Source organism: Pseudomonas sp. F-14 TE3623 (genome assembly GCF_053629015.1).
The window spans coordinates 3,098,790-3,214,132 of record NZ_JBRJHM010000001.1 but is presented as its reverse complement, the minus strand read 5'-3'; the positions used below and the strand labels follow the sequence as shown (position 1 = coordinate 3,214,132).

The window sequence follows — 115,343 nt, the reverse complement described above, 5'->3', positions numbered from 1 at the left end:
GCGATCGCTCGTCGCATTGAACGTGCCTCTGCGGGTAATCTAGGCGATATCAAGCCCGTGGGTGATGGTGTCTCCGAAATGCGCATGGACGTCGGTGCAGGCTATCGGGTCTACTTCACCATGAGAAATGGCGTAGTCATCGTATTGCTGGCCGGTGGTGACAAGTCCTCGCAAAACACCGATATCCGGCGGGCGAAAAAATTGGCAAGGGAGGTTTAAACATGGGCCAGACTTTGACTACTTTCGATATGGCAGCACTGCTCGACAGTGACGAAGCCATCAGCGAGTACCTCTCTCAGGTACTGGCAGACGGCGACAACGAAGAGTTTCTTCGTGCTATTGGCTACGTGGTAAAGGCCCGTGGCATGACACAAATCGCCAAAGATTCCGGAATGGGCCGCGAAAGCCTGTACAAAGCCTTCGCGCCAGGCGCGAAACCACGTTTTGATACGGTTCTAAAGGTCATTCATGCCCTTGGCATTGATCTCTGCGCACAACCGGGACATGCGGCAAATCACTCAACTCTCTGAAAATGTCTTCGGCACTACGTTGTTCGCCTTCACCGCGACCAACGTGTAGCACAACGGCAACTGCGCCTTTTGCTGCTGATACCGATCGTAGAGTTCTTCGCGGTTGGAATGCGGGTATTCCTTGAAGTGGCTGATCTGCAACGCCGCCTCAACGGCACCGGTGAAGATGGCGCCCAGGGTGTGGACGAACCAGTAAGACGCTGAGGCCGGCTGTTCGACTTTGCCTTCATAGACGATCGGCTGGTTCTGGACGAAAGGTTCGCTGCGAAAATACGAGCTGTCCAGGCGATAGGGATCGGCTGACTCGGGGTCGAACATTTCCAGGAACGGGTGGGTTTCGTACACCACAAGCGCACCGCCGGGCTTGAGGGTTTGCGCGGCATGGCGCAAGAATTCGGCGATGTCCGGCATCCAGTTCAATACACCGATGGTAATCAGCGCTACATCGAAGCGCTGGTGAAGCTCAGTCGGCAGATGATGGATGTCAGCCTCGATGAATTCAGGCTCATGGGGCGAACGGGATGCCAGCTCCCGGGCCTGATCGAGAAAGGCCTCCGACTGGTCAATGCCCACGACACGACGAGCCCCCAAGGCAAACAGCGAAAGACTTTCGCGTCCGTTGTTGCAGCCCAGTTGCACCACATCCTTGCCATCGATGCCGACCTGTTGAAGCAACCCGGTGAGGGTGTCATCCAGGCAGGAAAAATCGCCATGGCTCACGACACTCAAACAGGCCTGCCACTCAGGGGTGTCTTTATGGTGTTGGGCGGAGTCATTCCAGGCATCGCGATTGCTGGCGATGACTTTTTCTTTTGTCGGCATTTCCATTGCACGCTCCAGAATTCGGGCCTTTGATTGGCCGACACGAGTCTGGATCAGCATCAAGAAAATCGCCATTCGAGCTTTGTTGCGAACTTGTAAATCAGCGGTAGTGCGAACCCTCTGCGCGTTGATTCAACCGCTCACGCAAGAACTCGATCAATGCCTGCACCGGTCGCGAACTCTGGCGATGTTGCGGGTAGACAGCCGACAAGGTCAGCGGTTCGGGGCGCAGATCATCCAGCACCGGCACGAGTCGGCCGTCCTTCAGGGCCGAACCGACGATGAACGTCGGCAGGTAGGTGATCCCCATGCCGGCAATGGCCGCGTCCTTGAGCAACTCACCATTGTTGACGCGCATCCGCCCAGTGACGGTGACGTTCAGCGGCTTGCCCCGCCCCTCGAAACGCCATTGCACCTGACGACCGTGGCCATAAGGCAGGCAATCATGGGTGTGCAAATCCTCGGGTTTAAGTGGCGTGCCCCGCTCGGCCAGATACACCGGGCTGGCGCAATACACCCGCTCGATGGAGGCGAGGCGTCGGGCGATCAGTGTCGAGTCTTCCAGCACGCCGATGCGCAATGCCAGATCGTAACCCTCACCGAGCAAGTCCACCGGACGATCACTCAGATCGACTTCCACGGTGACATCGCGATAACGCTGCAGAAACTCCGGTAACAGACACCCCAGATGCGCCACGGCAAACGACAATGGCGCGCTCAGGCGAATAGCGCCGCGAGGCTCGGTGGTCTGGCCGGCGATGCCCTGCTCCACTTGCTCGACTTCGCTGAGCAGGCGCAGGGCTGATTCGTAATAACTCTGCCCCAGCGGCGTGACGTCCAACCGCCGGGTCGAACGGTTGAGCAGGCGCACACCGAGGCGCTCTTCCAGTTGCATCAGGCGGCGGCTGACGAACTGCTTGGACAACCCCAATTGATCGGCTGCCGCAGTGAAGCTGCCAGAGTCCATGACCTGGCAAAAAATACGCATATCCTCGAACGGGTTCATTGTCGCGCCCTGGTTGACAGCAAAACGCTTTATAGCCGTTTTTTCCGTTCCCGACTCCCCAAATCTAAAGATCAAAAGATCGCAGGCTTCGCCAGCTCCTACGAGAGATTGCGTTTCGCCGGTCAATGACGGGTGTCCACAATCATGTAGGAGCTGGCGAAGTCTGCGATCTTTTAAAAGGCTGCCAGCGCAAGTCTGGCAGCCTGATGGCTTACTTGGAGCTCAGCACCGAATAGCTGTTCATCAGGTTGCGATAATTCGGAATGCGGGGCGACAGCAGGTTGGCCAGGCCTTCCATGTCATTGCGCCAGTCGCCTTGCAGCTCGCAGGCTACCGAGAACCAGTTCACCAGCTGTGCGCCGGCCGCTGCCATGCGTGCCCAGGCCGCTTGCTGCACGGTTTCGTTGAACGTGCCGGAAGCGTCGGTGACCACGAACACTTCAAAGCCTTCAGCCAGCGCCGACAGGGTCGGGAAGGTCACGCACACATCGGTCACCACACCGGCGATGATCAGTTGCTTGCGACCGGTGGCCTTGACGGCTTTGACGAAGTCTTCGTTGTCCCAGGCATTGATCTGGCCTGGACGCGGGATGTATGGCGCGTCCGGGAATTGCTCTTTCAACTCCGGCACCATCGGACCGTTCGGGCCGTTTTCGAAGCTGGTGGTCAGGATGGTCGGCAAGTTGAAGAACTTGGCCACGTCGCCCAAGGCCAACACGTTGTTCTTGAATTCGTTGGGCGAGAAATCCTGCACCAACGAGATCAGGCCGGTCTGGTGATCGACCAACAATACAACTGCATCATCTTTGTTCAGACGTTTGTAAGGAACGTTGCTCATGTGAAACTCCTCGCAGGATTGACGTTGCATAGGGCGCCGACACGCCAGGCCGGCGCTTTTTTAATGACTAGAAGGCAAAACACGAGCAGCCAAACGCGCCCCAGAACCCCTGGAAATCGCTGACCGGTGCGTTCGATAAACGCGCCCGTTCATGGCTGTGGGAATGCACCGCGCACGGCCCGCTGCACTGGTGAACCTGCGCCTGCATCGGCGAAGCCGGACGCCAGTGACCCGGCACCTTGACCACCGGCGACCAGTCCGGCAGCACCGGCACGCTAGGCGGCCCAAGCTTTTCGAATTCGCCGGCGGCGTACACCACTTTGCCGCCAACCACGGTCAACACCGATTCGATCCACTTGATGGCTTCTTCCTCGACACTGAAAAAGTCCGCGCTCAATGCCGCCACGTCGGCCAGTTGACCGACCTTGATCTGGCCTTTCTTGCCCTGTTCCGACGAAAACCAGGCACTGCCATGGGTGAACAGTTCCAGCGCGGTCTGCCGGGGCAGTCCTTCGCTGTGCAGCGCCAGGCCGCCGACGGTGCGACCGCTGACCATCCAGTACAACGAGGTCCATGGATTGTAGCTAGACACTCGAGTCGCATCGGTGCCGGCGCCGACCGGTACACCCTCGGCCAGCATGCGCTTGATCGGTGGCGTGTTTTCGGCGGCCTTGGCGCCATAACGCTCGGCGAAATATTCGCCCTGGAACGCCATGCGGTCCTGGATCGCGATACCACCGCCCAGCGCCCTCACCCGTTCGATATTCTGCGGGGTGATAGTTTCGGCGTGGTCGAAGAACCATGGCAAACCATTGAAGGGAATGTCGCGATTGACCTTCTCGAACACGTCGAGCATGCGGCTGATGGATTCGTTGTAAGTCGCATGCAAACGGAATGGCCAGCGCTGCTCGACGAGGTGGCGGACCACCGGTTCCAGCTCATCTTCCATGGTTTGCGGCAGGTCTGGACGCGGCTCGAGGAAGTCTTCGAAATCCGCCGCCGAGAACACCAGCATTTCCCCGGCGCCGTTGTGCCGCAGGAAGTCGTCGCCCTGATGCAGCTTGACGCTGCCGGTCCAGTTCTTGAAATCGGTGAGTTCTTCCTTGGGCTTCTGGGTGAACAGGTTGTAGGCGATGCGGATGGTCAGTTGTTGATCCTTGGCCAACTGCTCGATCACCGCGTAGTCGTCCGGGTAATTCTGGAAACCACCGCCCGCATCGATGGCACTGGTCAGGCCGAGGCGATTGAGTTCGCGCATGAACTGGCGGGTCGAGTTGATCTGATATTCCAGCGGTAACTTTGGCCCTTTGGCCAGGGTCGAGTACAGAATCATCGCGTTCGGTCTTGCGACCAGCATGCCGGTCGGGTTGCCGTTGGCATCACGCACGATTTCGCCACCCGGCGGGTTCGGCGTGTCGCGGGTGTAACCGGCAACTCGCAATGCGGCGCGGTTGAGCAAGGCGCGGTCATACAAATGCAGGACGAACACCGGTGTATCGGGCGCTGCCTGGTTGAGCTCTTCCAGGGTCGGCATGCGCTTCTCGACAAACTGGAATTCGTTCCAGCCACCCACCACCCGCACCCATTGCGGCGTCGGCGTGCGGTCAGCCTGATCCTTGAGCATGCGCAAGGCATCGGCCAGGGACGGCACGCCTTCCCAGCGCAGTTCGAGGTTGTAGTTCAAACCGCCACGAATCAGGTGCAAGTGCGAGTCGTTGAGGCCGGGGATGACGCAGCGGCCCTTGAGGTCGATGACCTGCGTGCCCGAACCGCGCAGGGCCATGGCCTCTGCATCGTTACCGACAGCGACAAAGCGCCCGTCCTTGATCGCCACGGCACTGGCGAGCGGTTTTTCCCGGTCTACGGTATGAAATTGGCCATTGAACAGAATCAGATCGGCATTCATCGCAGTTCCTTCGATATAAGTGAAACGGGGGTGCATTCCGCCGGTTCAGCGCGGCGGATTGCCGGTAGGTTCGAGGTGTTCGCGCGGCTGACTGGCCTCCAGCCACGGCGCAAACAGACGGGTCGCGACTGGCATGCACACGTACACCACCGACAGCACGATGGTCAGGGTGATCAGGAACGTGGCGACCACGTAGTTGGAGAGAAAAGCATTGAGTTGCAGCAGCGGCCCCCAGAGCAGCGGCACCAGCAAGGTGTGCGGCAGGATCACCAACAACGTCACCACAGCCTGCTTCCAGCGCGGCGGTGGCGAAGCGGCATCGGCCAGTGGCGTGAACCAGAACTCGTTGACCGGATTGATCTCAGTCTGGTCACCGTCGGCCAGCATCGGCGCGGCTTCATCGATCAACGCCTGACGTTGCGGCGAATCGAGCCAGCGCTGCATGGCCTCGGTGGAGCAAAAGCGCAGCACGCAGGTGAACATGTCCAGCCCACCGTTTTTGGCGCGGATCACGTCCACGCCCAGATGCCCGTCGCTCTGCCCCGCCACGCTGACAATATTGCGCAACCAGGCTTCATAGGCCGCTTCGAAACCGGCCTTGACCCGGTGCTTGACGATCAGCGTCACGATCTCATCGGACCCCGGCGCTTTTTGAGTTTGGGCTTCAGGCATAACGGAGCACTCCGGGCAAACGGACATTGAGCGCCAGCCGTCCCGGCCCGGCGATGAACACAGAGGTGAAAAGGATCAACAGCAGCCAGCCGAACTGCCCTTCGGCCACACTCCATTGCGGATGCACAACCAGCAGCGCCACCAGCAGCACAAACAGAATAGGCAAGCACGCCAGCCGCGCCAGCACCCCGGCGACAATCAGCAGCGGGCACAGCACTTCGGCGAAGATCGCCAGGCTCAGGGTGAGGTGGGCACCGAGGTGGAAAGGGTCTTCGATCAGTTGCAGCTGCGCATTGAAGTCCAGCAGCTTGGGCAAACCGTGAACCCACAGCAGAAACAGACCGCCACTGACCCGCAAAAACAGCAGCCCGACATCCCGCGCCTGTTCATCCCGTTGCGAAGCGTTCATGGCTCACCCTTGTTCAATCACTGACCTGAATAGTGCCGCCAAGGGGTGGGGAAAAATTGAATGTACGTGCTCTCTTTGCGAGTGCGTTGAACGCCCGAACGACACAAAACCCTGTGGGAGCGGGCTTGCCCGCGAAGGCGGTGTGTCATTCAACGGTGATGTTGACTGATCCGACGCCATCGCGGGCAAGCCCGCTCCCACAGTGTTTTGTGCGTGCTCACTACTGCTCAGGCACAAAAAACGGCCCGAAGGCCGTTTCGTATTGAATCCGGTCAGACGGCCGGGGCGGCCTTCAATTCCAGGCTATCCAGCGCCCGACTCACAGCCAGTTCACCCAGCATGATGAGCTGCGCGACGCCCAGTATCGTATTGCGCTGCGGCCCCTCCAGAAACCCGGCACAGTCACTGGCGATCACCTTGGCCGAGGCAAAGGATTCGCTGGCATTGGCCAGTAGCTCTTCGATGTCTATGCCCGGGGCGACGGTGTAAATCGTGCTCGGTTTGCGCGAGGTCTTGGGGTCGGACGGTTTGAGGTAGTGATCGAGGGCGCGTTCGGCGGCTTCGTTGAGTTTTTTGGGATCGAGGGGATCGTAGGGGGAAACGTCGTCGGTTTCTGGTGGGTTAGGTGTGGCTTTGAACATGGTGAATCTCCGTTATACCTGATGGAACCACCAGTACCTGTCGCTAAACAAGTAAGGGTGGCGGCTGTACGCAGGTTAGCGAACCGAGAGGTATAAGACCCGGCAGACCCGAGGGCCTCCCGCGCACAGCCACCATATCGACACTGCAGACATGGAATGCCTGCAATATGACGGAGCGTTGTTGCGCTTATACCTGTTCAAGTCGCTAAACCCGATCGCTGATTGGCAGCGATGCGGAAACGATAAAGACCAGGCCCAAAGCGCACAAGCCGGCGGATTCTGGCGCAGTCGTAGGCAACGGCGCAAGAATCTGTAGCTTTCAGGAAGTAACGCTAAACACTATTAAACACAGCCCTCGAATCAACACACATTCCCCTGTGGGAGCGGGCTTGCTCGCGAAGGCGGTGGATCAGTCGACATCACCGTTGAATGACACACCGCCTTCGCGAGCAAGCCCGCTCCCACAGTTGGACTGTATGGGTATGCAAGATGGGTCGTCGGTCAGGCCATCAGGATCAAAAGATCGCAGCCTTCGGCAGCTCTTACGGGGCCGGTATTTTCAGGGGTTCAGACATGAACTGACCGATCCGCGAGCGCAACCAGCGCTCCGCCGGATCGTTGTCATGCACCCCGCTCCAGGCCATCGACAACTGCGCCGCATCGATGGGAAACGGCGGATCTTCAGCGCGTAAGGCACAGCCTTCCACCAAGGCACAGGCTGCGTAATCCGGCACCGTGGCGATCATTTCAGTGCCAGCGAGCAACGCGCGTAACCCACTGAATTGCGGCACTCCAAGCACAACGCGTCGCGTGCGGCCGACCTTAGCCAGATCCAGATCGATGTTGCCGCTCAGGTCACCGGAAAACGACACCATCGCATGGGGCCTTGCACAATAATCATCCAGGGTCAGCGGTTCGGGACGGTCATCGCCGCGCAGGACTTTGCAGGGGATGTCACGCAGCTTCTTGCGTTTGGCATTGGCCGGCAGATCGGTGGTGTAGCTCACCCCCACCGAAATTTCCCCGGAGGCCAGTAACGCCGGCATCAGCAGATAATTGGCGCGGCGCACCACGACCACGATCCCTGGTGCTTCTTCCTGCAATTGCCGCAGCAACGGAGGAAAGAGACCGAACTCGGCGTCATCCGACAGGCCGATGCGGAACACATCGCAGCTGGTGGCCGGGTCAAACTCCTTGGCGCGGCTGACCGCCCCCGAGATGGTGTCCATCGCCGGTTGCAGCTCCTTGAGAATCGCCAGCGCCCGCGCCGTCGGCTCCATGCCGCGACCATGGCGCAGCAACAACGGATCATCGAACAAATCACGCAACCGCCCCAGCGCGGCACTCACCGCCGGTTGGCCCATGAAGAGTTTTTCGGCGACCCGGGTCAGGTTCTTTTCGAACATCAAGGCTTCGAAAATCACCAGCAAGTTCATGTCGACGCGGCGCAGATCGTTACGGTTCATGGGCAGGGTTCCTTTGGTGTTCAGCCAGGCGCGAGTCTGTCGAACTTTACTCGATCATCGGCACTTTCGCCGCTCGTTTGTAAGGCCCGTACTCGATGGGCACCCACTGAAAATGCTTGTCCACTGCGCTGATATGGCCGACACCCGGAAACGGCAAATGCGCCGCTGTGACCCAGATCTTGCTGGCCGCCGCATCGCTGAAAACCTTGGCGCGACTCTTGATCGCTTGCTGACTGTCGACATCGAAACGAATCGATACCTCGGGATGCTCGAACTGCACCGCCAGGTTATGCACCAGATCGCCCATGAACAAAATACTCTGGCCTTGGGAGTTGAGCCGGTACGTGGTACTGCCCGGTGTGTGCCCGGCCTCCAGTTCGGCATCGACAACGCCCGGCACTGGCGACTGCCCGGCAGTAAAGGTCTTGAAGCGGCCGGCCGCGATATACGGCGCGGTGGAGTCCTGGGCGATCTTGAAAAATTCCCTGGCGCCGGCCGGTGCCTTGGCCATGGCCTGCGGGTCAAGCCAGTAATCGGCTTCGGCCTTGGCCGCGTAGACCGTTGCATTGGCGAACACTGGCTTGCGCTGCCCATCCACCAACCCGCATACATGATCCAGATGCAAGTGGGTGAGCAGGATGGTATCGACCTGTTCTGGCTGATAGCCGGCGGCTTTCATGTTCGCCGACAGCTGACCCGCCGTGGCACCGATGCACTGCCCCGCCCCGGTATCCACCAGAATCAATTGTTTGCCGGTGTTCACCAGAAACGCGTTGAACGCGGTTTGCACCCCCGGTGTTTCAATCGAACGACGAGCCAGCAACGCGCGAATCTGGTCTTGGGTCAGACCGTCGAGCAGTTTGGGCGACAGGTCATTGTAGCCATCAAACAACGCTGTCACTTCGTAGTCGCCCACCGCGAGCCGGTAATAACCGGGCACCTGAGTGTTCACCTGAGCCGGTGCCTGGGCCAGGCTGGTGCCGGACATCAGCGCCAATGCCAGGCCAAATCCGCCCAGCATGCAAACACGGGAATGCTTCATGAGATCACCCTTGATCGTACCAGAAAAAGCGGCCCTGCCCAGGCCGCCACACGTCGTCAATCTTGCATGACCGTGCGTCGGTGCGAATTGCAGCGATGTGCTCAGTTGGCGCATTTTCACTCTTGGCCGGACCGCGGAATTAACAACGTTTAACTCGCAAGCCAAACACTGCGCGACCAAGAATGAAGCCCTCTGCGCAGACCTGTCTTTTTTAAAAGGGAACGTGCTGACCCACCGTGCAGCTGCACCCGCGCGCGCCCACCGACACGGATATTGGCCATGGCTCACTTTCAGCAAACCGCGATCAGTGCGTATGCCACTGAAACACGAAAAAAAGCCACGGGCGGCCTGAGTCCCTGGCGCGAAACCCTGGTCAAGCAACTGATCCTCGACCACCTCGGCGACCCCCTGGAAGTGACCGAACTGGCACGGGCCTGCGCCCTGTCACGCAGTCATTTTTCCCGCGCGTTCAAGTGCAGCACCGGCCTTTCGCCGCAGGACTGGATTCGTCAGCAACGTATCGCCCGGGCCAAGCAGTTGATTCAGAACACCGACCTGACCCTGACGCAAATCAGCCTGGAATGCGGCTTCTGCGATCAGGCACATTTTTCCCATATCTTCACCCGCAGCGAAGGCATCACACCGTTTGCCTGGCGTTGCCGGAACATGCGTGCCCTTCCCTCCCTCAACAACAAAAGATCGCCGCCTTCGCCAGCGCCCACGGATATCAACATAACCCTGTAGGAGCTGGCGCAGCCTGCGATCTTTTGATCTTGATCAGCCCTTGATGAACGCCAGCAGATCTTCGTTGAGTTGATCCTTGTGGGTATCGGTCAGGCCGTGAGGGGCTCCCGGGTAGACCTTCAATGTCGAGCCCTTGACCAGTTTCGCCGCCGCGATGCCGGCGGCTTCGATCGGCACGACCTGGTCGTCGTCGCCATGCACCACCAGGGTCGGCACGTCGAACTTCTTCAGGTCTTCGGTGAAGTCGGTTTCCGAGAACGCCTTGATGCAGTCATACGCGTTCTTGTGGCCGGACATCATGCCCTGCAGCCAGAACCAGTCGATCATGCCTTGGGACGGCTTGGCACCCGGGCGATTGAAGCCGAAGAACGGACCGCTGGCCAGATCCTTGTACAGCTGCGAACGATCGACCAGGGACGCCTGACGAATACCGTCGAACACGTCCATCGGCAGGCCGCCGGGGTTGGCTTCGGTCTTGAGCATCTGCGGCGGCACCGAGGAAATCAGCCCGGCCTTGGCCACGCGACCGGTGCCGTGACGACCGATGTAACGTGCCACTTCGCCACCGCCGGTGGAGAAACCGAACAGCACGGCGTCCTGCAGATCAAGATGCTCGATCAGCTGCGCCAGGTCATCGGCGTAAGTGTCCATTTCATTGCCGAACCATGGCTGGCTCGAACGACCGTGACCACGGCGGTCATGGGCAATGACCCGGTAGCCTTTGGAAGCCAGAAACATCATCTGCGACTCCCAGCTGTCGGCGTTCAATGGCCAACCGTGGCTGAAGACGATCGGCTGACCGGTGCCCCAGTCCTTGTAGTAAATCTCGGTGCCGTCTCGGGTGGTAAAGGTACTCATGGTGATGTCTCCTCATGCATGGATTTTGCGGCGGTTAATAAGGGGGGCGGGCCATTCGTTCGGCCAGGCGTGCCACCCGCTCGCCCAAATGCGCGGCGGTGCGGCGGTCTTCGGGCGGTGGGGCAAGGTCGGGGGATTGTTCAACGTTCGACTGCGCCATGGCCCCCAGCGAACTGCCGAGCCGATTCAACTGCCCATCGAACAGGCCGATGCTGCTGCGCGCCGGCAGCAGGTCGAGGCCGACCCAGATCATCGAGTGCTGGGCGGCGAACACTGTCATCTGCAGCAAGGTGTTGAGCTTGTCGCCGCACAGGCAGCCGGAATTGGTAAACCCGGCAGCGAGTTTGTCGCGCCAGGGCTGGGCCAGGTAGAACGATGCGGTGGCTTCCATGAAACCCTTGAAGGCCGCCGAGGCACTGCCCATGTAAGTCGGGGCGCCAAAGATGATTGCATCGGCACGGTGCAAACGTTCCCAGTGCTCATCCACTTCCTCGACCGGAATCAGCCGACAGGTGCTGCCCAGGTGCCGTTCCACACCCTGGCCCACGGCTTCGGCCATGACCCGGGTATGCCCGTAGCCACTGTGATAGACCACCACCACATTGCTCATTCCGGCTCCTCCAGAAGTGTTCATCCTTTTTTCGGCACGCTTTTTGTTGCAAGAAGGTCGGTGCTTTCGGTTGAACTTGAAGGGATGGATTTTTGAGCGTAGACCGGACACACGACGAGTTAAACGTTGTTAATTTTTAATGGTGCGCCAATGGACCCCGCGGCGCCTTTAGCGGCATCGCGCCCAATAAATACGGGACCGACCAGGGCTGACTTGAACACAGTGACCGATACGCACTGCCACCAGGTGCTCGACGCTGCGTTGCGCTGCCGAAAAAACCTGAGGAATATGCCCGGATACCGCGTGATAGACGGATGCAAGCAGGAGTGACCCGTTGACCCTTTCTCCCGAACAGGCCATCCATTTCGGCCCTTACCGGATCTACCCCGGACAACGCCTGGTAATGGAGGCCGATCAGCCCGTGCGCCTGAGTCGGCGCGCCATGGACATTCTGTTGATCCTGCTGGAACACGCCGGGCATGTGGTGAGCAAACAGCAGCTGATCGCTCGGGTCTGGCCCAAAAGCGTGGTGGAAGACATCAACCTGCGAGTGCACATGGCGGCGCTGCGCAAAGCCCTCGGCGACGGTCAGGCCGGCCAGCGCTACATCATCACCGTCGCCCAACGCGGGTACAGTTTTGTCGCGCCGTTCTCTGTGGAGCAAGTCGAGCAAAGCCCGAAAAACGACGGGAACGAACCGAGCCGGCATAACCTGCCAGTCCGTCGGACCCGCATGATCGGTCGTCAGGCTCTGGTCGACAGCCTGGTGACACAACTGGCGCGGCAGCGTTTCATCACTCTCGTGGGCCCCGGAGGAATCGGCAAGACCACGGTGGCACTGCGCGTTGCCGAACAATTGATCGACCGCTACCGAGACGGCATTCGCCTGCTGGACCTGGCACCGATCAACGACCCTTTGATGATCACCACGCACTTGGCAACGCTGCTGGATTTGTCCTTGCACGACGCCGAACCCATGAGTGGTCTCGCCACGTTCCTGCGCGAACGGCAAATGCTGCTGGTCATCGACAATTGCGAACACCTGATCGACGCCATTGCGTTACTCAGCGAAAGCATCCTGCGCGCGGCGCCCCACGTGCACATTCTGGCCACCAGCCGCGAGAGCCTGCGGGCCGAAGGCGAGTTCGTGCAGCGCCTGGAATCGCTGGACTGCCCGCCGCCCATCGCCGTGCTTGACCGCGCTCAGGCCCTGACGTTTTCGGCACTGCAGTTGTTTGTCGAGCGGGCGATGGCCAGCCACGACAACTTCGAACTGAGCGAAGTCGAACTGCCGCTGGCAATTGAAATCTGTCGGCGTCTGGACGGTATACCGTTGGCTATTGAACTGGCGGCAGCGCAAGTGGGCAGCCTGGGTTTGAGTGGGTTGCTGTCACAACTGCAAGGAAGTTTTCGCCTGCTCACCCAAGGCTGCCAGACAACTTTGGGCCGCCATCAGACCCTGCGCGCGACGCTGGACTGGAGCTTCGAGCTGCTCAACGCCTGCGAGCAAACCTGCCTGCGTCGACTGGCTATGTTCCGGGGCGGCTTCACCCTGGAGTCGGCGGCCGCCGTGATCGTCGGTGAACACATCGAGCCCTGCATGGTGTTCGCCTCGATCACCCAGTTGGTCGCCAAGTCGTTATTGAATGTCGAAGTCGGCGATGAAGAGGTGTTCTACCGTTTGCTCGACACCACGCGCGGCTATGCACTGGAAAAACTCGCCCAGGCCCAAGAGCTGCCGGACACCCGCGAGCGCCACGCCGAGCGCTGCCTCGCGTTGATGCAGCAAGCCCAGAACGACTGGGAGCAGATCTCAAGCGATCGCTGGACTGAGCGTTACGCTCGCAGCCTGGAAGACATTCGTGCTGCGCTCGATTGGGGGTTGAATACTCAAGGGCCGCAGGCGTTGGCGATCCGTCTCGCCGCGACCTCGACACCGCTCTGGCAGGAACTGTCGCTGCTCAAGGAGCACGGCGTGTATGTGCGCAAAGCGTTGGCATTGCTTGAAGCGACGCATCAGCCCTGCCCGCGCTTGCAAATGACCTTGAAACTCGCCCTCGGCAGCTCTTGCTACCACACTCAGGGCGGCACTGCTGAGACTATCGAAGCGTTCGTCAGCGCCAAACATCTGGCCGAACAGTGCAACGATGCGGTGGGTCAGCTCAGAGCTGTCTCGGGACACATGGCGGTCAACCTCAGTTGCGGCAACTATCAAATGGCCCTGGAACAAAGCCGACAATTCGATCGACTGGGCCTGCACGGCGATGCGGTATTGTCCCTCAGTACTCACCGCTTGCGGGTCCTGGCTCAGCACTTTGCCGGGGATCAGGCACTGGCGCGGGAGAATGCCGAGCAGGTCATTCAGCGCCTGGCCCAGAGCGGTCACCTCAACCGCTTTACCCACGGCTTTGGCGTGCAGTACGACCAGAGCGTTGCGGCCCTGACGATTCTGGCGCGTATCCTCTGGCTGCAAGGGCACCCGGAAAAAGCCTGGCGAACCGCGCGGCAGGCGCTCGATATTGCGATCCAGATCGATCACGGCACGTCCATCTGCTACACCCTGGCACTGTCCGGTTGCCTGATTGCCCACTACAACGGCGACACCTCGGTCGCTCGCGAACTCGTGGGCCTGCTGCTTGAGCAGGCACAGAAACACTCAGTGCTGCTGTTCTACACTTGGGCCAAACATTACGCGCAGGTAATTAACGCTGTCGATGGGCCCTTGCCCCCGCTACCAAACACCGGATTGATCAAGGAAATCATGGTCACGCTGGACAGCCGTTTCATCAATCACGCGTTGCTGGAACGGGTCGAAAACGGCACGGCGGGCTGGAGCACCGCGGAAATTCTGCGAGCCCGGGCCGACACGTTGCTGACCGAGGATTCCCCGACCGGGGTCAGTGAGGCTGAGACGGTGCTGCTCAAAGCTTTAGCCGTGGCAAAGACCCAGGGAGCGCTGGCCTGGGAACTGCGTAGTGCCACCTCATTGGCCCAGCTGTGGCAGCGTCAGGGCCGCTTCCGACAGGCCCATGAGTTGCTCGCACCGATTTACCAGCGTTTCACCGAAGGCTTTGCCACGCCGGACCTGACGAAAGTCCGTCGGCTACTCGACGAGTTGCAGCGACACCTGCCCGGCTGATATAGCGGGTATAACGCAGTTCAAAGGCATGCAAATGACCGCTGTGTTCGAGTTTCTCCAAGGCGTAGATGCGGGTGGTGTTGAGGAGACGGTAACGGATCACTCCGTGGCCCTGCTCCACCGACAGCAGTGATTTGCTCACCAGCCGCTCTACGATTTCGACCAGGCAAGTGGGCCGCAGCACCGCGCAACTGATCACGCCAATCGCCGCGTCCAGCGTGAACGCCATTTTGAACACCGCCAGCCGCTGCAACACGGTTTGCTCCAACGGGCTCAGCTGTTCATAGCTCCAGTCCAAGGCAGCTTTCAGACTCTGATGCCGTGGCAGAGCGGTGCGCCGGCCTTGAGTCAACAACTGCAAACAGTTGCCGAGTTGCGCTTGCAAACCCACCAGCGCCAACGCATCGATCTGCGCCGCCGCCAGTTCAATGGCCAGGGGCAGGCCATCCAGGCGCCGACAGATTTCGCGCACTGCCTTGAGGTCCTGTTGGCGCAGGGCAAACCCTTGCTGACGGGCTCGGGCGCGGCTGACCAACAGCTGCACCGCCGAATAATCCATAGCCTCGGCCACGCTGTATATCGCTGAGGCCGGCGGCACCGCCAGGGCCGGTATATGCAGCAGCGTTTCTCCCACCGCTCGCAGGGGTTCGCGGCTGGTGGCGAGGATCGACAGCCGTGGCGCCGAGGCCAGCAGATTGTCCACCACTGCCCGACTGCTTTCGAGCAGGTGATCGCAATTGTCGAGCACCACCAAGGCATGCCGTTGCTCCAGCGCACCCCCGCCGACGTCCAGTTCCAGCGTGCGCGACATATGCTCGACGAGTTGCGCCGGGTCATCGATGGCCGCCAGATCAATCATCCAGACGCCGTCGTGATAGTGCTGCAACAGCAGCTCGGCCACGCGCAACGCCACGGTAGTTTTGCCAATGCCGGTGGGACCAATCAGGGTCATGAGACGTCGAACCGGCAACTGCCGGACCACACTGCCGACGATCGAGTCGCGACCGGTCACCGGTGTGAGCCGCGCAGGCAGGTTGTGCTGAGGCTTGTGCACAGTCTCGACCGGCACCGGCGTGCCTGTCCCGTCGCGTTGCACCGGAGCGATGAAGCTGTAGCCGCGCTGGGGAATATTGACGATGTAACGCTGCCCGTTCTGGCCATCGCCAAGTGCCCGGCGCAGGGCGGCGATGTGCACGCGCAGGTTGATTTCCTCGACCACCGAGGTCGGCCAGACGAGGGCAATCAGGGCATCCTTGCTCACCACTGAGCCGGCGCGTTCGACCAAAACCTGCAAAATATCCAGGGCTCGTCCGCCCATGCGCAGCGGGCGATCAACCTCCAGGATCAATCGCTGACGCAGGTGAAACGCGTAGGGCCCGAACCGCAGCACCGCATCGCTATTTATATTTCTGAGGCTATTCATGCACGTTCATGCGCTGAAAACCTGGCCCGGCTCAAGGTACCGCAAAATCCATCGCGCCCATCCATCCAGGTTCCCGCACCTCCATGGCAAAGAGTTCAGGGGTATCTTGGCAGGCATGGGTGTCGGTACAACGACCACGGGAGGAGCGTCACGGCCATCACGGTGCGCGTGACGGACAACGCCCCCTAACTGAATTGTTCGCGGTATTGAGTGGGGGTCAGGCCGAGCTTTTCACTGAACAGAAAACGCATATGCCGCACGCTGCCAAAGCCACTTTTATAGGCCACGGTCTTGAGCGGCAGGTCGCTGGTTTCCAGCAGATTCCTGGCGCAGTCGATGCGCGCGCTTTGCAGAAATTCCATCGGCGTCATGTTCACTTCCCGGGCGAAAACCCGGGCGAAGTGCCGCGCACTCATGTTCACCAGACTGGCCATGCGTTCGATGCTGAATGCTTCATCGAGGTGTTCGAGCACATGGTTCTGCACCCGGGTGATCGGCGTTTCATGGGGCGCGACCGCCGCCATCAACGGACTGAACTGCGCCTGCCCGCCCTGGCGCTTCATCACCACCAGCAACACCTTAGCGACATCCTGGGCGACTTTCTTGCCATGGTCTTGGGCAACCACCGCGAGCGCCAGGTCGATGCCAGCGGTGACACCGCCGGAGGTGATGAGATTGCGATCCTGCACGTAAATCTGATCGGTCTCGACGGTGGCCTTGGGGAAGCCTTTGATCAGACGCTCGGTGTAATGCCAGTGAGTGGTCACGCGATAACCATCCAGCAACCCGGCATGCCCGAGGATGAAGGCGCCGGTGCAGATCGACCCATAACAGTTTGCGCGGTTGACGGCGCCCTGAAGCCAGTCGAGCAGCGGTGGATGTTTTTCGTTGTAGGCTCCCGGCCCGCCTGGCACCAGCAACAAGTCATAACGTTCGTTCGCCTGATCGATGTGCAAATCGGCCTGGACGTTGACGCCGTTTGAGGCTCGCAGCGCACCCGACTCGGTGCCGATGGTCGACAGTTCGTAACGATCGCCCGGTGCCAGATAACGATTGGCGATGGAAAACACTTCCATGGGACCAGCCATGTCGAGCAGAAGAAAGTCGGGGAACAGCACCATTGCCACGGTTTTCATGGGTTCAAGGTCACTAAAAGAGAACTGTTTAATACCATTGCGCCGAACACAAACCCCTTGTGGGAGCGCCCGGCATTATGGCCAAGTGTAACAACAAGGATACGTGAATCCGCGCAAATAACTGTCAACTTAAAAGAGACAGTATTTCAATTTTCATCTACTTATTGCACCAAACGGTAAATATTAACCTTCTCCTCACTCGGACGAATTCACGTCCTGACAGGAGATTTCATCATGCTGACCCTTCGTAAAGCTTCGGATCGCGGCGCGGCCAATCACGGTTGGCTGAAGTCATTTCACACCTTCTCCTTCGCCAATTACCGCAACCCGCGGGAGCAGGGTTTTTCCGACCTGCTGGTGATCAACGACGACCGCGTGGCCGCCGGCAAGGGGTTTGGCCAGCACCCTCACCGCGACATGGAGATTTTTTCCTATGTGCTCGAAGGTGCTTTGGAACACAAGGACACCTTGGGCACCGGTTCGGTGATCCGTCCCGGTGACGTGCAATTGATGAGCGCCGGCAGCGGCGTGGCTCACAGCGAGTTCAACCATTCGACGAACAAACCGGTGCACTTCCTGCAAATCTGGATCGTGCCTGAGGTTAGCGGCGCCAAACCGCGTTACCAGCAAGAGCACTTCAGCACGCAGAAAAAACGCGGCCGCTTGCAGCTGATCATCTCCCCCGACGGGGCCAATGGTTCGCTGAAAGTTCGGCAGGATGCGCGAGTGTATGCAGGCCTGATCGACGGCCAGGAAAGCGCCACGCTGGAACTGGCCACCAATCGCTACGCCTATGTGCATGTGGCGCGTGGCAGTGTCGAGTTGAACGGTGTGCAGTTGCAGGAAGGTGATGGTGTGCGGGTGCGTGAGGAGCAAGTGCTGACCTTGAGCAACGGTGTTGATGCCGAGGTACTGGTGTTCGATTTGCGGCCGCAAGAGTTGCCGGAAATGCCATGACCTCTAAATCCTGTGGGAGCGGGCTTGCTCGCGAAAGCGGTGTGTCATTCAACATTAATGTTGGCTGACTCGACGCCTTCGCGAGCAAGCCCGCTCCCACAGGGGATTAAGGCGTTACCGATAGCCACGAGCCTGCACGTTGAACAACTGCGCATAACGCCCACCCGCCGCGACCAGGCTGTCGTGATCACCTCGCTCAAGGATCGAACCCTGATCCAGCACGATGATGTGGTCGGCATTGCGCACACTGGAGAAGCGGTGAGAAATCAGCAACGTCATGCGGCCTTCGGTGTGTTGACTGAAATGCTCGAACACCGCCGCTTCCGCCGCCGGATCCAGGGCCGAGGTTGGCTCATCCAGGATCAGGATATCGGCGTCACGGCGCATGTAAGCGCGAGACAAGGCGATTTTTTGCCATTGCCCACCGGACAATTCCTGCCCACCGGCAAACCACCGCCCTAATTGCGTGGCGTAACCGCGATCCAGGCGCTCGATGAAGGGCGCGGCCATGCCCTCGGCGGCCGCTTGCTGCCAACGCATTTCATCGTTGAACGCCAACGTATCGCCCACGCCAATGTTCTCGCCCACGGAGAACTGGTAGCGAATGTAGTCCTGGAAGATCACGCCGATGCGTCGTCTCAGCGCCTCTTCATCCCAAGACTGCAAATCGCTGCCGTCCAGCAAAATACGGCCCTGATCGGGACGATACAGCCGAGTCAGCAACTTGATCAGCGTGGTTTTGCCTGACCCGTTTTCCCCTACCAGGGCGACGCTGCGGCCCGGCAGCAGGTGCAGATCGATGCCCTGCAAAGCGTCGCGGCTCGCCCCCGGATAACGGAAACCAACGTTCTCGAAACGCAAACCATCGCCGGGCACCGCGCCCACGGTAAGGCTTGCGCTATCGGCAATAACCGGTTCGGCCAAATACTCGTAGAGGCTCGACAGGTAAAGGCCATCCTCGTAGAGACCACTGATCGCGCTCAAGCTGCTGCTCACGGCGGCCTGCCCTTGCTTGAACAGCACCAGGTACATGGTCATTTGCCCGAGGGTGATATTGCCGTGAACGGTATCGACCACGACCCAGGCATAGGCCAGATAAAACGCAGCGGTGCCGAGCAGCCCCAGAACAAAACCCCAGCCATCGCGACGCAATGTCAGGCGCCGGTCTTCGGCATAGAGACGAGCAAACGTGTCCCGATAACGCTGCAACAACAGGGGCGCGAAGCCGAACAGCTTCACCTCTTTGATGTAGCCCTCATGGGAGAGCAGCGTTTCGATGTAATTCTGCTGCCGACTCTCCGGCGCCCGGCGCGTGAACAGGCGAAAGGCATCCCCGGAAAAGTGCGCTTCGGCAAAGAACACCGGCAACGCCCCAACTACCAGCAGCACCAGCGCCCACGGCGAAAAATGCACCAGCAAGACACCGAAGCTGATCAACACGATCAGGTTCTGGATCAGCCCCAGCGACTTCATCACCAGCGCCAGCGGCCGGGTCGATGCCTCGCGCCGCACCCGTACCAGCTTGTCGTAGAACTCGGAATTCTCGAACTGCACCAACGATAACGTCTGGGCCTTCTCCAGAATCATCGTGTTGACCTTCTGCCCCAACTGCACCCGCAATAGCGATTGCTGAACCGACAGTGCGCGCTGTGTCCCGGACAGCAAGGCGAGCACGCCCGCTTCAAACAGCACATACCGCACAACCGGCCATAACGGCGCACTGCCTTGCTGTGTGTGCAACTGCATGGCGGTGACTACGGCGTCGACAATCCGCTGCCCCAGCCAGGCCGCCAGCGCCGGCAATACACCGGCAATCAGGGTCGCCACTACCAACCCCAGAAACAGCCCACGGGACGTTCCCCAGACCAGCAACAAGGCACGTCTCGCCTGGTCGAGCAAAGAGGCAAAACGGGTCAGGACAGACATAGGGTGATGGACTCGGTGGCGGATGTCGGAGGAGCGCGGCAGGTTCTACAGTACGTGGAATGAGCCATCCGCTCTACGGGGACAGGATGCGATAAGGCTGGCCACGCCCATCGTAAAAACATCTAAAAAAACACCCTCACTCGCTACGTTTTAGCGCTTTGATATGGGGAGTCAATGCCCATCGAGATTCGAGGACGAACCTGAACGTCCAGCTGATGTGCCCTCTCCATAACCGGGAGCAAAAACATGAAAATCAATCCCTACCTGATCTTCAACGGCGACTGCAAGGCCGCTTTCACGTTCTACGCCAAAAGCCTGCCAGGCCAGATAGAAGTAATGATGACCTTCGGCGAAACTCCGGCCCGCGACCATGTTCCAACGGACTGTCATAACCTGATCATTCATACGCGCCTGCTGGTCGCAGACCAGGCAATCATGGGGTCGGACACCACACCTGATCGCCCCACCACCAAAATGAGCGGTTGTTCGGTTTCATTGAATGTCGACAGTGTGGCGGAGGCTGAGCGGGTGTTTGCTGCATTGGCGGAAGGCGGCAGTATTCAAATGCCGCTGGAGGCGACGTTCTGGGCGGCACGTTTCGGGATGCTGGTCGATCGGTTTGGTGTGGCGTGGATGGTTAATTGCGAAAAGGATCAGTGACCGGGCTACCCTCTGGTTAGTACATAAAATTTACTGGCGCTTTAATATCAACTTTGGGGATTTTTTTTCAATAGCCAAACAGAATAACTACACATCCACAAATTCCCCCCTGACCAAAATATTACCAATATAATGCAAAAAGACTCAATTAATATAGCCTCCCTCTCATTCGCCCTAAAAAGAGGCGATCGTTGTACTGATCGCCTCCCCAACGTGCACCTACATCCCCCTAGAACACCGTGGAATATCCTTATAAATCAACTCCAATTTTCGAAAAAGCGGACACCCGCACAGTTCATACGCAAGGCTTCATCAGTTGTGCTTCGTTCTGCAGCCAGATGGGCAATTAGCCATCGCATCTGTATTGCTTATAGAAAAGTCAACCTAAAGAGCCTAGTCCGACTGACAGGGGCGTACCAACTAAGCCCGATATCACAAATCAAATGGGCTTAAGCCTCAGCATTTGCCTATGTCATTGAATCAGCTAAAACTACCGAGGATGGAGTGACGTGTGTTCACGACGGGAAATGTTATAAAAAGTCAGATAACGTCAGTATTTTGTGTATTAAGATTGCAACGCCAGCACATATGAGTAATTTACATGATGAGTACTGAGAGCAAAACCGAAAATAGCCAGAGAGGTATTCTCGCTATTGGGCGCACTTGGCGCTCGACAGAGAAACTTCGACAATTATTTGTACCCAATCTCACACATGTTTATACATTAGATTATCCAAACCCGGCAAGTCTGGATATCGAAACGCAAACACTCGATACCGTACTGATCGATATTGAAAGCTCCTCCATACTTAATGACTGCCTGGCGCTGATCAAGAAGTTACGTACGAATCCGACAGAACTGTCCATTATCGTTGCAATCAACTATCGCTCTCCGCAAACTAAAATTGAATGCTACCTGGCCGGAGCCGATCACTGCATCAATGTACCTAACGATCAGGATGAAAAAGCCAGGTTACTCTCAGAGTTGCTCGAAACCCCTGAATGGCAGACCAGTGTCAAGTTGACCCTGGACCAAACATGCCTGCACTTATACAACAACGAATACAAACTGGATCTGGCCTATCAGGAAATGAAAGCCCTGGATGCGCTTATTAACGCAGAAGGCAATATCCTGCACCACGACTGCATGGCCGAATCCATGGGCTTGAATATAAAACTCTACGACTCACGTGTCCTGGAGAAGTCCATAAGCCGGCTTCGAAATAAAATCAAAAAACACTTTGGCATTAACATCATTCACAGTGTTCGTGGTTATGGTTATCGACTGCTTCGAGGGGTCGTCTCAGTCAATCAAACAAACTTTCACTCTTAAAGGACTAGGTAATGGAGCCCAGCAGGCAAGCTATCGTGCACGAAAATTTCGCACTGGTATTCTTCAGGCAATCGATTCTGAAACGAAACGATGAACTGTTCGGCAGCGAAATCTATGCCAAGGCGACCAAACAGGAGACACCTCTGAACAAGGGGTATCAACAACTGCATTCCGATCATCCACTGGCGACTTATTACGAAGTCCTGACACGGATCCAATTGAATGCCCTCTCACAGATTGAGGCGACGCCTTCCCGTTCCACACCGACGCCAAACAAACTGTTCGTGACCATGAATCAATCTGCTTTATTGGATAAAGCGCTTATCAAGGAAATGAATGAGGCTCAAGCGATACTCAAAAAGCATGAGCAACAGCTAATCCCCAGCATTAACAGCAGCTCGTTCCTGTCGTTCAACCTGAAAGAAAAAAGAACTATTATCAATCACATTCACCTATTAAAAGATAATGGGATCGAGATCGCTTTCGATGGCTATGATTTAAGCGACGACAGCACCGAAAAACTGATCAGCCTGGCCCTCTTCGATTACATAAAAGTGGACCTGACCAAATCCAATTTCGACATCATGGTCGAAAACAGCCAGGATTTTTTCAACAGGTCTTACGACTGCCTGAGCGGCATGATCCATGACAGCAAGATCAAATTCGTGGCGGACCGCGTGGAGCACAAAGCACTACACACACTGGCTCGCAGCATGCCCTTCGACTTTTTCCAGGGGAGGTACTACTCACCCACCGAGCTTATTTAAGTTTTGAAAACTTCACCAGACTAGGAAGGAACCTTATTGTGAATACGCCGAATAACAGCTTTCTGATTTTCACCCGAGACCAACTGGCACGACAAGCAATAGAATCGCTTCTCGCACAACGCCTGTATTTATCTTTTGAAATCGAGTCAGGTAAACTCAGCAGCGAACGCATCCGAAAGAGTCGATTCACGCACATCCTGCTCGACCAGGCGGACATATCGCTGAGCGATGTCAGTTTCATTCGTAAAAATCAAAAAGATGCGGAAATCATCCTCATAACGCCTAACTCTGAACCTTCGGAACTCCATCACTTTTCGCACTTCGGTGTTGATGGCTTTCTCAAGAAACCGGTGGCCGACGAAGAGTTCATCTCGGCAGTCAGTCGGGTTAAAGAGTCCCAGGGCAACCCTGATATCTGGTGGTTCAATGCTGACGATCGAACATTGGTCAAAGAAGATATCACTATCCCATTGACCGGTACCGAATCGCTAATGCTCACCCAACTGGTCCTCAGCGATCGACGGGTACTCAGCAAAAACGATCTTATTCTACGCATCGACAAAGACCCGGAACAATATAGCGGTCTTGAAATGTGCCTGAGCCGATTGCAGAAAAAGTTCAAGACGGCAGCCAATGGAGAACGGCTGGTCCGCTCGGTTAGAAACCGTGGCTACTGCCTGGCACAGAGGATAAGAGTCGCTTACTGAGCGAGAATTCGCAAAAATAATAACAATAAACGCGATTCTCCACTCCACTTGATACACACACCCACCACCTGCCTCCTTGCACTGCATATCCTGACTGTCGCCATAAACTCTCCCATGGCGCCCACTTCGTTTCACCCCTCACCTACCCGACAAACGTTTATCGAATCCTGCAATTATATAGACGATTGAGCGATACCCTCCTAACAAAAGAGCACGACCTTTTATAACAAACCCTCTGAAAGAGTGGCCGTTATAATTCGTCAGACACACATGGAGATTTAAGTACTAGTATAAAAACCTGGCACTGAGACAACCGTATCAGCTGACTTGAAAACAACGCCAGGATGGCCAGCCATAAGCCCGCGTTATTCCCTTCTAATAATAAAAATAACTTCTGACTGAACCGCGTTCGCTCAGCCTTTGTGCGTGGCTGCCATTTATTAACCGTCGACTGATACACAACGTGGCGCATGCCCGAGGGACACCGCGATGGTACATAATCGTATTAATCGAAATAGCATATCCAAAGGACTGACTTTCTGGGGGCAATGGATAATTGCCATCACTTCGGTCAACGCGCTGTTATTTGCTCTTGCGCTCTATCAGACAGGAGAAATAGAGGCCCATTATCGTGTGTTAGCGGTGCTTACTCTCCTGGGTTCGGTCCCCTCCTACTCCCTGCTGCTGGTTTATCACAAGCAGCATGGCTACCTCAGCGGCCTGGGTCGACTGCTACTGGGGTGGCTGCTGACGCTGACCGGACTGACCAGCATCGGTTTTATCAGCAAAACCAGCGAATTGTTCTCCCGGGAGATCATCCTGGTATGGGCTATGGCCGGTTATTGCGTACAGGCCTTGCTGTACCTGCCTTTGCACAGCTTTTCCAGGCACTACCATCGGCAATTGCACAGCCAAAACAACACCCTGATTATCGGCACCGACCAACTGGCGGTGAATCTGGCGGACAAACTGGCCAAAACCGAGTTTCCACCGCTGGTCGGCCTGATCAGCTCAAAACCCAACGAGTTGTCTACCAACGTCAATGCCCACAGAATCGTGGGTCAGTTGCAGGAACTGCGTGAGCTGATCCGGGTGCACGATGTCCGGCGGTTGTACATCGCACTGCCCTTGAGCGAAGCCAAACAGGTTGAAGCGCTGTACATCGACCTTCTCGACTCCAATGTCGATGTGGTCTGGGTTCCCGACCTGGGCAGCATGACGCTGCTCAATCACTCCGTCAGCGAACTGGATGGCCAGCCCGCCATCCACCTCAATGAAAGCCCGTTGACCAGTTACCCGACAGCGGCGCTGAGCAAGACCCTGCTCGACCGCAGCCTCGCCGCCCTGGCGCTGATCGGCTTCAGTCCGCTGCTTCTGGTGATCGCCGTCGCGGTGAAGATCTCCTCGCCGGGCCCGATTATCTTCAAACAAGAGCGCCATGGCTGGAACGGCAAGATCATCAAAGTCTGGAAGTTCCGCTCCATGCGCCTGCACGACGACCATCAGGTACGCCAGGCCGGTCGTGAAGACCCGCGCATTACTTCGGTCGGCCGTTTCATACGACGCACCTCCATCGATGAACTGCCGCAGTTCTTCAACGTGCTGCAAGGCCATATGGCGCTGGTCGGGCCGCGGCCCCATGCGATCGCCCATAACGACTACTACACCGGAAAAATTCAGGCTTACATGGCCCGCCATCGAATCAAACCGGGCATCACCGGGCTGGCCCAGATCAGCGGCTGCCGTGGCGAAACCGAGACCCTCGACAAGATGCAGAAGCGTGTGGAGATCGACCTCAACTACATCAACAATTGGTCGTTGTGGCTTGATATCAAGATCCTGATCAAGACTCCCTTTACGCTCTTTTCCAAGGACATCTATTAACTGCTGCGACGTTCATCCCTTCTATTCTTCAGCGTATTGCTGACAAGGTTGTAGCCTGGGGTAGTCAGGTTTCTGACTACCCCTAACACCCCCGCCCCACCGCCTCATATCCCATCCCATGTTGATCCCAATTGAACGGCCTGCCGAAGGCTGCGTTCGGCTGCGTAGCAGGCGTGAGTCGTCCGGCTGACGAGGTCTACCCGACGCACCGCAAGTTCTGATTTTGCGACTGCTACGCAGCCGAACGCAACCTTCGGCAGCTGCTACAGATTTGCGACTTGGCTGACTGACATGAGTGGGGATGGATGCTCAATGCGTCGAGCAGGTCGAGCGAGTCGACCGTACTCGCGTCATCGGCAAGAGAGGTGTTGCTGGAGGGGATAGAGAGAGGATCTACGGTTGCAACATGCCGGGCAGACTGCTTGGTACTTCGCGCCTTTTCAGCGCACCCAGTACCTGGAAATCAATAACCCCATCAACACGCCGACAGTATTTGCCAGCATGTCGTAGGGCGAAGCCGTGCGTAGCGGCATCAAACCTTGCGCGGCCTCGATGAGTACGCCGGTGAGCAAACACCCCACGGCGATCCAGCGAAATTTCACATTGGGAAAGGCCAGGCGGCAGCTGCACGCAAATACCAGAAAGCCGATCCAGTGATGGAGCTTGTCCTCTTCGACGAACAGCTCCGGGATCGGCTGAGCGCGCAAACCCGCGAACAGCAGAATCACGGTCACCGAGGCAAAGACCAGGCCCCGGAGCCAGAACGGCAACTCGACCAGGCCTTTGAGCCACGTGATCATTCGGTAATTTTCTCGAAGTTGTTGTAGAACAGGTCGCTATCACGTCCGTCGGTCATGGTTTGCAGCGAGTAAGCTCGGCTCAGGCGTGCACCGCCATCGCGGGTCAGTGGCGCCCAGACGATGTTGGCCCGGCGCATGGTGGAGGTACTCATCAACTCGTCGAACGGGATGGAAACATAGATCCCTTTGTCGAAGCTGCCCTCACCATACTCCTCCTTCGACGCGCTGGTCAGAGTGACCCAGGCGCCAAACTTCACACCGTTCTTGAACACCCGCGACAAGTCCACGGTGGTGCCCCAGTCCCGCGCCAGATAACGCCCGACACTGACTGCTGCAAGCATGTCATTGGGCAATTCAGTATAGCTGGTGACATGGCCCGTCACGGTCTTGTAGTCACGCAGGCCAAAGCCCTGATCATAGTCCCGCTGACGCACGAAGTTCAGGTCTGCGCCCACCGACCAGCGTTTCCCCGTGGGTCGATACAGTACTTCGCTGCCGACGCCGGCGAACATGGATTCCAGATAGCCGCCGTAGGCCATGCCGTACAAATCCCGATCCAGCTGCACCGCATGGTTGAACTGGAACGTCGGCATCATCACATCGGAGGTGGTCATGTATTGGCGCAGATCAGTGCGCACTCGTGGCAGCCCGCTCGGCGCATCGTAGGTGAACTTGTCGTAGTTGTTCAGCAGGTTGGCACTGAGCAAGCCGCTCCACCAGGTATTGCGGGTGAAACGGTACTCCGCGTCGGCATCGGCGGTGAACTGATAGAGCAGTCCATCGGGTCCGCCGATGTTCTGTTTGTAGCCCAGGCCGAGGCCGTAACTGAACGGTTCCAGCGCCTGGGTGTAGAGCGTGGTTTCCCGGTGCGCAGTCGCTGGATTGACCTCGGTCGTACGGTGCAAATCCTTCAACGGCTGGTCATTGTTCACGACCGCGCGGAACGTTTCGCGCGGCACGCTGGTTTCCTCGATGGACATGTCATAACGCTGGTTCACCAGGGTGAACCAGTCGATGTCTTGATTGACGCTGTTATCGAGAATCCGGCTGGCTCGCCCGACGGCTTTGGACGGATAAAAATAGCGAGACTGCTCGCCATACACCATCAACTCCGAACCGCGCTGGGTGATGCGTTTCACCTTGTAGCCGGCATTTTGCTGCAGCCGGTTGGAGACATCGGCCCAGTTGACCTGGTCAGCCGGAGTCGACGGCTCCTGCGCCGGCAACGGCTCGGCGGGAGGGTCGTAGGTTTTGACCGGCGCCTTACGGCTGACAAAATTGGTGTGCAGGGTGATGCCGAACATCGCCGTATTGCCACGCTCCCAGCCAGCACTCAGATCGACACTGTCCGCGAGCTTGTAGACCACGCCGATGTTGATCGGCAGGTCTTGCTTGATCGAGTTGTCCAGCGGCTCATTCTTGTAATCGTTGCCCTCGTACTCGATCTTCAGGCTCAGCGGTGCCCACGGCGTTTGATAGGCGATACCGCCAAACAACGAAGGGTGCCCCCTGAAGTAAGCATTGGTGTTCACGTCCCCTGCCCTGGCGACAACCGCAGAGCTCTCTGGCCGGTCGTTGAACTTGCTACCGAAGACCGCCAGCGGGTTGCTGAAATCCCCTCGATTACCCAGATAGCCCCAGGCAATGCCGAGGCTGAAATCCAGGTCGCCATAACGCTTGTTGGCAACGAAATACTCGCTGGAAAACAGCCCGGTACCGCCAATGTCCCGAGCACCGACGGCGACCTGCGGGGCCCAGTGACTTTCTTCCCAAAGCCGCGCCTTGATGTCGATGGCCTTGTCTTTGAAGCTCTGATCGCCGCTCAACTCTTCGGTGCCGTACCTGCGGTTAGTGATCGCGGTGTAACGAAACGAGCCTTCTAGCCAATCGAGCGGCTGCAGGGAAAAACTATAGCGGGTGTAAGGATCGGTACGACTGGCCGTGGCGCTCAACTCCCCCGCGGGGGCCATGCGCGCGGTGGGCGTTTGTAATAGACCGACGCCACCAAAATCATTCTGGGTGTAGCGTGGTTCACCGTGAACCATTCCGCAGGGCAGGATCAATACAGCAGCAAAACGTAACGTCAACGGGCACTTCAAGGGGCCACCTCAGCCAAGGGTTGAGTGGCGAGAAACTCGGCCAGTTGTTGATTGAGCTCTGGGGTCGGCATCTCAAGGTCATCGCTCCTGATCGGCACCAGGATCCTGCTGCCAGGAGCAGCCACGATGCCATCCTCGCGATTCCATGCCGCCACACCCACGCGCCGTACCTGGCCGTCGGGCTGGATCAGCCACAGATAATCGCGTTCGGCGTCGTCGAGAATGGTGCAGTCGCGCACGTAAGCACGGACTTCCTGCAGGGCGCGGTAAGGCACATGACAGGGCTGCGCGACTGCCCCGAGGATTTCCACGGTGGACGGCCGCGCGGGATAAACAAGACGGTCACCATCATCCAGCAACGCGTTGCGGGCGAAGCCCACTTCCACGGCGATCGGGTCGAGCACTGCAACCTGGCGCCCGGTGACCGGCAGTCGTTCGATCTGCTCATACAGGCGCGCACTCAAATTAGCTCGCGTGCCCTTGCCATCCAGCAAGGCACCCCGTTGCAGAAGCTTCAGATCGAACAGGACGCCTGCCTTCAAACGCGCTTGCTGATCCTCCAGCGAGCGGTGCAGCCACGCAGCACCCAGCCAGTAACTTTCGGCGTTGGGTCGGGCGCCTCGAATGACGTCCATCAAACGTGCACCGGGTTTGACGTCGATGGGACCGGGGCTGCGCACATCACCGCTGACTGTCACGGCTGCCTGGCTCACGCCCGGCCCCATCAAGAACAAGCCCAGCAACACAAGGTTCGAACACTTCACCGGGCAGCCCCCCGATCAGGGCGTACCTGCATGATTTTCAGGATTAGCTGCGGTGTCAGGTGCTGCTCGCTGCGCAGGATGAAACCGTCCTGGGGGTCGACCCAGTAGCGGTTGGTGGCGCGAAATTTCAGGGTGGGTACATCCACCTGCTCGTCGATGCGCAGCAAGGCGTAATCCTTGTCCAGAATGCGAATGGTCTCGATGTCGTGGGTGCTGAAACGGCTGTTGACGGCGATACCGATACGGTTGCCGTCATAGATGTCGATCCAGCGCGTGCTGGTATAGCCGTTGGGTAAATGCTGAAGGCCGCGTTTGAACGGCGACTCATCATTGAAACGAGTGCCATCCAGTGAAACGCCCAGCCCCACGGTGCGTACCACCAGACCGTCGCGCATCATCAGTACTTGCTTGCCAGAAGCGACCCAGAACTGCAGGTCGCCCTGCCGGCGAGCCATGGCCATCACCCCCTCGCTGGAGGTGGTGGTGACCAGGATCTGCGGATACGGCACGGCGTCGACCTGAGCGCGGGTCAAGTTGATGGAGGCAGGTCCTGTGACGGAGGATTCGAGGGTGTCCCAGGAGACCCTCATCAACGGGTTACACCCGCACAGCAAGAGCGCCATCGTCAGACAGGCACAGGTAGGCAAAATTTTCACGGCGGGATAGAGCCTTATCTGCTGTTGGCTTCGCTGAGGTCGTTAACCGAGCTGGCACCGGTACCGAGGACACTGGCGGTAGGCAGAAGCTGGGTGATCAGACGGTTCCAGCGCGTCACGCCGGCCGGGCCGACATAGACGATGTCTTGCGGTTGCAAGTCGAAACGAGTGGCCAGCACTAAAGCGGAAGGCGATTCTGCATCGAGCTGGAATACCTTGGCCGGTTCGGTTTCCAGGTTGTCCGCACCGCGAATCACGTACACCGCGTTGCCATTGGAGGTGGTCTGGTTCAAGCCCCCCACAGTGCCCAAGGCATCGGTCAGGTTGATCGATTTGCTCTTGAAGCTCAGCGCGCGGGGCTGATTGACCTCACCCATGACATAGATCCGCTTGAGATCGTTATAAGGCAGGTACAGTCGGTCGCCACCCTTCAGGTAGACGCCCTGCAGTTGCGAGTCCTGGCGATTGAGAGTGTCCAGATCCAGCTTGTACTCGCGCCCGTCGCGGGTCAGCGTCAGGCCTGACAGGTCTGCATTTGTCGGGTCCACACCAGCCGCGCCAATGGCCTCCACCACACTCAACGGAGTGGTGGTGATCGGCTGCTGGCCGGCTTTGATCACCGCACCGGAAATCACCACGGTCTGGCTGGCGAAGCGCAATACGCTGACGTCGACCTGAGGGCTTTCGACAAATTGCGACAAGCGCTCGGCGATAAAAGCTCGCAACTCTTCGATGGTTTTACCAGCCGCCGGAACATTACCGATGTAGGGATAAAACAGCGTGCCGTCCGGACGAACCAGGCGACCGTTGGCATCGATTTGCTGTTGCGGCCCGGAAGGCGCCGTCAACTCCGGGTGATCCCAGACCGTAATAAACAACAGGTCGTTGGCACCCACGCGATAACCGCCCGAAGTATAAGACAACAACTCCGAGGGGACAGATTCGCGTACGCGTGTGGCGGCATCCATGGCAATCAATTTAGGGGTGATGGGAATAAGTTCCACACGGCTACTCTCCGGAGAGCCGTCACTCACCATTTGACTGGTGTCCATGTGTTGACCAGGCGAAAACATACAGCCGGACAAGCTGATACTTGCCAGCATAACAACAGAAAACCTACGGATCATAATGGCACTACGCTAGTCGAGGGCAAGTCTAAAACAAGATCACCCAGAAAGTTCTGAGTGATCTTGTACAACACACTTCGCGGGGTATTAGTTGGTACCAGTAGTACCACCAGTACCACCAGTACCGGTGGTGCCGCCCGTTCCAGAGGTACCGCCATTGGAACTGCCCCCAGAGTTTGAAGCGGCCACTGCAGCACCGACAACTGCCGCGCCGATCACCACGGTTTCGGCGACAGTTACACCCCCGACCAGCGGGGTGTTCAACGACAGTGGCTCGCTTGTGCTCACCGTATCGCTCACCGGTTCATCCGCTGCCAACGCCGCGGTACTCATGACAGCCAGCAAGCTGGCTAAAAGTAATTTCTTCATATCAGACTCCTTCTCGATATTAAACCCTTATAGAACTCTATAATAAGGGAGCAGGGATGGAACGGAGATGAAGAGGCAATGACAACTGCAGAAAGATCTTGTCGGATCACGCACGTAGCCTCCTCAGAATCATCTCACTCGTCGATAACTTAAACCAGTGGCCAACATTCGCCAAAAAGCCTGCGCAGATCACCTGCAAACCAGATCAGAATGCGATTTCGGCGGGTTTTCCAGGGAATTAGCCAGACGTTAGCCGTTTTTCAACGCTCATCGTTAAGCGCGAACCTTCCAGTATGCTGAAGCATTGTTAATAATGGTCAGCATTATCCGGGCTCTTGACCACTGGACTTGTTCATTCCAGGACACGGACCAAGTATGGAAGAGGGACTATGGCGCTTTCAGTGGCCTGGACAGCTTTAAATGACTGGCCTTACCGATAGCCCACGACCTATACCATAATAGTCGAATCCATTGGCTTTCATGCGGTGAGGATCAAATATGTTACGGCCGTCAAATATGACAGGGGTACTGAGTTTTTCCTTTATCAAGTCCAGGTCAGGGGCTTTGAATTCGCGCCATTCTGTCACAATGATTAAAGCATCAGCGCCTTGAAGCGCGGCTTCTTTGGTACCCATTAAAAGCAAGTCTTCTTTCATTCCATAAATTCGTTGCGTTTCGGCCATAGCTTCGGGGTCGAAGGCTTGCATTCTGGCACCAACGCTACGCAACTGCTCAATCAAGACGCGGCTGGATGCTTCTCGCATATCATCGGTATTGGGTTTGAAAGCCAAGCCCCAAATCGCAAATGTTTTTCCCTCCAACTGCCCATCGAAGTGATGTTGGATATGTTCGAATAGATGTTCCTTTTGCCGTCTGTTGACTTCCTCGACAGCTGACAAAAGCGTTGCTTTATAGCCGATCGACGACGCTGTGCGCTCCAGGGCTTGTACATCTTTTGGGAAGCAGGAGCCGCCATAGCCGCAGCCAGGGTAGATAAAGTCGTAGCCAATTCTTGGATCAGAGCCAATGCCCTTACGAACGGCCTCAATGTCTGCGCCCAATCGTTCGGCGAAATTAGCCATTTCATTCATGAACGAAATTTTTGTTGCCAACAGACAGTTAGCCGCATACTTCGTCAGTTCAGCACTTCTGATGTCCATTGTGATTATTTTTTCATGGTTTCTGTTGAAAGGCTCATAGAGCTCCCTCATCCGGTCCACGGCGTAGCTACTATCACTTCCTATGATAATTCTATCGGGACGAGTACAGTCTGCTACCGCAGAACCTTCCTTCAGAAACTCAGGGTTCGAGATAACGTGAAATTCCACCTCAAGGTCCCGAGACTTCAATACGTCGGAAACTTTCATTCTTACTTTATCTGCGGTACCGACAGGCACAGTAGACTTGTTAACAATAATTTTAGTCTCCGTCATGTGGAGCGCGATGGTCGCTGCAACGGATAACACGTATTTTATATCAGCGCTGCCATCGTCGTCTGGAGGCGTGCCCACTGCAATAAACTGAATGTCACCATGATGCACGCCGCGTGCTGCATCGGTGGTGAAATGTAAACGCCCTGCTTCATGGCATTTTTCTACGAGAGCACTTAATCCAGGCTCATAGATCGGAATAATCCCGCTCTTCAGGTTCTCGACTTTAATAGCGTCGACGTCAACACAACATACGTCATGCCCTGCGTCAGCAAGTACAGCCGCTTGAACCAGGCCCACATAGCCTATCCCAAAAACAGTAACATTCATTTTAACACTCCTTTAAACGAGCTCGAGGCGGCCATAACGATCTTCAAAACGAACGATGTCATCTTCGCCGAGGTAAGAACCTGATTGAACTTCTATCAACTCAAGGGGGATTCGCCCTGGATTTTCAAGGGAGTGCACAACCCCAATGGGTATGTAGGTGGATTGGTTCTCGCTCAGTAACACCTGTTTGTCGCCGATTTGCACATTTGCGGTGCCTGATACCACGATCCAGTGTTCTGCCCGATGATGGTGAAGTTGAACAGAAAGTTTATGCCCAGGTTTGACGGTGATTCGCTTCACTTGGTATCTATGGCCTTGGTCCACCGAGTCATATTTCCCCCAGGGTCTATAGACTTCGCGATGACTAGCGCTCTCAACTCGATTGTTTTTAGTGAGTTCAGACACTATTTTCTTGACGTCTTGAGAGTTCTCCTTGGTCGTCACCAATATCGCGTCCGAAGTCTCGACGACAACGACATCACTTATACCTAGAACAGTGACTAGACGATGGCTGGAGTGGACATAACTGTTGGTAACGCCTTGCAGCAGCACATCCCCTTGTATGCAGTTTTCATTTTCATCCTTCAGGCCTGCTTCCCAGACCGAGTCCCATGCACCAAGATCGCTCCAACTGGAGTTGAGGATAACGACTGACGCAATGTTGGTTTTCTCCATGACCGCATAATCAATTGACACATTGGGCGCGTTCACGAAGTCCACCTGATTGAGCCTTGTGAAGTCGTGGTCATGCGCCGCATTGGAGAGAGAAAGCTCTGCGGCAACAACGATGTCAGGACTCAAGCGTTCCAATTCAGATTTCATGACGGAGGCGCGGAACATAAACATTCCGCTATTCCAGAAATAGTTTCCTTGGGCAAGGTAGCTTTGTGCTGTTTCCAGGTCGGGCTTTTCTACAAAAGCTTCGACATGCGCAACGCCTTCGGCAGTGTCAATTTGCGTACGGATATAGCCGTAACCAGTCTCTGGCTTAGTAGGTACAACGCCGAAGGTGACAATTCGCCCCTTGTCGACTTCCACCTTGGCCAACGCAAGGGAAGCTTTAAAAGCGTTAATGTCGGTGATGACATGGTCTGCGGCTAAAACCAAAAGGATAGGATCATCCCCGTCCTCCAAGGCTGCCAGTGTCGCGGCCGCTATAGCGGGAGCGGTATTTCGTGCAGCGGGTTCCAATAGTATCTTTTGTGGTTTTATATCCAGAGACCTGCTTTGCTCAGCCACGATGAAACGATGATCTTCGTTACAAACTACTATCGGAGGACTTAAGCTCTCCCCCTCTGTAGATAGATTTTTTATTCGATCTAAAGTGGCTTGAAACAAGCTCAAATCATCGTGTATCGATATAAATTGTTTTGGCTTGAGAGATCTAGAAAGCGGCCACAGGCGCGTGCCTGAGCCACCAGATAAAATAACTGGGATCATAGCAATTACTCAATGATTAAAGGTGATGAGAGAGTGTCGACAAACAGCGAAAGCTTAAGACGTGAACGACTTTATATAATCGATTAAACGATCTCTCTCCGTGAAGTCCAGCGAATTCTCTGCGCTACTGTAATTGAGTGCTGAATCGATAGCCGAAAAAAAATCATCTTTATCATAGGCAATGAAAACAGACGGAAAGCTCGAAAAGTTCTCAACAGTGTCGTACTGATGATTATTAATGTGTTCACCACGGCTGCTATCCCGGGGCACGATAACTATTGGTTTCCCCAGCTCAAGCGAGCGAATGATATTACCCATGCCCGCATGAGAGACGACGACTGCTGAGGTGTTAAAGTTTTTGGAAAACAGAGGTTCAGCTATTGTCTTGAACGCGGTAATGCGGCCCAAGTCCTTTTCGTTATCGCCGACTTGGGCAACAATAGGGATATGAGGGTTTGCATGACTCCATTCACTTAAATAGCTGAGCATTCTCTCAAACGGCGCTTGAGTGCCAACGCTGCAGAATATCATTTATACAATCCTCCCTTTATATTGAGCCCTGCTGTTTTCCGAAAGAGTGGGCCACTGCGTGAGCAATTCATCTACAAAGTAAGAAGCGATTCTGCCGGACAGAGAGATTTTCTTGGGGTTCGCAATGCTATCAATCCAGAGCGTTTTTTTTCCCATGATCTTTGCGGTGATCAAACCCAGCAGACCCGGTGCCGCACCCGTAGAGATGACGTATTTTGCTTTGCTGTGGTAAACGATATTGAAGATCTGATAGAAGCCCTTAATAATCTTCAAGGGTTCATTTCTATTAAAGTCTGGGACTTTAACAAAATCGTGAAGTGGATACTGTGAGTGAACGCTGATATCGACGGTGGCAATGTTAACCTTTTGGCCGTCAAAAGCAGGAAGCAGTTTGCTCATCTGTACCCAGTGCCCACCTCCGGAACAAATCAGTAAAACATCATACGATTGACTCATGACGGCTCCCTTCCTGTCAGGATTAATAGACATCATTAGATAATAACGGCTGCTCTTAATAACTCCGCCTGGCCCTTCCAGCGTGTTATTCGCTTGGCTTTTAACTGGGCTGATTTTTCTTTATAGAGTTCTTCATTTTCGATGAGTTGAGATACCCCGAATTTTATTGACAGGGGGTCTAATGTCTCAACAAATACGGCCGCGTCCGAAAACAATGATCGCAGTACCGTCGTGTTCGAGAGTGCCATCGGCCTGCCGGCACTGACAGCTTCGTTGGCCACACTCAATTGGACATTGTCGCGCGTTGTCAGACCGAGAACGACATTCGCGTTGCACAGCAACTGTTCAAAAATCAATTTGCTCAGAAAACCCGTAAGCTTGATATTGGCTGGCATTGACTCTATGAGCGCTTCCGACAACTTGCCCTCATGCTTCCCTGTGATAAGAAAGTTTATATTAGGCATCTCCCTGGCTGCATTAATAACGACTTCTATCGGTTCGTCGATATCAAAAGAACAAGGGAAAAGCACATAGGGGGTCTGATGATCACTGGTGGGCGAGGCTTTAAAATCACACGGCAAATCTTCCAGGATGAAAATGTTTTCTGCGTTAACGCCTGCGTGAGATAATTCTTCTTTGACTTTGAAGTTGTGGACTACAACAGCATCGATTTTGTTGAGTAAAGACACCGTCCCTGGGAAAGTTAGCCACTGTTTGCGCAGCAAGCTGTTGTGTGCGTCAGCGATAATCTTGAGGCGCCTGTTCACCAAAAACTTGTAGGCCAGTGCTATGTGCAATACAGGGCTCGGGGGCAGCTGGACCCAAACAACCTCAGGCGCACCGACAAAAAGCGCTTTGATCGTCTTAAAAGACTTAATCAAATAATCCAATGGTCGTGTATATTTTTTCTTGAATCTATTTGGGAGGTGCAGAATGTCATACGCCCAATATTGTTTCATTGTGTCGGCGCGTCGTTGATAGCCAACCCATGCGATCATTAATGATTTCACTTCAGAATCCTGCATAAAGGACAGTCGGGAAAATTGAGTGCATTACAATGCAAACCAAATAGGGAAGTCGGCGTTGTACAGAATATTTTGATTTCTGAACCGAATATGTTTAGCCGGGTTTCCTCCCGCGATCGAATACTCTTCAACATTGCGCGTGACAACGCTGCCCGGATAAATAACCGCACCTTTTCCTATTGTGACTCCTGGCATTATCATCACATTGGGAAAGATCCACGCGTTATCTCCAATGACAACTGGCTTCCCGACTGTATTACTCATGGGGTCATCGATATCGTGCCCCAGTGTATAAATTTTTGTGTTGTGGGAGATATTGACGTTGTCGCCGATGCTGATTCCAGCCCTATTATCCATGTAGCAGTTGTAATTTACCGTGCAGTTCTTTCCTATTGAGAATTTACCAAATGAAAAAAAAATGACCCTTCTATGGACAGTAGTTTTGGTGCCAATGCGGCATCCCGTTGCCCTTAGCAGGGAACGTCTCAAGTTGAAAAAGAAAGCCAGGCTAAGCGCCGTATTAAATAAGGCAACCACTACCTTCTTGGTATTAAGCTTCAAGTTCTTCATCTAGTTACCTGCGCCCTGCCCTGATGTATTAGCGATGCGACGTGAACTCATCACGAAATTCCTGAACCGAATATTGGTACTGGCAGGTGTAGCGAAGGATGCGTTGTTTCCACCGAAGAAAGTAGAGAACAGCAAACCATCGATCGTTAAGTTTTTAGTGTCTCTAAATATCAGTCCGGTTTCAGAGTGCACCAGTTTTCTATCGTACCAAATAGAAATCACGCCATCGGCTTGACCCGGAGTATTTAATTTTACGAGTTGCTCTAATACGTGCCATCGCCCGACACTAAAGGTCCAGGAGCCCAAGCCTATTGCTGTCCCCCATGTTTTGCTGGTGGGTAAATAGGCATAGATTGCGCCAACGCCATTTTCTTTCCATATGTAGCGAGTGGAAAAACCATCATGGCCGTTAGGTATTTTCCCTCCTGTATTGCCTGTGCCGCCGTAGAGACCCGGAAGTTTTCCGCCTTTTACAAAATCAAAGTTTTTATCGAATTTCAATTCATAAGTAAGAATCAGGCATTCTCTACCCGGTTGCTTGAGCCTGGATTTGAATTCAATTCCCCCGTAGGGTAAACCCAACCGGACCATCGAGCCTGGATCGTACGACCCGGCGGGATAATGTACCTTGATGTCTTTGATTTCGTTGCTGTAGGCTTTGTTGGTTAAATTAGCGCTGCCTTTTATACTTTCCTGTACTTGGGCTTTACCCTGACGACTGGTAAACGTCTGTGAAACATCTGGAAGTGACGGATAGATGTTTTCAATGTTTTGCTCGCAGTTGTCGTTTACGTCTGACGCACCGCTCGTAGCCACATGCAGAGAAAAAGCTAAAGCGAGTAGCGTCGAGCCTTTTTTTTTCACGTCAGTTGCCCCTCGCAATCTTATTTGTTATCGACCCATTTCAAAAAATCATCGACAGCATTTTGTGCGATGGATGATCTCTGTGAAATCTCTTGCTTGAGGTGCTCTGCCATTTGCGCTTTGGATTGTCTGAATTCGCTAATGGTCGCCATGATCAGGTTATGGTCAGGAGCGCTGACCAGTTTGGTGCCGCGTGGAAGCATTTCATGAACTTTTTTCAGTTTGTTTTCGATTTCAACAGCGATGGTTGGATAACCTAAAGAAGCAGGCAGAAGCACGCCGTGCGCCCTGGCGCTGATAATGACATCGGATTCAACTATCAATTTCGCCATGAACGTCTCTGGTGTGTCGACTGCAGCATCCCAGCACAACCATTCAAACGTGTGGTGCTTATCGATAAGATGCTGGTCACGTTCTTTATAAAGTGATACTAGGCGAACCTGTTCACCACGTTTGGACAGTTCATGAGCGGCCTGAACCATTGCCTCGATGAATTTTTGTCCATTCAGGTCATGCGGCCAATCGCGCAGGATAAAGGATAGGTATTTGTTTTTATTTGCGCTGTTTATGTTCAGATCTTTGCTGGAGATCCACAGATCGGAAAGCAGCGTCGGGTCCGTGTACACATCCACATCTGATTTTCCAAACGTATTGCAATGCTTTTGGCTTGTTCCGTCCCTGACGGAAATATAATCACAACGATTAATGACACTGACTGCGCGAGTCAGTTGCTTGCCACCACCATCAAATGGGCCTAAACCGATACAGAATGCAGCAAGACGACGATGGAAAAAAATCTTGTCGATGCCGCCGCGCATCCCTACATACAAGCGTAACAGTGTAGATTTCAAATCGGTTTGGGCTTTTACACTCTTATAAAGCTTTGACGCTTTAAGCGAAAGAGTGGAGGCTTTCTTGGCCGGAGGGATGAACGAGAAAAACTGACCACCGCCGCCCAAAACAACCAGATCAGCTTTGACAGGTTCCTTGATATGTAACCATTTTATGCGCGGGTTAAAATTCTTGGCGATAGCCGGATGGTCGACACCCACTGCAATGTCCGACTCTTTGAATCTCTTTTTCAGAATATTGATGACGCACAACATTAGTATGTCATCACCTAAATTACCAGGGCCGTAAGCACCACGGATATAAACTTTACTGGAATTCATGCTGGGCTTCCAATTTCTACGGGTTCATTGAACATAGTATTCAAGGTAAACGTTGTTGCAATAATGTATATAAATATCATGACCACTATCATCAATCGATACAGGGGGCTTTCAATGTATGTGCTTGAAATGAAACTGACAAAAGGTAACGTCCACAAGATCAGTATTCTGGGGGAGACGAGTAGTTCCAAGGGCAGTATTTTTTTGTATACGAAATAGGGCAGACCAAGCAGGAAGTGTATTAATTGCGAGCCAATGAATGCTTTTGCAATGCCGACGGCGCCCTCCTCCCTCAGAAGCACAGCTCCGGATATGAACAATACGCCCCATAGAATATTACTCATGACGCTGTACCACGCCAAATCCATCACGATCATTTTTCTTGAGATACCGGATTTAAAGGCACTTAGCAGCGACCCCAGGATGACCAGAATCAACGTTACTTCAAAGTCCCGGCCAAGGAAGCTATCCCCATAGAGTTTTGCCAGCAGTTCGGGGAACATGATGACCGGCTGTATAACAATCAATACGACTAACCAGCCGGATAGAAAGTTCAAGGCGTCTAGCTTCCGGCTTTTACCTCCCAGGGTTGCGGCTAGCATCGGGACAAGCACGGAACCTAATACCACGGAGACATGTGAGAATATTGCATTCCATTGCATGGCGGCTGCGTACATTCCTAACGCGGCGAGTCCGTTACTTGTTTCTGCCAACAATTTATTCGCGAGCCAATTCATCGGGGCGACCATCAGGCCTGTCAGCAAGACCGGGAGCCCGACCGAAAGAACGGTATGCTTTTCAGTCATTACACCTTTGAAACTGAGTGTAGTGTTCTTTGCCTTTAGTGTTTTCCAGCACGCGAGTGCGCTAAAAAACACAATTAATAGTTGAGAGCATGCCAGTCCCAGCAAGGCGCCATTGAGTCTGAATTTTGTCGTCAGGAAGTAAGTCCCCGGGATCGCGACGATGGCGATAATTCCATTGATCGTTGCAATAGACCGATATTGCCCCCAACCGGTTAAACACCCTTGGGTCCATCCAGATAAAATGATGAAGGTGATGGTACTCAATACAATCAGTGATACATATTTCAGATTGTCGGAGCCAAGAATGATGTTAGAGAAGAAAAGCGGAAAAAATAGAGCGATACCAATGATCATGGCACTGAAAGATAAGGCAAATATCAGCGTTAGAGCGATACCTCTGCCCGTTTTCTCTGGGGAAGTCTCTTTAAATTGACCAATATGTTTAGCCGTCGCCGTCGTTGTGGCTTGGGCTGCGACATTGGCGAGCATCACAATGGCGCTTTGTATCAGGCCATACTCTCCAAATGATTGTGCACCCAGTACTCTGGCGACCAGGATGCCGGTAATGACAACCGAGACTTTCGTGGCCACGGCTGAAATGAAACTCCATGCAGTACTGGACACGAACTTTTTCAACAGTGCGTTGTTCATCTGGCTTTAACCTGAAAGGATGGGGCTATCAGCGGTTGATGAAATGTCAGCATTTTTTTACGTTGCCTGCCGGCGTGCTCCGCGACGACGCGTAAAATGATGGCGCTATAAGCGATTCCGATAGCGTACGGCTGATAAGGCGTGGCCGATACGATGAACATCAGTGCCAGAAAGGTGGCTATTGATACCGCAACCCGGGTTTTTAAGTGATGGGTAATGGACGTAGTGAATACGAATAACAAGTACAAACCGATGACCCCGTATTTAACAAAATACGTTAAGTAAGCACTGTCGATATTCGAGTTTTTATCATCGAGACCACGGTATTCAAACCAGGGTATTTCAAAAGGAGTTCCGGCCCCTAGACCAACGAAGTAGTGCATGGGGTTCATGTTGCGTATCAAGTCCAGCGCAGGGCTGAAGCGAGTGGTTAGCTGAACCGCCAGGCCTTCAGATGATAAACCGTCATTGATTCGATCAGCACCGATCATGTTGCTGACCCCAATGAAGGCCAGTAGCACGATTGAACCTAATAGTATGACGCCTATCATTCGAGCAGGCTTTGTATATTGGTGGATGATGATAGCTGCAAAAACAGAAACGAAAATGAATCTTGAATTGGCGATAAACAAACAGATGAATGAAGTCATCAAACAGACTCTCGCCAGCTTCTTTTTGTTCTCAAATAGCCCAGGATCTATGAAGTAGTATATTAAATATGCAACGGCTGCATACGTGCCACCATCCAGATACCTGTAGGCGTTTTCTTCATAGTAGACGTCTTGAAAACTGTACAGCCCCAATCGTAACCAAGCGATATCCAGTATATTGAAAACTGTCATCGCAATTAATATTTTCAGTACCGTTTGCAGCGTCAAGGTTTTTGCTGCAAGGGTGGCGATGTTCGTGAGCACTATAAATGACAGGATCATTATAAAAGGTCGGATGTCCTTCAATAAGTACTTATTCGGGGACCCTATCAGGCCGCACGCGAGTAGTACCACATAGAGCCCACAGCCAAAAAGAAGGCCGGCGGGCACTGTTAATTGAAGTTTTTGTGCCACGACCTGTCTTGTCAGCAACGCACTCAGTGCACCTGCTATATAGAAATCAAAAAAATAGAGGCCTTTTAACGATATTATTTCGCTGTAGGAGTTTCCGGTGGGAATGACAGATAGCATGATGCCCAAAAATACAATTGAGTATTTTGGGGTTTTTACTGCAAGCAAACCCGCTGACAGGGCGATAAGCGATAACAGGTAGAACATGGTTTGGTATTCTTTATGCTGATGTTGTCATTTGACACGCTACCGCCCCAGGATTTTTCGTCATCTTCCTCAGGACGTGGTGTTTCCATGAAATATCGGTTTGATCATGCCTATTGGCATGATCCCGCGTAGCAATAACGACAAGCACTCAAGAACAACAGTAACGCCGTCAATAATCTGAACTTATGACGCGACCCGTTCAACACTCATCAATTTTTGTCGGAGGCGTAGGCATAGTGGTAATAACCATAATCACTGTACCCGTATTTATTGGAGGCCTTTTTCTCCACGCCGTTAAAAATCGCACCTTTAATGGAAACGCCATTCTGGGAGAACCGGCGGACCGTCAACTCGATTTCTTTCGCCGGGTTCAGTCCGTAGCGCGTCACAATCAGGTTGGTCCCGGACAAGCGCCCGACAATCGCCGCGTCTGTCACTGCCAATATCGGCGGCGTATCGAGAATCACCAGATCGTATAGCTCGCTCGCCTGCTCCAATAGCGCGCTGAAATTGGCGTGCATCAGTAACTCGGAAGGATTGGGCGGGATTTGGCCTCGACTGACAAAATCGAAATTGTCGATTTGGGTCTTATGGATAGCGGTGGCTACATCGCAGCGCCGGGCCAGGATATCGGAGAGCCCATTGTCTGAAGAAACATCTAACACTTTGTGCAGATAGCCTTTGCGCATGTCGACGTCGATCAACAATACCCGCAACCCGGTTTGTGCTATCACCACCGCGAGGTTAACCGACACGAAGGTTTTACCCACCTGAGGGCTAGGCCCGGAAATCATCAGGCGGTTATTGCCGGCCTCATGCATGGCGAAGTGCAGACTGGTACGCAAACTGCGCAACGCCTCGACTGCCAGATCGGTGGGATGAGTGACGGCCAGCAATGTAGAACCTGCGCCGGAACGTCCCCGTCCGCGAGAGACTTTGTCTTCTTCACTTTTCTGCAGAATGCTGTAAGGAATCGATGCGTAGACCGGCAACCCAAGTTGCTCGATGGCTTCCGGACTTTCCAGCCCCCGGTTAAGTGCCTTGCGTACCAGTACCAGGACCACCGCCAGGAAGCCGCCAAGAATCGTGGCGATCAATACAATCAAGATTTTTTTCGGTTTGACCGGCTTGAAAAAATTGACATCTGCGGTGTCGATCAGACGCACGTTACCGACCGTCCCCGCGCGCATCACATCCAGTTCCTGAGACTTGTTCAGCAGCTGGGTATAAATGGCAGTACCGACCTCTACATCCCGGGTAAGGTTCAGCAGTTCTTGCTGGGTGGAGGGAAGGCCCTCCACCTTGGACGCCAAACTTTTCTGCTTGCTGGTCAACTCACCGATCTGAGTCAACAAGGCGCGATAGGCGGGATGTTGGCGGGTGAATTTGCGGTCCATCTCGGCTTGCTGCAATTTCAACTCTGAAATGCTGGTATCAAGCCCGACAATCTGATCGAGAATGGCTTTGGTTTCGAGCGTGATGTCCACGGATTTGCTGCGCGTCTGGTATTCATTCAAGGCATTCCCGGCTTTTTCCAGGTCCTTCTTGACCACCGGAAGTTGCTCTTTGAGAAACGCCAGGCTCTGCGCTGCCTCAGCGGAAGTGCGCTCTACGTTTTGCCGTACATAAATAGCTGCAATTTCGTTGAGGGTTTTAATGGCCTGATCCGGATCTGTGCTTTCCAGCGCCAGCCCGATCATGCCGGACTCTTTTCCGCGCTCGGATACATCCAAATCCTCTTGGTAGTCGAGGATGCTGGTCAGGCGAAAATTGCGGATGATTCTGAAGCGGGTTCCAGGATTGGCGTGCATTTCTTCTATCTGAAACGCAATGCCATTTTGTTCGAAAAGTTGTCCAGCCTGGCTGGCCGCCAATACGTTGTCGTCTTCGTCCAACAGGGTGTAATGACCATTTTCACCCGCGGTCAGGGTCAACTTCTTGCCCAGTTGCGAGTCGGGAAGATCCAGTTTGAATATCTTCAGCGACGCCCCTCCCCAAGCGAAACTGTTCAACCCCAACAAGGGGTCGGCTATTTCACCGGGATTTTTATTCTGGAACCGACGAGCCAGGAACTCACCGACCACCGGGAAGTACATTGGTTGTATGACGATATCAAGTTTCAGGTTATCGACCGTCTTACCAATCACCGCACGAGACTTGATCAGTTCGATCTCGGTCGCAGAAGGCGACTCTTTTCCCAACATGCTGCTGACATCGGAGAAGCCCAACAAATCATTCTTTTTCGCTTCGACCTGCAACAGCGCATTCGCCTGGTATACCGGGGTCGCAAGCACCGCGTACGCGACCCCAGCCACCATGAATGCACCGGTAACCGCGGCAATCAGCCATTTATGGTCGATGAGTGTTCCAAACAAGCCGAGAAGATCAATCTCGTCATTGTCGTCGTCCCGCACATTAACTACCGGTGCTTGCTGCATAAGTCGGATTCTTTGCCTGTATTACGATTCAAAAAGGAGTGGCCATCAGCGCGCCAGGCGCTGTGCCCATGCGAGTACGGCTTCTTCGATCAACGCATAAGCGTGCACAAATGCAGGTTTGCCGTGACGGTAGGGGTCGCTGATTTCGCGATCGTCTTGCCATTTGCCCAGTAGCAACACTTTGCCTCGCGCTTCAGGGGCAATATTGAGTACCCCGCTGACATGCCGTCGCTCCATCACCAGAATCAAATCCGCCTCGCTGACAGCTTGAGGCGTGAGTTGAACGGCCTCATGCCCATCGGGCTGATGACCATGCTCTTTGAGTACGGCGTGTGCCGTCGGCTCGATGGGTTTGCCCGCCAAGGCAGCAAGGCCAGCTGAGCTGACCTCGATATCGGAATGAACGAGTGCCCCGCGCAGCAGATACTCCGCGGTGGGACTGCGGCAAATATTGCCGACGCAGACAATCAAAACCCTTTTAAGCAAGATAACATTCCCCGTCTTGTCAACATTGGCGGTGACATAGCACTTGCCGAACATAAGAGCTTTAAACTACGAATGAATCCGGGTATTTATGACCCCGGTAACTGCAGCTGAAACTTTCAAACCATCAGTGCGTATTTATTACCATGACGTTTGAACAGCCCCCAACTTTTTCTTCAGACAAAAAATAACATTTCGCTCTTTGAGCACTGAAAATAACAGTTATAGAATTTATCCAGACGATTTCTAACAATTGTCGCTTTCCCGCGACCGTTCAATCTAAATTACACCAAAATAGAGAGTAGCTAATATATAGCTGTTCCGTTAGTACATTGCCAGGGCGCCAGACATTCGGTTAGAAGTTGGGTAAGAGATGCCTTGGGCAATAACTTTGTTTACAGCGGGTTGCATCAGAAGCATGCAGTGGAACAACCAGACATGCTCGCCGACCAAGCGACCGCGCGATCTTTCTCTCTGCCTGCGCCTTGCGAGAAACATGGCGTACTGGCCTTTCGCTGCTTATGCAGCGTTGCCAACATTTTTCTCGAGTGATCGAGCCATTTAGAGCCCGCACTCTCCAGCGTTACCGGTTCCGACAACCAGTCGAACCTTTCCTACTGCCATTAGCCATTCCATCTGTCTACTTTCAAGGACGCTTCCATGATTCGTAAATGCCTATTCCCCGCTGCCGGCTATGGGACCCGCTTTTTGCCCGCCACCAAGGCCATGCCGAAGGAGATGCTGCCGATCGTCAATAAGCCGCTGATCCAGTACGCCGTCGAGGAAGCGCGCGACGCCGGCCTGCAACATATGGCCATCGTCACCGGTCGGGGCAAACGAGCGCTGGAGGATCATTTCGATGTCAGTTTCGAGTTGGAACACCAGATTCGCGGTACCGACAAAGAACGGTTCCTGGCCGGCACTCGTGAGCTGATCGACACCTGTACTTTTTCCTATACACGCCAGGTGGAAATGAAGGGCCTGGGGCATGCCATTCTCAGCGGTCGTTCGCTGATTGGTGATGAGCCATTCGCCGTGGTGCTGGCCGACGACCTGTGCCTGAACCTGGAAGGCGATGGCGTACTGGCGCAAATGCTCAAGCTCTATGAGCAGTTCCGCTGCTCGATCGTAGCGATTCAGGAAGTACCCCGTGAGCAAACCCAGAAGTACGGCGTGATTGCCGGCGAGCTGATTCGCGAGGGTATTTACCGGGTCAACAGCATGGTCGAAAAGCCGCGCCCGGAAGACGCCCCGTCCAACCTGGCCATTATCGGTCGGTACATTTTGACCCCCGACATCTTCGACCTGATCGCTGACACCGAGCCTGGCAAGGGCGGTGAAATCCAGATCACCGACGCATTGATGAAGCAGGCCCAGAACGGCTGCGTGCTGGCTTATCAATTCAAGGGGCGGCGCTTCGATTGCGGCGGCGCCGAAGGCTACATCGAAGCCACCAACTTCTGTTTCGAGAACCTGCATCAGAACACCTTGTGACGGCGCTGAACCCTGACAAACGTGTGCGTTATCGAATCGATTTTTCGGTCTTTATTACCCTATGGACGAAGCCTCTATGAAGACATTGAGCGGTTTCAAGGCAGATGACAGTCGCCGCCCGTATGGCGCTGACCTTAAAAACAATCTCGCGTACCTCATCGTGCGTGCCTACGCGTCGGAGCTGATCTTTCCCCGCGCGCAGAAACCGCCGGTGCTGCTGGTGGAGCGCATCGGTGCCTTCCCCTCCTCCGGGGAGATCCGTCGTCACGTCAAGGATGGTCCGGCGTTGCTGACGAGCATCAGGCAGCGTTATGCCGCCGACGCCCTCGACATCGACGAGAGCGACGGGCTGAACCTGGTCTTTACCGACTGGCGTCTGAGCTTGCGTCTTTTGGACGATGGTTGCGTGACTTGCCTGACCGTGGAAAGTCGCGGCGACAGCTCGCTCATGCAGCACAAGACCGCCGAACTGCTGAGGCAAATCGATGCTGGGAGGGAATTCGAATGAACGCGATTGCAGAGCACGCCGACAAAGCCTGGTATCTGCTTCAGTGCAAACCCAAACAGGATGAGCGCGCCGAAGAGCATTTACAGCGCCAGGGCTATGCCTGTTTTCGCTCGACCTACCGGCGTGAGCGCGTTTTGCGCGGGCAGCGTCGAGTGATCAGCGAGTCGTTGTTTCCAGGCTATCTGTTTATTCAACTGAGCCTTCAGGACAGTTGGGGCCCGCTGCGCTCGACCCGCGGTGTTTCGCGAGTCGTCGGGTTCGGCGGTCAGCCACTGCCGATCCGTGATGCGCTGATCGACGAGCTCCAGGAGCGAGACAGTCAGGCGATCGTGACAACGTTGTTGAGGCACGGAGATACGGTGCGCATCACTGAAGGCCCGTTCTCCGATCTTGAGGCGGTGTTCCTGGCCATGGACGGCGAGGAACGGGTGTTGCTGATGATGAATTTCCTGCAGCGTGAACAGCACATCAGCCTGCCACTGGCGGGCGTTAACAAGATTTAGATCCACCCGGAGTCTTGAGTCAAAGAAACCTGTGGCGAGCGAGCAAGCTCGCTCGCCACAGACCTACGCCCCTTCCGAGAGATGATTCCAATCGACCCAGCCCAAAAACCATGTCGCCAGAATCAGTAGACCGAACGCGATCCGGTACCAGGCGAACACCGCATAGCTATGGTTGGCGATGAACTTGAGCAAACCGCGTACGGCAATCATTGCAAAGAGGAATGCGGCTACAAACCCCAGGGCAAACACCGGCAAATCTGCGGACTGGAACAGGTCGCGGTACTTATAGCCCGAGTACACCGCGGCCCCCACCATCGTCGGCATGGCCAGGAAGAATGAAAACTCGGTCGCCGTCTTGCGTGACAGGCCAAACAGCAACCCGCCGATAATCGTCGAACCCGAGCGCGAAGTGCCGGGAATCATCGCCAGGCATTGTGCGCAACCGACTTTCAAGGCATCGGTCCAGCGCATCTCGTCAACGTGATCGATAACCACCACATGCTCACGTTGTTCCGCCCACAACATGATGACTCCACCTATCACCAGCGCCACGGCCACGGTGATCGGGTTGAAAAGATATTCATGGATTTTGTCGGCGAACATCACCCCCAGAACAACCGCCGGCAAGAAACCGATCAATAAATTCAGAGTGAAACGTTGCGCATTACGCTGGGTTGGCAAACCGGTAGTGATCTCCAGAATCTTGCGACGAAACTCCCAGACGACCGCCAGAATTGCCCCCAACTGAATGATGATATTGAACGCCATGGCTCGCTCACCGCCGAAGTCGAGCAAGTCTGCGGCAATGATCTGGTGTCCCGTACTGGAGATGGGCAAAAACTCTGTGAGCCCTTCAACCAGCCCTAGAATCGATACCTGCGTAGTGGTCCAGAAGTCCATTAATCCCCCGTTAAACCCTCTCGACTGAAAGGTTTGTTGATGATGCCGAGCAGTTGATTTCTGATCGCGATTAAACCTGTCGGACCAGCGGAGGATTAAAGCGCACTCTCTGCCTGGTTGAGCTAAACGTTATAAAACGTCCATCTCGGAGCATCAGGGCCGGCTTCCTGCAAATGGCCTACGCCTGAGAATGAAATTGTTTTTCAGGACTGATACTTGTGAGCTGCAAATCTAGCGATGCCACTCATCGTCGGATCGTTGACGTTTCAGCGTTGGGCGCGCGCAATGTCCTACCCAAAAATGATCGCCCAAGAGAACACTCCATATGGCAAAGATCATAGTACTCGCCGGTGACTTCCCGCAGGGCGACGGGGAATATCACCTTGGAACCATCACCCTCAAAACGTCCCTCAAACCCCGGCTTGGAACAAGCTTCCCGGTTTCGGAGTTTAAAGATCTAACGGTTCAGAATACTGATTCGAATAAGAATATAAAAACCGCCATAGGGTTGGGCCTTGCAGGCGCCATGTTACTTGGTCCCGTTGGAGCCATCGCCGGCTATTGGCTCGCCGGAAAAAACACCGAGGTGACATTCATGGCCACCCTGAAGGACGGCGCAAAGCTGCTGGCGGCCACCGATAGCGACACCTACAAGGATATCTCGGCACACGCCCTGAAAAAATCCCGAGCCGGCCGCCGAGGCCCTCTTTCCAGCTCACTTAATAACGGATCCATTCATTGATCCGCTTGCCCGGCGACTGCGAGAATGTTGCAGGGTACCCGATACAAGACATGCTCCGTGGTACTGCCCACCCACTTTTCCAGCCCCTTGCGATGCGCATTGCCCATGACGATCACGTCGGCCCTGTGATGCGCTGCAAAGTCGGCCAGCGCTTTACCTGGCGGCCCTGCAACGAAGTGTTGCCGTTCGGTGGGCACGCCGTAGTGATCGGCCAAGGTGATGAATGACTTGTGCAAAGACTTGCGCACGTCGCTGTTGAAGCCAGGCATCGTGACGGCACCCGCGCCCGCATCGGATATATGCGTCTGCGATAGATCGTAGGCATACAGCAGATGCATTTCTGCATGGCATTGCGTTGCCAATTCGTTCGCAGCCTGGATGATCAGGTCGTTGATTCCGGTGATCTGAGTCTCTGGGTGCGACGGATCGACTGCCGCCACGATCACCCGCGGAAGTGGGCAACTGACTTCGCTGACCAGATGCACAGGCACCGGACATTCGCGCAGCAAATGCCAATCCAGAGGCGTGATGAAAACGCGTTTGAGCGCCGACTCATGCTGCACGTCCTTGATAACCAGATCCGCCTGCGTTGTTGTCACGTGCTGAAGGATCTCTTGCAGCGCGTCGCGTGTGAAAAGAACCTCGGTACTCAGGTTGATCCCGCGCCCACGGATCAGATCGGCTTCATCCTTGAGCCATTTTTCGTTCTCTTGCTGACAAGCCTCACGAAACCGCGCACTGGCGTGGATCAAACCCAAGATGTTGAAATCTTCGATGAACACCGTGATATGCAGCGCTGCGCCAGTAGCTTCGGCAATGGCGACGGCCCGCTGCAGCGCCGGCGTATGACGCATGGTGGGACCGGCTATTAGAAGGAGTCGTTGATATTGGCTCATGTCACACCTCCAAACGTTCTGGGATATCTGCTAGCCCCCCAGCCTCTCGTCTGTCGCACCGCCAGCGATCTGCTATCGCCTCAATGACCTGGATCGACACAATCAATATACGCCTGGATTCGACTAACCATCCAAGGTGTGTCTCATTGCAGCTAATACAATGAGACACATTCCGACGGGCAAATATTTGACGACAAGAAGTTACTTCTTCGCATACTTCGCGCCATGCGGATCGTTAAGCTTCACCTGCATCAGCTCCCATTCACGCTGAATGATCGAGTAAGGGATAAAGATGCTGACTCTCTCAGCCCCCTTTAACCCTGGGTGAAAACTCACATCATTAAGGGTGGTGGAGAAAAAGCCGACATTGATACCGACAATGCTGCCGTCATTGCCTATGACGGGCCCACCCGACATCCCCTTTATCATCGGGGCATCATGGATGGCATAGCGTTCGCCGCTGCCTTCATCGCTATTGATGAAAGGCGCCGGGTACACCTTGCCTTTGCCGGTGACGGTCGTCATGTAGGGGCTCGCCCCCACGGCAGTGATGTGTTCACCCACACGCGGTGCGCGCCATGACGGGTAGCGACCGTCGGCCTTGTGCTGGATGAAGACGAGGTCGCAGCCGGTGCTGCAGCTGTATTCCACGTTGCGAATGAGGGGGGTGTGGCGAGTGGTGACGGCATAGTCTTCGTTCCATTGCACGGCCGAGGCCATGTACAGATAGGGCAAAGGAAAGCCCGAGAAGACTGAAAAATATGAATCATTGGCAGGCCCCGACAAGTCGGGTTTTACCATACCGTTGCATCCTGCAATACCAGCTCCTATTAAAAAGTAGGTCATGATTTTAATCATGATAATCACCGACTTATAAGGAGGATTAGATTTTTATTGTGGCGAATCTTTCTAGTTGTCCGGTTCTTGTAGTTTTCCTCGCGGCGTGGTTCGGTGCGTTTATTTATGGCTGAAGTTGTAAAGAATGCGTATGAATCAATTGTGCTAAGACTAATTGCTTTTTGATCCATGTCATGGATTGCACATATTTGGCGCCTGAAAAATGGCATAAATGCGACAGAGAATGAAACTTACACACTCCAGGCAAAGCAAGTGAAATAGCCGGTTTCAGAGCTGCTTAAGTCACTGCGGCATGCCTCGGTAACGCCACAGAAATCAATGCCGCGAAAATAACAAACGCGCTGGAAATCCATAAACACGCCCCCAGCCCGAAAGCCTGATAAACCCAGCCAGAGAGCACGGTGCCGATCAGCCGTCCCATGGCGTTGGACATGTAGTAAAAACCGACGTCTAGCGACACGCCATCTTCCTTGGCATAGGACACGATCAGGTAGCTGTGCAGCGAGGAGTTCACCGCGAACAGCGCCCCAAAGACCATCAAGCCGCCTAACAGCACCCCCTGTTGCGACAACCCGGTGTTCAGGCCCAGAGCGATCGCCGCGGGCAGGCCAGCAAGAGCAAGCGCCCACAAAAAAGCCGCGCGACCGTCAGGAACATGCCCCCGTTGCTTGCCGGTGATTCGCGGCGCGAACGATTGCACGATGCCGTAGCCGATCACCCAGGCCGCGAGGAATCCTCCGACCTTCCAGAAATCCCAGCCAAAGACGCTGCTCAAGTACACCGGCAACGCCACGACAAACCAGACATCGCGGGCACCGAACAGAAACATCCGGGCCGCCGACAGAATGTTGATGGCCCGGCTCTTGGACAGGATGTCGCGAAACCTGGGCTTGGCTTTGGCCTTGCCCAGATCCTTTTTTAACAGAATCAAGCTGCTGACCCAGATCAGCGCCAGAACACCCGCCATGGCCAGCAATGCACCTTTGAACCCGATCAAGGCGAGCAATGCCCCGCCCAGAAAGAAGCCGACACCCTTGAGTGCATTCTTCGAGCCGGTGAGGATGGCTATCCATTGGTAAAGCTTGCCCTGTTGCCCGTCGGGCACCAGAAGCTTGATCGAGCTTTTGGCGCTCATCTTGTTCAGGTCTTTGGCGATCCCCGACAACGCCTGCGCGCCCATCACCCAAGGGATCGTCAGCCAGGCCACTGGCACCGTCAGCATCAACAGCGCCACAACCTGCATCCCCAGCCCGATGTTCATGGTCCGGTTCAAGCCCAGTCGGGCGCCGAGATAGCCGCCCACCAGGTTGGTGATTACACCAAAGAGTTCGTAGAACAGAAACAACGCCGCGATTTGCAGCGGGCTGTAGCCCAACGCGTGAAAGTGCAGCACCACCAACATGCGCAAGGCACCGTCGGTGAGGGTGAAGGCCCAGTAATTGCCCGTCACGAGCAGGTACTGCCGCACTTGGGGCGCGAGGGCTGACAACGCTTTCATCACCGCTCCTTAAACGGCCAGGCCGACCATTCTGGCCAGTTCGACGGTGCGGTTCGCGTAACCCCATTCATTGTCGTACCAGGCATAAATTTTGACCTGGGTGCCATTGATGACCATGGTCGACAACGCATCGATGATCGAGGAACGCGGGTCGGTGCGGTAGTCGATAGACACCAGCGGACGCTCCTCGAAACCGAGGATGTCTTTCAGTTCGTTCTCGGACGCGTCCTTGAGGAACTGATTCACTTCTTCGACCGTGGTAACGCGTTCGACTTCAAAGACACAGTCGGTCAGCGAAGCGTTGGCCAACGGTACGCGCACGGCGTGGCCATTCAGACGCCCGCGCAGTTCCGGGAAGATTTCGGCAATGGCCGTGGCCGAGCCGGTGCTGGTCGGGATCAAACTCATGCCCGACGCACGGGCACGGCGCAGATCCTTGTGGGGTTGGTCGAGGATGCTTTGAGTGTTGGTCAGGTCGTGGATGGTGGTGATCGAACCGTGGCGAATGCCCAGTTTCTCGTGGATCACCTTCACCACCGGCGCCAGACAGTTGGTGGTGCACGATGCGGCGGTGACGATGCGATGTTCCACCGGGTTGAACAGCTGATGGTTGACGCCCATGACGATGTTCAGCGCGCCCTGCTCCTTCACCGGAGCGCTGACCACCACGCGCTTCACACCTTGATCGAGGTATGCCTGAAGCACCGCGACGGTCTTCATTTTGCCGCTGGCTTCAATCACCAGATCGCAGCCCGACCAATCGGTGTCGGCAATCGCCTTGTTGGCGGTAACTTTGATTCGTTTGCCGTCGATGACGATGCTGTCACCTTCGGAGTCGGCCTGGTCATTCCAACGGCCATGCACCGAGTCGAAGTTCAGCAGGTGCGCATGGGTTGCTGCGTCGCCGGCCGGATCATTGATCTGCACGAACTCAAACTCTGGCCAGCCCCAGGCTGCGCGCAGAGCGAGGCGACCGATGCGGCCAAAACCATTGATGCCCACTTTGATCGTCATGTTTCCCCCTTCAAATGGAGCGCTGATTGACACGTTTCATGAGCTCTTGCGCCGATTCCTTGCGTTCGGAATAGCGATCGACCAGATAGTCCTGACGGTCGCGCAGCAGCAAGGTGAATTTTACCAATTCCTCCATCACATCCACGACGCGGTCATAGAACGGCGAAGGCTTCATCCGACCGTTATCGTCGAACTCCATATAGGCCTTCGGCACGGAGGATTGGTTGGGAATGGTGAACATGCGCATCCAGCGCCCCAGCACCCGCAACTGATTAACTACGTTGAACGACTGCGAGCCGCCGCACACCTGCATGACGGCGAGGGTCTTGCCCTGGGTCGGGCGTACGGCGCCCATCGCGAGCGGCACCCAGTCGATCTGCGCCTTGAAGACCGCGCTCATCGAACCGTGACGTTCTGGTGAACACCAGACCTGCCCTTCCGACCACATCATCAACTCGCGCAGTTCCTGCACCCGTGGGTGATCGTCGCCAGCGTCATCAGGCAGCGGCAAACCAGAAGGATTGAACACCCGCGTCTCGGCACCGAAGTGCTGTAGCAATCGGGCGGCCTCCTCGACCAGCAAGCGACTGAAGGAACGCTCACGCGTCGATCCGTACAGCAGCAAAATGCGCGGCTTGTGGCTGGAGGTTTGTTCGATGCCGAGCTTATCGGTCGACGGGAGATCAACCAGTTCGGTATCGAGTTGAGGCATGTGGTCATCGTGCATGGTCATTGTCCTGCGCAATAGCGCTTCTGGAATCATCGAACCGGACAGCAGGCCGCTGCCCGTTCGGGACGGTCACCCATTTCTTCAAGGCGTTTGGCATCTGGGTTCAACCAGTGCCCGTTGGCTTCGAGCACCACGGTCAGTACCTGATGCACCCAGCCCGGCAGATCCGGGTGCAGTCGGTAGTAAACCCATTGGCCCTGCCGACGGTCCGAGAGCAATCCGCACGTACGCAACTGCGCCAGGTGCCTGGAGACTTTGGGCTGGCTCTCATTCAACGCACAGGTCAGCTCGCAGACGCACAGCTCTCCCTCACGGGCAATGAGCAGCATCATGCGGACCCGGTTGTCGTCAGCCAGGCATTTGAAAACAGTGGTCGGCGTCAGTTGGTCAGCCATCGGGTTTCTCGGCGTTGGGTGTTCACGCATCAAAGGTGAATACAGACATATGCGTTTTTCCGAATATACGTTTTCCCGCATGTACGGGTCAACGGCAAATGTGTCGACTCTGTATGTGAATGATATTTATTTACTTACAAAAGGTAATCGTTATCATTAGCGCAATAATTAAAAAAGGAGCTCATGGTGGCTTTACCGCGCATTTACCCCGCCTCTCTCTCACTGCTGGGGCTTTTTGCAGTACCTGATTTGCAAGCACAAACCCAATCGACATTGGCCCTGCCTGCAACCGCTGTGACCAGTGATTACAGCGAGCAGAACTACAAGCCGACCGACAGCCGCAGCGCGCTGAAGATCGACGCCCCGCTGCGGGATATCCCGCAAACGGTGAACGTGATCCCCCAGAGCGTGATCAAGGATCAGGGCGCACAGTCGATGGAAGAAGTGTTGAAGAACGTCCCCGGCATCGGCCTTTCCAATGGCGATGGCCAGCGCGACCAAGTCACCATTCGCGGCTTCAGTGCCATCGGCGACATGTACGTCGACGGCGTTCGTGACGATGCGTTGTACTTCCGCGATCTGTCCAACGTCGAGCGCGTGGAAGTGATCAAGGGGCCGGCAGCGGTGCTCTATGGCCGTGGTTCATCCGGTGGCCTGATCAACAGCATCAGCAAGAAACCCAACTTCACCCCCAAGCAGGAAGTGGGTGTCAGCTTCGACAGCGAGGGCAAAAAGCGCACGCAGTTCGACGCCGGTTGGGCCGATCAGCAGCAAAACGACAAGGCATTCCGGGTGACCGGTGCGCTGGAGAACAGCGACACCTTCCGCGATGACGGCTATATCGATCGCAAGGCCATTGCGCCTTCGGCCTACTTCAAGCTCTCCGACGATCTTGAGCTGAACCTGGGGGCAACGTACCTCTACGACAAACGCTTGATCGACTTCGGCATTCCCGCGCGGGGCGATCGCCCGGTCGATGTCGATCGGGACAAGCGCTTCGGTTCCGCCGACCCGGATGACGATTACACCCGCAGCGAAGTGTTTTCGTTCACGGCTGGCGTCGACTACCGCATCAACGACGACTTCACCCTGAGCAACACCAGCCGTTACTACCACTACGATCTGGATCGCAACAACACACTCGCCGACTCCAGCCCGACACGTTTCGTCACCGCCCCCAATGGCGAGCTGCTGGTAAAACTCAACCGCGGCAACGTGCAGCGCAAGGAAGACGGCTGGTTCAACCAGACCGAACTGAAGCAACAGGCCACGCTGGCCGGGATGAACCACAACCTGCTTTACGGCGTGGAACTGGGACGTCAGGTCAAAGACCAATCCGTCTTCAGCCAGAACAACGTAGCGCGGGTCCCGGTGTACCGCGATGGCTTGGTCGACGTACCGTTCCAGGCCAACCGACAAACCGCCAAGGGCACCACTACCCAGGACACGGCCGGTTTCTATGTCCAGGATCTGATTGAACTGACCCCGCAATGGAAAGCACTGCTGGGTGTGCGCTATGACGTGTTCGACCAGGAATATTCGGATGACCTGACACGTGCCACCATGTCCCGAACCGACAACACCTGGAGCCCGCGCGCAGGCCTGGTCTATCAGCCTGATCAGGTCCAGTCCTACTACATTTCGGTGAGTCGCTCTTATCAACCCTCCTCCGAAGTCTTCGCCCTGAGCACTACCAACCAGGACCTTGAGCCGGAGCAAACCACCAACTTCGAGATCGGCGGCAAGTGGGACCTGCTCGACAATCGCCTGGCGTTGACGGCGGCGCTGTTCCGGCTGGAACGCACCAACATGAAAACGACCGATCCGGCGAACCCGACCAAACTGGTCCTGTCGGGCGAGCAGCGCACCGACGGTCTTGAATTGACCGCCAGCGGGCAGTTGAGTGACAAGTGGCAGGTCTATGCCGGCTATGCCTATCTGGACGCCGAGATCATCAAGTCCAACAACCGAACCAACGGCGTTGCCAACGAAGGCCAGACACCAACCCTGACCCCGCGTCACAGTGCCAACCTCTGGCTGGTGCGCTCGCTGACCAACACCTGGCGCGTAGGCATGGGGGCGAACTATGTCGACGATCGTTACACCGCCCTGGATAACCAAGTGGTCATGCCCGCTTACACCACCGTGGATGCGGCGTTGCTCTATAACTTGCCGAAATGGGACATGGCGCTGCGCTTGCGCAACGTCTTCGACAAGGACTATTACGCCTCGGCCCATGGCTCGGTGGACCTGATCACCCCCGGAGCACCACGGACTCTGGAGCTGAGCACCAACTACCGGTTCTGAGTGAAGACCTAAATCAAATGCCGCAGTGCCGGCCCGTTAAGATGCAAGCCCGCTCCCACAGGGATTTGCGTCTTAACTGATTAGAATTACACGCCCTTGCATTCCTGGGCGTTTGTTTGCAACCCGCAACATCGTGACAGCGATCAAAAGCTCAACTAACCTTCAGCGCGCGGAGAGTGATTGAGAATCTCTCGCGTTGTCAGACAACAACAATATTTTGAGGAAACCCCATGCGCAAACTCCTGTTGCTCTCGCTTCTTGCCGCTTCTCCCCTGGCCTTTGCCGGTCCTGAATGCACCACAACCGACAAGGCCCAATGGCAAGACCAGGCCAAATTTCAGGAAGAGCTCAAAGCCAAGGGCTACAACATCAAGAAGTTCAAAGTCACGAGCGGCAATTGCTACGAGATCTACGGCTGGGACAAAGACAAGCGCAAAGTCGAGATCTACTTTGACCCGGTCACTGGCAAGGTCGTGAAAGAAGAAATCGAATAGCCCCCTGTGAAAGCTGAAACCCTGCGCCTCTGGGACCCTCTCGTACGCGTTTGTCATTGGTCCCTGGTGGTTGCCTTCATCAGCGACTACTTCCTCAATGAGGAAGGTGACGGCTGGCATCGCTGGCTCGGCTATTACGCCGTGGCTGTCGTGCTGGTGCGGGTGGTGTGGGGGTTCATCGGCCCGCCATCGGCGCGTTGGTCAGACTTTTGGCCAACCCCGACGCGGGTCGTTCAGCATGGCCGGGCGCTGTTTTCCGGCAAGGGCTATCACCGCATGGGGCACTCGCCCATCGGAGCACTGGTGATGGTCCTCATGCTGTTGTTGATGACCGGCCTGGGTCTCAGCGGTTTTTTGATGGAAGAAGTGGACTATTTCTGGGGCGAAGACTGGCTACGTGATGTCCACGAGTTTATGGCCCATGCACTGCTCGCATTGGTTTGCGTACACATCCTCGCAGCGCTGGTGGAGAGCGTTCGCTTGCGTGAAAACCTGCCGCTGTCAATGATCACGGGCCATCGTCGTAAGCGCTAGCTCTCAAAGATGCTGACACCACACATTGCCCTCCCCCTTGCGGGAGAGGGCGAGTGCCAACCTTATGTGTGATGAATTTCCCGATCCTTGGTTTCCGGCAGGAAGAACGTGCCAAGAATGGCCGTCATCACGGCGATGACGATGGGGTACCAAAGTCCGTAGTAGATATCCCCCGTGGCCGCGACCATGGCGAACGCCACTGTGGGTAGAAAGCCGCCGAACCAGCCATTGCCGATGTGATACGGCAGCGACATCGAGGTATAGCGAATACGCGCCGGGAAGAGTTCCACCAGCCAGGCGGCGATCGGGCCGTAGACCATGGTGACGTAGATCACCAGGATGGTCAGGAGCAGCAGCACCATCGGGTAGTTGGTCTTGGCCGGGTCGGCCTTCTCGGGGTAGCCGGCGTCCTTGAGGGCGGTGCCGAGGGTAGCGGTAAAGGCGTCGTTGCGGGCCTTGAAGTCGGCGGCCGGCATGCCGGTGCCCTCGAAGCTCTGGATCACCTTGTCGCCGATGCGGACCTGCGCGATAGCGCCTGGCTCGGCCTTCACGTTCTCATAGGGTATGGCCTTCTTCGCCAGTACGGTCTTGGCAAGGTCGCAGGAGCTGGTGAATTTGGCCTTGCCCACCGGGTCGAACTGGAACGAGCACTTACTCTGATCGGCGATCACCGTGACCGGGTTCTTCGCCTGCGCGGCGAACACGTCGGGGTTACCGTATTGGGTCAACGCGTGGAAGATCGGGAAGTAGGTCAGCGCCGCGATAATGCAGCCGGCCATGATGATCCCTTTGCGGCCGATGCGATCGGAGAGGCTGCCAAATACGATGAAGAACGGCGTGCCGATCAGCAGCGAGCCAGCAATCAGATAGTTGGCGGTCTGCGGGTCGATCTTCAGCGTCTGCAGCAAGAAAAACAGCGCATAGAACTGCCCGGTATACCAAACCACGGCCTGGCCGGCAGTGCCGCCGAGCAGCGCCATGATCACTATCTTGAGGTTATCCCAGCGGGCGAAGGATTCGGTCAGCGGCGCCTTGGACGACTTGCCTTCTTCCTTCATCTTCAAGAACACCGGCGACTCGCTGAGTTGCAAGCGGATGTACACCGAGACGATCAGCAGCAGGATCGACAGCAAGAAGGGAATCCGCCAGCCCCAGGCCTCGAAGGCTTCGTTGCCGAGAATGGTTCGGCAGGCAAGGATCACCAGCAGCGAAAGGAACAGGCCGAGGGTCGCGGTGGTCTGGATCCACGAGGTGAAGTAGCCGCGCTTGCCTTTCGGCGCATGTTCGGCCACGTAGGTCGCCGCCCCGCCGTACTCACCGCCCAGGGCCAGGCCTTGCAACAGACGCAGGGTGATCAGGATGATCGGTGCGGCCACGCCGATGGTCGCATAGCCGGGCAAAAAGCCCACGACGGCGGTGGAGACACCCATGATGACAATGGTGATGAGGAACGTGTGCTTGCGCCCGATCATGTCACCCAGTCGGCCGAATACGATGGCACCGAAGGGGCGTACAGCGAAGCCCGCGGCGAACGCGAGCAGCGCGAAGATGAAGGACGTTGTCTCATTGACGCCGGCGAAGAAGTGCTTCGCTATGATCGCGGCGAGGGAGCCATAAAGGTAGAAATCGTACCACTCGAACACGGTACCCAGGGACGAGGCGAAAATGACCTTGCGCTCCTCCTTGGTGATCCCGTGGTGGGGCGCGCTGCCCGTGGATGTGTTGTCGATTGCGGCCATGAGTCTTCTCCGTCTTGCTCTTGTTATAGGGCGGAGTACCTCGTTACCTTTTTACCGTACCCAGGCCCCAGGGCTGATGTCATCGGATCAAGGACTGCGCGAAGCATGGAAACAGGCTGGCGGCCTCGCATCGCTGCAAGGTTTCTTGAAGCATAATCGGCTTCGCGCAGATATCCACTCGGCCCTCCCGCTCCAAACCCGGGCCGACGCGCCGTCGAATGATTATTCAGATCATTGAGATCCCACGCGAAGCGTCTGGGTCGCGCCCGCTGATGCCTATTCTTCGGGGCGACCATCGCCTGGAACTTCGCAGCGAAAGAATTTCGTATACCCTATCGCCATCTCACTCCAAACGACCGCTGCCGTGAACCTACCCAAACTCAACGCTCCCGACCTTGGCAATACCCCTTCGACCTCGGAAATCATCACCCGCCATTTGCGGGACGCGATCGTCGCCGGGCATTTCGCGGAAGATGAGCCGATTCGCCAGGACGACATTGCCCGCCAGTTCAACGTCAGCAAGATTCCGGTGCGCGAGGCCCTCAAGCGGCTGGAGGCCGAAGGGCTGGTGATGTTCCAGCGCAATCGCGGGGCGATGGTCACGCGGGTTTCCGATGCCGAGCTGGCGCAGATGTTCGAAGTGCGGATGTTGCTGGAGGACAAGATACTGCGCCTGGCCATTCCCAACATGACCGAAGAAACCTTCGCCCGTGCCGAGCGTATCTGTCAGGAGTTCATTGGCGAAGACGACGTGGGCCGCTGGGCCGAACTCAATTGGGAGTTGCACGCTTGCCTTTACGAGCCGGCGCAACGGCCATTTCTGGTCAGCCTGATTCGTTCGGTCAACGACAAGCTGGAGCGCTACTTGCGCATGCAGATGAGCTTGTCGGCCGGCAAGGAACGGGCTGATCACGAACACCGTGAGATCCTCGCGGCCTGTCGTGCCGGGGATGTGGATCTGGCGGTGAAGCTGCTGGACGAGCACATTGCCGGGGTCTGCAAAACCCTGTTCGAGCACCTGCCTCACGCGCACTGACCACTAGAATGCTGTGCTGATTTCGTCATCGGCACAGGATAAATCCATCAAGCCGACACCCCGCTGCACAGGCCACTCTTTCGTTCACTCATCTGAACGGACGTGGCCCTCCCATGAAACGCATCACCGTGATCGACTCCCATACCGGCGGCGAACCGACCCGTCTGGTGACCGCTGGCTTTCCTGACCTGGGCACCGGCAGCATGGCCGAGCGTCGCAAGCTGCTCGCCGAACATCACGATCAATGGCGCGCCGCTTGTGTGCTGGAACCCCGTGGCAGCGACGTGCTGGTGGGTGCCCTGCTCTGCGAACCGGTGGACCCGAGCGCCTGTGCCGGAGTGATTTTCTTCAACAACACGGGGTACCTGGGCATGTGCGGCCACGGCACCATCGGCCTGGTGGCGTCGTTGGCGCATCTGGGCAAGATCGGCCCCGGTGTGCATCGCATCGAGACGCCGGTGGGTACGGTGCAGGCGACCCTGCATGAAGATCATTCGGTGAGCGTGCGCAATGTGCCGGCCTACCGTTACCGCAAGGCGCTGGTGTTGCAGGTGCCAGATGTCGGTCAGGTGGTCGGCGATATCGCTTGGGGCGGCAACTGGTTTTTCCTGATTGCCGAGCATGGCCTGCGGGTAGCCGGCGACAACCTCGACGCGCTGACCGCTTATACCTATGCCGTGCAACAGGCGCTGGAGGCCCAGGGTATTCGTGGCGAAGACGGTGGGCTGATCGACCATGTCGAGCTGTTCAGCGATGACGATCACGCCGACAGCCGCAACTTTGTCCTCTGCCCCGGCAAGGCCTATGACCGCTCACCGTGCGGCACCGGCACCAGTGCCAAACTGGCGTGCCTGGCCGCGGACGACAAACTGCAACCGGGGCAGATCTGGCGCCAGGCCAGTGTCATCGGCAGCGAGTTCGAAGGCTCTTACGAATGGCAGGGCGAGCGCGTTGTGCCGACCATTCGCGGGCGTGCCTTTATCAGCGCCGAAGCCAGTTTGATCATCGAACAGGATGACCCGTTCGCCTGGGGCATTCGTCCATGAACGAGGGCCTGGTGGCCGATGTGATCGTGATCGGCGCCGGCATCATCGGTGCCACCTGTGCCCAGGCGCTGGCCCGTCGTGGCTTGCAGGTGCTGGTGCTGGACGCCGGCTTGCACGGCGCGACGGCGGCGGGCATGGGCCACTTGCTGGTGCTCGACGACAACCCGGCCGAACTGGCCCTGAGTCAATATTCCCTGCAACGCTGGCGCGAACTGGCGCCGGACCTGCCCGACGGCTGCGCCTACCGCAACAACGGCACGCTGTGGCTGGCGGCCAACGCCGAGGAAATGGCGGTCGCCCATGGCAAATACCTGAACCTGCAAGCCCAGGGCGTGGCGTGCGAATTGGTCAGCGCCAGTGCTTTGCGCCAGCGTGAACCGGAACTGCGCGTGGGTCTGGAAGGCGGTTTGTTGATCAATGGCGACGGCATTCTTTATGCGCCAGCGACGGCCAGCTGGATGCTCGACACGCCGAACATTCGTCAACGTCGGGCGCGGGTCAGCGCAGTCGATGGCAACCGCGTCTGCCTCGATGACGGTCACTGGTTGAGTGCCGAAGCGGTGGTGTTGGCCAACGGTATTCAAGCCAACGAACTGTGCCCGGGGTTGCCCATCGAGCCGAAAAAAGGTCACCTGCTGATTACCGACCGCTACCCCCGCACCGTCACCCACACCCTGGTCGAACTGGGTTACGTCACCAGCGCCCACAACGCCACGGGGCCGTCGACCGCCTGCAATATCCAGCCGCGCCCCACCGGGCAATTGTTCATCGGTGCCTCGCGGCAATTCGGTACCACCGACCCGCAAGTCGAAGGCTGGATGCTGGCGAAAATGCTCAAGCGCGCCGCCGAGTACATGCCGGGGCTGGCCCGACTCAACGGCATCCGCGCCTGGACCGGTTTTCGCGCCGCCAGCCCCGACGGCCTGCCGCTAGTGGGCCAACACCCGCAACGCCAAGGCTTGTGGCTGGCCGTCGGTCACGAAGGGTTGGGCGTCACCACGGCCCCCGGCACGGCCGACTTGCTGGTGGCGCAACTGTTCAACGAAACCCCGCCACTGACCGCACAACCCTATCTCCCCCAGCGCTTCCTCGGAGAACCTGTCTATGCCTGAATTGCTGCTGGACGGCCGCGCCTTGAAGGTAGCCGAGGGCACCAGCGTCGCCGCTGCCTTGGCGTTGGGCAGCGACGGCTGCACACGCACGTCGGTCAGTGGCCAACGCCGCGCACCGCTGTGCGGCATGGGCATTTGCCAGGAATGCCGGGTGACCATCGACGGCCGGCGACGCCTCGCTTGCCAGACCCTGTGCCGAGACGGCATGCAGGTGGAGACACGTCCATGAACGAATACGCCGATCTGCTGATCATCGGTGCCGGCCCCGCTGGCATGGCCGCCGCCCTTGCCGCCGCCCCCAGCGGCGCACGCATCATTATGCTCGATGACAATCCGCTACCGGGCGGGCAAATCTGGCGTGACGGCCCTCAAGCCAACGTGCCCGATCAGGCCCGTCACCTGCGTGAACGTTTGCAGGCTTGCAGCAACATCCGCCATCACGCCGGCACCCGGGTGATCGCCAGTCCCGGTCCGAAACAACTGTTGGTCGAAGATGATGACGACGGCTGGTTGATCAGCTACGACAAACTGATTCTGTGCACCGGCGCCCGCGAGTTGCTGCTGCCCTTCCCCGGCTGGACGTTGCCGAGCGTGACCGGGGCCGGTGGCTTGCAAGCGCTGATCAAGGCGGGTGTGCCGGTGCAAGGTGAGCGCGTGGTGATCGCCGGCAGCGGCCCGCTATTACTGGCGAGTGCCGCCACCGCGAAAAAACATGGCGCCCAAGTACAACGCATCGCCGAGCAAGCCTCGCGCATTGCCGTCGCCGGTTTCGCCGCGCAACTGCCCCGCTGGCCCGCCAAATGGTTGCAATCGTTCAGCTTGTTCGACCGCCATTACCGCACCGCGACTCATGTGCTGGCCGCCCTTGGCACTGACCGACTGGAAGGCGTGCGCCTGCAACAGCAAGGCAAAATCGTCGAACTGGAATGTGATCGGCTGGCCTGTGGTTTCGGCTTGATCCCGAATATTCAATTGGGCCAGGCACTGGGTTATGCCATCGAAGGTCAGGCGTTGGCAGTGGATGCCTGGCAGGCCAGCAACCGCGCCGATCATTATGCGGCGGGTGAATGCACCGGGTTTGATGGCAGTGAACTGGCGTTGGTCGAAGGTGAAATTGCTGGCCACGCGGCGGTCGGTAACCTTGAAGCGGCCCGCCAATTGTGGCCGCGCCGGGCACGCTGGCAGGGATTCGCCAAGGCACTGAATCAGGCATTCGCCCTTGACCCGCAACTCAAGTCCCTGGCCCGATCCGACACCCTGGTCTGCCGCTGCGAAGACGTGCCTTACGCCGCCTTGGCCGGGCACACTGACTGGCGCGAAGCCAAGCTGGCCAGTCGCTGTGGCATGGGTGCCTGTCAGGGTCGAGTGTGTGGTGGTGCGGTGCAGCATCTGTTCGGCTGGCAACCTTCGGCGCCCCGCCCGCCCTTCAGCCCGGCGCGGATCGAGACCTTGATGTGCCTGGACGACACCCCGCCGGCCTGATTCCCCCTCGGGGGTTTCGGCCACGCTGCCGAGCCTCTATGATCCCGGGGTCGCCATCAGACCCCAGCGCCATGTATCCCTCGCTCAGCACCTTCAAACCCTGCGACCTGCCAACGCTGCTCAACAGCCTGCAGCCGATTGCGCCGCTGCTCGATACCCTGGCGGACGTGGTGTTTTTCATCAAGGACCGCGAAGCCCGCTACGCCTTCGTCAACCAGACCCTGGCCCGGCGTTGCGGTTTCAAACATCGCGAGGAACTGCTGGGGCTCACCGCCGACAGGGTCTTCCCGGAACGCTTCGGCCCGCTGTACACCGAACAGGATCGACGGGTACTGTCCAGCGGCCGCGAACTGTCCGACCAACTGGAGTTGCACCTGTATTACGGCAACCAGCCGATCTGGTGCCTGACCCACAAACTCGCCTTGCAGGATGAACAGGGTCACATCGTGGGCCTGGCCGGGATCTCCCGCGACCTGCAATCACCCCAGTCCAACCATCCCGCCTTCCAGAAACTCGCCGCCGTGGATGCGCATATCCGCAGCCACTTCGCCCGCGCCATCAGCCTCGCCGAACTGACCGCCATCGCCGGCTATTCCGTGGCGCAACTGGAGCGTCACTGCAAACGGGTATTCCAGCTCACCCCACGGCAGATGATTCACAAGGCGCGCCTGGAAGAAGGTTCGCGGCTGTTACTGCACACCGACCTGCCGATCACCGAAATCGCCCTGCGCTGCGGCTACACCGACCACAGTGCATTCAGCCGACAGTTCCGCGCGTTGACCAGCCTTTCACCGAGCCAGTTTCGGGATAATCAGCGTTAGGGTCATTTTCCGGTGATTTGGTCCGGGGTTTGAGGGTGTTCTTCCGGGCCTCTTCGCGAGCAAGCCCGCTCCCACACTGGATCCTCTGTGAACATATTATTTGTGTCCGACACAACTCAACTGTGGGAGCGGGCTTGCTCGCGAAGAGGCCGGTACAACCACCACAAGGCTCGGTGTCAGACCGCTAAACAAACACTGTTTAATCGACACTTCCAGACACTCACCCAGGCTACACATCCTTGCGCCGTTGCCTACGACTACGCCAGAATCCGCCGGCTTGTGCGCCTTGAGGCCGGGCTCTATCGTTTCCGGGTCGCTGACGAATCAGCGATCGGATTTGACCGTCCGAATCAATCAAGGCGCGCCAGCGTCCAAGACCTGTTTCAGGCATGTCTGAAATATCGTGTCGCGGTGGCTGTGCGTGGGACACCTTCGGGTGTGCCGGATTCCTTGATGTCCGGTCGGTCAACCCGCGTACAGCTGCCACCTTGTTCGTTTGACCGCGAACGGTGGTAGCTCCAGTCATCAAGGAGCTTCACCATGTTCAAACCAACACCCAACCCGCCGGAAACCGATCCAACATCCCCCTACGAATCCCTCGATTCCAAGAAACTCAACGAAGCCGCCGACCGCGCCCTCGACCACTACCTCAAGCCAGCCATCCCCAAAGACACCAAGCGCAAACCCAGCACCATTTACCATGTGGGTGCGAAGGTCGATAACGAAACCCTGCTGGTCAACGCCTGCGAATCCCTGGCGTCAGCGAGCATGATGCTCAGTGAGTTCGCCGGCTTGATGGACATGCCACATCGCAACGTGATGTTGGGGATTCAATCGGTGGTCATGCTTGGGGAGTTGGCGGTGAATCGAGTGTTGGATAACCTCGATCCGCCGTCCTGAACATTGATCTGAGGCCACAGGGCTTTTGTGGCGAGGGAGCTTGCTCCCGTTCGGCTGCGCAGCAGTCGCAAAGCCTGAGCATGCGGTAGGTCTGAAAAACCGTGATCGCCGGGATTGGAGCCGCTTCGCGGCCCAGCGGGAGCAAGCTCCCTCGCCACATGGGGTGAATTCGGGCAAAGGGTTGGTCGATCAAAGGATCGCAGGTCCGGTGTTCCTTAAAGGGGCGCCCCGCACAACCATTGCTCCCATCTGTAACACCCGCCGTGGCGAGCCCAAGCCTTCACAGCGTCACTCCCCCTCCGTTGCGCCACTACAACACCTCTACCTCAAGGCCTGACGATTAATTCACACCTCGGCCTGGAAACGGGCACGTTGATTGCTATATTTAATATCGTATACGAAATCCCCAATACGATATCCAACAGCACTTCACATCAACGAGGCCTCTATGAAAAACCCCGCATTTGCCGTAGCCCTCAGCGCTGTTCTCAGTACCTCCTTTATCGCCACCGCCCAGGCCGACAAGCTCGACGACATCATCGGTTCGGGCAAGCTGCGCTGCGCCGTGACCCTGGACTTCCCGCCCATGGGTTTTCGCGATGCGGGCAACAACCCGGCCGGTTTCGACGTGGACTACTGCCATGACCTGGCGAAAATCCTCGGGGTCGAGGCCGAAGTGGTCGAGACGCCGTTCCCGGACCGCATTCCGGCGCTGGTCTCCGGGCGGGCCGACGTGATCGTCGCCTCTACCTCCGACACCCTAGAACGGGCCAAGACCGTCGGCCTCACCGTGCCTTATTTTGCCTTCCAGATGGTGGTGCTGACTCGTGATGACACCGGCATCAACAGCTTCGATGACATCAAGGGCAAACCCGTGGGCAACACCAGCGGCACCTATGAGGCCATCGCCCTGGAGAAAGATGTGAAGAACTGGGGCACCGGCACCTTCCGCGCCTATCAGTCGCAGAACGACACCCTGTTGGCGATCGCCCAAGGCCATATCGACGCCACCGTGGTCACCAACACCGTGGCGGCCGCCACCCTCAAATCCGGCAAATACAAAAACCTGAAAGTCGCCGGTAACGCGCCGTACGTGATCGACTACGTTTCCCTCGGCGCCAAGCGCAACGAGTACGGCCTGCTCAATTACCTCAACTTGTTCGTCAACCAGCAGGTGCGCACCGGTCGTTACAAGGAGCTGTTCGTCAAATGGGTCGGCACTGAAATCTCGCCGACCAATCTGACCGTACCACAGGTCTACTACTGAGATGTCCGGCATGCCTAGGCCCACTTCTCTGACCGGTCGCAGCCTGGTCGCGGGCGCCGCCGAGGGCGCCCTGCTGTTCGCCGATATCGGATTGAGTTTCTGGGGCGGGGTCGATCCGTATAGCGGCGAGATCATTGACCGTCACCACCCGCTCAGCGGCGAATACCTGGCCGGCCGTGTGCTGGCCATTCCCAGCGGTCGCGGCTCGTGCACCGGCAGTAGCGTGTTGATGGAACTGATCAGCAACGGTCACGCACCGGCCGCACTGGTGCTGGCCGAGCCCGATGAGATCCTGACCCTGGGCGTGCTTGTGGCACAGACCATTTTCGAGCGTTCCCTGCCGGTGTTGTGCATCGGCCGGGAGGCCTTCGCCGCCCTGCGCGGCAAGACCTTCGCCCGGGTCGAGGGCACAACGCTGAGCCTGTTCGAGCACCTGCCGGGCGATGCCTGGGAGGCAAGCGACAGCCCTTTGCCGAGCACCGAAATCGCCGCCGCGATCGAACTCACCGAACACGACCAAGCACTGCTCGACGGCCAGCATGGCAAGGCCGCGCAGGTGGCGATGCAGATCGTCCTGCGGATGGCCGAACTGCAAGGTGCCCGCCATCTGGTGAATGTCACCCAAGCGCACATCGATGGCTGCATCTACACGGGACCTGCGAGCCTGCGTTTTGCCCAACAGTTGGTGCAATGGGGAGCAACAGTGCGGGTGCCCACCACCCTCAATTCGATTTCCGTGGACCAGCGCCGCTGGCGCGAGCTAGGCATTGATCCCGCCCTCGGCGAGCCGGCCAGTGCCTTGGGCGATGCTTATATGGCAATGGGCGCACAGCTGAGTTTCACCTGCGCGCCCTACCTGCTCGACAGCGCGCCGAAGGCTGGCGAGCAGATCGTCTGGGCCGAATCCAACGCGGTGGTCTATGCCAACAGCGTGCTCGGCGCACGCACCCTGAAGTACCCGGACTACCTCGATATCTGCATCGCGCTGACCGGTCGCGCGCCGTTGATCGGCTGTCACCTGGACGCGCAACGCAAGGCCCGACTGCAGATCGAGTTGCCCGCCTTGGGTGAACTGGACGATGCCTTCTACCCGCTGCTGGGTTACCACATCGGCGCGCTGGCGGGCAGCCGGATTCCACTGGTGCGCGGGTTGGAAAACCGCAAGCCAAGCCTGGACGACCTCAAAGCTTTCGGCGCGGCATTTGCCACCACGTCCGCCGCTCCACTGTTCCATATCGCCGAGATAACCCCAGAAGCCATCGACCCGTCTCAAGTGCTGGATACGGATAACCCGGTGCCGGTGGAACACATCCTCTTGAAGGATCTGCTGCTCAGCTGGCGCGAACTCAACAGTGCCCGCGACAACCGGGTGGATGTGGTCTCGCTGGGCAATCCGCACTTCTCCCTCAGCGAGTTCGCCCACCTCGCGCGGTTGTGCCTCGGTCGGCACAAACACCCTGAAGTAGTCCTCGCCATTACCTGCGGCCGTGCCGTGCTGGAGCAGGCTCGCGAAGCCGGGCATGTCGCCGTGATCGAAGCTTTCGGCGCCACCCTGGTCACCGATACCTGCTGGTGCATGCTCGGCGAACCGGTGATCCCGCCGGCCGCAAAAACCTTGATGACCAACTCCGGCAAATACGCCCATTACGCACCCGGCCTGGTGGGTCGCAAGGTGCACTTTGCCAGCCTCGCCGAATGCGTCGATGGCGCCTGCAATGCCACCGCCAGCGGGCGTCTGCCGGCGTGGCTACAACCTGCCGCCCTACTGGAGAGCCCTGCGCATGTTTGATTACAGCTTCCAATGGCGCTCAGCGCTGCGCGCCCTGCCGGACATGCTCGCCGGTGCTCTGGTCACCTTCGAGACCGCGGCGCTGTCGATGATCTTCGGCGTGCTGATCGCCCTGGCCCTGACCGTGATGCGCGAAAGCAAAAACCCGCTGCTGCGCGGCATCGGCAACGGCTGGGTATCGATCGCGCGCAATACTCCTTCGCTGTTCCAGATCTACGTCCTCTACTTCGGCCTCGGCTCGCTGGGCATGCACGTCAGTTCATGGCTCGCCCTGCTGGCCGGGATCACCTTCAACAATGCCGGGTATCTGGCGGAGAACTTTCGCGGTGGCCTCAAGGCCGTACCGGACACACAAGTGCGCGCCGCGCGTTCGCTGGGCATGAGTGCCTTCCAGGCCTACCGCATGATCATCGTCCCGCAGCTGCTGCGAATCGTCTTCTACCCGCTGACCAATCAAATGGTCTGGGCGGTGCTGATGACGTCGCTGGGGGTGATCGTCGGGCTGAACAATGACCTGACCGGCGTGACCCAGGACTACAACGTCAAAACGTTCCGCACCTTCGAGTTCTTCGCCATCGCAGCGGTGCTGTATTACCTGATTGCCAAGGCGATCGTCGCGGCAGCCCGGCTGATGGCCTGGCGGTTGTTCCGTTACTGAGGAGCTGTGCATGTTCTCTACCGGTTTTTCCTCCAATGACCTGTTGTTCCTGCTCAATGGCGCCTGGGTCACGCTGCAACTGACGTTCTGGTCGATCCTGCTCGGCTCCCTCGCCGGCTTGCTCTTTGGTCTGTTGCGGGCCTTGTTGCCGCGGGCCAGTTTGCCCCTGGCCTGGGTGCTGGACGTGTTTCGCAGCGTGCCGTTGCTGATCCAGTTCGTGCTGTTCAACTCGCTCAAAAGCATCGTCGGCTTGAACATCAGCGCCTTCAGCGTCGGCTGCATTGTGCTGGGGGTTTACGCCGCCGCGTACTTCACCGAGATCGTGCGCGCTGGCGTGTTGTCGGTGCCGTTCACCCTGCGCCGGGCGAGTCGCTCGCTGGGCCTGAGCTTCCTGCAGGACCTGCGCTGGATCGTCCTGCCGATGGCCACCCGGGTGGCTTTCCCCGGGTGGCTGAATCTGGTGCTCGGCGTGATGAAAGACACCGCGCTGGTGATGTGGATCGGCATCGTCGAACTGCTGCGCGCCTCACAAACCATCGTCACCCGCATCCAGGAACCGTTGCTGGTGCTGTGCATCGCGGGCCTTATTTACTACGTCATGAGCCTGGTGGTCGCACGCCTGGGCGCTCGTCTGGAAAGAAGGTGGCAAGAAAATGATTGAGATCGACAACGTACATAAATCCTTCGGCGACCTCGCCGTGGTCAAGGGTGTCAGCCTGACGGTGAACAAGGGTGAGGTGGTGTCGATCATCGGCGGCTCGGGCTCCGGCAAATCGACCCTGCTGATGTGCATCAACGGCCTGGAACCGATCCAGAAAGGCAGCATTCGCGTCGATGGCGTCGAGGTCCACGACAGCGCCACCGACCTCAATCGCCTGCGGCAGAAAATCGGCATCGTGTTCCAGCAATGGAATGCCTTCCCGCACCTGACGGTGCTGGAAAACGTGATGCTGGCGCCACGCAAAGTCTTGGGTAAAAGCAAGTGCGACGCCGAGGAACTGGCGGTGCAGCAACTGACCCACGTGGGCCTTGCCGACAAGCTCAAGACCTTCCCTGGCAAGTTGTCCGGAGGCCAGCAGCAACGCATGGCCATCGCTCGCGCCCTGGCCATGTCGCCGGACTACATGCTGTTCGACGAAGCCACGTCGGCCCTCGATCCGCAATTGGTCGGCGAGGTGCTGGACACCATGCGCATGCTCGCCGAAGACGGCATGACCATGGTGCTGGTGACCCACGAAATCCGCTTTGCCCGCGATGTCTCCGACCGCGTGGCGTTCTTTCGCAATGGCCTGGTGCACGAGATCGGCTCGCCGGATCAGGTGATTGGTAATCCGGTGCATGCGGAGACTGCGGCATTTCTGAAATCGGTGAAATAGCGGCTGGCCCCTTCGCGAGCAAGCCCGCTCCCACATTAGAACTTCGGTACATTCGAGATCTGTGGCACACAGGAGATCCAATGTGGGAGCGGGCTTACTCGCGAAGGGGCCCAAACAGACAAAACAAGGAGCAGGTAATGCGCTCATCGAAAGTCATTCATGTAGTCAGCTGTCACGCCGAAGGCGAAGTCGGTGATGTGATCGTCGGCGGTGTCGCCCCACCACCGGGCGCCACTGTGTGGGAGCAATCGCGCTGGATCGCCAAGGATCAGACACTGCGCAACTTCGTGCTCAACGAGCCGCGCGGCGGTGTGTTCCGTCACGTCAACCTGCTGGTGCCGGCCAAGGATCCTCGGGCGCACATGGCCTGGATCATCATGGAACCGGCGGACACGCCACCGATGTCCGGCTCCAATTCGCTGTGCGTCGCCACCGTGCTGCTCGACAGCGGCATTCTGCCGATGACCGAACCGCAGACCCGACTGGTGCTCGAAGCGCCCGGCGGCTTGATCGAGGCCGTGGCCGATTGCCGTGATGGCAAGGTCGAGCGGGTAGAAATCAAGAACGTGCCCTCCTTCGCTGATCGCCTCGACGCCTGGATCGAAGTCGAAGGCCTTGGCTCGTTGCAGGTCGACACTGCGTATGGCGGCGACAGCTTTGTGATCGCCGACGCCAAACGCCTGGGCTTTTCCATTCGTCCTGATGAGGCTGCCGACCTGGTGGCGGTCGGGTTGAAAATCACTCGCGCGGCCAATGAACAATTGGGCTTCGTCCATCCGCTGAACCCCGAATGGTCACATATTTCCTTCTGCCAGATTGCCGCGCCCATCGTCGTTGAAAACGGCATCGCCACCGGCGCCAACGCGGTGGTGATTCAACCCGGCAAGATCGACCGCTCGCCCACCGGCACTGGCTGCTCGGCGCGCATGGCGGTGCTGCAGGCCAAGGGATTGATGCAGGTGGGCGAGCGCTTTATTGGGCGTTCGATCATCGGTTCCGAATTCCACTGCCGCATCGATTCCCTGACCGAAGTGGCCGGACGCCCCGCAATCTACCCGTGCATATCCGGCCGGGCCTGGATCACCGGCACCCACCAATTGCTGCTCGACCCGAGCGATCCGTGGCCACAGGGCTATCGCCTGTCAGACACATGGCCGGGTGCCTGAAACTCCCCCAGACCAACGGCTACCAAAAACCCCTGACTCATTGAAAAAAACACTAGCCGAGTCATTGTCATTTAAAATATCGTATACGAAATACAATCAACCAACCGGAGGCAACAATGAGCAAGCGTATAAACTGGAGTGGCGTCTTCCCCGCGGTGACCACTCAATTTAACGATGACTTCACCATCAACCTGGAAAAAACCCATCAGGTGATTTCCAACGTGATCCGTGACGGCGTATCAGGCCTGGTGGTGTGCGGTTCGGTGGGGGAAAACACCTCATTGACCGCCGAAGAAAAAATCGCCGTGACCGAAGTCGCGGTCGATGCCTCCCGGGGCCGTGTGCCAGTGATCTGCGGCGTGGCCGAGTTCACCAGCGTGCAAGCGGCCAAGGTCGCCAATGCCGTGCGCCGGGTCGGCGTCGACGGCGTGATGCTGATGCCGGCGCTGGTCTACGGTTCCAAGCCGTTCGAGACCGCCGAGCACTACCGCTACGTGGCGAAAAACGCCGACGTACCGCTGATGGTCTACAACAACCCGCCGATCTACAAAAACGACGTCACCCCGGACATCCTGATTTCCCTGGCCGACTGCGACAACGTGGTGTGCTTCAAGGATTCGTCCGGCGATACCCGTCGTTTCATCGACGTGCGCAATGAAGTCGGCGACCGCTTCGTGCTGTTCGCAGGTTTGGACGACGTGGTGTTGGAAAGCATCGCGGTGGGTGCCGAAGGCTGGGTCTCCGGCATGTCGAACGTGTTCCCGAAAGAAGGCGAAACCATCTTCCGCCTGGCCAAGGCTGGTCGCTTTGCCGAAGCCATGCCGATCTACGAATGGCTGATGCCGATCTTGCACCTCGATGCCCGTGCCGACCTGGTGCAGTGCATCAAGCTCTGTGAAGCCATCGCCGGTCGCGGCAGCGCGCTGACCCGTCCGCCACGCCTGGCACTGCCGGAAGCCGATCGGGTGTTCGTCGAACAGATCATGGCCAAGGCCCTGGCTAACCGTCCGGAGTTGCCAGACGTCGGTCTCTGAGTGATTGCCGGACGGGTCTTTGCGGACCCGGCCCGGCTGCCTGTTTTTGCGCCCCTACAGGAAACGCCAGCATGTCCAATCCTCTACACACGCAAAGCGCAACCACCCCCTCGGGACTCAAACGCGTAGTGGCCGCCGCCATGGCCGGCACCGTTGCCGAGTGGTATGAATTCTTTCTCTACGGCACCGCCTCCGCACTGGTCTTCGGCCAGTTATTCTTCCGCCAGACCGACAGCCCCATCGACGGCATCATCGCCGCCTTCGCCCTGTACGCGGTCGGCTTTCTAGCCCGCCCATTGGGCGGTCTGGTGTTCGGTCACTACGGTGACAAATTCGGCCGAAAACGCCTGCTGCAATTGAGCCTGGTGGTGGTCGGTATCACCACTTTTCTGATGGGATGCCTACCCGGCTTCGACAGCATCGGCTATGCCGCGCCAGTGTTATTGGTGCTGCTGCGGCTGATCCAGGGCTTTGCCTTTGGTGGCGAATGGGGCGGCGCGATTCTGCTGGTATCCGAACACTGCCCCGACAATCGCCGAGGCTTCTGGGCCAGTTGGCCGCAAGCCGGGGTGCCGGCCGGCAACCTGGTGGCTACGGTCGCGCTGTTGCTGTTGTCATCGAACCTGTCGGAGGAGCAATTCCTCGCCTGGGGCTGGCGCGTGGCGTTCTGGTTCTCGGCGGTGGTGGTGCTGATCGGCTACTGGATTCGCACCAGCGTCGATGACGCGCCGATCTTCAAAGAAGCCCAGGCCCGTCAGGCACAGACCAAGCAGCAACAGCTGGGTGTGGTCGAAGTGCTGCGTCATCACTGGCGCGCTGTGCTGGTCGGGATCGGCGCACGCTTTGCCGAGAACATTCTCTATTACACCGTGGTTACCTTTTCGATCACCTACCTGAAACTGGTAGTGCACAAGGACACCTCGGAAATTCTGCTGCTGATGTTCGGCGCGCACTTGGTGCACTTCTTCCTGATTCCGTTGATGGGGTATCTGTCGGATATCGTCGGGCGCAAACCGATCTACCTGACCGGCGCGGTGCTCACTGCGTTCTGGGGCTTTATCGGTTTCCCGATGATGGACACCGGCAATAACTGGCTGATCATGGCAGCGATCATTCTGGGCCTGGGCATCGAGTCGATGACCTATGCGCCCTACTCGGCGCTGATGGCCGAAATGTTCCCGACCCATGTGCGCTACACCGCACTTTCACTGTGTTACCAGGTGGCGCCGATTTTCGCCGGTTCCCTGGCACCGCTGATCGCGATCACCTTGCTCAACAAATATCACAGCTCGACACCCATCGCCTGGTACCTGGTTGGCGCCGCGCTGATCTCCATCGTGGCCGTCGGCCTGACCCGGGAAACCCGCGGCAAGTCGTTGCACCAGGTGGATGCGGAATCTGCCGCGCGTATTGCTGCACTGGATAGCGCCGCGCCGGCCACCCCGCGCCGGGGTAGTGAGCTAGCTTGAGCCAAAAACCTGTGGGAGCGGGCTTGCTCGCGAAGACGGCGGCACAGTCAACATTAATGTCGCCTGACACACCACTTTCGCGAGCAAGCCCGCTCCCACATGGATTGCGGGCGTTCAAATTCTTGACTGACTGGCATTAGCCCCCCTCTTTTCCAACAGGAGTTTTCCATGCCCGAGATCATCGGCCACAACTACATCGCCGGCGCCCGCAGCGCCGCTGGCAGCATCACCCTGCACAGCCACGACGCCAGCACTGGCGAAGCACTGCCCTTCTCTTTCATGCAAGCCACCGTGGAAGAAGTGGACGCCGCCGCCCAGGCCGCTGCTGCCGCTTACCCGGCCTTTCGCAACTTGCCGGCGACTCGCCGTGCAGAATTTCTTGAGGCGATCGCCGCGCAACTGGATGCGCTGGATGATGAATTCGTCGCTCTGGTCACCCGCGAAACCGCGCTGCCGACCGGGCGCATTCAAGGTGAACGCAGCCGTACCAGCAGCCAAATGCGCCTGTTCGCTCAGGTTCTGCGCCGGGGCGATTTCTATGGTGCGCGTATCGACCGTGCCTTGCCCGAACGTCTGCCACTGCCACGGGTCGACCTACGCCAATACCGGATCGGTCTCGGTCCGGTGGCCGTGTTCGGCGCCAGTAATTTCCCGCTGGCCTTTTCCACCGCCGGCGGTGACACCGCTGCCGCTCTGGCCGCCGGTTGCCCGGTGGTGTTCAAGGCCCACAGCGGACACATGGCGACCGCCGAACGCGTGGCCGATGCAATCATCCGCGCCGCCGAGCAAACCGACATGCCCAAAGGTGTGTTTAACATGATCTACGGCGCAGGCGTCGGTGAAGCGCTGGTCAAGCATCCGGTGATCCAGGCCGTCGGTTTCACCGGCTCGCTAAAGGGCGGTCGCGCCCTCTGTGACATGGCCGCCGCACGGCCACAACCGATCCCGGTGTTCGCCGAAATGAGCAGCATCAACCCGGTGCTGGTATTGCCGGAAGCTCTGCTCGCGCGCGGCGAGAAAATCGCCGGTGAACTGGTGGCGTCGGTGGTCCAGGGTTGCGGTCAGTTCTGTACCAATCCGGGGTTGGTGATCGGTATTCGCTCACCCCACTTCAGTGCTTTCACCGCGCGGCTCAGTACCTTGATGGCCGAACAACCGGCGCAGACCATGCTCAATGCCGGCACCCTCGGCAGCTACGAAAAAGGTGTGCAGGCCTTGCTCGACCATCCGGGAATAACCCACTTGGCAGGCCACGATCAGCAGGGCAATCAAGCGCGGCCGCAACTGTTCAAGGCCGACGTCAGTCTGCTGTTCAAGGGTGATCCGCTATTGCAGGAAGAAGTGTTCGGCCCGACCACCCTCGTCGTCGAAGTGGCCGACAAGGCCGAGTTGCGACAAGCGCTTAACAGTTTGCACGGTCAACTCACCGCCACGTTGATTGGCGAAGCACAGGACCTGAAGGAACACGCCGATCTGCTGGCACTGTTGGAACAAAAGGTCGGCCGGGTGCTGTTCAACGGCTACCCCACCGGCGTCGAAGTCTGCGATGCCATGGTGCATGGCGGCCCCTATCCGGCGACCTCCGATGCCCGTGGCACTTCGGTCGGCAGCCTGGCCATCGAGCGCTTCCTGCGCCCGGTGTGCTACCAGAACTGCCCGGACACCTTGTTGCCCGACGCCCTGAAAAATGCCAACCCGCTGGGCATTGCTCGACTGGTTGACGGCATCAACCAGCGCGACCCGATTTAAAAAACACTCGAAAAACTGTGGGAGCGGGCTTGCTCGCGAAGGCGGAGTGTCAGTCAGCATTTGCATTGCCTGGCACACCGCCTTCGCGAGCAAGCCCGCTCCCACAGGGTTGGGTATTTCGTTTCAAGCCAGCAGTGCTTTCAGGTCGTTGTACAGTGCCTCGGGAATCTGCACCCCCTCCACCATACTGCGTGCCCGTGCCGCATAACGCCGTTGCGACGGCAAGCGGGCGCCCTGCCCTTCAATGCCCTGAAACAACACTTCGGCCCGGGCCAAATGTTCCTCAGTGGCCGCTCCCAGAAAACGTCGCGGATCCAGCGCAATGATCAACTCGCCATGGTACGGCGACGACCTGCTGCCCGCGTCGTAGGCCAGCGATTCGGCACTGGTCAAATCACCGATCAAAGGCCCGGCGATCAACTCCACCATCGCCGCCAGCGCCGAGCCCTTGTGCCCACCGAACGTCAGCATCGCGCCGCTGTCGAGCACCACATTGGCATCGGTGCTCGGCCGGCCCTCAGCGTCCACGCCCCAACCCTCGGGAATCGCCTTGCCGGCACGCCGATGCAACTCGATATCGCCACGGGCAATCGCACTGGTGGCGAAGTCGAACACAAACGGATCCTGCCCCGCACGCGGCCAGCCAAAGGCTATGGGATTGGTGCCGAACACCGGCACACGTCCCCCCGCCGGTGCCACCCAGGCATGGCTCGGATTACACGCCAGCGCCACCAACCCGGCAGCGGTCAACTGCTCGATCTCCACCCACAGCGCCGAGAAATGCACACAGCGATTGATCGCCAACGCCGCAATCCCGTTGGCCCGGGTTTTCTCCGTCAGCAGCCCAAGCCCCGCCTGAAACGCCAATTGCGAGAAACCACCAGCGGCATCCACCCGCACGATCGACGGCGCCTGGTCGATCACCTGCGGCTCGGCATCGGCCGACACCTTGCCGGCCCGCAGGGAATTCACGCAGCCCAGAATCCGGTACAAACCGTGGGAGGCACAGCCATCGCGCTCGCCGGCGATCACCGTCGCCGCCACCGCTTGCGCGTGGGCCAGATTAAAACCGTTGTGCAACAGGATCGATTCGGCCAGTTCACGGGCTTCGATCAGGGTCAGTCGGATCATGCTCATCTCCTTGGACAGACCATCCAGACTGGGCCATTCCAAGGCTCACGGCTTGATCGCTTTAGGTCGGGTTGATGACGAATTCGGCATATCGCTAAAAGCAGTCGACCTTGTGTGGCCGCACCACTCGTCGGCAGGCGCAACGCGATCAATTGACATCGGTGGGGGTCTGCGTAATTATTATTACATCGCATACGATACAAACGTATACGACACATAAATCACATCTTTTGAAACGTTGAGGATCCACCCCCATGAGCAAGATCGAAAAAGTACTGGCCACCGGCAAGACTCACACCACCGTTAGCGCCGCTGGCAATACTTCGCGGGGCCATAACGGCAGCCTCGACATCCAGCTCTCGTCGCCTGGAAACGCGAAACTGGCGCACGAGTTCAAAGCCATTGCACCGCACCCAACCGCCGAGCAATTGTTCGCCGGCGCATGGTCGGCCTGCTACACCGCCGCCGTCGGGCTGGTGGCAAATGAAATGAACGTGGTGCTGCCGTCTGATCTGTCCGTCGACATCGAAGTCGATCTGGGCCAGACCGGTCCGGCGTACTTCCTCCAGGCTCGGTTGACTCTGCGCGTCCCAGGTCTGGCGCATGACATCGCGACAACGCTGGCGCATACCGCAGATCAAATTTGCCCTTACTCGAAAGCGACGCGAGGCAATATCGACGTGGCCCTGAACGTCCTCACGGCATGACGCACTGTGATTGGCCTTTTTTTTCCACGTATATATCGCATGCGCTTTAAGCGCATGCGAATCAGGAGCCCATTCGTACTGTCGAACCCGGCCACAGTCGAAGTCAGAGCTGTTCCGATACAATCGCATACGCGGTATATTTTGCCTTTGCGAGCCTTCAACTTTGGCCAACGAGGAAGCACATGAAACCCACCGACAAGACGGCTCCCGCCAAGCTCTCCGACTTTCTGTGTTTTGCGGTCTATTCCACGAACCTGGCCTTCGGCAAGGCCTACAAGCCGATACTCGAGCAGCTGGGGCTCACCTATACGCAATACATCACCATCGTTGCGCTATGGGAGGAAGACAATCAAACCGTGGGTAGCCTGGGCGAGAAGCTGTTTCTCGAATCGAACACGCTCACACCGATCCTGAAGAAGCTGGAAGCGATGGGCTATCTACAGAGGCAGCGTGATCCCGAGGACGAGCGGCAGGTGCGCATCAGTCTGACGAAGAATGGTCGACAGTTGCGCGAAGGCCGTCCCGAAATGGGCCTCTCCGACGCAACCGGTCTGACACCGGACGAGTTCATGCAGATGCAGAATGCGATCGTGAAGCTGCGCAACAACCTCATCAAATCGACGAAAACCGGGGAATGAGTGACCACTGATCGTTTTTTTAATCGGGGGTATTTTCGGGTATGTAAAAGCCCAACCTTTTCGGATTGGGCTAGTCATTGAATCATAGGGTCGGGACACTCGCCCCTTGGTACCTCATCTTCTTTTTCACCCCAATTCGCTTTCCCGAATCAGCTTCTTATTAATCTTTCCCACACTGGTTTTAGGAATCTCGGCGACGAACTTGAACTGCTTGGGGATCGCCCATTTGTTGATGCGGCCACGCTCGACAAACCCTTGAAGGTGCGTCTCCAGGATCTTGCGGTCGAGATACTGCCCAGGCTCGCACACCACCAGCGCCATCGGCCGTTCGCCCCATTGCTCATCGGCAATGCCCACGACCGCGACCGACATCACCGCCGCGTGTTCGCTGATCAGGCTTTCCAGTTCCAGGGAGCTGATCCACTCCCCGCCTGTCTTGATGACATCCTTGATTCGATCTTTGATTTCCACCCCTCCCAAGGCGTCGATGGAGGCCAGATCGCCGGTGTGCATCCAGCCGTTGTGCCAAAGCTCGGCACCCTTTTCGGGCTCCTTCAAATAGCCTTGGGTCAGCCAGGGTGCGCGCACCACGATCTCGCCCAGAGACTCGCCGTCATGGGCAACGTCATTGCCATTGGCATCGATGATTTTCAGGTCGACCATCGGCACCGGCGTGCCAGTCTTGATGCGGGTGGCCAGTTGGGCTTGCGTGGATTGTTCGAGGTCTTCATCACGCAGGTACGTCAGGCACAGCAATGGGCAGGTTTCCGACATGCCATAACCGCTGTGCACCTGAATACCTTTGGCGCTCGCTTCGCTGGCAATTCCCAGCGTCAGTGCGCTGCCACCCAAGAGCATTTTCCAGCCATCGAAACGGGTCTGTGCCGCTTCCTCGCAGCTCAAGATCATCTGCAGAATGGTCGGCACGCAATGGGAAAAAGTGACCTTTTCCTTACGATACAACCTGACCAGGCTGTTGGGTTCGTAGCGGCCGGGGTACACCTGCTTGAGCCCCATCAGGGTGGCGACATAAGGCACACCCCAGGCATGCACGTGAAACATCGGGGTGATGGGCATGTACACATCATCGGAACGCAGCAACGGCAGGCCTTGATAGACACCCAAAGTGCCCACGGCATTCAAGGTGTGCAGGACCAATTGGCGGTGGGTGAAATACACGCCCTTAGGGTCGCCCGTGGTGCCCGTGGTGTAGAAAAGGGTCGCCACCGAGTTTTCATCGAAGTCGGGAAAGTCGTACCGGTCTGCGGCCCTGGACAACAGGTTTTCATATTCCCCCAGCACCGGTAACCACGTATCGATTGCTGTGTCGTCCGTGAGCTGCAGGTAACCTTTGACGGTTTCAAGCCGCCCCTGGATCTGTTCAACCAGCGGCAGGAAATCATCATGCACCAGCACCAGGTCGTCCTCGGCATGGTTCATGGTGAAGAGCACCTGATCCGGCGAAAGACGAATGTTCACGGTATGCAGCACCGCGCCGATCATCGGTACCGCAAAGAAGCATTCCAGGTAACGATGGCTGTCCCAGTCGAGCAAGGCCACCGTATCTCCGGCCTTGACGCCGGCAGCGGTCAAGGCGTTGGCCAGCCTGCGGATCCGCTGGTTGAGGGTCTGGTAGCTGTAGCGCAGTTTGTCGGCGTAGACGATTTCCCGGCCCGGTTCGTAGCGCACGCCGGACAGCAATAATTGCTTGATCAGCAAGGGGTAGGCATAGGCGCCATCGGCGGGCGGAATTATTTTTGTCGCCATCATGGTTGGGTTCCTTGTCCTTTCGATCAGAAGTGCGCTGCTTCCAGCTCGTAGAGGCATTCGCTGCCGGCCTTGACCGAAGCGCTCAACGAGTGGATGCGCGGCAGCAGGCGAGCGAAGTAGAAGCGTGCGGTAGCCAGTTTGCTGACGTAGAAATCGTCTTTGGAATACGTGCTCATGGCAGCCTTGGCCATTCGTGCCCACATGTAGGCGTACGCGGTGTAGCCAAACACGTGCAGGTACTCGACCGAAGCCGCGCCGATTTCATTCGGGTTGCTCTGGGCTCGGTCCAGCAGCCATGCGGTCAGTTCGTCGAGGGTGTCGACGGCGGCGTTCAACGGTTTGGTGAACTCACCGAGGTCGGCGCAGGCATTGGCGGTAAATTTGCGGATTTCCGAAGCGAACAGCCGGTAGAGCGCCCCGCCGCTGCCGACGATTTTGCGCCCGGCCAGGTCCAGTGACTGGATACCGTTGGTGCCTTCGTAGATCTGCGTAATGCGCACATCGCGAATCAATTGCTCCTGGCCCCACTCGCGGATGTAGCCGTGGCCTCCGAAGATCTGCTGGCCATGCACCGTGGTTTCCAGCCCCATGTCGGTGAGAAACGCCTTGGCCACCGGGGTCAGCAGCGACACCAGTTCCTGGGCGCGGGTGCGGGTTGCCGCGTCATCGCTATACTTGGCGGTATCCAGTTGCAGCGCCACGTAGCTGGAGAACGCACGCCCGCCCTCGTTCAAGGCTTTCATGGTCAACAGCATGCGCCGTACATCCGGGTGCACGATGATCGGGTCGGCGGCTTTGTCCTTGTTCTGCGCGCCCGTCGGCGAACGGCTTTGCAGACGGTCACGGGCGTATTCGACTGCGTTCTGATACGAGCGCTCACCCAACGCCAGGCCCTGGATGCCCACGCCAAGGCGTTCGTAATTCATCATGGTGAACATCGCCGCCAGCCCCTTGTTCGGCGCATCGACGATCCAGCCGGTCGCACCGTCAAAGTTCATCACACAGGTGGCGGAGGCCTTGATGCCCATCTTGTGTTCGATGGAACCGCAGGACAGCGCGTTGCGCTCGCCCAGCGAGCCATCGTCATTGACCAGCACCTTGGGCACCAGAAACAGCGAGATGCCCTTGGGACCGGCCGGTGCATCCGGCAACCGGGCCAGCACCAAATGAATGATGTTTTCGGTCAGGTCGTGCTCGCCGCCGGTGATGAAGATCTTGCTGCCGCTGATCTTGAAACTGCCGTCGGCCTGGGGTTCGGCTCGGGTGCGAATCAGGCCCAGGTCAGTGCCGGCGTGCGCCTCGGTCAGGCACATAGAACCGGTCCAGGTGCCGGCATACATGTTCGGCAGATAGCGTTCCTTGAGTTCCTGACTGGCATGGGCATTGATCGACAGGCACGCACCGGCGGTCAGCATCGGGTACAAGCCGAACGACAGACTTGCCGAGTTGACCATCTCTTCGACCTGAGCCGAAATCGCCTTGGGCATGCCCATGCCACCGAACTGCGGATCGCCACCAACACCCACCCAACCGCCTTCGGCGAATGCCTGGTAGGCCGCGACAAATCCGTCCGGAGCCTGGACCGCACCGTTGCTCCAGGTACAGCCCTGTTCGTCGCTGCTGCGGTTCAGCGGCGCGACCACCTCGGCGCTGATCTTGCCGGCCTCTTCAAGAATGGCGGCGGCCGTTTCTTCATCAATCACCTCGGCCATGCCAGGCAATTGGGCCCATAGCCGGGACACCTGGAAAACCTCGTTGAGTACGAAGCGCATGTCGCGCAAAGGAGCTCTGTAATCAGACATAGTTGGCTTACTCGGAAGTGGTCAGGGCATGCGACATGTCCTGACGTTGGGATGTACCGGTTTCACCGGCTTGCGCCACATCGGCTTGCGGAACCGGGTGACGCAGCAAGAAATACGACAGGGCTGGAATCAGGATCAGCGCGCCGAGCATGTTCCACAGGAACATGAAGGTCAGCAGGATGCCCATGTCGGCCTGAAACTTGATCGGCGACCAGACCCAGCACACAACGCCCGCCGCCAGGGTGATGCCCACCAGGCCCACCACCCGCCCGGTAAACGACACGGCGTTGCGGTAAGCCTGACTCAGCGGCAGGCCCTGGCGCTGGTAATGCAACTGCACGCTGAGCAGGTACAAGGCGTAGTCCACGCCGATGCCCACGCCCAATGCGATCACCGGTAGAGTCGCGACTTTCACGCCAATGCCCATGGCCACCATCAACGCCTCGCAAAGAATCGAGGTCAGGACCAGTGGCAACAGGGCGACCAGGGTTGCGCGCCAGCTGCGGAAGGTGATCAGGCAGAACAGCGTCACCGCCGCATAGACGTAAAGCAGCATGGTGCGGTTGGCCTCGCGCACCACAATGTTGGTCGCCGCCTCAATCCCGGCCGACCCGGCCGCCAGCAGAAACTGGCGATCTTCGCTGTTGTTCTCTCGGGCGAATTTTTCGGCGATGCCCACCACGGCATCCAGGGTCTCGGCCTTGTGATCTTTGAGAAAGGTGATCACCGGCATCAACGAGCAATCGGTGTTGAACAACTCCGGGGAGTTGACCGAGGCTTGCTGCGCGGCGTAGTTCAGCACGTCCTGATTGCGCTGGATGCTGTTGAGCTTGGGGTTGCCTTCATAAGTACCGGCGGTGATTTGGCGCACCGCGTTGACCAACGAAGCCGTGGCCTGTACGCCCGGATACTGCTGCAGCTCCCAGGCCAGACGGTCGGCTAGAACCAGCGTCTTGTAGTTCAAGCAGCCTTCCGGCGCGGTCTTGATCATCACCGCGAACAGGTCGCTGGACAGCGCGTAGTGGCTGGTGATGTAGGCGTTGTCACGGTTATAGCGAGAGTCGGCACGCAACTCCGGTGCGCCACTTTCCAGGTCGCCGATCTTCAGCTGCAAACTGACCATGAAGCCGCCGATGCCCATCAGCACCGCGACCAATACCGCCCCCGTGGCCCATTTGCGCGTCGTGAAGCGGTCGAGCAAGTCCCACAGTTTGCCGAAGCCTTTGTGCCCTTCTGCACGCGTGTCGATTTTCAGCGCACGCTCGGCAGCCTTGGTGCCGACGCCGACATAAGACAGCGCCACCGGCATCAGCAACAGCGAAGTAAAAATCAGCACCGCCACACCGATACTGGCAGTGATCGCCAGGTCGCGGATCACCGGAATGTCGATCAGCATCAGCACCGCGAATCCGACAGCGTCGGCCAGCAGCGCGGTGACGCCGGCAATGAACAGGCGGCGGAAGGTGTAGCGTGCGGCGATCAGCTTGTGGGTGCCACGGGCGATGTCCTGCATGATGCCGTTCATTTTCTGCGCCGCGTGAGACACACCGATGGCGAAGATCAGGAAAGGCACGAGCACCGAGTAAGGATCGATGGCATAGCCCAGCCAGGCGACGATACCCAGTTGCCAGACCACTGCGATCAGCGAGCAGCCAACCACCAGCAAAGTGCTGCGCACGCATCGGGTGTAGGCGTAAATGATGATCAGCGACGTGACGACGGCCAGGCCGAAGAACATCATCACCTGGATCAGACCGTCAATCAGGTCGCCCATCAGTTTGGCGAAACCGATCACCCGGACTTTGTACTGGCCCTTGCCCTCCTCCCCGGCCTTGCGTGCCGCGCTGTCACCGGCGAACTCGATCTTGTCGCGCAACTGCTCTTCGAGCATCTGCGAAAAGGCGTGGTAGTCGATGCGCTGACCGCTGGCCGTGGCTTTGTCCAGCAGCGGAACAATGAGCATGCTCGATTTGTAGTCGCTGGCCACCAGACTGCCGACGATACCGGCGCGGGAAATGTTCTGGCGCAGCTGTTCTATTTCTTCAGGCTTGCCCTGGTAGGTATCGGGCATCACCGGGCCACCCTGGAAACCTTCCTCGGTGACTTCGGTCCAGCGTACCGCCGGGCTCCACAACGACTTCATCCAGGCACGGTCGACGCCTTCGGTGACGAACAGCTGATCGTTGACCTGCTTGAGCACGTCAAGATAAGCGGGGTCGAAGATATCGCCCTGAGTGTTCTCCACCACCACCCGTACCGAGTTACCCAAACCGCGCAGCGACTGACGGTTTTCCAGGAAATTCTGAATGTACGGCTGGCTCTGCGGAATCATCTTTTCGAAACTGGGACGCAGCTCCAGGCGAGTCGCGGCCATGTAGCCCAGCACCACGGTGGCCAGCGCCATCAACAGCATGAACAGCGGGCGATAGTTGAACACCAACCGCTCCAACCGATTGCCGGAATGGCGGTCGAAATCCCGCAGATCGCGGATCACCGGCATGGTTTCTTGTTTGGTATGGCCCATGTCTGGGTTCTCGCTCTAAGGGTTCGAGGGCTTATTCAACGGACAGCGTCCGTGCACCACGGCTGCCAACTACCACCAGTGCACCGTCGGCGGACTGAGTGGCGCCGGTCACAGGTGTCGGTGCCCGTTGCTGAACCAGATGCAATTGCGCACCGAAGCCCTGGCTGACCAGCATCTGCCCGCCCTGGGTGAACAAGCGGTAATTACCTTGGGCATCGACGATGCCGGCGGTGATGCTGACGTGCAGGCCATTCTTCAGCGGGGTCCAGCTGTGACCGCCATCGGTGCTGCGCAGCACATTGCCGCGCAAGCCGTAGACGAGCGCTTCGCCGGGCTTGCCGAGCACACCGAAAAAACTGCCCTGATAGGGTGTCTGCACGGCGGCGAACCGCTGTTGGGTGTCATCCCACTTGAGCAACAGGCCCTGCTCTCCGGCGATGTACAGTGCATCACCGGTAGAGGCGATGGCGTTGAGGTGAAAGCCCTGCGGGTTGTCGGTGCGATCCTGAAACGGCGTCCAGCTCTGGCCGCCGTCTTCGGTGCGCAGGATCAGGTTGAACACCCCGACCACATAGCCAAGGCGCTCGTTGGCGAACCAGACATCGAGCAACGGTTTGTCGGCGCCCTGCGCCATCAGGCGCTCACCTTCGGCGACCAGCAGTGGCCATTGTTCGTTGCCGGGTTCTGCACTGGCCAACGCGCCGTAATGCTTGACCAGCAAGGCACCGATCTCGCGGCCGTCCAGTTGTTTGCGCCAGGTCGCGCCAGCGTCACTGCTGTGCAACACCACGCCGTCGCCGCCCACCGCCCAGCCTTGGGTGGCGGAAGGAAAACTCACGGCATTGAGGTCGGCACTGACTGGCACCGCTGCCTGCTGCCAGTGTTTGCCGGCATCATCGGAATACAGAATGTGGCCACGCTGCCCGACTGCGACCAAGCGGTCGCCGGCGCGGGCCATGCCGGATAACGGGCTATTGGCGGCCAAGGCGCTGACCCTGGCCGGCAGATCCAGCACGTCGACATAAGCGGACGCCTGACTCATGCCCTGCAACGTTGCAAGCAGAACGCCGAGCGCCAGCTGCAGATAATTTTTGTACGAACACATACCGCGTCCTCTTCGGATAACCGCGCCGGGACACACGTCCGTGTGCCTGACGTTCCAACCTGGCGCCCGCAACAATCGGCATGCGCCGACCGTCGTGCGGTCCCCTGCCTTGCAGGCAGCAGACCGAACGGACGCTTTGTCACGGTTTGCTTAGCGAATCCCGCTACCGGCCAGGGACTCTGGCGACCACTGCGCCTTGGAGAGCGGATCGATGTACTTGATGCCGCCGTAAGGCCCGACCACACCGTTGATGTTGTAGGAGCCACCCACCAGGTCGTAGATCATGAAGGGCGTGGAGTCCGGGATCTGCTTGTCGTAGCTCTGGCTGAGGAACGCGAACGAGCCACGGTACAGCTGACCACGGGCGTCGTATTGGTCAGAGGCCAGAGCGGTCCAGCTGTCTTCATCGAGGTAGAAGCGACGCTTCTGATAGATGTGCCGGGCACCGGCCTTGAGGTTGCCCTCCACCACCCAGACCCGGTGCTTTTCCCAACGCACATAATCCGGTGCCAGGTGATTGGCGGTGGTCAGCGACTTGGGATCCTGGGCGTAGGTCAGTTTGTAAGTATTGTAGGGCACGATCATTTCCTGCTTGCCCACCAGCTTCCAGTCGTAGCGGTCCAGTGCACCGTTGAACACGAAAACATCGTCGTAGGTGCCGGCACCGGCGGTGCCTGGGTTAGGCGTGTCGTAAGCCAGGTTCGGTGCCAGCTTGACCCGGCGCTGGCCAGGCAGGTATTGCCAGGCGCGGCGCGGTTGCTGCAGCGGGTTGGCGGCGTCCTTGAGCATCACCGCTTCACCGGCCCGGCGCGCAGGCCCGGTATAGGACAGCTTCATCTGGTAGTACACGTCGGCGCTGCTGATCGGCTGCGCCAGGTTCTCGTAGATCGGATAGGAAATGAACGCCTGCCCGGTGGTCGCCAGGGTCGGCACGCCAGCGGAATCGACGTTCCAGGAGTCGTACTTGGAGTTGATGTTGACCCCCTGGTAACGCAACAGGAAGTTCCACATCGCCTCGTTGCCCGACTGCGGAATCGGGAACGGCACACCGGGCAGTACGTTATCGATGGCCAATCCGCCTTCCAGAGACTTGGCGTCGGTGGCGTTTTTCACGCCATTGTCCAGCACAGCCTTGGGCAACGAGACGGTACGGTGAGTCGGGTAGACATTGACGTGGAAGCTTGGGAAACGCTTGGCCAGTTCCGCCGTGGTTGCACTGAGCAAGCCCTTGTACTGATCGACGTTTTTGCCATCGATCACCAGCAACGGTTTTTCGTTGACGAAGGGATCCGGACGCATGCTGTCACCGGATTTGAAACTGGCCGGCGGCGTGGTCAGGCCACCGTTGTAGGCTGGGATGGAACCATCAGCGTTCCCGGCCTTTTCGGCGCCCACCAGGGTCAAGCTGCTGCCCAACTTGGCAGCGTCCTGAGTTGAAACAGCGGCCTGTGCCTGGGCGGCAAGGACCATGGCCAGCGAAGCGGCCAACACGGTTTTTGCGAATTTCATCTTGTTATTCTCCTGCTTGCATTGAGCAAATCAGTGGTGAATCAAAAAGTGGTTTTCATCGTCAGGTAAACGGCGCCACGGTCCTCAGTCGTGGCCCCACCACCGGAGAAGGCCGAGTAGCCACCGCCGTAGCACGCGTAGTTTTCATTGCCGCTAAAGGCATTGGGGGTGGAGCCGTCGCCGCTGCCGGCATTGGCGGCACCGGTGCTCAAACCACTGGTGTCGCACTTGTCGGTCTTGCCGAAGGAGTCCACGTACTTCAGGTCTACGAAGTATTTGTTGTACACAACGGCACCCACGCCCACGGCATAGTTGCCGGTGTCTTTGGCACCGCCACCAGACACCGGTGAGACGCCGTCAAGGCCGACGTTGATGGACATCGGCGCGTTGAGGTCGACGCCGGGAAATACCTGGTACCAGGTCGGCGTGAAGTTGACCGCGATGCCCCAGTTGTCCCGGGTCGGCTGGTCGATGCCGCGATAGGTGTCATTGCCCTTGTAGAGCGCCTCGTTCTTGCTATCGAGCTTGAGCAAGTTGCTGTAGTACAACTCGGCGAGCAGGCTGGCCGAATCGAACACCGGTGTTTTCGGGAAGGTCATCAGGCCGTTGAGCGTCCAGTGCAACGTGTCACCGGTGGCACTCATGCTGTCGCCCTTTTGCGGGGTGTCGTAGATCACACCGGTGGCCGCCGTGCGGGCCGGCAACAGCCCCAGGCCTGCGCCCAAACCCCGCGGCCCTGTCGAGCTGACAACGGCGGGAATACTGGCCAGCGGCATGTTGTGGCGAATGTTCAGGTCTGAACCGACGCTGATACCGCCCACATCCTTGGACAAACTCAGGCCGACGATCTTGATGTTGTCGGCATAGGCCAGCTGATAGGTGCTGGTGCTCAGCGAGTTGAGGGTGTTGACCACAGCGGGCACCATGCCGGCAGGCGGGGTGCCATTGGGATTGGCCGAGGTCAGGCCGGTGGCATTCAACCAGGCTTGCGGCAGGATCTCCGAGGTTTCGCGGTAGTAAACGCCGAGGGTGCCATCCAGCCAGGCCGGCGACCACTTGGCCATCACGCCCCAGTCTCCGCGCTTGTCCGGCGTCAGGTCGTGACCGCGACGCACATTGGTCAGCCCGTTGCAGGGCGCCAGACCACAACCCAATGGACTGCCCGGCACCACGCCATTGGTGTTGCCCAACAGGAACGACTGCGCACCGAAGCCGACCAGATCGGAACCGCCGTAGTAAGTACCGGCTTCAGGCAGGCGGGCGGCATCCCAATCCAGGAAATACTGAGCGCCCACGGTCAACTCGGGATTGACCGTGAATGACATCGACAACTGGTTACGCGGAACGAACAGCTCCTTGGCTTCGGTACCCGGCGAGGCGGCCAGTTTGGCCAGGTCGAGGCCGGACTGGCCGTAGCTGATCGAGTGCACCGGGCTGAGGATGGTTTCACCCCAGAACACGTTGTGCTGACCGGCCTTGACGCTCAACAGCGACTCCTCGCCCACTTCGGTGCTGTAGAACACGAAGGCATCGAGAATTTCGCCGGATGGACCGGTGTAGTAACGCTGGGCGTAGTTGCTCAGATGCGGGCTGCCATTGCCGACATTGTCGCCGGTGACCCCGGCCAGGCGCGGATCGTTGGCGACCAGACCCGACCGTGCGTCATTGCCGTTGACGAACGGGTTGGAATTGGAACCGGTGTTCTCGTAGGCCTTGTCGTACCAACTGGCGGCACTGACGCGAAAGCCCATGTGGTTCTGGTAGACCACATCCATTTCGGTCAACAGGTCAACACGGTTGGTGATGTTGGTTCCGGCCTTGCGGAAGTTGTAGTCGCCATCGTTGTTGTTCGGTGTCGCCAACATGCGCTTGTCGGCGCTTTCGGTGCGTACGCCGTAGTTGTACTTCACGGTGTTATCAAAACGCACGGTCCAGTCCGGGTTACCTGTGTCGAGTTCGACCGCCTGCGCGACCGGCACGGCGGCGGCCAGAATGGCCGAGGCCAACAAGGTGTAACGCGAGGGTGCGAACCCGTGACTCTTATTGTTGTGCATTGCGTTGTCTCCGCCTTTTTGTATTTGTTTTAAGCGCAGCCGCCCTCGCGCAACCCTTGTTCCAGGGATTTGCGTTTTTCAGGAGTGAGGGCAAATGCCGGATGGCTGGGGCCAACCGGCGCCTGAACTAGCGATCCAGCGCCAGGATGAGTGCTTCGGCTTGCGGCCAGTGGCCAAACCCTGCAGCTGGATTGAGGTGGCCCACGTCGCCCAGGTTGAGCAGTTCGCTGCCCCAGCCTTCAGCCAGGTGAGTGGCGGCATCGAAGCTGGCGAGGTGGTCGTTGGTACTGGCGGCCACCAGACTGCGGAACGGCAGTGGCCCTTTTGGTAGAGGATTCCAACCCTGGGTACGCAGGGTTTCAGCGGACGGGTAGCCTTGTGGCCAATGAGCATCGAGATCCGGAGGGGTGGCCAGCAGCGCGCCCTTGATCGGCCGACTGTGCTGCGCAGCCCAGTGCGCGACCATCAGCACACCGGCGCTGTGAGCAACCAGAATCACCGGCCCGTCGATCTGCTCCAGCGCGTGCTGGATCGCTTCGACCCGCTTGGCGCAATCGAGCTTGTCGGTTTCCAGCGGCGGCACACTGCGCACTTTGCAGAGCCTTGCCTCAAGCAGCGTTTGCCAATGCTCGGCAACGTGCTCGCGCAGGCCCGGTACGATCAGAACGGTTGCGGCAGTTTGCAGTTTGTCCACTTCAACACCTTCGCTTTCTCGATGACTCGACTGGCTCTATCGCCAGGGGCTTTTTGTAGGACTGACATTAAAGAGCGCCCACCCGAGGTGCTTTTCATTGGACGTCAGGCACTTTTCTTTTCATGACAAATTTCCACAAGTTGGCGTGCCCCGACCACTGGTCGAAAATCCCCCCAGCTTCGCTGTGGGTCACTGTAATCAATGGGTGAGCGTCGATTGCTCGACGACAACGCAGCTGCTTCTGGACAGAATCGGGCGAGCGCCCTCGACAACGTCACAACTGTTCAATTGCTGATGTGCTGGATATAGTCGCCACGCTCATCTGAATCGCAACCGGCCCAGGAAAGACCTTCGCATGCCCAAGCTTGTTCGCGCCGCCGTCTTGACCAACTACCTGGAGGTCACCCAGTACCTGGGGTTCAATTCGCGTGATGTGCTGGCCGGCGTCGGCCTGAGCAAAGCCCTGCTACAAGCGCCTGAACACCGTATTCCCATTGATGCCGCCGTACGCCTGCTGGAAGATTCGGCCGCCGCCAGTGGCTGCCAGAGCTTCGGCCTGAGCATGGCCGAGTCGCGTCAGCTCTCGGACTTCGGTGTGGTCAGCTTGTTACTCAGCCACCAGCGAACGCTGCGAGATGCGTTGCAAGTGTTGGTGCATTACCGGCATCTGATGAACGACTCGCTGGCCCTTTTCATTGAAGAGGCCGGCAAGATGGTGATCATTCGCGAAGAGGTGGTTACTGAATCGCCGATGCCTTGCCGGCAAGCCAATGAACTGGCCATCGGGGTGATGTTCCGCCTGTGCGCCGCCCTGCTCGGCACCCACTGGCATCCCTACAGCGTCAACTTCACGCACCAGCCTCCCGACAACCTGCAACTGCATCGTCGCCTGTTCGGTTGCAAGCTGGAATTCGGCAGTGAGTTCAACGGCATTGTCTGCTCCGACGCCAGCCTCGACGTGACCAACCCCAATGCCGACCCAGCCATGGCGCGCTATGCCCAGAGCTACCTCGACTCGCTGCTGAGTCACGAAGGTCCCTCGATGCTGTTCGAGGTGCGCAAAGCCATCTACCTGCTGCTGCCGATGGGACGCGCCACCATCGAGCAGATCGCCCAGACCCAGGGCATGAACGTACGCACCCTGCAACGTCGCCTGAAAGACGACGGCTGCGCCTTCAACGACCTGATCAACGACGTGCGCCGCGACCTGGTGTTGCGCTACCTGGAAAACCCGAACTACTCGTTAGGGCGCATTGCCGACATGCTCGGCTATTCGATGGCGAGTTCCTTCACACGCTGGTTCATCACCCAGTTCGGCATGCCGCCCGCCGCATGGCGCAGCGCGCAAAAGCACACCCTCAAAGCTCCGCCGGACCTGACCACCCTACCCGGCTCCAGCGAACCCTGAACCGGACGCAACAGACGCAGGGCATGCAAAAAAAAAGCGGCGACTGCTGGTACAGTCGCCGCAAAAGAACCGGTGTCTGTGACACCGGCCGAGGAATCCTGTGGCGAGGGAGCTTGCTCCCTCGCCACTGTTTTGTGTACCTACATTCCCCAGCGCAGCAACAGCAGCACCAGCACGACAAGGAACACCGTCTCCCCCACCATCAGCAGGATCGGTTTGATGCCCACCGCCGCCAGCTCCTTGAGCTGGGTTTTCATGCCCAGGGCGCTGATGGAAACCACCAGGCACCAGCGCGACAATTCATTGACCGATCCCTGCACCACCGGAGCTATCCAACCGGTGCTGTTGATACAAGCCAGAATCAGAAACCCGACGGCGAACCATGGCAGCAGCGGCGGTCGTTTGCCGGCCGGGTCAGCGCCCTGCATGCGGGTAATCATGGCGGCGCAGACGATCACCGGCAGCAGCATGGCAACCCGCATCAGCTTGATCACCGTGGCCGTATCGCCGGTCTCGGTCGACATGCTGTAACCGGCACCGACCACCTGGGCGACATCGTGGATGGTGGCGCCGAGGAACACGCCCGCCACTTGTGGCGACAACGACAGCCAGTTGGCAATCATCGGGTACACGATCATCGCCAGGGTCGACAGCGCCGACACCCCGATCACCGTGAATAACGTCGCGCGTTCTTTCTGCGGATGGTTCGGCAATGCCGCCGCCAGCGCCAACGCCGCCGACGCACCACAAATCGCAGTGGCCCCACCGGTGAGCATGCCGAACAAACGCTGGAATCCCAGCGCCTTTGCCGCGATCACCGAGACGCCGATCGTCACCGCCACCACAATCACCACCAGCGCCACAGGCTTCCAGCCCAGCGCGGCAATCTGTTCGAGCGTGATGCGCATGCCCAGCAACGCCACACCAATGCGCAACACGGTGCGTGCGGTGAACTCGATGCCAGCCTTGCAGGCGCCGTCACCGGCCAGAAAGTTCAGTGCCATGCCCAACAGCAAGGCAAACAGCATCACCGGCGCGCCGTAATGCTCGGACAAAAAGGACGCGGCCGCCGCCACGATCAGACTGACGACAAAACCCGGCGCCAGTTCGCGCGTTCGGCTATGGATACGGGTGAGAGCGATAGCGCTCATGGCACGGACTCCTCGGGAACGATGACGATAAATGCCTGGCCGTCGATGATCTCGACCGGGTAGTTGGCGACTTTGAGCTGGGTTGAATTGAGCAAATAACCGCTGCGCAGATCGAAGCGCAGGCCATGGGCGCAGCACTGAATCACCCGCCCCTCAAGGCGCCCGCCACACAGCGAGGCGCCCTGGTGCGGGCAACTGTCGTCGATGGCGAACAGGTCACCTTCGACGTTGAATAACGCCAGGCTTTTGCCATCGAATTCGAACAGTGCACGACCACCCGCCTGCGGGAGTTTTCCGGCAGGTACAGGGACACGAAGACTCATATCGGTTGCCGCTCACGAGCACTTTCTTTCAGGGCTTCGCTCATGGCCCCGAGTAGCGCTTCGGCAGACTGCGCGCCCACCATCGTCATCCGACGGTCGAACTGAAAGCTCGGCACGCCGCTGGCGCCGCCGGGGAATCCGTCATAGGGACTGGCGTCGCCCTTCAGGCAGTCGGCCACAGCTTCTGCCTCAATGCCGCAGGACCGGACAATGGCAAGCAAGGTCTCACGGCAACCGAGGTCTTCGCCCTTCTGGAAATAAGCGGCGAACAGACGCTCGAACAAGGCGTCACGCCGGGCAGGATTGCCCAGTACGCTGACACGCTCCAACAGCCGATGGGCGTCTGCGGTATTGGGCATGGTGGCTATGCGACTGAAGTCGATGGACACCCCCACTGCCTTCGCGGCCTGCTGCACCTGGGCCTGCCGCATGGCCACAGCGTCGGCATTGCCCAGACGCTTGCGATAGAAATCGGCGAAAGGTTCACCTTCTACCGGCAACTGCGGCAGCAACTGCACGCCATGCCACACCGTGGTGACCTGCACATCCGGTTGGCGACTGCGAAACTGTACCTGCGCATGCTCCAATTGGCGTTTGCCGATCAGGCACCAGGGGCAGATGAAATCGAAAAACACATCAATACGTAAACGACGACTCACAACTTCACCTCTAACCCGGCTTCGCTGACGGGGTCAGGAAGGCTCTGTCCTTGAAGGCGGGCAATATCTTTGTGGTAATGACACTTGGCATAAAAGAACACGGCCGCTGCCGCGATGCTGACCAGCGGCACCATTTGAAAAGCTGCATGCAAGCCGATGAGGTCGGACACCTTGCCGGTGATGAACGGCCCAGGCGCCAGCCCCAGCATGTTGTTGGCCAGGGTCAGCGTGGCGAAGGCCGTGCCATGGACCGAGTAATGGGTCAGGTTGGCAACCATGGCGCCGCAAGGGCCGGTCGTGCCGGCGGCAATCAACATGCCCAGGCAGATCAGCACCAATTGCACAGGCCCTGCCGGCAGCGCGAACGCCGCCGACAACAGCAGACAACTGCCCAGACAATAGGCGATGGCCAAAGCGACTTTGCGCTCCGGCGAATGGCGACACAGTCGATCGCTGAGCATGCCGCACAGGATCATCCCGGCACCGCTGCACAGAACGATGATCGCCGCGACTCCCCCCGCCTTGTCCGTGGCCATGTCGTAATAACGATTGAGGTAACTGGGCATCCACACAATGACGGTGCCGCCGACGAACAGTTGCAGGCCACTGCCGATGTAGGCAGCGATCACCGAGCGGCTGGAAAACAGCGTACGCAACGGACGCTTGACCGCGGCAGCCGTTTTGTTCGCTGCCTGAGCGGCACGTTGCGGCGCAATGCGTGCTTCCTTGACGATGATCGGGTAAAGCACCGCCAGCAGCAGGCCGAACAGCGACATGCCGGCGAACGACCAGCGCCAGCCAAGCTTGGCGGCGATTGCACCGCCCAGCGCCATCCCTAATACCGAACCGAACATGCCACCCGCCATGAAGGCACTGGCCAGGGTTGCACGCATGTGTTTGGGAAACACCGAAATCACCACCGCGATACCGACGCTGCCGTACGCCGCTTCGCCAACGCCGACCATGAACCGTGCAATGAACATCTGCTGATAGTCCTGCGCCAATGCGCAGCCCAGCGTTGCCAGGCTCCACAGCAAAGCCATCAGCGCCAAGCTCTTGACCCGGCCGAAGCGATCCGCCAGCAATGACAGGGGAAATGTCAGCAGCCCCACCATCAGGGCGACAATGCCACTGAGCAGGCCGAGCTGACCGTCGCTCAAGGCCCATTCGCCCTTGAGCATCGGGAACACCGCGTTCAGCACCTGACGCGACATGTAATCGGAAATCAACAAGCCGAACGTCAGTGCAAAGACGATCCAGGCATACTTGCGCGCAACGCCGACGCCACTGCAGTCATCATCGTCTGCGGCGATTGGGTGAAAGGCCATGCAGCCTCCTCAAAGCTTCGTTTTATTGTTGTTATCAAGCGTGTTGCAATGCAGCGAGCGGAAAGCCATTGACCTCCCGCGTCGTCTGCCGATCAGCCGCGTTGCGGCACACCTTTCTGCCCGGCCTTGCGGTTGGGGGCCATGCCATTGGCCAACAGGGTTTCTTCGATGCTTTGGTACTGCACGCCGATGCGGTAGATCTCGCGGGCTTCTTTACCCGTGGCGATTTCGCGACCCAGTTCATGGGCGATGCGCACGGTCTGCTTGATCTGCGCAACTGAGCCGAAACGATCGCCCTTGTGATCAATGATAGTGTCTTCATTGCCCACACGCGGGTGCATACCCATGGCCATCGACATGGTGTTGAACGGCATGACGTTCTTGAGCAGCGACTCGGAGGTCAGGGTGCAACCGTCTGGCGCGCGGTGGATGAAGTTGAAGAAGTTGAACGGATTGGGGCCATCGAAACCACCGCCGATACCGATCCAGGTCAGGTTCAACGGGCCCTTGTAGACGCCCTTGCGCACCAGGCGCTCAAGGGTTTCCATGGCATGCATGCCGGTCAGCTGGAAGTGCGGCTGGATGCCGTTGTCCATCAGACGCTTGAGGTGCTCCGCGACCCAGGCCGGGCCGGCCGGTACGGTCATTTCGCTGTAGGCCGCCTGATAGGCAGGATTGGCCAGGGACGTGCCTTCCAGGTATTCCGGATACAGCAGCTCCATGATGTTCATCTGGGTGGTGTTGATGGCCACCGTGACCTGATCCGGTTTTGGCGTCAGCTCGGCCAGCATGTGACGAGTATCGTCAGACAGCCACTTGGCAGCTTCGCCATCGCTTTCCGGCGCGAAGGAAATCGAACCACCGACCTGGATGATCATGTCCGGCACGGCTTCACGCACACCGGCGATCAACTCGTTGAACTTGGACAGACGCTTGGAACCCTTGCCGTCCAATTCACGCACGTGCAGGTGCAATACCGTTGCACCCGCCTCATAACAATCAACCGCCTTCTGCACCTGCTCGTCCATGGTCAGCGGGATGTCTTCAGGAAAGTCTTCCGGCATCCACTCGGGGCCATACGGGGCCACGGTGATCACCACCTTTTCCATGTTTTCCGGGTGCAGGGAATCGTCGAAGAATTGCATGAGTTACTCCTATTCTTATGATTGTTCCGCCCACCCGGGATCGTGCCGGGCAGGCGTGTCTACGAGAGCGAATGCAGCGGCGGTCGATCAGTAAGTCTTGTCGCCGATGATGCCGGCGCGCTCCATCTTGCGATGGCACGGCGGGTAATCCATGACGGCGTAGTGCTGGGTACTGCGGTTGTCCCAGATGGCGATGCTGTTGGGTTTCCAGCGCCAGCGCACCTGATACTCGGGGATGTAGGCCTGGCTGATCAGGTAGCGCAGCAGCTCACTTGCGCCCGGATTGGCGTCCTGGCCGAAGCGCACCCGCTCGGGGGTGTGGTAATTGCTCAAGTGCGTCGTGAAGGCGTTGACGAACAGCACCTTCTCCCCGGTTTCCGGGTGGGTTCGCACCACCGGGTGCTCGGCATCCGGGTACATCGCCTTGAGCGCCAGACGCTTCTCGATCGGCATGGCGGCACCGAAACTCGCTTCGATGCTGTGGCGCGCGCGCAGGTCGGCGATCTTCACCTTCACGTCTTCCGGCAAGCGCGCATAGGCCTCGACCATGTTGGCCCACATGGTGTCGCCGCCCACCGGTGGACACTCCACGCAGCGCAGCACGCAGCCCATCGGCGGCGCCTCGCGCCAGGTAGCGTCGGTGTGCCAGGCGTTTTCGTAGCGGTCCATCGGCTGGTCCGGCCGCTTGTAGATGCGCACCAGCCCTGGATGATCCGGATCACTGCCGGCCACCGGATGATCCTCCAGTTTGCCAAAGCGCCGGGCAAATGCCACATGCTCGGCGCGAGTGATGTCCTGATCACGCAGGAACAGCACCCGGTGCTTGAGCAACTGAGCACGAATCTCGGCAAAAAGACCGTCGTCATGCACCGCGTCGGCGAGGTTGACGCCCACCAGCTCCGCGCCAATGCTGCAGGTCAATTGTTCGACTTTCATGGCAGACAACTCCCTTAAATGACGAAAATCGATGAGCCCGTGGTTTTGCGTGATTCCAGGTCGCGATGGGCCTGCACGGCATCCTGCAAAGCATAGTGCTGGTTGATCTCGATCTTGATCCGACCGCTGCCGACATGGTCGAACAACTCGCCCGCCAACACGGCTTTTTCCGCCGGGTCGGTGATGTAATCGGCCAGGGCCGGCCGGGTCATGAACAGCGAGCCTTTCATCGCCAGCAATACCGGATCGAAGGCCGGGATCGGGCCGGATGCCGTGCCGACACACACCATCAAACCGCGACGCTTGAGCGAGTCCAGCGAGCCCATGAAAGTGTTCTTGCCGACACTGTCGAACACCACGTTGACCCCCACGCCGTCCGTCAGCTCGCGAACGCGTTGGGCGACGTCTTCATGGCTGTAATTGATGACATGCTCGCAGCCATGGGCCCGGGCAATTTCACCCTTGGCCTCGGTGGACACGGTGCCAATGACGTTCAAGCCAAGCAGCTTGGCCCACTGCGAAACGATCAGGCCCACGCCACCCGCGGCGGCATGCAGCAGAATGCTGTCGCCGGCCTTGAAATCGTAAATGCGCCGCATCAGGTACGAGGACGTCAAGCCGCGCATGGTCATGGCCGCAGCGGTCTCGAAACTGATGGTTTCCGGCAGCTTGATCAGCGGCGCGGCCGGAATCAGACGCTCGGTGCTGTAGGCACCCAGGGTATTGAGAAAACCGGTGTAGGTGACGCGATCGCCGACTTGTACGTTGGTCACCCCTGCGCCGATGGCCTGGACCACGCCGGACGCTTCAACCCCCATGCCGTTGGGCATCGGAATCGGGTAAGTGCCATTGCGAAAGTAGGTGTCGGCATAGTTCAGGCCCACCGCCACATGACGAAGACGAACCTGGCCTGGACCGGGATCGCCGACGTCGACCTCTTCATAACGAAGGACTTCGGGACCACCGGTTTCGTAGAAGCGTACGGCTTTGGCCATTTTTTCTTATTCTCCAGTCTCAAGTTGGGCGTGCTGCGTCGAATTGCGCTGATTGGACTGTAGGACGCCGTCTGGCGAGTCGCTTCTCATCAGACGACAATGGCTTTTCATTTCATGACAGTGTGCGTTGCATCAACGTCTGCTATGGATGACTTATCCAGTGCCTCTCGATACCCTGCGCACCTCGGTATGATGGTGTTCCAGGTCAAACCACCTCCCCTCCAGACGAGCATGTGATGAAATCCCCTGCAGGTTTGCTGCTGTCGGCTATTGAGCTGGACCGTGCCAGCGCCATCCCCCTGTACCGCCAACTCTATTTGCAGATTCGCAAACAGATTCTCAGCGGAAAAATGCAAGGGGGCGTGCGCCTGCCGTCGACGCGGACCCTGAGCAAAGAATTGGCGCTGTCGCGGATCACCATTCTCAATGCATTCGATCAGCTGATTGCCGAAGGTTTCCTGGCCTCGCGCACTGGAGCGGGTACCTATGTCGGCGATGAGTGGGAGAGCCGAGGGATTGCCGACGAAGAGCAGCGCCAGCCACCGCGCCTGTCCGACCTGAGCCAGTCCATGCTGTCGCTGCGCAGCAGTCACTTTCGCGGGGTTTCCTATACCGATTGGGACCCCGCGACCCCCACCTCATTCTTGCCCAGCCACAGTACCTACGACGCGTTCCCGCTCGCGGTGTGGCGGCGCTTGATGAACCGCCACCTGCTCAAGCCGACCAAGGCCATGCTTGGCTATGGCGAACTGCAAGGGTTACAGGCCTTGCGCACGGCGATTGCCGAGTACGTCTTTGATGCCCGTGGCATCGACTGTAGCGCCGAGCAGGTGGTGATCGTTTCAGGGGCCCAGCAAGCCTTCAACCTGTTGGGCATGCTGTTGCTCAATCCGCAGGACAGCGTGTGGATGGAAGACCCGGGACACATCGCGGCGCGCATTGCGTTGCAGGCCCAAGGGGCTCAGGTGGTCCCGTTGCGGATCGATGAACAAGGGAATAGATATTCAGCAAGGCCTGACCGAGTGCCCTGACGCCCGCCTGGTGTTCACCACACCATCTCGCCAGCATCCCTTGGGCGTGACCATGAGTTATGCGCGGCGCCAGGCACTCATCGACTGGGCCGCGCACTATCAGAGCTGGATCATCGAGGACGATTGCGACAGTGAGTTTCGCTACAGCGGCCGCCTCCTCCCCGCGCTCTACGCCATGGACCAGATGGCTCGAGTGATCTACGTCGGCACCTTCAGCAAAGTCCTCTTCCCCTCGCTAAGACTGGGCTATGTGATATTGCCGCAAGCCCTGATCGAACCCTTCTGTACCCTGCGCGCGGTGATGGATCGCAGCCCGCCCACGCTTCTCCAGGCGACGACGGCGGATTTCATGCGCGAAGGCCACTTCCTCGGCCATATTCGCCGCATGCGGGCGCTGTACCAGGCTCGCCAGCAAGCACTCCTCGAGCAGCTTCAGCAACAGCTGGGCGGCTTCTTCAACATTACCCCGGTGGAAGCCGGCATGCACCTGATCGCCTGGCTGCCACCCACGCTTGATGACGACGTGATCGCCAGGGAATTGGCCCGGCACAACATCCACACCTATGCCCTGAGCGACTACTGCCTTGAGCACGTCCTGCCACCTGCCCTGCTCATCGGTTTCGCCGGGACGCCTGAGGGCCAGGCGCAGGAGCGCGTCGAAGCGCTGGCCCGGGCCTTGAGCAAAATGGGGTACCTGCAGGCCACTTGAGGTAAGTGGTCTTATGATTTAACTGATAATGGATCTATCGAGAGTTCCTGACTGGCGCGATAAAGGCTGCGCCGGCAGACCCGGCGTCTGACCAGGAACGACTCGAATGAACAATAAGATCCAAGAGCGATTCAATGCCTTGCTCAGCCACAAGGCTGCCGAGGCAGGAACACCTCCCCTACTGACAGAAGCATTGGCCCGCCAACTGCTCGACCGCCTTGGGCAGATGCGCTTGTTTGCGCATGCCTATCCCTTGCTGACCAACCTCACCCATGGCCGTGTCACACCTGCCGACCTGCTGGACTTCGCCTATCGCCACGAGCTGCAGGGTCTGAGCCTGCATTTGCTCGACGGCGAAGAAAACAGCCTGAGCCAAATGACACCCGCACAGCTACAGGTGTTTGCCGACAAGGCCAATGCGCTCGGACTGGATGTGCACCTGGAAATCAGCAGCACGCTGAAAAAAGATGTCGATCAGGTGATCGCCATTGCCAAAGCGCTTGGGGTTCGCAACATCCGCGTTTACTCACGTTACGAGGGGACGCTGTCCCGGGTCATGGACGTGATCGAGTCAGACCTGCACTACCTCGCGCAGCAGGCCGATGAGCACAACCTGTTCTTCGACTTCGAGCAGCATGAGGAACTCAAGAGCGCCGAAATCGCGCAACTGCTGAGCCGGCTAAACCACCCACGGCTGCATGCCTTGTTCGACTTCGGCAACATGATCAACGCCTGCGAACAGCCCCTGCCGGCGCTGCGGACCCTGGCGCCGCACATACGCCAGACCCACCTCAAGGGTGTGCGCATCGTCCCCGAGCACAACGGCTTCGGCCATTACGGCGTGCTGCAGGGCAGCGACGATGACGACCTGCCAAGCGCTCGCATGCTGTTCGAACTGTTGATGCTCGGCGACTCAACCCCGCAGGTGATCGCGTTCATTCTTGAGCAGGAAAACCACTACGTCGCCCCGGCGTTCCGCCAGACCTCTGAGGCTGCCGATCCGTTCATTGCGTACCGGGAAATGAGTGACACGCCACTCCCGGACGGCTACTCGCTCGAACGAATGCTCGCCGACGAACACCGTTGGGCGAACAACCAGGTCGCCTATGTACGAGGCCTGCTGGCCGAGTTCCGAACCCTGGCCGAGTTGACCCTGGCCAACCCCGCTAATCCCTGAACCTGACACGACAACCAGCACTGCTTACCCGAACACGCCTGGAGAACAATAATGACAACTCGTGACAAGGCCAAATGGCTCAGATTCCTGATTCTCATCCTCGGTGGCGGCACCATCTACAAGCTGGCGAACCTCAAGGACGCCTTCTACATCCCCATGCAAGAATTCATGGGCTTGAGCCACACTGAAATCGGCATGCTGCTGAGCGCCAACGCCATCATCGCCACCGCCCTGTTTGTCGTCGGCGGCATGCTCGCCGACCGCTACGACACGCGAAGACTGATCCCCATCGGCCTCATCGGTACCGGAGGCCTGGGGCTGTATCTGGCGACCTTTCCGCCGTTCAGCAATCTGCTGATCGTGTTCAGCCTGCTGGCCGTCTGCGCCGATTGCATCTTCTGGCCCTCGCTGCTCAAAGCCATCCGCAATCTGGGTGACGATCAGGAACAGGGTCGGTTGTTTGGACTGTTGGAAGGTGGGCGTGGCGTCATTGATACCTTGGTCGCCTTTTCTGCACTGGGCGTTTTCGTCGCCATGGGCTCCGGTGAAACCGGTCTGAAATCGGCAATCCTCTTCTACTCGGTCATCGACATTCTTGCCGGAACCCTGACCTGGTTCCTGCTCAAGGGCGGCAGCGCGCAGACGATTGCCAAGCCGAAGAACGGTATGTCGAACCTGCTCGAGGCCATCAAGGTGCCGGGTATCTGGCTGGTCAGTCTCAACGTGTTCATGGTCTATATCGTCTACTGTGGCCTGACCTATTTCATTCCCTATCTCAAGGAAATGTACGGGCTGCCCGTGGCATTGGTGGGCGCCTACGGCATCATCAATCAGTACTTCCTCAAGATCCTCGGTGGCCCCGCCGGTGGTTTCATTGCCGACAAGCAGTTCAAGAGCACCAGCCGCTATTTGAAGTGGGCATTCCTGGCCTTGCTGCCGCTGATGGGCGTCATCCTGCTGATCCCGAAAAGCCCGAGTTTTATCTATGCGGGCATGGCAGCCACGCTCTCGTTCGCGCTGATTGTATTTTCCATGCGCGGCGTGTTCTGGGCACCCATGGGTGAAGTCGGCATCCCTTCGCACATCACCGGTTCAGCCTTCGGTATCGGCTGCCTGATCGGCTACGCACCGGGCATGTTCGCTTACGTCATCTACGGCGCAATCCTCGACCATTTCCCGGGTCAACAAGGCTACAACTACGTCTTCAGCTTGATGAGCCTGTTGGCCGTTCTTGGATTCATGGTGTCCAGCCTGCTGTATAGGACTGTTCGGAATAAATCCATGGCAATGGGTGCGGTTAGCGCGGCGTAAAGCTGATCGGGTAATCGTCGCCTTCATTGAACAGGCCAAGGCCTTTCGATGGAGGCGGTCGGTTCACACTCTCACCCTGGACTTGAAATCGTTGAGGGTTGCGACTATCAGTGAGGTTCAATCCTTCGAGGGCAATAACATGCCAACGACTGAAGAATCGATAATCGCAGCAGCAAGGTTGCGCGCCGCATACCGGGGAGAAAACGAGGCGATGGCTGCGGCTTCAGCGCTCGAAGCCTTGGCCGTGCTGAAAAAAACATTAACGGGAGATAAGTACCAAGAGGCTCTCGAAAGGCTGTATCTCGAATACTCAACCTCTTGATCCGCCCGTGCCGCACTTGGCTGCGGCACATTGTTCGCCTATTGAGAGCGAAGCGATTTTCATCTGGGATGCAGTGCATAACAAAAATGCCCGCGTCTTGCGATCCGGGCATTTCGTTCACCTGAGTGGCGTTTTTATCTCTGTCTGCGTTAGAAACTCGCTTTGACCGACAACATAAAGTTACGTGGATCACCGTAGTAGTTACCGAAGGTCTCGGTACCGATGGTGGCGTAGTAGCGCTTGTCGAACAGGTTGTTGCCGTTGAGCGCAACCGACCAGGTGTCGTCGATGCGATAGCCGATGCGGCCGTTCCAGATCGCATAGCCCGACTGGCTGATTTTCTCACCACTGGAGGGTGAAACCCGGAAGTTATCGCTTTGCGCGTTAACGCCAGCGCCGATCGTGAACCGCTCAAGTGACCCACTCAGCGCGTAATCGCCCCACATACGCAATACATGCCGAGGCACATAACTATTGAACGCTGCTCCGTTCAGGCTGGTGTCGATGTCGTCGAGGGTTTTGGTCTGGGTATAGGTGTAACCTGCCAGTACTTGCAGGCGTTCAATGACTTCCCCGCTGATCTCGGCCTCGAACCCCTGAGCGCGAACTTTGCCGGCATTGACGTAGCAGTAACCATCGGATGACGGGCAGGACGAGTTGTAGTCAGTCTGCGCCTGATCTTTCTGGATCGTACGGAACAGGTTGAAGGAGCTGTTCAGTCGACCGTCGAACCAGGCGCCCTTGATCCCCAGCTCATAGCTCTGGCCCACGAGTGGCTTAAGCGCCGAACCGTCTTCTGAGCGGGAATTGCCTTGCGGTCTAAAGATATCCGAATAGCTGGCGTAGGCCGTCAGGTTCTCGTTCAGGTCCAACAGCACAGCGGCAAACGGCGTAACCTGCCCGGTCTCTGTAGTGCTGGAGTGTTCCGAGGTGCCAGTGTTGATGAAGTCGGAGTCGGTATCGGAGTTGTACCAGCTCACTCGACTACCGACGACAACTGTCAGCGGATCAGCCAGTTTCAAACGCAGTGTCGAGTAAATGCCCTTCTGTTTAGTCACTGAATTGACCGGCCCACCGCGAGATGAGTTGTCGATAAAGTAACTGTCATCCGGCTCCGGTATATGCTTGTCGGGGTTGAACACATTCTGGCGCTGCGGCAGAAACGCCACCGAGTAGAAGTCGTCCTTTTTCGAACGGCTGGCGTTGAAGCCCACGACCAATTCATGTTGCTGACCGAACGCATCGAACTTGCCATCCACGTAGGCATCGAGGCCGTAATCGACCTGATCGTAATCGTACATACTGCCCAGCACACCGGTGGTGTTGGTGCCGGGAGTCACGGCGCCGGAGGCGAACGCGTATTTGATGTCCTGAGTGTTTTTTGTGTAAACACTGGCGACCTTCAAGGTCCAGTCTTCGTTAATCTGGTGTTTCAGATCACTGAACACCGTGGTGCGCTGGCTGCGCCAGGTGTTCCAGGAAGGATCGAGGCACGTCGAACGACTGAGCTTCAAATCGCTGCTATCCCTGTAACGCGGCAGGCCACCCCAGCATGGATTGGCGTCCACGTCTTCATAGGCAATGCCCAGCCCCAGCGTCGTGTCAGGGTTCAGATCAACATCGAGCGCGCCGTAATACACCTGATCCTTGCGACTGGCGTCGTCTACAAAGTAATGCCGGCTCTGCTCGGCAACGACGGCCCGTCCGCGTACTGTGCCGGCGTCGTTCAGCGGGCCACCGGTGTCGACCTGTCCGCGATAGTTGTCCCAGCTGCCACCGGACAGCGTGATGTCGGTGTGCGGGGCCGTCTGGCCGCGTTTGCGCACGAAGTTCACGCCGCCGGCAGTGCCACCTGAACCTTTCATCATTCCCGCTGCGCCGCGAAGAATTTCGACCCGGTCGTAATACGCCATGTCACCGCTGAAACTGTCGGCCTGAACATAGAGGTTGCCCATGTCCAGCGGTACACCGTCGTACTGATACTGGCCCGACATCCGGAAACCGCGCGAATAAAAATATTTGCCGCCCATGGTCGAATCGTAGACGGTAATGCCCGGGGTCTTTTCCATGACCTGATCGATGGTGTTGAGGTTCTGGTCATCCAGCATCTTGCGGGTCATCACCGTGACCGATTGCGGCGTTTCCTTGAGGGAATGTTCGCCCTTGCCGATAGTCACCGCGCCGGTGGTGTATGAACCGCTGTTCTCGGTCGTTGCGCCCAACATCTGCCCGTTGATGTTGGTGGCGCCCAGTTCCAGCGCCGACCCGGCAGCCGGTACCGGGCGCAAAACGTAAGTACCGTTGGCCTGTGGTTCAGCTTGCAGACCGCTGCCACCCAGAATCCGTGCAAACCCTTCGCCGACCCCGAAAGCACCTTTGAGCCCGGGGGATTTCAACCCGTCGGTCTGCCGCGCATCAAAGGAAATGGCGGCACCCGCCGCGCTGGCGAAATGGCTGAGGACTTCAGTCAGGCTGCCCCCGGCGATGTCGAAGGATTGAAGCTGATTGTACTGTTGCGTCGGTGCCGCGATCGCGGCGACCGGCCATACGCAAATCGACGTTGCCGCGAGCAACCCGACCTTCACTACAATCGCCAGACGACCTGGCGCGTACACCCGATACATGCTTACCCTCCCCCAAAGACCATCAATAAAAACTCACTGAGGGATGAGCCGAACGATGCGTATGAAAAGTGCAAAAGCCCTAAAACATTTTTTTTTGCGCGGCGCACGCTAATGCACATCACCGCCTGAAACATTGACCCAGTAGCGACTGTATCGGGTGATCCGTAGCGAAAACCCACTCTCCAGCGCAGCCAGCGCCAGGTCGGTATTATTAATGGGGAACGCGCCTGACACCTTCAGTTGGGCGATACGCGGATCGCAGCGCAACACGCCTGTGCGATAGCGCGAAAGGTCGGCCAGCAACTCGGCCAAGGGACGATTAATGGCAATGATGCTTCCCTGTTGCCACGCACCGACCGAAGCATCGTTGCGCCGTACAACCCCCAATGAGTGGCCATCGAAGTCCAGGGACTGGCCGGCCTCCACACGCACCGTCGAGCCACCGCCAGCCGAACGGACCTCTACGGCCTTCTCGATCACCGCCACCCCACCGCCCTGCTCATGGGACCGGACGATAAAACGCGTCCCGAGCGCCAGCACTTCTCCATGATGGGTGAGCACCTTGAACGGCCGCTGCAAGGGATCGACAGCAGTCGTCACAAGTATCTCGCCCCATAACAGTTCGAGTACACGTTGACGACCGTCGAAACGAAGGTTGACTGACGTGTCGGTGTTGAGCAGCAACAAGCTGCCATCGGCCAACCGAAATTCACGGCGCTCACCCACGGCGGTGCGAAAATCGGCAACCAGGTTCTGGGACGTTTCACTGCGCCAACCCAACCAGCCCAGCGAACTGGCTGACGCGAGCACCAACACACTGCGCAACACCTGACGCCGGGATCGATCAGCGCCGCGCAACGCTGGCGAAGCCAGGGAGCCCGGCACGCTCGCCATCTGCTCGCCTACGTCCACCATGCGTTGCCAGGCTTGGCGATGAGCAGGATCGGAGACCAGCCAGTCGTTCCAGGCTGCCAGATCCGAATCGGTGGTGACACCAGACCGAAGTCGGGCGTACCACTGAGCAGCGACGCCAATCGCCTTCAACTCAGCGGGCGAAAGGCTCACGCCAGCTGCAACTGAATCTGCATCAGACAGCAATGCTCCATGGCCTTGGCCATGTAGTTGTTGACCGTGCGGGCGCTGATATTCAAGCGCTCGGCAATCTGCGGATAGGTCAGACCGTCGAACTGAGACAGGATGAACGTCTGCTTGACCTTCGCCCCCAATCCTTGCAACAGGCGGTCGATTTCCATCAGGGCTTGCAACAGGATCGCCTGTTCCTCCAACGAAGGCTGCTGCCATTCGGGCATAGCGGCCAAGGCTTCCAGGTAGGACTGTTCCAATGAGCGTCGGCGAAACAGATCGATCAGCAAGCCCTTGGCGATCATCGACAGGTAAGGTCGCGGCTCGCGAATCTCTAGCGCGTTTCGCGCCTTGATTACCCGAACAAAGGTGTCCTGCGCCAGGTCTGCCGCATCGAAAGCATTGCCCAGACGCTTGCGTAGCCAGCCATTGAGCCAACCGTGATGGTCGCAATACAGATCATTGACGGCGCTACGCAGGGATAAATCGTTGGCGGACATGACGACGGAATAATTCGCGAGTGATAATGACTCGCATTGTCATGCGTACGAAGGGTGATTTGCAATAGCCACATTGGCCAACAAGCCCCGCGTCACCGGAAGGTGCGAGGGCGAGATGCCGGAGTTCGGAGCAGGTTTCGCCGTCATTGATTGAGCGCTGCTCCCTACTTCTTGATGCCACTTATTAAAGAGAATGGGTGACTCGGTAGCCGTCTGGCATCCAGACAGCGATCGGAGATATCACAGGCGTTATTCACACAGCCACCCACGACTTTGTTCTGTTGCAAAGCCATGTAAGCCGAACCGGGGTCTTGGAACGTCACCGGTGTTGCCCCGGCAATTCGGATCGACTGCTCGGAGGTCGAGCCTTTGGTGGAGCTGATGCGCTTGTCTTTGAAGAAGCTTTTTGGCTGATCGGCGTTGGTTACGCGCAGCAGTACTACTACGGCAACCGGACTTCTACAAACAGAACTTTCTGGGCCTCAAATACGATTGGCAGGTCGGCCCCGGCATCCTGCGTACCGACTTGCGCCACTTCGACAACCCTATGTTCAGGTCAATTTGGCGAGACGCCACTCAAATTTTCAATCAATGACGGGGTCACCACTGCGCGATATCCATCAGCATTTGGGTGCAATCCATCCGCAACATACTGATTAAACAGGTCGGGATTTGATTTCAAGACCGCCTCCCACTTTGGATAATTGTCGATCAGACGAAGTCCCTTGGCTTTTGCGACATCCCGGTACATCTGGAAGTAATCCCTTAACTTCGGTCTCTGCACTCCAGAGCCTCCAATCACTGGATTCGTCACCATTAAAATGATCTCCGTCGATGACTTGGCAGCCTTGATCCGGTCAATCATTAGCTCGAGGTTTTTCCGCGCTTGTACGACGGTGGTTTTGTTGGGAAGGAAAGCGTCGTTGATCGCGAATTCGATAAACACCGTATCCGGGCTTTTGGAGATAACTCGACTTTCGAGATTTTCAACACCCCATCCCGACCACATCGAATCCTTGCCACTATTTATAACCGTGGCACGTCCAGGGTAACGCTGATTCAGATCATCCCCAAGCTGCTGCACCCAAGCGCCGGAGGCCGTCAAGCTCGTACCATAAGCTACGACGGTCTGCGCCTTGCCAGCATCAAGGTTTGAATAAAGATCGCTCTCCTGACCAGCAAAGCTGGCCGCGCTTAACGAAAGTAACATTCCAGCAAACAGAGCCTTGGCCCACAAACCATTCATTCAACTGTCCCGATCTTTTCACAGGTGGCAAGGATGAACCCGTGAGCTTGAGGCGTCCAACAGATTTAGGCGGGTGGCATTGGTTCTCACCCCGTAAGGTGCGGGCGAGGATGTCTCGGTCATTGTCGGGAAAGGATGGGCAGAAAATTGCAGGACATGCAAACGAAGACATGCCCAAAAATTACCAGCAGTAACCCCGAGCAAATCGTCTGGTCCGAGGCGATTCCGGACCTGAATATCAGCGAAAACTTCGGGTAGTTTTGCGCGGGTTTTGCGCAGAACTGCAACGAAAAAGGGGATCAAGCCGCTAAGTGCTTGATCCCCTTACAAAATATGGTCGGGACGGAGTGATTCGAACACTCGACCCCTAGCACCCCATCTCCTTTTTCATACTTCTTGATAGCTTCCAAAATTTTACTCTGGATTTTTCCAAGCTAGTATTTACTTGAGCTCCAGCGGTGTTCTGCTCTACGAGAGTCCAGTAACGTCCATCAAGAACCGACGTTTTTGTGGGGGTAAAAGTAGGGGGAGTCCGTTTCATGGCCAAAATTACCATCAAAGAACTCGAGTCGCTGACCGCCAATAATGCCAGCCGAATCCTCTAGGAGGATGGCAATCTGGCCGGTCGAATCTCAGTTCGCAAGAACGGTGTGTCGGTCAGCTTTTTCTATCGTTATCGGCGGGCGAGCAGAACTAAGAGTACGCCTGCGGGTCTTGGCCGCGCAAATCCCTGACGGACATCCGCAAGGCGCGTAACCAGGCCAGGGCGCAGTGATCAGCGTCTCCGAACACGATGTTTGGACGCTGATCCGAACCGTGGCCAACCACGGCGCTCACCGGCAAGGATTAACGGAACCAACACCGCAGAAACAAGAATGCTCAGAGACAATGCGCCATAACCCACTGGCTAGCCCAGCCTGTCTCTTCAATGATCGGATCGGCCATTACGCCATAAGGAAGAACGAACCTCCCCAGACCAAAACTTGCAGCATCCCTAACAAGACGATGCCGCATTTTCCAGGTAGTGGAGTTTGATTTCTCAAAACAGAGTCCGTTCCGCCATCTGAGCAATGCTGGAGTCAAGGGAGACATCAGGGATGCAGATATGCGTTGAGTTTTCCAAGACAGATTTTTGATGTGCCCAAAGGCGGCCATCGCAAAGCAATCCGGGGATAAGCACGAGCGGCGTACGGTGGGAAGACAACGGGGTTTCCTTCATAGGTTCATGGTCGAGGATTGATGCTGTTCAAAGCATGTGCCCTGCCCAGATTTTGCGACCTACTAGATCGGCGGCAATTTCGATGAACGCATCTCCAACAAATTTTGCGGCGAGGCTGACTCGCCTGTCTGCGGGAAATACCTAGACCAATTTACGCATGGGAATAGGGTCGACCAAAGGTGCAGCACTGAGCACTCCCGATTCAATCTGCGTATAAATCGATGCCAGTGGCAAAGCTGTCAAACCGAAGCCATTGCGAACCAGGTCAATCATCGCGCCGAAGGAGTCAGCTTCAACGCTGGTTTTGAGCTTGATGCCGACTTCACGCGCACAATTATCCAAAATCACGCGAAGACTGTGGCGGGCGCTTAACACCAATTGCTGCTCGGCCAAAGACTCGAATGACACCGGCGCATCCAGGCGCAGATTGGCGCTGGCGGGCCCCACCAGCAGCAGGTTTTCCATCATCACCGGCACGATACGCAGCGTATGCAAGGGTTCCCTTCTGCCATGGTCCACAGCGAAACATCACTTGTTCGGCCTGGCCAACCACTGTCCGGCCCTGCTTAGTGAACCCACCAGCTGCCCACAACACAGCGAGATCGGCATCGATCAAATGCTCATGGTCATCGTTGTGCAATTCGCCATCGGGATCGATGATCGTGGAGAACAGCCAGTCAGTGACGTCTGGCGCTGGGGCAAAGCTGATCGAGTAGTCCTCATCCTCATTGAAGAGGCCAAGGCCTTTCGGTGGATATGGCCGATTCATACCTTTATCTCGGGCAGAAAAAAAACCCGCTCATGGCGGGGTTTCTAATGACGAAACAACTATTTTGGATCAGCGCCAATCATGTGTAGCAGCGACAAAGCTAACTCGTAAGCTTCGATATCATCCCTGCCTCTCATAGACACCCTGGCTTTGATTGGAGCATCTTTACCACCTCGAAAAACAAGGCCATCTTTCGTTATGCGCAACCCCCAAACTACTCGCCATGCAGGCTCCCCTAAAGGACCCTTAACTTCTTTTTCGAAAATATAGCGGCCTTGAATTCCCTCCTCGCTGGTAAAGAAACTCAGTGCCGACCGCACGCGCCCAAACACCGTTTCAAAGTCGGCCGAGACTCCGTCTTTGTCTGTTGTGGCTGACACCCCAAGGCGTTCTTTTAAGTTCACGTGGTCGAAGATTTCTTGGATTCTCGCCACTAGGCTTACCGCATACCCCGAAATTTGCTCTGCATCCATTACAGGAGTGCTTACCAACTCTCTTTGCTCCGGTGTTACTGGCAAAAATTCCATAGCAACCTCCATCCAATTTGGATAGTCAGTATGGCATCAACTCACCATCCTGCTTGTCTCGCTTTGCGCCTGACCGTGTAGTAGCGCGACGATCAGCCCCTGCGGCATTCCGGCATCTTTGGCGTTATCGATTACCTTGCGCAGGCTCTCGTCCATTTCGTTGATCGCTCTCGCCGGATTCAGTGGTAATGCGTGATGCAAGCGGGTGACGTTACTCATCAGCTGAATGGATCAGCAGGCTTGGCGATCGAGCGCACGAACCACATGAAGCCTTGCTGCAGGTTCGTCTTGGCCAAAGCCAGCAGGCGAGGATCTACGCCTTCAATCTGACCGATCTGCTTGAACAGCTCACCTGCGTCAGCTTCAAGCGCTTTGATGGCGTTCATACCGTCAATCTCGGACTGACTCAGGTCGCGGTACCCGGTGATTTTCTTGTGCTGGTTGTCCATGGTGCTTCCCTCATCGCATGTCGCGACACAATTTGCTGATCGCGAAACGTGTCGCGGATTAAGTTTTCAGCTCGAACAGGTGGCCGCGCCGAGCCCAGGCATACACCACAATGCCGGCATGGATCATCACGCCGAACGGATTTACCCAGTGCCCCTGAAGGGCAGTGACGAACGCGCCGATGACCACCAGGTAGAACGAAATACTCAGCAGCGGCTGGTCAATGGGGCGAACGCGGCGCAGGTAGTCACCGGCAGCAATTACGACCAGGACGCACAGAAAAGCTTCGGTCGCACTCATGGTTGAAATCAGGATCGCGTTCATCCGGATGCTCCTGTGGCGCCGAACTTCCCTGCCAAGGCCTTCAGGCCTGGGATAATGTTCATGGCCAACAGGCCAATCAGGAAAGCCACGCCGTTCTGGGTGTCACCATCAACCGGGAGGTTGAAGTAGTGCACCGCCAAAGGGGTGGTGAACATCGCCGAAGCGAATCCAGTGAAGACAGCCCAAGCTGCCTCCTTTCGGGAAAGGCCTCGCAGAAACGTTAGGGACAGGATTGCCCCAGCGAATCCAGCGATTGCAACGCCGTACTTGGCCATAAGCAAGCCTGCGGCAGTGCTCGTTGGTTCTGCCATAGGAAGCTCCAGAAATGAAAAGCCCCGCTCTAGGGCGAGGTTCAAGTAAGGGGTTGTCGATCATTCAGACCGGAGGTAGGAGCTATTTTATCGTACCCAGACTAGGGTCTGAAGGGTGATAGCCTATAGCCATGAGGTTCGTCATGAAGCTCACACACTTTATTATTTGCTACAGCTTCAATGGGTATCGAGTCGTGTTCGCTCACCTCTCGACAGCCATGACCGAAGCGGATGCTTGCTACCTCTCGTTTCTGCACTCAGGCGGCAAATTGGCTTCAAGCCCGCCATGCGGCAGCACAGTCAGAGCGATGCGAGACTTCGTGAGATTAAGCGGCATCACCGAAGTGACTTGGCACCGAGATTCCGACTAATGTAAAAAGCACCCGCTCAATGCGAGGCTCTGAATAGCTCCATCATCAGCGTGACTATCAGAGGCTTCGAGGGCTATGGGGAATCTTGGATCGAGTAGGAGGCGGATTCACATCCGCCGTCCTCTCACACCACCGTACATACGGTTCCGTATACGGCGGTTCAAGTTATGCGGTTAAGCCGGTTTATCGTATCCAGTATCGAGACCAGTCCGAGTCGATCCCACAGCTTCTTCGGTAGCGCCTGATTCATATGTGGCGCTCCTGAGTTCCACCATGGGCCTCGGCCATTGACTGCCGATTTCCACGCCCGCGCCTCACCGAGTCCCAGACGCATCAAGTTGCGCGCCCTCGTAGAGGGCCGCTTCCATTGACGCCAGATGACACAGCGAAGCTTATGACGTACCCAGCCATCCAACTCCTCAAGCGGTCGCTTGCTCTGGCTTAGCTTGAAGAAGCCAGCCCAACCACGCAGCACGGGGTTTATCCGCTCGATGACAGTCGCCATCTTGTGGCCCCGTGCTCCGCGCAGCAGGTCTCTGAGTCGGTCGCGCAAGCGACCCAAGCTCATCGTCGCCACTCGCAGCCTCGGCTGTTGGTGCCAGCTCATTCCGTAACCCAGATAATCGCAGGCCCAAGGCCGCGCCACGCGGCTCTTTTCCCGGTTCAGCGTCAGTTTCAGGCGCTGGCTCAGGAAACGCTCGACACCGGCCATTACTCGCGCGCCTGCCCGCTGACTGCGCACATAAATGTTCGCGTCGTCGGCATAACGCACGAAGCGATGGCCTCGCCGTTCCAGCTCGCGGTCGAGTTCGTTGAGCAGGATGTTCGACAGCAACGGAGAGAGCGGGCCGCCTTGCGGCGTCCCCTTCTGCCGCCGACTGGCAATACCACCTGCCATCGCCCCGGCTTCGAGAAAACGACGGATCAGCGTGAGCACCCGCTTGTCTTCGATTTGGCGCTCGATGCAGGCCATCAATACATCGTGGTTGACCCGATCAAAGAACTTCTCCAGATCGAGCTCCACACACCAGCGGTGACCCGCCGCCACATGGCCGCGGGCTGTTTCGATGGCTTGGTGGGCGCTTCTGCCCGGACGAAAGCCATAGCTGTAGTCCGAGAACAGCGGATCGAAGATCGGCGTGAGCTGTTGCAGCAGGGCCTGTTGAATCAGGCGATCCACAACGCAGGGAATACCCAATTGCCGTGTTCCGCCTTTGGGTTTGGGAATATCGACGGCGCGTACACCTTGCGGGTGATACTCGCCGGCCAGCAACCGAGTCTTGAGGGTCGGCCAATACTGTTTCACATAGCCCGCCAACTGGTCGACCGTCATGCCATCGGCACCCGGCGCGCCCTTGTTGCTGGCTACGCGTTGATACGCACGCCTGAGGTTGGCGGGTGCAAGCACCCGCCCCATCAACGTGTCCGGCTCCGCTTTCGTCCACGTCACAGACGCCGCTGATACCTGTGCGCTGTCAGCCGTCATCCTCGGATTCTGTCCGGGACTCGGAGTAACAGTCTTCTCTGGGAGAAATTTCTGCATTTCGGTATTCAACGAGACTTCGACGCCTACTGGCGGCATAACCTGTTCAGCCCTTGGCGGCATGGTCATTCGCCACTTACTACGGCTTCAGCTGACTTCTGCACGCTCATCCCGTCGCCTCTCGACGCTCGGTAGCACACTGGCAAACGTGCAGATCTCCCAGGGTAATTCGCGCGACCTTCCTGCTTATGCCTGTCGGATCTACGTCACAGCGTTCCGTGCAAGTATTGGGCTTTAACGGTTTGGGCCGTCTTACCCCGCTGCACCGCCTCTATCCGCTTCCTGTTCGTCAGGCCAGCATTTTGCCTCGGGCTTCCTTCAGATTCGCAGTCACCCGCGACACCCTTGCCTCTGGCTAACACTTCCCCTTGCCGGGTGTGTAGAGGACTTCCACCTCCAAGTCACCAGCGTGGCCACCACAGCCAAGCTGGTTGCGCTTGCGCGCAACGCGCCATGCCTGGCGCACACAATAAAAAGCCCGGCGCAATAACCGGGCTTTCTTTAAGGCGTCAGAACGGTGATTGGACGCCCCATGACCTGCGCCGCACCGGCGCGACCATGATGCAGGCTTTAGGGGTCAGCCTGGACGTCATCGATCGTTGCCAAAACCATGTGTTGGCCGGCTCTCGGGTGAGGCGCCATTACCTGCATCACGACTATGCCGAAGAGAAGAAACGCGCCTGGAACCTGCTGGATGATCGACTCAGTGCCGTGCTGTCCTCAACCTATGAGCACCCTCCAGCCGAGTCAATGCTGTCTTTTCCTGCGTATGCGACGACGGAGACGCGGTCCCCCACATAAAGTCGGACTGCTTTCAGCCATTGACGACAGGCAGGAACCGGCCGAGACCGTGTAAAAAAGATTTGGATTGACGCCTCTGCCTGAGACCGTGCGGAAAATCGCGTTCCTACGTAAAGTTCAGGTCTGCTGAGTAGCGGGTCCTCACCAGATTCCACGTAAGAACGGTTTTTGTGTATTTGGAGAGGGAAACGAGACTCGCATTTAGCGTCCGACCCTTTGAAATCTAAGGGGTTTCTTTTCTTTCCAAAGCAGGAAAAAACTTAATTCTGGACTTGTTTTTGAAGTTATCAAGGGCCAAGAAGGGGTGGCTTTGGACTATGCGATTTGATTCGACCAACAGCCAAGTGGACGGCAAGCAATCTCACAACACCCGAGCACACACCGACCGAGCAAAAGTTTTCCAGCACCGTCCTCAGCACCTATGAGACTTTGCTGATCATCAAAGTGATGTTGTTTGCCGGAATGCTGGTGCTGGCCGCAATGAACCGATTTCAACTTGGCCCGCTTTTGGAGCGGTCGTTGCGGGAGGGGGAGTATCGAGTGGCGGCGAATGCGTTAAGGCGCAGCGTGTTGGTCGAATTATCAAAGGCGATTTTGATAGTGGAGCTAGTGGCTTGGTTAGGAACCTTGAGTCCCGACGGGGGATAGCATCAAGATAGCGTAGCCAAAATTTGTTCATCATGGTTATTGCGTGCGAGCAACAGCTTGATCTTCTGTCTGATGAATGCCTCAAGTGAAAACTCTGGGGCATTGGCCTCTTTCGCCGATCAGTCCGCCTGAGGCGGACAGCAATCAATCTTGGTGTATACCTCAATGGCTGGTTACATCGGAGCGCAAGGCCCCTGTCTTGCCAGGCCTGTACAACATCGGCAAGGCA

Annotated in this window: 104 protein-coding genes and 9 pseudogenes (1 of these 113 only partly in view); 44 read left to right on the top strand and 69 right to left on the bottom strand. The window is 57.5% G+C overall.

Annotation, left to right across the window (positions count from 1 at the left end; translation table 11 throughout):
- Both AB7M29_RS14975 and AB7M29_RS14970 read left to right on the top strand, forming a co-directional pair.
- Positions 1–219, top strand: the 3' portion of a protein-coding gene (locus AB7M29_RS14975; protein ID WP_454247167.1) for a type II toxin-antitoxin system RelE/ParE family toxin. Its footprint begins 75 nt before the window's first position; the window shows 219 of its 294 coding nt (coding positions 76–294); its start codon lies beyond the left edge, outside the window; the stop codon is at positions 217–219.
- 2 nt (positions 220–221) lie between these two features.
- Positions 222–530 carry an addiction module antidote protein gene (locus AB7M29_RS14970; protein ID WP_063340329.1) on the top strand — a complete coding sequence of 103 codons (309 nt, stop codon included), beginning with the start codon at positions 222–224 and terminating at the stop codon, positions 528–530.
- Here AB7M29_RS14970 and AB7M29_RS14965 read toward each other — a convergent pair.
- The 9 genes from AB7M29_RS14965 to AB7M29_RS14925 form a co-directional block, all read right to left on the bottom strand.
- Positions 519–1,358, bottom strand: coding sequence for a class I SAM-dependent methyltransferase (locus AB7M29_RS14965; protein ID WP_454247166.1), 840 nt, complete (start codon positions 1,356–1,358; stop codon positions 519–521). The genes AB7M29_RS14970 and AB7M29_RS14965 overlap by 12 nt on opposite strands.
- Positions 1,359–1,452: 94 nt before the next feature.
- Positions 1,453–2,358, bottom strand: a complete 906-nt coding sequence (locus tag AB7M29_RS14960) for a LysR family transcriptional regulator (protein WP_217858605.1) — start codon at positions 2,356–2,358, stop codon at positions 1,453–1,455.
- Positions 2,359–2,569: 211 nt separating this feature from the next.
- Positions 2,570–3,196, bottom strand: a complete 627-nt coding sequence (gene ycaC / locus AB7M29_RS14955) for an isochorismate family cysteine hydrolase YcaC (protein ID WP_123721083.1) — start codon at positions 3,194–3,196, stop codon at positions 2,570–2,572.
- Between the two features lie 67 nt (positions 3,197–3,263).
- Positions 3,264–5,102, bottom strand: coding sequence for an amidohydrolase (locus tag AB7M29_RS14950; RefSeq protein ID WP_454247165.1), 1,839 nt, complete (start codon positions 5,100–5,102; stop codon positions 3,264–3,266).
- A 45-nt stretch (positions 5,103–5,147) separates the two neighbouring features.
- The gene (locus tag AB7M29_RS14945) at positions 5,148–5,774 is read right to left on the bottom strand and encodes an antibiotic biosynthesis monooxygenase (protein WP_454247164.1); all 627 of its coding nucleotides are present in this window, start codon (positions 5,772–5,774) and stop codon (positions 5,148–5,150) included.
- Positions 5,767–6,183, bottom strand: a complete 417-nt coding sequence (locus AB7M29_RS14940; RefSeq protein ID WP_454247163.1) for a DoxX family protein — start codon at positions 6,181–6,183, stop codon at positions 5,767–5,769. The genes AB7M29_RS14945 and AB7M29_RS14940 overlap by 8 nt, the downstream gene beginning before the upstream one ends.
- A gap of 272 nt (positions 6,184–6,455) precedes the next feature.
- Positions 6,456–6,824, bottom strand: coding sequence for a DUF6124 family protein (locus AB7M29_RS14935; protein WP_217858609.1), 369 nt, complete (start codon positions 6,822–6,824; stop codon positions 6,456–6,458).
- 542 nt (positions 6,825–7,366) lie between these two features.
- Positions 7,367–8,290 carry a LysR substrate-binding domain-containing protein gene (locus tag AB7M29_RS14930; RefSeq protein WP_454247162.1) on the bottom strand — a complete coding sequence of 308 codons (924 nt, stop codon included), beginning with the start codon at positions 8,288–8,290 and terminating at the stop codon, positions 7,367–7,369.
- Positions 8,291–8,336: 46 nt separating this feature from the next.
- Entirely contained in the window at positions 8,337–9,332 is a 996-nt protein-coding gene (locus AB7M29_RS14925; protein ID WP_454247161.1) for an MBL fold metallo-hydrolase, read from the bottom strand.
- 279 nt (positions 9,333–9,611) lie between these two features.
- Between AB7M29_RS14925 and AB7M29_RS14920 the strand changes: the two genes are divergently transcribed.
- The gene (locus AB7M29_RS14920) at positions 9,612–10,076 is read left to right on the top strand and encodes a helix-turn-helix domain-containing protein (protein ID WP_454247160.1); all 465 of its coding nucleotides are present in this window, start codon (positions 9,612–9,614) and stop codon (positions 10,074–10,076) included.
- Positions 10,077–10,109: 33 nt separating this feature from the next.
- Here the strand turns inward: AB7M29_RS14920 and AB7M29_RS14915 are convergent, their stop codons facing one another.
- Together AB7M29_RS14915 and AB7M29_RS14910 are read right to left on the bottom strand one after the other, a co-directional pair.
- Positions 10,110–10,934 carry an alpha/beta fold hydrolase gene (locus tag AB7M29_RS14915; protein WP_217858616.1) on the bottom strand — a complete coding sequence of 275 codons (825 nt, stop codon included), beginning with the start codon at positions 10,932–10,934 and terminating at the stop codon, positions 10,110–10,112.
- 34 nt (positions 10,935–10,968) lie between these two features.
- The gene (locus tag AB7M29_RS14910) at positions 10,969–11,544 is read right to left on the bottom strand and encodes a flavodoxin family protein (protein WP_454247159.1); all 576 of its coding nucleotides are present in this window, start codon (positions 11,542–11,544) and stop codon (positions 10,969–10,971) included.
- 334 nt (positions 11,545–11,878) lie between these two features.
- On the opposite strand from AB7M29_RS14910, the gene AB7M29_RS14905 reads away from it, so the two are divergent.
- Positions 11,879–14,683 (top strand): ATP-binding protein, encoded by a 2,805-nt coding sequence (locus tag AB7M29_RS14905; protein WP_454247158.1) that lies wholly within the window; start codon positions 11,879–11,881, stop codon positions 14,681–14,683.
- Here AB7M29_RS14905 and AB7M29_RS14900 read toward each other — a convergent pair.
- The gene (locus AB7M29_RS14900) at positions 14,604–16,106 is read right to left on the bottom strand and encodes an ATP-binding protein (protein WP_454247157.1); all 1,503 of its coding nucleotides are present in this window, start codon (positions 16,104–16,106) and stop codon (positions 14,604–14,606) included. The genes AB7M29_RS14905 and AB7M29_RS14900 overlap by 80 nt on opposite strands.
- Positions 16,107–16,291: 185 nt before the next feature.
- The gene (locus AB7M29_RS14895; protein WP_217858620.1) at positions 16,292–17,242 is read right to left on the bottom strand and encodes a GlxA family transcriptional regulator; all 951 of its coding nucleotides are present in this window, start codon (positions 17,240–17,242) and stop codon (positions 16,292–16,294) included.
- Between the two features lie 234 nt (positions 17,243–17,476).
- Here AB7M29_RS14895 and AB7M29_RS14890 point away from each other — a divergent pair, with 234 nt between their 5' ends.
- Entirely contained in the window at positions 17,477–18,199 is a 723-nt protein-coding gene (locus AB7M29_RS14890) for a pirin family protein (RefSeq protein WP_454247156.1), read from the top strand.
- A 10-nt stretch (positions 18,200–18,209) separates the two neighbouring features.
- On the opposite strand, the pseudogene AB7M29_RS14885 reads toward AB7M29_RS14890, so the two are convergent.
- Both AB7M29_RS14885 and AB7M29_RS14880 read right to left on the bottom strand, forming a co-directional pair.
- Positions 18,210–18,299, bottom strand: a pseudogene (locus AB7M29_RS14885) (metal ABC transporter ATP-binding protein); the annotation flags it as partial.
- A 14-nt stretch (positions 18,300–18,313) separates the two neighbouring features.
- The gene (locus AB7M29_RS14880; protein WP_454247155.1) at positions 18,314–20,125 is read right to left on the bottom strand and encodes an ABC transporter ATP-binding protein; all 1,812 of its coding nucleotides are present in this window, start codon (positions 20,123–20,125) and stop codon (positions 18,314–18,316) included.
- Between the two features lie 246 nt (positions 20,126–20,371).
- On the opposite strand from AB7M29_RS14880, the gene AB7M29_RS14875 reads away from it, so the two are divergent.
- The 5 genes from AB7M29_RS14875 to AB7M29_RS14855 all read left to right on the top strand — a co-directional run bounded on the left by AB7M29_RS14875 (position 20,372) and on the right by AB7M29_RS14855 (position 25,476).
- A complete protein-coding gene (locus AB7M29_RS14875) occupies positions 20,372–20,785 on the top strand; it encodes a VOC family protein (RefSeq protein ID WP_217858623.1) in 414 nt (137 codons plus the stop codon).
- Between the two features lie 601 nt (positions 20,786–21,386).
- Positions 21,387–22,118 carry a winged helix-turn-helix domain-containing protein gene (locus AB7M29_RS14870; protein ID WP_454247154.1) on the top strand — a complete coding sequence of 244 codons (732 nt, stop codon included), beginning with the start codon at positions 21,387–21,389 and terminating at the stop codon, positions 22,116–22,118.
- Positions 22,119–22,129: 11 nt separating this feature from the next.
- Entirely contained in the window at positions 22,130–22,885 is a 756-nt protein-coding gene (locus AB7M29_RS14865; protein WP_217858624.1) for an EAL domain-containing protein, read from the top strand.
- A 38-nt stretch (positions 22,886–22,923) separates the two neighbouring features.
- Positions 22,924–23,592, top strand: coding sequence for a winged helix-turn-helix domain-containing protein (locus AB7M29_RS14860; RefSeq protein WP_007900813.1), 669 nt, complete (start codon positions 22,924–22,926; stop codon positions 23,590–23,592).
- 489 nt (positions 23,593–24,081) lie between these two features.
- Positions 24,082–25,476, top strand: a complete 1,395-nt coding sequence (locus AB7M29_RS14855) for an undecaprenyl-phosphate glucose phosphotransferase (RefSeq protein WP_454247153.1) — start codon at positions 24,082–24,084, stop codon at positions 25,474–25,476.
- Positions 25,477–25,916: 440 nt separating this feature from the next.
- On the opposite strand, the gene AB7M29_RS14850 is transcribed toward AB7M29_RS14855, so the two are convergent.
- From AB7M29_RS14850 to AB7M29_RS14765, 18 genes are all read right to left on the bottom strand, one after another.
- Entirely contained in the window at positions 25,917–26,276 is a 360-nt protein-coding gene (locus AB7M29_RS14850; protein WP_454247152.1) for a VanZ family protein, read from the bottom strand.
- Positions 26,273–28,363: a YjbH domain-containing protein gene (locus tag AB7M29_RS14845; RefSeq protein WP_454248713.1), complete on the bottom strand. Its 2,091-nt coding sequence runs from the start codon at positions 28,361–28,363 to the stop codon at positions 26,273–26,275. The genes AB7M29_RS14850 and AB7M29_RS14845 overlap by 4 nt, the downstream gene beginning before the upstream one ends.
- An 8-nt stretch (positions 28,364–28,371) precedes the next feature.
- Complete coding sequence (locus AB7M29_RS14840) at positions 28,372–29,139, bottom strand: capsule biosynthesis GfcC family protein (protein WP_454247151.1); 768 nt, start codon at positions 29,137–29,139, stop codon at positions 28,372–28,374.
- Positions 29,136–29,795 (bottom strand): YjbF family lipoprotein, encoded by a 660-nt coding sequence (locus AB7M29_RS14835; RefSeq protein ID WP_454247150.1) that lies wholly within the window; start codon positions 29,793–29,795, stop codon positions 29,136–29,138. Before AB7M29_RS14835 ends, AB7M29_RS14840 begins: the two co-directional genes overlap by 4 nt.
- Before the next feature lie 14 nt (positions 29,796–29,809).
- On the bottom strand, positions 29,810–30,922 hold the full coding sequence (locus AB7M29_RS14830; protein ID WP_454247149.1) for a polysaccharide biosynthesis/export family protein: 1,113 nt from the start codon (positions 30,920–30,922) through the stop codon (positions 29,810–29,812).
- An 87-nt stretch (positions 30,923–31,009) separates the two neighbouring features.
- The gene (locus AB7M29_RS14825; protein WP_454247148.1) at positions 31,010–31,291 is read right to left on the bottom strand and encodes a hypothetical protein; all 282 of its coding nucleotides are present in this window, start codon (positions 31,289–31,291) and stop codon (positions 31,010–31,012) included.
- A gap of 416 nt (positions 31,292–31,707) precedes the next feature.
- Entirely contained in the window at positions 31,708–33,051 is a 1,344-nt protein-coding gene (locus AB7M29_RS14820) for a UDP-glucose dehydrogenase family protein (protein ID WP_454247147.1), read from the bottom strand.
- 12 nt (positions 33,052–33,063) lie between these two features.
- Positions 33,064–34,491 carry a mannose-1-phosphate guanylyltransferase/mannose-6-phosphate isomerase gene (locus tag AB7M29_RS14815; protein ID WP_454247146.1) on the bottom strand — a complete coding sequence of 476 codons (1,428 nt, stop codon included), beginning with the start codon at positions 34,489–34,491 and terminating at the stop codon, positions 33,064–33,066.
- Between the two features lie 54 nt (positions 34,492–34,545).
- Positions 34,546–35,022: a glycosyltransferase gene (locus AB7M29_RS14810; RefSeq protein WP_454247145.1), complete on the bottom strand. Its 477-nt coding sequence runs from the start codon at positions 35,020–35,022 to the stop codon at positions 34,546–34,548.
- Positions 35,023–35,478, bottom strand: a complete 456-nt coding sequence (locus AB7M29_RS14805; RefSeq protein ID WP_201060055.1) for a glycosyltransferase family protein — start codon at positions 35,476–35,478, stop codon at positions 35,023–35,025. It abuts the gene before it with no gap.
- Positions 35,479–35,513: 35 nt separating this feature from the next.
- Positions 35,514–36,488, bottom strand: coding sequence for a glycosyltransferase family 1 protein (locus AB7M29_RS14800; RefSeq protein ID WP_454247144.1), 975 nt, complete (start codon positions 36,486–36,488; stop codon positions 35,514–35,516).
- 42 nt (positions 36,489–36,530) lie between these two features.
- Positions 36,531–37,073: an acyltransferase gene (locus tag AB7M29_RS14795; protein WP_454247143.1), complete on the bottom strand. Its 543-nt coding sequence runs from the start codon at positions 37,071–37,073 to the stop codon at positions 36,531–36,533.
- A complete protein-coding gene (locus AB7M29_RS14790; RefSeq protein WP_454247142.1) occupies positions 37,074–37,937 on the bottom strand; it encodes a polysaccharide lyase in 864 nt (287 codons plus the stop codon). It abuts the gene before it with no gap.
- Positions 37,938–37,957: 20 nt separating this feature from the next.
- A complete protein-coding gene (locus AB7M29_RS14785) occupies positions 37,958–39,109 on the bottom strand; it encodes a polysaccharide pyruvyl transferase family protein (RefSeq protein WP_454247141.1) in 1,152 nt (383 codons plus the stop codon).
- Positions 39,106–40,566, bottom strand: a complete 1,461-nt coding sequence (locus AB7M29_RS14780; protein WP_454247140.1) for an oligosaccharide flippase family protein — start codon at positions 40,564–40,566, stop codon at positions 39,106–39,108. The genes AB7M29_RS14785 and AB7M29_RS14780 overlap by 4 nt, the downstream gene beginning before the upstream one ends.
- Positions 40,563–41,834 carry a DUF6369 family protein gene (locus AB7M29_RS14775; RefSeq protein ID WP_454247139.1) on the bottom strand — a complete coding sequence of 424 codons (1,272 nt, stop codon included), beginning with the start codon at positions 41,832–41,834 and terminating at the stop codon, positions 40,563–40,565. Before AB7M29_RS14775 ends, AB7M29_RS14780 begins: the two co-directional genes overlap by 4 nt.
- Before the next feature lie 209 nt (positions 41,835–42,043).
- The gene (locus tag AB7M29_RS14770; RefSeq protein WP_454247138.1) at positions 42,044–44,272 is read right to left on the bottom strand and encodes a polysaccharide biosynthesis tyrosine autokinase; all 2,229 of its coding nucleotides are present in this window, start codon (positions 44,270–44,272) and stop codon (positions 42,044–42,046) included.
- Positions 44,273–44,317: 45 nt separating this feature from the next.
- A complete protein-coding gene (locus AB7M29_RS14765) occupies positions 44,318–44,812 on the bottom strand; it encodes a low molecular weight protein-tyrosine-phosphatase (RefSeq protein ID WP_052965257.1) in 495 nt (164 codons plus the stop codon).
- A gap of 603 nt (positions 44,813–45,415) precedes the next feature.
- Between AB7M29_RS14765 and galU the strand changes: the two genes are divergently transcribed.
- The 3 genes from galU to rfaH all read left to right on the top strand — a co-directional run bounded on the left by galU (position 45,416) and on the right by rfaH (position 47,260).
- Entirely contained in the window at positions 45,416–46,249 is an 834-nt protein-coding gene (gene galU, locus AB7M29_RS14760; protein WP_123356553.1) for a UTP--glucose-1-phosphate uridylyltransferase GalU, read from the top strand.
- Positions 46,250–46,325: 76 nt separating this feature from the next.
- Positions 46,326–46,757 carry a phosphohexomutase domain-containing protein gene (locus AB7M29_RS14755; RefSeq protein ID WP_217858924.1) on the top strand — a complete coding sequence of 144 codons (432 nt, stop codon included), beginning with the start codon at positions 46,326–46,328 and terminating at the stop codon, positions 46,755–46,757.
- Positions 46,754–47,260, top strand: a complete 507-nt coding sequence (gene rfaH / locus AB7M29_RS14750; protein ID WP_052965259.1) for a transcription/translation regulatory transformer protein RfaH — start codon at positions 46,754–46,756, stop codon at positions 47,258–47,260. Before AB7M29_RS14755 ends, rfaH begins: the two co-directional genes overlap by 4 nt.
- A 63-nt stretch (positions 47,261–47,323) precedes the next feature.
- On the opposite strand, the gene AB7M29_RS14745 is transcribed toward rfaH, so the two are convergent.
- Positions 47,324–48,160 (bottom strand): undecaprenyl-diphosphate phosphatase, encoded by an 837-nt coding sequence (locus AB7M29_RS14745; protein WP_454247137.1) that lies wholly within the window; start codon positions 48,158–48,160, stop codon positions 47,324–47,326.
- Between the two features lie 325 nt (positions 48,161–48,485).
- On the opposite strand from AB7M29_RS14745, the gene AB7M29_RS14740 reads away from it, so the two are divergent.
- The gene (locus AB7M29_RS14740) at positions 48,486–48,902 is read left to right on the top strand and encodes a hypothetical protein (protein ID WP_217858925.1); all 417 of its coding nucleotides are present in this window, start codon (positions 48,486–48,488) and stop codon (positions 48,900–48,902) included.
- Here AB7M29_RS14740 and AB7M29_RS14735 read toward each other — a convergent pair.
- The 6 genes from AB7M29_RS14735 to AB7M29_RS14710 all read right to left on the bottom strand — a co-directional run bounded on the left by AB7M29_RS14735 (position 48,896) and on the right by AB7M29_RS14710 (position 54,293).
- Positions 48,896–49,798: a universal stress protein gene (locus tag AB7M29_RS14735; RefSeq protein ID WP_052965261.1), complete on the bottom strand. Its 903-nt coding sequence runs from the start codon at positions 49,796–49,798 to the stop codon at positions 48,896–48,898. The two genes, AB7M29_RS14740 and AB7M29_RS14735, sit on opposite strands and share 7 nt — an antisense overlap.
- A 201-nt stretch (positions 49,799–49,999) precedes the next feature.
- Positions 50,000–50,599: a serine protease family protein gene (locus tag AB7M29_RS14730; RefSeq protein WP_038980182.1), complete on the bottom strand. Its 600-nt coding sequence runs from the start codon at positions 50,597–50,599 to the stop codon at positions 50,000–50,002.
- Positions 50,600–50,933: 334 nt separating this feature from the next.
- Positions 50,934–52,154 (bottom strand): organoarsenical effux MFS transporter ArsJ, encoded by a 1,221-nt coding sequence (gene arsJ, locus AB7M29_RS14725; RefSeq protein WP_217858927.1) that lies wholly within the window; start codon positions 52,152–52,154, stop codon positions 50,934–50,936.
- Between the two features lie 9 nt (positions 52,155–52,163).
- Entirely contained in the window at positions 52,164–53,168 is a 1,005-nt protein-coding gene (locus AB7M29_RS14720) for an ArsJ-associated glyceraldehyde-3-phosphate dehydrogenase (protein ID WP_454247136.1), read from the bottom strand.
- Between the two features lie 10 nt (positions 53,169–53,178).
- Positions 53,179–53,895 carry an arsenical resistance protein ArsH gene (gene arsH / locus AB7M29_RS14715; protein WP_052965265.1) on the bottom strand — a complete coding sequence of 239 codons (717 nt, stop codon included), beginning with the start codon at positions 53,893–53,895 and terminating at the stop codon, positions 53,179–53,181.
- Positions 53,896–53,927: 32 nt separating this feature from the next.
- A complete protein-coding gene (locus tag AB7M29_RS14710) occupies positions 53,928–54,293 on the bottom strand; it encodes a metalloregulator ArsR/SmtB family transcription factor (RefSeq protein WP_217858929.1) in 366 nt (121 codons plus the stop codon).
- Positions 54,294–54,476: 183 nt separating this feature from the next.
- On the opposite strand from AB7M29_RS14710, the gene AB7M29_RS14705 reads away from it, so the two are divergent.
- The 3 genes from AB7M29_RS14705 (at position 54,477) to AB7M29_RS14695 (ending at position 57,628) form a co-directional block, all read left to right on the top strand.
- On the top strand, positions 54,477–56,600 hold the full coding sequence (locus AB7M29_RS14705) for a TonB-dependent receptor (protein WP_217858930.1): 2,124 nt from the start codon (positions 54,477–54,479) through the stop codon (positions 56,598–56,600).
- 230 nt (positions 56,601–56,830) lie between these two features.
- Positions 56,831–57,094 carry a PepSY domain-containing protein gene (locus AB7M29_RS14700; RefSeq protein ID WP_217857722.1) on the top strand — a complete coding sequence of 88 codons (264 nt, stop codon included), beginning with the start codon at positions 56,831–56,833 and terminating at the stop codon, positions 57,092–57,094.
- Positions 57,095–57,100: 6 nt separating this feature from the next.
- Complete coding sequence (locus tag AB7M29_RS14695) at positions 57,101–57,628, top strand: cytochrome b/b6 domain-containing protein (protein ID WP_217857723.1); 528 nt, start codon at positions 57,101–57,103, stop codon at positions 57,626–57,628.
- Positions 57,629–57,690: 62 nt separating this feature from the next.
- On the opposite strand, the gene AB7M29_RS14690 is transcribed toward AB7M29_RS14695, so the two are convergent.
- The gene (locus tag AB7M29_RS14690) at positions 57,691–59,367 is read right to left on the bottom strand and encodes an MFS transporter (RefSeq protein WP_454247135.1); all 1,677 of its coding nucleotides are present in this window, start codon (positions 59,365–59,367) and stop codon (positions 57,691–57,693) included.
- 364 nt (positions 59,368–59,731) lie between these two features.
- On the opposite strand from AB7M29_RS14690, the gene AB7M29_RS14685 reads away from it, so the two are divergent.
- From AB7M29_RS14685 to AB7M29_RS14610, 16 genes are all read left to right on the top strand, one after another.
- The gene (locus AB7M29_RS14685) at positions 59,732–60,403 is read left to right on the top strand and encodes a GntR family transcriptional regulator (RefSeq protein ID WP_038980174.1); all 672 of its coding nucleotides are present in this window, start codon (positions 59,732–59,734) and stop codon (positions 60,401–60,403) included.
- Between the two features lie 113 nt (positions 60,404–60,516).
- Positions 60,517–61,449: a 4-hydroxyproline epimerase gene (locus AB7M29_RS14680; RefSeq protein WP_454247134.1), complete on the top strand. Its 933-nt coding sequence runs from the start codon at positions 60,517–60,519 to the stop codon at positions 61,447–61,449.
- On the top strand, positions 61,446–62,561 hold the full coding sequence (locus tag AB7M29_RS14675; protein WP_454247133.1) for an NAD(P)/FAD-dependent oxidoreductase: 1,116 nt from the start codon (positions 61,446–61,448) through the stop codon (positions 62,559–62,561). Before AB7M29_RS14680 ends, AB7M29_RS14675 begins: the two co-directional genes overlap by 4 nt.
- On the top strand, positions 62,554–62,790 hold the full coding sequence (locus AB7M29_RS14670) for a (2Fe-2S)-binding protein (protein WP_052965270.1): 237 nt from the start codon (positions 62,554–62,556) through the stop codon (positions 62,788–62,790). The genes AB7M29_RS14675 and AB7M29_RS14670 overlap by 8 nt, the downstream gene beginning before the upstream one ends.
- Positions 62,787–64,043 (top strand): FAD-dependent oxidoreductase, encoded by a 1,257-nt coding sequence (locus tag AB7M29_RS14665; RefSeq protein WP_454247132.1) that lies wholly within the window; start codon positions 62,787–62,789, stop codon positions 64,041–64,043. Before AB7M29_RS14670 ends, AB7M29_RS14665 begins: the two co-directional genes overlap by 4 nt.
- Positions 64,044–64,114: 71 nt before the next feature.
- Positions 64,115–64,864: a helix-turn-helix domain-containing protein gene (locus AB7M29_RS14660; protein WP_454247131.1), complete on the top strand. Its 750-nt coding sequence runs from the start codon at positions 64,115–64,117 to the stop codon at positions 64,862–64,864.
- A 540-nt stretch (positions 64,865–65,404) separates the two neighbouring features.
- Entirely contained in the window at positions 65,405–65,764 is a 360-nt protein-coding gene (locus AB7M29_RS14655) for a DUF6124 family protein (RefSeq protein ID WP_217857728.1), read from the top strand.
- Between the two features lie 448 nt (positions 65,765–66,212).
- The gene (locus AB7M29_RS14650; protein ID WP_217857729.1) at positions 66,213–67,031 is read left to right on the top strand and encodes an ABC transporter substrate-binding protein; all 819 of its coding nucleotides are present in this window, start codon (positions 66,213–66,215) and stop codon (positions 67,029–67,031) included.
- A 10-nt stretch (positions 67,032–67,041) separates the two neighbouring features.
- Positions 67,042–68,820: a cis-3-hydroxy-L-proline dehydratase gene (lhpI, locus tag AB7M29_RS14645; RefSeq protein ID WP_454247130.1), complete on the top strand. Its 1,779-nt coding sequence runs from the start codon at positions 67,042–67,044 to the stop codon at positions 68,818–68,820.
- Entirely contained in the window at positions 68,813–69,478 is a 666-nt protein-coding gene (locus AB7M29_RS14640) for an amino acid ABC transporter permease (protein ID WP_123721031.1), read from the top strand. Before lhpI ends, AB7M29_RS14640 begins: the two co-directional genes overlap by 8 nt.
- 10 nt (positions 69,479–69,488) lie before the next feature.
- Positions 69,489–70,139, top strand: a complete 651-nt coding sequence (locus AB7M29_RS14635) for an amino acid ABC transporter permease (protein WP_217857731.1) — start codon at positions 69,489–69,491, stop codon at positions 70,137–70,139.
- Positions 70,132–70,854: an amino acid ABC transporter ATP-binding protein gene (locus AB7M29_RS14630; RefSeq protein WP_095053608.1), complete on the top strand. Its 723-nt coding sequence runs from the start codon at positions 70,132–70,134 to the stop codon at positions 70,852–70,854. The genes AB7M29_RS14635 and AB7M29_RS14630 overlap by 8 nt, the downstream gene beginning before the upstream one ends.
- Before the next feature lie 137 nt (positions 70,855–70,991).
- A complete protein-coding gene (locus tag AB7M29_RS14625) occupies positions 70,992–72,020 on the top strand; it encodes a trans-3-hydroxy-L-proline dehydratase (protein WP_454247129.1) in 1,029 nt (342 codons plus the stop codon).
- Between the two features lie 116 nt (positions 72,021–72,136).
- Positions 72,137–73,054 (top strand): dihydrodipicolinate synthase family protein, encoded by a 918-nt coding sequence (locus tag AB7M29_RS14620; protein WP_030132201.1) that lies wholly within the window; start codon positions 72,137–72,139, stop codon positions 73,052–73,054.
- Between the two features lie 71 nt (positions 73,055–73,125).
- Positions 73,126–74,523 (top strand): fosfomycin efflux MFS transporter AbaF, encoded by a 1,398-nt coding sequence (gene abaF / locus AB7M29_RS14615; protein WP_454247128.1) that lies wholly within the window; start codon positions 73,126–73,128, stop codon positions 74,521–74,523.
- A 168-nt stretch (positions 74,524–74,691) separates the two neighbouring features.
- The gene (locus tag AB7M29_RS14610; RefSeq protein ID WP_454247127.1) at positions 74,692–76,272 is read left to right on the top strand and encodes an aldehyde dehydrogenase (NADP(+)); all 1,581 of its coding nucleotides are present in this window, start codon (positions 74,692–74,694) and stop codon (positions 76,270–76,272) included.
- Between the two features lie 123 nt (positions 76,273–76,395).
- Here the strand turns inward: AB7M29_RS14610 and AB7M29_RS14605 are convergent, their stop codons facing one another.
- On the bottom strand, positions 76,396–77,403 hold the full coding sequence (locus AB7M29_RS14605; RefSeq protein ID WP_454247126.1) for an Ldh family oxidoreductase: 1,008 nt from the start codon (positions 77,401–77,403) through the stop codon (positions 76,396–76,398).
- 254 nt (positions 77,404–77,657) lie between these two features.
- On the opposite strand from AB7M29_RS14605, the gene AB7M29_RS14600 reads away from it, so the two are divergent.
- Positions 77,658–78,110, top strand: coding sequence for an Ohr family peroxiredoxin (locus tag AB7M29_RS14600; RefSeq protein WP_095053613.1), 453 nt, complete (start codon positions 77,658–77,660; stop codon positions 78,108–78,110).
- Between the two features lie 182 nt (positions 78,111–78,292).
- Positions 78,293–78,748, top strand: a complete 456-nt coding sequence (locus AB7M29_RS14595) for a MarR family winged helix-turn-helix transcriptional regulator (RefSeq protein ID WP_217857737.1) — start codon at positions 78,293–78,295, stop codon at positions 78,746–78,748.
- 126 nt (positions 78,749–78,874) lie between these two features.
- On the opposite strand, the gene AB7M29_RS14590 is transcribed toward AB7M29_RS14595, so the two are convergent.
- The 7 genes from AB7M29_RS14590 to AB7M29_RS14560 form a co-directional block, all read right to left on the bottom strand.
- On the bottom strand, positions 78,875–80,518 hold the full coding sequence (locus AB7M29_RS14590; RefSeq protein WP_454247125.1) for a fatty acid--CoA ligase: 1,644 nt from the start codon (positions 80,516–80,518) through the stop codon (positions 78,875–78,877).
- 23 nt (positions 80,519–80,541) lie between these two features.
- Positions 80,542–82,320 (bottom strand): acyl-CoA dehydrogenase C-terminal domain-containing protein, encoded by a 1,779-nt coding sequence (locus tag AB7M29_RS14585; RefSeq protein ID WP_454247124.1) that lies wholly within the window; start codon positions 82,318–82,320, stop codon positions 80,542–80,544.
- 7 nt (positions 82,321–82,327) lie between these two features.
- The gene (locus AB7M29_RS14580; RefSeq protein ID WP_454247123.1) at positions 82,328–84,844 is read right to left on the bottom strand and encodes an efflux RND transporter permease subunit; all 2,517 of its coding nucleotides are present in this window, start codon (positions 84,842–84,844) and stop codon (positions 82,328–82,330) included.
- Positions 84,845–84,875: 31 nt separating this feature from the next.
- Complete coding sequence (locus AB7M29_RS14575) at positions 84,876–85,949, bottom strand: WD40/YVTN/BNR-like repeat-containing protein (protein ID WP_454247122.1); 1,074 nt, start codon at positions 85,947–85,949, stop codon at positions 84,876–84,878.
- Positions 85,950–86,099: 150 nt separating this feature from the next.
- Positions 86,100–87,458 carry a DUF1329 domain-containing protein gene (locus AB7M29_RS14570; protein ID WP_217857742.1) on the bottom strand — a complete coding sequence of 453 codons (1,359 nt, stop codon included), beginning with the start codon at positions 87,456–87,458 and terminating at the stop codon, positions 86,100–86,102.
- A 41-nt stretch (positions 87,459–87,499) separates the two neighbouring features.
- Positions 87,500–89,512: a DUF1302 domain-containing protein gene (locus AB7M29_RS14565; protein WP_454247121.1), complete on the bottom strand. Its 2,013-nt coding sequence runs from the start codon at positions 89,510–89,512 to the stop codon at positions 87,500–87,502.
- Between the two features lie 127 nt (positions 89,513–89,639).
- Positions 89,640–90,206, bottom strand: a complete 567-nt coding sequence (locus tag AB7M29_RS14560) for an RBBP9/YdeN family alpha/beta hydrolase (protein WP_454247120.1) — start codon at positions 90,204–90,206, stop codon at positions 89,640–89,642.
- A gap of 355 nt (positions 90,207–90,561) precedes the next feature.
- On the opposite strand from AB7M29_RS14560, the gene AB7M29_RS14555 reads away from it, so the two are divergent.
- On the top strand, positions 90,562–91,614 hold the full coding sequence (locus tag AB7M29_RS14555; RefSeq protein WP_454247119.1) for an AraC family transcriptional regulator: 1,053 nt from the start codon (positions 90,562–90,564) through the stop codon (positions 91,612–91,614).
- Between the two features lie 140 nt (positions 91,615–91,754).
- On the opposite strand, the gene AB7M29_RS14550 is transcribed toward AB7M29_RS14555, so the two are convergent.
- The 7 genes from AB7M29_RS14550 to AB7M29_RS14520 form a co-directional block, all read right to left on the bottom strand.
- Positions 91,755–92,765 carry a YeiH family protein gene (locus AB7M29_RS14550; RefSeq protein ID WP_217857746.1) on the bottom strand — a complete coding sequence of 337 codons (1,011 nt, stop codon included), beginning with the start codon at positions 92,763–92,765 and terminating at the stop codon, positions 91,755–91,757.
- Complete coding sequence (locus tag AB7M29_RS14545) at positions 92,762–93,088, bottom strand: Rieske (2Fe-2S) protein (protein WP_217857747.1); 327 nt, start codon at positions 93,086–93,088, stop codon at positions 92,762–92,764. Before AB7M29_RS14545 ends, AB7M29_RS14550 begins: the two co-directional genes overlap by 4 nt.
- Positions 93,085–93,747 (bottom strand): DsbA family oxidoreductase, encoded by a 663-nt coding sequence (locus AB7M29_RS14540; protein ID WP_217857748.1) that lies wholly within the window; start codon positions 93,745–93,747, stop codon positions 93,085–93,087. Before AB7M29_RS14540 ends, AB7M29_RS14545 begins: the two co-directional genes overlap by 4 nt.
- The gene (locus tag AB7M29_RS14535; RefSeq protein ID WP_217857749.1) at positions 93,744–95,075 is read right to left on the bottom strand and encodes an MFS transporter; all 1,332 of its coding nucleotides are present in this window, start codon (positions 95,073–95,075) and stop codon (positions 93,744–93,746) included. Before AB7M29_RS14535 ends, AB7M29_RS14540 begins: the two co-directional genes overlap by 4 nt.
- Positions 95,076–95,167: 92 nt before the next feature.
- A complete protein-coding gene (locus AB7M29_RS14530; protein ID WP_038980143.1) occupies positions 95,168–96,220 on the bottom strand; it encodes a BKACE family enzyme in 1,053 nt (350 codons plus the stop codon).
- A gap of 87 nt (positions 96,221–96,307) precedes the next feature.
- A complete protein-coding gene (locus AB7M29_RS14525; protein WP_217857750.1) occupies positions 96,308–97,156 on the bottom strand; it encodes a TauD/TfdA dioxygenase family protein in 849 nt (282 codons plus the stop codon).
- Positions 97,157–97,170: 14 nt separating this feature from the next.
- Complete coding sequence (locus tag AB7M29_RS14520) at positions 97,171–98,151, bottom strand: quinone oxidoreductase family protein (RefSeq protein WP_454247118.1); 981 nt, start codon at positions 98,149–98,151, stop codon at positions 97,171–97,173.
- A gap of 236 nt (positions 98,152–98,387) precedes the next feature.
- Here AB7M29_RS14520 and pdxR point away from each other — a divergent pair.
- From pdxR to AB7M29_RS14500, 4 genes and pseudogenes are all read left to right on the top strand, one after another.
- Positions 98,388–99,891: pseudogene (gene pdxR / locus AB7M29_RS14515) on the top strand (MocR-like pyridoxine biosynthesis transcription factor PdxR).
- Positions 99,892–99,997: 106 nt separating this feature from the next.
- Positions 99,998–101,068 (top strand): sugar phosphate isomerase/epimerase family protein, encoded by a 1,071-nt coding sequence (locus tag AB7M29_RS14510; protein WP_454247117.1) that lies wholly within the window; start codon positions 99,998–100,000, stop codon positions 101,066–101,068.
- A gap of 51 nt (positions 101,069–101,119) precedes the next feature.
- Positions 101,120–102,379 carry an MFS transporter gene (locus tag AB7M29_RS14505; RefSeq protein WP_454247116.1) on the top strand — a complete coding sequence of 420 codons (1,260 nt, stop codon included), beginning with the start codon at positions 101,120–101,122 and terminating at the stop codon, positions 102,377–102,379.
- Positions 102,380–102,518: 139 nt separating this feature from the next.
- Positions 102,519–102,701: a hypothetical protein gene (locus tag AB7M29_RS14500; protein WP_052965386.1), complete on the top strand. Its 183-nt coding sequence runs from the start codon at positions 102,519–102,521 to the stop codon at positions 102,699–102,701.
- 149 nt (positions 102,702–102,850) lie between these two features.
- Here AB7M29_RS14500 and AB7M29_RS14495 read toward each other — a convergent pair whose 3' ends face one another.
- The 4 genes and pseudogenes from AB7M29_RS14495 to AB7M29_RS14480 form a co-directional block, all read right to left on the bottom strand.
- On the bottom strand, positions 102,851–105,325 hold the full coding sequence (locus AB7M29_RS14495; RefSeq protein ID WP_454247115.1) for a TonB-dependent siderophore receptor: 2,475 nt from the start codon (positions 105,323–105,325) through the stop codon (positions 102,851–102,853).
- A gap of 108 nt (positions 105,326–105,433) precedes the next feature.
- Positions 105,434–106,390: a FecR domain-containing protein gene (locus AB7M29_RS14490; protein ID WP_454247114.1), complete on the bottom strand. Its 957-nt coding sequence runs from the start codon at positions 106,388–106,390 to the stop codon at positions 105,434–105,436.
- Positions 106,387–106,908 carry a sigma-70 family RNA polymerase sigma factor gene (locus AB7M29_RS14485; RefSeq protein WP_052965348.1) on the bottom strand — a complete coding sequence of 174 codons (522 nt, stop codon included), beginning with the start codon at positions 106,906–106,908 and terminating at the stop codon, positions 106,387–106,389. Before AB7M29_RS14485 ends, AB7M29_RS14490 begins: the two co-directional genes overlap by 4 nt.
- Before the next feature lie 251 nt (positions 106,909–107,159).
- Positions 107,160–107,339, bottom strand: a pseudogene (locus AB7M29_RS14480) (ABC transporter); the annotation flags it as partial.
- Here AB7M29_RS14480 and AB7M29_RS14475 point away from each other — a divergent pair.
- A pseudogene (locus AB7M29_RS14475) lies at positions 107,340–107,452 on the top strand (hypothetical protein); the annotation flags it as partial.
- A 12-nt stretch (positions 107,453–107,464) separates the two neighbouring features.
- On the opposite strand, the gene AB7M29_RS14470 reads toward AB7M29_RS14475, so the two are convergent.
- Entirely contained in the window at positions 107,465–108,154 is a 690-nt protein-coding gene (locus AB7M29_RS14470; protein WP_217857758.1) for an SGNH/GDSL hydrolase family protein, read from the bottom strand.
- A 539-nt stretch (positions 108,155–108,693) separates the two neighbouring features.
- Between AB7M29_RS14470 and AB7M29_RS14465 the strand changes: the two are divergent.
- A pseudogene (locus tag AB7M29_RS14465) lies at positions 108,694–108,923 on the top strand (site-specific integrase); the annotation flags it as partial.
- Positions 108,924–109,400: 477 nt separating this feature from the next.
- On the opposite strand, the pseudogene AB7M29_RS14460 reads toward AB7M29_RS14465, so the two are convergent.
- The 8 genes and pseudogenes from AB7M29_RS14460 to ltrA all read right to left on the bottom strand — a co-directional run.
- Positions 109,401–109,874, bottom strand: a pseudogene (locus tag AB7M29_RS14460) (LysR substrate-binding domain-containing protein); the annotation flags it as partial.
- 55 nt (positions 109,875–109,929) lie between these two features.
- Positions 109,930–110,142: pseudogene (locus AB7M29_RS14455) on the bottom strand (putative metallopeptidase); the annotation flags it as partial.
- A 59-nt stretch (positions 110,143–110,201) separates the two neighbouring features.
- Entirely contained in the window at positions 110,202–110,669 is a 468-nt protein-coding gene (locus AB7M29_RS14450) for a hypothetical protein (RefSeq protein ID WP_454247113.1), read from the bottom strand.
- A 36-nt stretch (positions 110,670–110,705) separates the two neighbouring features.
- A complete protein-coding gene (locus AB7M29_RS14445) occupies positions 110,706–110,888 on the bottom strand; it encodes a hypothetical protein (RefSeq protein WP_454247112.1) in 183 nt (60 codons plus the stop codon).
- Positions 110,888–111,118 (bottom strand): Acb2/Tad1 domain-containing protein, encoded by a 231-nt coding sequence (locus AB7M29_RS14440; protein WP_454247111.1) that lies wholly within the window; start codon positions 111,116–111,118, stop codon positions 110,888–110,890. Before AB7M29_RS14440 ends, AB7M29_RS14445 begins: the two co-directional genes overlap by 1 nt.
- 58 nt (positions 111,119–111,176) lie before the next feature.
- On the bottom strand, positions 111,177–111,440 hold the full coding sequence (locus tag AB7M29_RS14435; protein ID WP_454247110.1) for a hypothetical protein: 264 nt from the start codon (positions 111,438–111,440) through the stop codon (positions 111,177–111,179).
- Positions 111,437–111,751 (bottom strand): peptidase M48, Ste24p, encoded by a 315-nt coding sequence (locus AB7M29_RS14430; RefSeq protein ID WP_454247109.1) that lies wholly within the window; start codon positions 111,749–111,751, stop codon positions 111,437–111,439. Before AB7M29_RS14430 ends, AB7M29_RS14435 begins: the two co-directional genes overlap by 4 nt.
- Before the next feature lie 531 nt (positions 111,752–112,282).
- Entirely contained in the window at positions 112,283–113,704 is a 1,422-nt protein-coding gene (ltrA, locus tag AB7M29_RS14425) for a group II intron reverse transcriptase/maturase (RefSeq protein ID WP_454246493.1), read from the bottom strand.
- A 471-nt stretch (positions 113,705–114,175) separates the two neighbouring features.
- Here ltrA and AB7M29_RS14420 point away from each other — a divergent pair.
- Positions 114,176–114,466: pseudogene (locus tag AB7M29_RS14420) on the top strand (site-specific integrase); the annotation flags it as partial.
- A gap of 408 nt (positions 114,467–114,874) precedes the next feature.
- A pseudogene (locus AB7M29_RS14415) lies at positions 114,875–115,114 on the top strand (CopD family protein); the annotation flags it as partial.
- Positions 115,115–115,343: the final 229 nt, after the last annotated feature.

What these genes read in the sequence shown, in the direction of transcription:
- AB7M29_RS14710 (WP_217858929.1), bottom strand. Translation starts at nt 54,293, where the DNA reads ATGGCTGACCAACTGACGCCGACCACTGTTTTCAAATGCCTGGCTGAC.
- AB7M29_RS14665 (WP_454247132.1), top strand. Translation starts at nt 62,787, where the DNA reads ATGAACGAATACGCCGATCTGCTGATCATCGGTGCCGGCCCCGCTGGC.
- AB7M29_RS14440 (WP_454247111.1), bottom strand. Translation starts at nt 111,118, where the DNA reads ATGGACAACCAGCACAAGAAAATCACCGGGTACCGCGACCTGAGTCAG.
- AB7M29_RS14855 (WP_454247153.1), top strand. Translation starts at nt 24,082, where the DNA reads ATGGTACATAATCGTATTAATCGAAATAGCATATCCAAAGGACTGACT.
- AB7M29_RS14535 (WP_217857749.1), bottom strand. Translation starts at nt 95,075, where the DNA reads ATGGCCTTTCACCCAATCGCCGCAGACGATGATGACTGCAGTGGCGTC.
- AB7M29_RS14825 (WP_454247148.1), bottom strand. Translation starts at nt 31,291, where the DNA reads ATGAAGAAATTACTTTTAGCCAGCTTGCTGGCTGTCATGAGTACCGCG.
- AB7M29_RS14670 (WP_052965270.1), top strand. Translation starts at nt 62,554, where the DNA reads ATGCCTGAATTGCTGCTGGACGGCCGCGCCTTGAAGGTAGCCGAGGGC.
- AB7M29_RS14820 (WP_454247147.1), bottom strand. Translation starts at nt 33,051, where the DNA reads ATGAATGTTACTGTTTTTGGGATAGGCTATGTGGGCCTGGTTCAAGCG.
- AB7M29_RS14810 (WP_454247145.1), bottom strand. Translation starts at nt 35,022, where the DNA reads ATGATATTCTGCAGCGTTGGCACTCAAGCGCCGTTTGAGAGAATGCTC.
- AB7M29_RS14485 (WP_052965348.1), bottom strand. Translation starts at nt 106,908, where the DNA reads ATGTCCGCCAACGATTTATCCCTGCGTAGCGCCGTCAATGATCTGTAT.
- AB7M29_RS14965 (WP_454247166.1), bottom strand. Translation starts at nt 1,358, where the DNA reads ATGGAAATGCCGACAAAAGAAAAAGTCATCGCCAGCAATCGCGATGCC.
- AB7M29_RS14870 (WP_454247154.1), top strand. Translation starts at nt 21,387, where the DNA reads ATGATGAGTACTGAGAGCAAAACCGAAAATAGCCAGAGAGGTATTCTC.
- AB7M29_RS14730 (WP_038980182.1), bottom strand. Translation starts at nt 50,599, where the DNA reads ATGGTAAAACCCGACTTGTCGGGGCCTGCCAATGATTCATATTTTTCA.
- AB7M29_RS14585 (WP_454247124.1), bottom strand. Translation starts at nt 82,320, where the DNA reads ATGTCTGATTACAGAGCTCCTTTGCGCGACATGCGCTTCGTACTCAAC.
- AB7M29_RS14500 (WP_052965386.1), top strand. Translation starts at nt 102,519, where the DNA reads ATGCCAACGACTGAAGAATCGATAATCGCAGCAGCAAGGTTGCGCGCC.
- AB7M29_RS14430 (WP_454247109.1), bottom strand. Translation starts at nt 111,751, where the DNA reads ATGGCAGAACCAACGAGCACTGCCGCAGGCTTGCTTATGGCCAAGTAC.
- AB7M29_RS14565 (WP_454247121.1), bottom strand. Translation starts at nt 89,512, where the DNA reads ATGCACAACAATAAGAGTCACGGGTTCGCACCCTCGCGTTACACCTTG.
- AB7M29_RS14630 (WP_095053608.1), top strand. Translation starts at nt 70,132, where the DNA reads ATGATTGAGATCGACAACGTACATAAATCCTTCGGCGACCTCGCCGTG.
- AB7M29_RS14520 (WP_454247118.1), bottom strand. Translation starts at nt 98,151, where the DNA reads ATGGCCAAAGCCGTACGCTTCTACGAAACCGGTGGTCCCGAAGTCCTT.
- AB7M29_RS14640 (WP_123721031.1), top strand. Translation starts at nt 68,813, where the DNA reads ATGTTTGATTACAGCTTCCAATGGCGCTCAGCGCTGCGCGCCCTGCCG.
- AB7M29_RS14605 (WP_454247126.1), bottom strand. Translation starts at nt 77,403, where the DNA reads ATGATCCGACTGACCCTGATCGAAGCCCGTGAACTGGCCGAATCGATC.
- AB7M29_RS14770 (WP_454247138.1), bottom strand. Translation starts at nt 44,272, where the DNA reads ATGCAGCAAGCACCGGTAGTTAATGTGCGGGACGACGACAATGACGAG.
- AB7M29_RS14910 (WP_454247159.1), bottom strand. Translation starts at nt 11,544, where the DNA reads ATGAGCAATGTGGTGGTGGTCTATCACAGTGGCTACGGGCATACCCGG.
- AB7M29_RS14610 (WP_454247127.1), top strand. Translation starts at nt 74,692, where the DNA reads ATGCCCGAGATCATCGGCCACAACTACATCGCCGGCGCCCGCAGCGCC.
- AB7M29_RS14655 (WP_217857728.1), top strand. Translation starts at nt 65,405, where the DNA reads ATGTTCAAACCAACACCCAACCCGCCGGAAACCGATCCAACATCCCCC.
- AB7M29_RS14620 (WP_030132201.1), top strand. Translation starts at nt 72,137, where the DNA reads ATGAGCAAGCGTATAAACTGGAGTGGCGTCTTCCCCGCGGTGACCACT.
- AB7M29_RS14805 (WP_201060055.1), bottom strand. Translation starts at nt 35,478, where the DNA reads ATGAGTCAATCGTATGATGTTTTACTGATTTGTTCCGGAGGTGGGCAC.
- AB7M29_RS14530 (WP_038980143.1), bottom strand. Translation starts at nt 96,220, where the DNA reads ATGCAATTCTTCGACGATTCCCTGCACCCGGAAAACATGGAAAAGGTG.
- AB7M29_RS14880 (WP_454247155.1), bottom strand. Translation starts at nt 20,125, where the DNA reads ATGTCTGTCCTGACCCGTTTTGCCTCTTTGCTCGACCAGGCGAGACGT.
- AB7M29_RS14970 (WP_063340329.1), top strand. Translation starts at nt 222, where the DNA reads ATGGGCCAGACTTTGACTACTTTCGATATGGCAGCACTGCTCGACAGT.
- AB7M29_RS14570 (WP_217857742.1), bottom strand. Translation starts at nt 87,458, where the DNA reads ATGAAATTCGCAAAAACCGTGTTGGCCGCTTCGCTGGCCATGGTCCTT.
- AB7M29_RS14740 (WP_217858925.1), top strand. Translation starts at nt 48,486, where the DNA reads ATGGCAAAGATCATAGTACTCGCCGGTGACTTCCCGCAGGGCGACGGG.
- AB7M29_RS14635 (WP_217857731.1), top strand. Translation starts at nt 69,489, where the DNA reads ATGTTCTCTACCGGTTTTTCCTCCAATGACCTGTTGTTCCTGCTCAAT.
- arsH (WP_052965265.1), bottom strand. Translation starts at nt 53,895, where the DNA reads ATGCACGATGACCACATGCCTCAACTCGATACCGAACTGGTTGATCTC.
- AB7M29_RS14915 (WP_217858616.1), bottom strand. Translation starts at nt 10,934, where the DNA reads ATGAGTACCTTTACCACCCGAGACGGCACCGAGATTTACTACAAGGAC.
- AB7M29_RS14595 (WP_217857737.1), top strand. Translation starts at nt 78,293, where the DNA reads ATGAAACCCACCGACAAGACGGCTCCCGCCAAGCTCTCCGACTTTCTG.
- AB7M29_RS14545 (WP_217857747.1), bottom strand. Translation starts at nt 93,088, where the DNA reads ATGAGTCTTCGTGTCCCTGTACCTGCCGGAAAACTCCCGCAGGCGGGT.
- AB7M29_RS14495 (WP_454247115.1), bottom strand. Translation starts at nt 105,325, where the DNA reads ATGTATCGGGTGTACGCGCCAGGTCGTCTGGCGATTGTAGTGAAGGTC.
- AB7M29_RS14830 (WP_454247149.1), bottom strand. Translation starts at nt 30,922, where the DNA reads ATGATCCGTAGGTTTTCTGTTGTTATGCTGGCAAGTATCAGCTTGTCC.
- AB7M29_RS14450 (WP_454247113.1), bottom strand. Translation starts at nt 110,669, where the DNA reads ATGGAATTTTTGCCAGTAACACCGGAGCAAAGAGAGTTGGTAAGCACT.
- AB7M29_RS14590 (WP_454247125.1), bottom strand. Translation starts at nt 80,518, where the DNA reads ATGATGGCGACAAAAATAATTCCGCCCGCCGATGGCGCCTATGCCTAC.
- AB7M29_RS14780 (WP_454247140.1), bottom strand. Translation starts at nt 40,566, where the DNA reads ATGAACAACGCACTGTTGAAAAAGTTCGTGTCCAGTACTGCATGGAGT.
- AB7M29_RS14960 (WP_217858605.1), bottom strand. Translation starts at nt 2,358, where the DNA reads ATGAACCCGTTCGAGGATATGCGTATTTTTTGCCAGGTCATGGACTCT.
- AB7M29_RS14930 (WP_454247162.1), bottom strand. Translation starts at nt 8,290, where the DNA reads ATGAACCGTAACGATCTGCGCCGCGTCGACATGAACTTGCTGGTGATT.
- AB7M29_RS14680 (WP_454247134.1), top strand. Translation starts at nt 60,517, where the DNA reads ATGAAACGCATCACCGTGATCGACTCCCATACCGGCGGCGAACCGACC.
- AB7M29_RS14935 (WP_217858609.1), bottom strand. Translation starts at nt 6,824, where the DNA reads ATGTTCAAAGCCACACCTAACCCACCAGAAACCGACGACGTTTCCCCC.
- rfaH (WP_052965259.1), top strand. Translation starts at nt 46,754, where the DNA reads ATGAACGCGATTGCAGAGCACGCCGACAAAGCCTGGTATCTGCTTCAG.
- AB7M29_RS14765 (WP_052965257.1), bottom strand. Translation starts at nt 44,812, where the DNA reads ATGTTCGGCAAGTGCTATGTCACCGCCAATGTTGACAAGACGGGGAAT.
- AB7M29_RS14745 (WP_454247137.1), bottom strand. Translation starts at nt 48,160, where the DNA reads ATGGACTTCTGGACCACTACGCAGGTATCGATTCTAGGGCTGGTTGAA.
- AB7M29_RS14735 (WP_052965261.1), bottom strand. Translation starts at nt 49,798, where the DNA reads ATGAGCCAATATCAACGACTCCTTCTAATAGCCGGTCCCACCATGCGT.
- ycaC (WP_123721083.1), bottom strand. Translation starts at nt 3,196, where the DNA reads ATGAGCAACGTTCCTTACAAACGTCTGAACAAAGATGATGCAGTTGTA.
- galU (WP_123356553.1), top strand. Translation starts at nt 45,416, where the DNA reads ATGATTCGTAAATGCCTATTCCCCGCTGCCGGCTATGGGACCCGCTTT.
- AB7M29_RS14785 (WP_454247141.1), bottom strand. Translation starts at nt 39,109, where the DNA reads ATGAATTCCAGTAAAGTTTATATCCGTGGTGCTTACGGCCCTGGTAAT.
- AB7M29_RS14445 (WP_454247112.1), bottom strand. Translation starts at nt 110,888, where the DNA reads ATGAGTAACGTCACCCGCTTGCATCACGCATTACCACTGAATCCGGCG.
- AB7M29_RS14550 (WP_217857746.1), bottom strand. Translation starts at nt 92,765, where the DNA reads ATGAGCGCTATCGCTCTCACCCGTATCCATAGCCGAACGCGCGAACTG.
- AB7M29_RS14660 (WP_454247131.1), top strand. Translation starts at nt 64,115, where the DNA reads ATGTATCCCTCGCTCAGCACCTTCAAACCCTGCGACCTGCCAACGCTG.
- AB7M29_RS14865 (WP_217858624.1), top strand. Translation starts at nt 22,130, where the DNA reads ATGGAGCCCAGCAGGCAAGCTATCGTGCACGAAAATTTCGCACTGGTA.
- AB7M29_RS14705 (WP_217858930.1), top strand. Translation starts at nt 54,477, where the DNA reads ATGGTGGCTTTACCGCGCATTTACCCCGCCTCTCTCTCACTGCTGGGG.
- abaF (WP_454247128.1), top strand. Translation starts at nt 73,126, where the DNA reads ATGTCCAATCCTCTACACACGCAAAGCGCAACCACCCCCTCGGGACTC.
- AB7M29_RS14470 (WP_217857758.1), bottom strand. Translation starts at nt 108,154, where the DNA reads ATGAATGGTTTGTGGGCCAAGGCTCTGTTTGCTGGAATGTTACTTTCG.
- AB7M29_RS14775 (WP_454247139.1), bottom strand. Translation starts at nt 41,834, where the DNA reads ATGTTCTACCTGTTATCGCTTATCGCCCTGTCAGCGGGTTTGCTTGCA.
- AB7M29_RS14435 (WP_454247110.1), bottom strand. Translation starts at nt 111,440, where the DNA reads ATGAACGCGATCCTGATTTCAACCATGAGTGCGACCGAAGCTTTTCTG.
- AB7M29_RS14815 (WP_454247146.1), bottom strand. Translation starts at nt 34,491, where the DNA reads ATGATCCCAGTTATTTTATCTGGTGGCTCAGGCACGCGCCTGTGGCCG.
- AB7M29_RS14850 (WP_454247152.1), bottom strand. Translation starts at nt 26,276, where the DNA reads ATGATCACGTGGCTCAAAGGCCTGGTCGAGTTGCCGTTCTGGCTCCGG.
- AB7M29_RS14920 (WP_454247160.1), top strand. Translation starts at nt 9,612, where the DNA reads ATGGCTCACTTTCAGCAAACCGCGATCAGTGCGTATGCCACTGAAACA.
- AB7M29_RS14755 (WP_217858924.1), top strand. Translation starts at nt 46,326, where the DNA reads ATGAAGACATTGAGCGGTTTCAAGGCAGATGACAGTCGCCGCCCGTAT.
- AB7M29_RS14650 (WP_217857729.1), top strand. Translation starts at nt 66,213, where the DNA reads ATGAAAAACCCCGCATTTGCCGTAGCCCTCAGCGCTGTTCTCAGTACC.
- AB7M29_RS14900 (WP_454247157.1), bottom strand. Translation starts at nt 16,106, where the DNA reads ATGAATAGCCTCAGAAATATAAATAGCGATGCGGTGCTGCGGTTCGGG.
- AB7M29_RS14875 (WP_217858623.1), top strand. Translation starts at nt 20,372, where the DNA reads ATGAAAATCAATCCCTACCTGATCTTCAACGGCGACTGCAAGGCCGCT.
- AB7M29_RS14795 (WP_454247143.1), bottom strand. Translation starts at nt 37,073, where the DNA reads ATGAAGAACTTGAAGCTTAATACCAAGAAGGTAGTGGTTGCCTTATTT.
- AB7M29_RS14690 (WP_454247135.1), bottom strand. Translation starts at nt 59,367, where the DNA reads ATGGCCGCAATCGACAACACATCCACGGGCAGCGCGCCCCACCACGGG.
- AB7M29_RS14700 (WP_217857722.1), top strand. Translation starts at nt 56,831, where the DNA reads ATGCGCAAACTCCTGTTGCTCTCGCTTCTTGCCGCTTCTCCCCTGGCC.
- AB7M29_RS14510 (WP_454247117.1), top strand. Translation starts at nt 99,998, where the DNA reads ATGAACAATAAGATCCAAGAGCGATTCAATGCCTTGCTCAGCCACAAG.
- AB7M29_RS14890 (WP_454247156.1), top strand. Translation starts at nt 17,477, where the DNA reads ATGCTGACCCTTCGTAAAGCTTCGGATCGCGGCGCGGCCAATCACGGT.
- AB7M29_RS14675 (WP_454247133.1), top strand. Translation starts at nt 61,446, where the DNA reads ATGAACGAGGGCCTGGTGGCCGATGTGATCGTGATCGGCGCCGGCATC.
- AB7M29_RS14580 (WP_454247123.1), bottom strand. Translation starts at nt 84,844, where the DNA reads ATGGGCCATACCAAACAAGAAACCATGCCGGTGATCCGCGATCTGCGG.
- lhpI (WP_454247130.1), top strand. Translation starts at nt 67,042, where the DNA reads ATGCCTAGGCCCACTTCTCTGACCGGTCGCAGCCTGGTCGCGGGCGCC.
- AB7M29_RS14940 (WP_454247163.1), bottom strand. Translation starts at nt 6,183, where the DNA reads ATGAACGCTTCGCAACGGGATGAACAGGCGCGGGATGTCGGGCTGCTG.
- AB7M29_RS14950 (WP_454247165.1), bottom strand. Translation starts at nt 5,102, where the DNA reads ATGAATGCCGATCTGATTCTGTTCAATGGCCAATTTCATACCGTAGAC.
- AB7M29_RS14625 (WP_454247129.1), top strand. Translation starts at nt 70,992, where the DNA reads ATGCGCTCATCGAAAGTCATTCATGTAGTCAGCTGTCACGCCGAAGGC.
- AB7M29_RS14525 (WP_217857750.1), bottom strand. Translation starts at nt 97,156, where the DNA reads ATGAAAGTCGAACAATTGACCTGCAGCATTGGCGCGGAGCTGGTGGGC.
- AB7M29_RS14505 (WP_454247116.1), top strand. Translation starts at nt 101,120, where the DNA reads ATGACAACTCGTGACAAGGCCAAATGGCTCAGATTCCTGATTCTCATC.
- AB7M29_RS14600 (WP_095053613.1), top strand. Translation starts at nt 77,658, where the DNA reads ATGAGCAAGATCGAAAAAGTACTGGCCACCGGCAAGACTCACACCACC.
- AB7M29_RS14895 (WP_217858620.1), bottom strand. Translation starts at nt 17,242, where the DNA reads ATGAAAACCGTGGCAATGGTGCTGTTCCCCGACTTTCTTCTGCTCGAC.
- AB7M29_RS14945 (WP_454247164.1), bottom strand. Translation starts at nt 5,774, where the DNA reads ATGCCTGAAGCCCAAACTCAAAAAGCGCCGGGGTCCGATGAGATCGTG.
- AB7M29_RS14925 (WP_454247161.1), bottom strand. Translation starts at nt 9,332, where the DNA reads ATGAAGCATTCCCGTGTTTGCATGCTGGGCGGATTTGGCCTGGCATTG.
- AB7M29_RS14555 (WP_454247119.1), top strand. Translation starts at nt 90,562, where the DNA reads ATGCCCAAGCTTGTTCGCGCCGCCGTCTTGACCAACTACCTGGAGGTC.
- AB7M29_RS14575 (WP_454247122.1), bottom strand. Translation starts at nt 85,949, where the DNA reads ATGTGTTCGTACAAAAATTATCTGCAGCTGGCGCTCGGCGTTCTGCTT.
- ltrA (WP_454246493.1), bottom strand. Translation starts at nt 113,704, where the DNA reads ATGCCGCCAGTAGGCGTCGAAGTCTCGTTGAATACCGAAATGCAGAAA.
- AB7M29_RS14720 (WP_454247136.1), bottom strand. Translation starts at nt 53,168, where the DNA reads ATGACGATCAAAGTGGGCATCAATGGTTTTGGCCGCATCGGTCGCCTC.
- arsJ (WP_217858927.1), bottom strand. Translation starts at nt 52,154, where the DNA reads ATGAAAGCGTTGTCAGCCCTCGCGCCCCAAGTGCGGCAGTACCTGCTC.